81 protein-coding genes, 9 tRNA genes, 1 riboswitch and 1 other annotated feature (1 of these 92 running past the window's edge) are annotated in these 115,343 nt (G+C 46.7%); of the genes, 9 read left to right on the top strand and 81 right to left on the bottom strand.

Annotated features, from left to right (window positions below):
* From ACJ28U_RS05545 to ACJ28U_RS05500, 10 genes are all read right to left on the bottom strand, one after another.
* Positions 1-379, bottom strand: the beginning of a protein-coding gene (locus tag ACJ28U_RS05545; protein WP_099087734.1) for a LysR family transcriptional regulator. The gene continues 494 nt to the left of window position 1, outside the view; the window shows 379 of its 873 coding nt (coding positions 1-379); its start codon is at positions 377-379; the stop codon falls past the left edge of the window.
* Between the two features lie 138 nt (positions 380-517).
* A complete protein-coding gene (locus tag ACJ28U_RS05540) occupies positions 518-1,744 on the bottom strand; it encodes a phosphoglycerate kinase (RefSeq protein WP_010369262.1) in 1,227 nt (408 codons plus the stop codon).
* A 122-nt stretch (positions 1,745-1,866) separates the two neighbouring features.
* Positions 1,867-2,877 carry a type I glyceraldehyde-3-phosphate dehydrogenase gene (gap, locus tag ACJ28U_RS05535; protein WP_010369259.1) on the bottom strand — a complete coding sequence of 337 codons (1,011 nt, stop codon included), beginning with the start codon at positions 2,875-2,877 and terminating at the stop codon, positions 1,867-1,869.
* 274 nt (positions 2,878-3,151) lie between these two features.
* The gene (locus ACJ28U_RS05530) at positions 3,152-3,862 is read right to left on the bottom strand and encodes a hypothetical protein (protein ID WP_099087735.1); all 711 of its coding nucleotides are present in this window, start codon (positions 3,860-3,862) and stop codon (positions 3,152-3,154) included.
* A gap of 142 nt (positions 3,863-4,004) precedes the next feature.
* Positions 4,005-4,217: a hypothetical protein gene (locus ACJ28U_RS05525; protein WP_099087736.1), complete on the bottom strand. Its 213-nt coding sequence runs from the start codon at positions 4,215-4,217 to the stop codon at positions 4,005-4,007.
* Between the two features lie 139 nt (positions 4,218-4,356).
* Positions 4,357-4,536 carry a hypothetical protein gene (locus ACJ28U_RS05520; protein WP_010368877.1) on the bottom strand — a complete coding sequence of 60 codons (180 nt, stop codon included), beginning with the start codon at positions 4,534-4,536 and terminating at the stop codon, positions 4,357-4,359.
* A gap of 41 nt (positions 4,537-4,577) precedes the next feature.
* On the bottom strand, positions 4,578-5,036 hold the full coding sequence (locus ACJ28U_RS05515; RefSeq protein WP_407618644.1) for a hypothetical protein: 459 nt from the start codon (positions 5,034-5,036) through the stop codon (positions 4,578-4,580).
* Complete coding sequence (locus ACJ28U_RS05510) at positions 5,026-5,409, bottom strand: helix-turn-helix domain-containing protein (protein ID WP_010368871.1); 384 nt, start codon at positions 5,407-5,409, stop codon at positions 5,026-5,028. Before ACJ28U_RS05510 ends, ACJ28U_RS05515 begins: the two co-directional genes overlap by 11 nt.
* 254 nt (positions 5,410-5,663) lie before the next feature.
* Positions 5,664-5,735 (bottom strand) — tRNA-Arg (locus ACJ28U_RS05505).
* Positions 5,736-5,777: 42 nt separating this feature from the next.
* The gene (locus ACJ28U_RS05500; protein ID WP_407618643.1) at positions 5,778-6,629 is read right to left on the bottom strand and encodes a DNA/RNA non-specific endonuclease; all 852 of its coding nucleotides are present in this window, start codon (positions 6,627-6,629) and stop codon (positions 5,778-5,780) included.
* A 178-nt stretch (positions 6,630-6,807) separates the two neighbouring features.
* Here ACJ28U_RS05500 and ACJ28U_RS05495 point away from each other — a divergent pair, with 178 nt between their 5' ends.
* A complete protein-coding gene (locus ACJ28U_RS05495; protein ID WP_043709687.1) occupies positions 6,808-7,200 on the top strand; it encodes a hypothetical protein in 393 nt (130 codons plus the stop codon).
* A 59-nt stretch (positions 7,201-7,259) separates the two neighbouring features.
* On the opposite strand, the gene ACJ28U_RS05490 is transcribed toward ACJ28U_RS05495, so the two are convergent.
* The 5 genes from ACJ28U_RS05490 to ACJ28U_RS05470 all read right to left on the bottom strand — a co-directional run bounded on the left by ACJ28U_RS05490 (position 7,260) and on the right by ACJ28U_RS05470 (position 11,233).
* The gene (locus ACJ28U_RS05490) at positions 7,260-7,925 is read right to left on the bottom strand and encodes a histidine phosphatase family protein (RefSeq protein WP_407618642.1); all 666 of its coding nucleotides are present in this window, start codon (positions 7,923-7,925) and stop codon (positions 7,260-7,262) included.
* Between the two features lie 30 nt (positions 7,926-7,955).
* Positions 7,956-8,300, bottom strand: a complete 345-nt coding sequence (locus tag ACJ28U_RS05485) for a DUF956 family protein (RefSeq protein ID WP_099087740.1) — start codon at positions 8,298-8,300, stop codon at positions 7,956-7,958.
* Positions 8,301-8,421: 121 nt separating this feature from the next.
* On the bottom strand, positions 8,422-9,369 hold the full coding sequence (locus tag ACJ28U_RS05480) for a PTS system mannose/fructose/sorbose family transporter subunit IID (RefSeq protein ID WP_099087741.1): 948 nt from the start codon (positions 9,367-9,369) through the stop codon (positions 8,422-8,424).
* A gap of 19 nt (positions 9,370-9,388) precedes the next feature.
* Positions 9,389-10,201, bottom strand: a complete 813-nt coding sequence (locus ACJ28U_RS05475; RefSeq protein WP_099087742.1) for a PTS mannose/fructose/sorbose transporter subunit IIC — start codon at positions 10,199-10,201, stop codon at positions 9,389-9,391.
* A gap of 51 nt (positions 10,202-10,252) precedes the next feature.
* On the bottom strand, positions 10,253-11,233 hold the full coding sequence (locus ACJ28U_RS05470; RefSeq protein WP_407618641.1) for a mannose/fructose/sorbose PTS transporter subunit IIB: 981 nt from the start codon (positions 11,231-11,233) through the stop codon (positions 10,253-10,255).
* Between the two features lie 292 nt (positions 11,234-11,525).
* Between ACJ28U_RS05470 and ACJ28U_RS05465 the strand changes: the two genes are divergently transcribed.
* Positions 11,526-14,327, top strand: a complete 2,802-nt coding sequence (locus ACJ28U_RS05465) for a YfhO family protein (protein ID WP_407618640.1) — start codon at positions 11,526-11,528, stop codon at positions 14,325-14,327.
* An 88-nt stretch (positions 14,328-14,415) separates the two neighbouring features.
* Here the strand turns inward: ACJ28U_RS05465 and ACJ28U_RS05460 are convergent, their stop codons facing one another.
* From ACJ28U_RS05460 to ACJ28U_RS05420, 9 genes are all read right to left on the bottom strand, one after another.
* Entirely contained in the window at positions 14,416-15,369 is a 954-nt protein-coding gene (locus ACJ28U_RS05460; RefSeq protein ID WP_099087745.1) for an ADP-ribosylglycohydrolase family protein, read from the bottom strand.
* Positions 15,370-15,378: 9 nt separating this feature from the next.
* The gene (locus ACJ28U_RS05455) at positions 15,379-15,681 is read right to left on the bottom strand and encodes a hypothetical protein (protein WP_099087746.1); all 303 of its coding nucleotides are present in this window, start codon (positions 15,679-15,681) and stop codon (positions 15,379-15,381) included.
* Positions 15,682-15,778: 97 nt separating this feature from the next.
* Positions 15,779-15,852 (bottom strand) — tRNA-Pro (locus tag ACJ28U_RS05450).
* A 52-nt stretch (positions 15,853-15,904) separates the two neighbouring features.
* Positions 15,905-15,988 (bottom strand) — tRNA-Leu (locus ACJ28U_RS05445).
* Between the two features lie 22 nt (positions 15,989-16,010).
* Positions 16,011-16,083: transfer RNA gene (locus ACJ28U_RS05440), tRNA-His, on the bottom strand.
* 2 nt (positions 16,084-16,085) lie between these two features.
* Positions 16,086-16,159 (bottom strand) — tRNA-Trp (locus ACJ28U_RS05435).
* A gap of 26 nt (positions 16,160-16,185) precedes the next feature.
* Positions 16,186-16,259: transfer RNA gene (locus ACJ28U_RS05430), tRNA-Asp, on the bottom strand.
* A gap of 2 nt (positions 16,260-16,261) precedes the next feature.
* A tRNA-Val gene (locus ACJ28U_RS05425) sits at positions 16,262-16,334 on the bottom strand.
* Between the two features lie 174 nt (positions 16,335-16,508).
* Positions 16,509-29,483 carry a hypothetical protein gene (locus ACJ28U_RS05420; RefSeq protein WP_407618639.1) on the bottom strand — a complete coding sequence of 4,325 codons (12,975 nt, stop codon included), beginning with the start codon at positions 29,481-29,483 and terminating at the stop codon, positions 16,509-16,511.
* 251 nt (positions 29,484-29,734) lie between these two features.
* On the opposite strand from ACJ28U_RS05420, the gene ACJ28U_RS05415 reads away from it, so the two are divergent.
* Positions 29,735-29,805: transfer RNA gene (locus tag ACJ28U_RS05415), tRNA-Cys, on the top strand.
* A gap of 81 nt (positions 29,806-29,886) precedes the next feature.
* Here ACJ28U_RS05415 and ACJ28U_RS05410 read toward each other — a convergent pair.
* From ACJ28U_RS05410 to ACJ28U_RS05370, 9 genes are all read right to left on the bottom strand, one after another.
* Complete coding sequence (locus ACJ28U_RS05410) at positions 29,887-30,498, bottom strand: stage II sporulation protein M (RefSeq protein WP_099088633.1); 612 nt, start codon at positions 30,496-30,498, stop codon at positions 29,887-29,889.
* An 80-nt stretch (positions 30,499-30,578) separates the two neighbouring features.
* On the bottom strand, positions 30,579-32,096 hold the full coding sequence (locus ACJ28U_RS05405) for a glycosyltransferase (protein WP_407618638.1): 1,518 nt from the start codon (positions 32,094-32,096) through the stop codon (positions 30,579-30,581).
* Positions 32,093-33,706 (bottom strand): glycosyltransferase family 4 protein, encoded by a 1,614-nt coding sequence (locus tag ACJ28U_RS05400; RefSeq protein WP_407618637.1) that lies wholly within the window; start codon positions 33,704-33,706, stop codon positions 32,093-32,095. The genes ACJ28U_RS05405 and ACJ28U_RS05400 overlap by 4 nt, the downstream gene beginning before the upstream one ends.
* Before the next feature lie 151 nt (positions 33,707-33,857).
* Complete coding sequence (locus tag ACJ28U_RS05395; protein WP_407618636.1) at positions 33,858-36,716, bottom strand: hypothetical protein; 2,859 nt, start codon at positions 36,714-36,716, stop codon at positions 33,858-33,860.
* Positions 36,717-36,871: 155 nt separating this feature from the next.
* On the bottom strand, positions 36,872-37,639 hold the full coding sequence (locus ACJ28U_RS05390) for a WxL domain-containing protein (protein WP_407618635.1): 768 nt from the start codon (positions 37,637-37,639) through the stop codon (positions 36,872-36,874).
* A 232-nt stretch (positions 37,640-37,871) separates the two neighbouring features.
* The gene (locus ACJ28U_RS05385; RefSeq protein WP_407618634.1) at positions 37,872-38,930 is read right to left on the bottom strand and encodes a WxL protein host-binding domain-containing protein; all 1,059 of its coding nucleotides are present in this window, start codon (positions 38,928-38,930) and stop codon (positions 37,872-37,874) included.
* Positions 38,931-39,063: 133 nt separating this feature from the next.
* The gene (locus tag ACJ28U_RS05380) at positions 39,064-39,306 is read right to left on the bottom strand and encodes a hypothetical protein (protein WP_099088627.1); all 243 of its coding nucleotides are present in this window, start codon (positions 39,304-39,306) and stop codon (positions 39,064-39,066) included.
* 157 nt (positions 39,307-39,463) lie between these two features.
* A complete protein-coding gene (locus ACJ28U_RS05375) occupies positions 39,464-40,333 on the bottom strand; it encodes an NAD(P)-dependent oxidoreductase (RefSeq protein ID WP_407618633.1) in 870 nt (289 codons plus the stop codon).
* A gap of 125 nt (positions 40,334-40,458) precedes the next feature.
* Positions 40,459-41,952 (bottom strand): helix-turn-helix domain-containing protein, encoded by a 1,494-nt coding sequence (locus ACJ28U_RS05370; RefSeq protein WP_407618632.1) that lies wholly within the window; start codon positions 41,950-41,952, stop codon positions 40,459-40,461.
* 188 nt (positions 41,953-42,140) lie between these two features.
* On the opposite strand from ACJ28U_RS05370, the gene ACJ28U_RS05365 reads away from it, so the two are divergent.
* Positions 42,141-43,760, top strand: a complete 1,620-nt coding sequence (locus ACJ28U_RS05365) for an L-lactate permease (protein ID WP_407618631.1) — start codon at positions 42,141-42,143, stop codon at positions 43,758-43,760.
* Positions 43,761-43,977: 217 nt separating this feature from the next.
* Here the strand turns inward: ACJ28U_RS05365 and ACJ28U_RS05360 are convergent, their stop codons facing one another.
* From ACJ28U_RS05360 to ACJ28U_RS05220, 29 genes are all read right to left on the bottom strand, one after another.
* The gene (locus ACJ28U_RS05360; RefSeq protein WP_010375201.1) at positions 43,978-44,931 is read right to left on the bottom strand and encodes an aldo/keto reductase family oxidoreductase; all 954 of its coding nucleotides are present in this window, start codon (positions 44,929-44,931) and stop codon (positions 43,978-43,980) included.
* Positions 44,932-45,015: 84 nt separating this feature from the next.
* A complete protein-coding gene (locus ACJ28U_RS05355; protein ID WP_407618630.1) occupies positions 45,016-45,606 on the bottom strand; it encodes a xanthine phosphoribosyltransferase in 591 nt (196 codons plus the stop codon).
* On the bottom strand, positions 45,603-46,925 hold the full coding sequence (locus ACJ28U_RS05350; RefSeq protein WP_043708105.1) for a nucleobase:cation symporter-2 family protein: 1,323 nt from the start codon (positions 46,923-46,925) through the stop codon (positions 45,603-45,605). Before ACJ28U_RS05350 ends, ACJ28U_RS05355 begins: the two co-directional genes overlap by 4 nt.
* A 108-nt stretch (positions 46,926-47,033) precedes the next feature.
* Positions 47,034-47,132: riboswitch (purine riboswitch) on the bottom strand.
* A gap of 73 nt (positions 47,133-47,205) precedes the next feature.
* Positions 47,206-48,279 (bottom strand): GDSL-type esterase/lipase family protein, encoded by a 1,074-nt coding sequence (locus ACJ28U_RS05345; protein ID WP_407618629.1) that lies wholly within the window; start codon positions 48,277-48,279, stop codon positions 47,206-47,208.
* Positions 48,280-48,463: 184 nt separating this feature from the next.
* A complete protein-coding gene (locus ACJ28U_RS05340) occupies positions 48,464-49,804 on the bottom strand; it encodes a dihydrolipoyl dehydrogenase family protein (RefSeq protein ID WP_407618628.1) in 1,341 nt (446 codons plus the stop codon).
* Between the two features lie 64 nt (positions 49,805-49,868).
* Positions 49,869-50,369, bottom strand: a complete 501-nt coding sequence (locus ACJ28U_RS05335) for a GAF domain-containing protein (RefSeq protein ID WP_099088618.1) — start codon at positions 50,367-50,369, stop codon at positions 49,869-49,871.
* Between the two features lie 100 nt (positions 50,370-50,469).
* Positions 50,470-50,709: a binding site (T-box leader), on the bottom strand.
* Positions 50,710-50,787: 78 nt separating this feature from the next.
* Positions 50,788-51,126 carry a thioredoxin family protein gene (locus tag ACJ28U_RS05330; protein ID WP_407618627.1) on the bottom strand — a complete coding sequence of 113 codons (339 nt, stop codon included), beginning with the start codon at positions 51,124-51,126 and terminating at the stop codon, positions 50,788-50,790.
* Positions 51,127-51,367: 241 nt separating this feature from the next.
* Positions 51,368-52,624 (bottom strand): hypothetical protein, encoded by a 1,257-nt coding sequence (locus ACJ28U_RS05325; RefSeq protein WP_407618626.1) that lies wholly within the window; start codon positions 52,622-52,624, stop codon positions 51,368-51,370.
* Positions 52,625-52,640: 16 nt separating this feature from the next.
* Positions 52,641-54,431 (bottom strand): ABC transporter ATP-binding protein, encoded by a 1,791-nt coding sequence (locus tag ACJ28U_RS05320; RefSeq protein ID WP_407618625.1) that lies wholly within the window; start codon positions 54,429-54,431, stop codon positions 52,641-52,643.
* A complete protein-coding gene (locus ACJ28U_RS05315; RefSeq protein ID WP_407618624.1) occupies positions 54,424-56,181 on the bottom strand; it encodes an ABC transporter ATP-binding protein in 1,758 nt (585 codons plus the stop codon). The genes ACJ28U_RS05320 and ACJ28U_RS05315 overlap by 8 nt, the downstream gene beginning before the upstream one ends.
* Positions 56,182-56,257: 76 nt before the next feature.
* Positions 56,258-58,051 (bottom strand): oligopeptide ABC transporter substrate-binding protein, encoded by a 1,794-nt coding sequence (locus ACJ28U_RS05310; RefSeq protein ID WP_407618623.1) that lies wholly within the window; start codon positions 58,049-58,051, stop codon positions 56,258-56,260.
* 113 nt (positions 58,052-58,164) lie between these two features.
* Positions 58,165-58,944: an ABC transporter permease gene (locus tag ACJ28U_RS05305; protein ID WP_373566677.1), complete on the bottom strand. Its 780-nt coding sequence runs from the start codon at positions 58,942-58,944 to the stop codon at positions 58,165-58,167.
* A 115-nt stretch (positions 58,945-59,059) separates the two neighbouring features.
* Positions 59,060-60,019: an ABC transporter permease gene (locus ACJ28U_RS05300; RefSeq protein ID WP_010375224.1), complete on the bottom strand. Its 960-nt coding sequence runs from the start codon at positions 60,017-60,019 to the stop codon at positions 59,060-59,062.
* Between the two features lies 1 nt (position 60,020).
* Entirely contained in the window at positions 60,021-60,977 is a 957-nt protein-coding gene (locus tag ACJ28U_RS05295) for an ATP-binding cassette domain-containing protein (RefSeq protein WP_407618622.1), read from the bottom strand.
* Between the two features lie 9 nt (positions 60,978-60,986).
* Positions 60,987-61,985 carry an ABC transporter ATP-binding protein gene (locus ACJ28U_RS05290; RefSeq protein ID WP_407618621.1) on the bottom strand — a complete coding sequence of 333 codons (999 nt, stop codon included), beginning with the start codon at positions 61,983-61,985 and terminating at the stop codon, positions 60,987-60,989.
* A gap of 232 nt (positions 61,986-62,217) precedes the next feature.
* Positions 62,218-63,723, bottom strand: coding sequence for a UDP-glucose--hexose-1-phosphate uridylyltransferase (locus ACJ28U_RS05285; protein WP_407618620.1), 1,506 nt, complete (start codon positions 63,721-63,723; stop codon positions 62,218-62,220).
* A gap of 9 nt (positions 63,724-63,732) precedes the next feature.
* Positions 63,733-64,914, bottom strand: a complete 1,182-nt coding sequence (locus tag ACJ28U_RS05280) for a galactokinase (RefSeq protein ID WP_407618619.1) — start codon at positions 64,912-64,914, stop codon at positions 63,733-63,735.
* A gap of 1 nt (position 64,915) precedes the next feature.
* The gene (locus tag ACJ28U_RS05275) at positions 64,916-66,322 is read right to left on the bottom strand and encodes a glycoside-pentoside-hexuronide (GPH):cation symporter (RefSeq protein WP_407618618.1); all 1,407 of its coding nucleotides are present in this window, start codon (positions 66,320-66,322) and stop codon (positions 64,916-64,918) included.
* Between the two features lie 173 nt (positions 66,323-66,495).
* Positions 66,496-67,308: a helix-turn-helix domain-containing protein gene (locus tag ACJ28U_RS05270; RefSeq protein WP_407618617.1), complete on the bottom strand. Its 813-nt coding sequence runs from the start codon at positions 67,306-67,308 to the stop codon at positions 66,496-66,498.
* Positions 67,309-67,431: 123 nt separating this feature from the next.
* Complete coding sequence (locus tag ACJ28U_RS05265; protein WP_407618616.1) at positions 67,432-68,475, bottom strand: PTS sugar transporter subunit IIC; 1,044 nt, start codon at positions 68,473-68,475, stop codon at positions 67,432-67,434.
* 5 nt (positions 68,476-68,480) lie between these two features.
* Positions 68,481-69,470 carry an NAD(P)-dependent oxidoreductase gene (locus tag ACJ28U_RS05260; protein WP_407618615.1) on the bottom strand — a complete coding sequence of 330 codons (990 nt, stop codon included), beginning with the start codon at positions 69,468-69,470 and terminating at the stop codon, positions 68,481-68,483.
* A 4-nt stretch (positions 69,471-69,474) separates the two neighbouring features.
* Entirely contained in the window at positions 69,475-70,677 is a 1,203-nt protein-coding gene (locus ACJ28U_RS05255; RefSeq protein ID WP_407618614.1) for an aminotransferase class I/II-fold pyridoxal phosphate-dependent enzyme, read from the bottom strand.
* A 310-nt stretch (positions 70,678-70,987) separates the two neighbouring features.
* Entirely contained in the window at positions 70,988-71,557 is a 570-nt protein-coding gene (locus tag ACJ28U_RS05250) for a hypothetical protein (protein WP_407618613.1), read from the bottom strand.
* Between the two features lie 178 nt (positions 71,558-71,735).
* Complete coding sequence (locus ACJ28U_RS05245) at positions 71,736-73,154, bottom strand: PTS sugar transporter subunit IIC (RefSeq protein ID WP_099088603.1); 1,419 nt, start codon at positions 73,152-73,154, stop codon at positions 71,736-71,738.
* Between the two features lie 20 nt (positions 73,155-73,174).
* Positions 73,175-74,554: a glycoside hydrolase family 1 protein gene (locus ACJ28U_RS05240; RefSeq protein ID WP_099088602.1), complete on the bottom strand. Its 1,380-nt coding sequence runs from the start codon at positions 74,552-74,554 to the stop codon at positions 73,175-73,177.
* A gap of 1 nt (position 74,555) precedes the next feature.
* Complete coding sequence (locus tag ACJ28U_RS05235; RefSeq protein WP_099088601.1) at positions 74,556-75,998, bottom strand: 6-phospho-beta-glucosidase; 1,443 nt, start codon at positions 75,996-75,998, stop codon at positions 74,556-74,558.
* Entirely contained in the window at positions 75,998-76,324 is a 327-nt protein-coding gene (locus ACJ28U_RS05230; RefSeq protein WP_099088600.1) for a PTS lactose/cellobiose transporter subunit IIA, read from the bottom strand. The genes ACJ28U_RS05235 and ACJ28U_RS05230 overlap by 1 nt, the downstream gene beginning before the upstream one ends.
* A gap of 51 nt (positions 76,325-76,375) precedes the next feature.
* Entirely contained in the window at positions 76,376-76,696 is a 321-nt protein-coding gene (locus ACJ28U_RS05225; protein ID WP_010375267.1) for a PTS sugar transporter subunit IIB, read from the bottom strand.
* Between the two features lie 216 nt (positions 76,697-76,912).
* Positions 76,913-77,947, bottom strand: coding sequence for a branched-chain amino acid aminotransferase (locus tag ACJ28U_RS05220; RefSeq protein ID WP_099088599.1), 1,035 nt, complete (start codon positions 77,945-77,947; stop codon positions 76,913-76,915).
* A gap of 144 nt (positions 77,948-78,091) precedes the next feature.
* On the opposite strand from ACJ28U_RS05220, the gene ACJ28U_RS05215 reads away from it, so the two are divergent.
* Together ACJ28U_RS05215 and ACJ28U_RS05210 are read left to right on the top strand one after the other, a co-directional pair.
* Entirely contained in the window at positions 78,092-78,355 is a 264-nt protein-coding gene (locus tag ACJ28U_RS05215; protein WP_099088598.1) for a hypothetical protein, read from the top strand.
* A 147-nt stretch (positions 78,356-78,502) separates the two neighbouring features.
* Positions 78,503-78,901, top strand: a complete 399-nt coding sequence (locus ACJ28U_RS05210) for a hypothetical protein (protein ID WP_407618612.1) — start codon at positions 78,503-78,505, stop codon at positions 78,899-78,901.
* A 56-nt stretch (positions 78,902-78,957) separates the two neighbouring features.
* On the opposite strand, the gene ACJ28U_RS05205 is transcribed toward ACJ28U_RS05210, so the two are convergent.
* Positions 78,958-79,707 (bottom strand): glycosyltransferase family 2 protein, encoded by a 750-nt coding sequence (locus ACJ28U_RS05205; protein WP_099088597.1) that lies wholly within the window; start codon positions 79,705-79,707, stop codon positions 78,958-78,960.
* Positions 79,708-79,848: 141 nt separating this feature from the next.
* Positions 79,849-80,793 (bottom strand): NADP-dependent oxidoreductase, encoded by a 945-nt coding sequence (locus ACJ28U_RS05200; protein WP_407618611.1) that lies wholly within the window; start codon positions 80,791-80,793, stop codon positions 79,849-79,851.
* A 229-nt stretch (positions 80,794-81,022) separates the two neighbouring features.
* On the opposite strand from ACJ28U_RS05200, the gene ACJ28U_RS05195 reads away from it, so the two are divergent.
* A complete protein-coding gene (locus tag ACJ28U_RS05195; RefSeq protein WP_407618610.1) occupies positions 81,023-82,216 on the top strand; it encodes a VanZ family protein in 1,194 nt (397 codons plus the stop codon).
* A 42-nt stretch (positions 82,217-82,258) separates the two neighbouring features.
* Here ACJ28U_RS05195 and tyrS read toward each other — a convergent pair whose 3' ends face one another.
* From tyrS to gnd, 12 genes are all read right to left on the bottom strand, one after another.
* Positions 82,259-83,518, bottom strand: coding sequence for a tyrosine--tRNA ligase (gene tyrS / locus ACJ28U_RS05190; RefSeq protein ID WP_407618609.1), 1,260 nt, complete (start codon positions 83,516-83,518; stop codon positions 82,259-82,261).
* A gap of 335 nt (positions 83,519-83,853) precedes the next feature.
* Positions 83,854-84,189 (bottom strand): hypothetical protein, encoded by a 336-nt coding sequence (locus tag ACJ28U_RS05185; protein ID WP_407618608.1) that lies wholly within the window; start codon positions 84,187-84,189, stop codon positions 83,854-83,856.
* Positions 84,180-84,437 (bottom strand): AbrB family transcriptional regulator, encoded by a 258-nt coding sequence (locus ACJ28U_RS05180; protein WP_407618607.1) that lies wholly within the window; start codon positions 84,435-84,437, stop codon positions 84,180-84,182. Before ACJ28U_RS05180 ends, ACJ28U_RS05185 begins: the two co-directional genes overlap by 10 nt.
* Before the next feature lie 109 nt (positions 84,438-84,546).
* Entirely contained in the window at positions 84,547-85,452 is a 906-nt protein-coding gene (locus ACJ28U_RS05175) for a sulfite exporter TauE/SafE family protein (RefSeq protein WP_010375292.1), read from the bottom strand.
* A 246-nt stretch (positions 85,453-85,698) separates the two neighbouring features.
* Positions 85,699-86,334 carry an NAD(P)-dependent oxidoreductase gene (locus ACJ28U_RS05170; protein ID WP_407618606.1) on the bottom strand — a complete coding sequence of 212 codons (636 nt, stop codon included), beginning with the start codon at positions 86,332-86,334 and terminating at the stop codon, positions 85,699-85,701.
* Positions 86,335-86,387: 53 nt separating this feature from the next.
* Positions 86,388-86,753 carry a hypothetical protein gene (locus tag ACJ28U_RS05165; RefSeq protein WP_099088593.1) on the bottom strand — a complete coding sequence of 122 codons (366 nt, stop codon included), beginning with the start codon at positions 86,751-86,753 and terminating at the stop codon, positions 86,388-86,390.
* Positions 86,754-86,855: 102 nt separating this feature from the next.
* The gene (locus tag ACJ28U_RS05160; RefSeq protein ID WP_407618605.1) at positions 86,856-95,003 is read right to left on the bottom strand and encodes a mucin-binding protein; all 8,148 of its coding nucleotides are present in this window, start codon (positions 95,001-95,003) and stop codon (positions 86,856-86,858) included.
* 213 nt (positions 95,004-95,216) lie between these two features.
* Positions 95,217-100,328 (bottom strand): hypothetical protein, encoded by a 5,112-nt coding sequence (locus tag ACJ28U_RS05155; protein ID WP_407618604.1) that lies wholly within the window; start codon positions 100,326-100,328, stop codon positions 95,217-95,219.
* A 1-nt stretch (position 100,329) separates the two neighbouring features.
* On the bottom strand, positions 100,330-107,820 hold the full coding sequence (locus ACJ28U_RS05150) for a MucBP domain-containing protein (protein ID WP_407618603.1): 7,491 nt from the start codon (positions 107,818-107,820) through the stop codon (positions 100,330-100,332).
* 52 nt (positions 107,821-107,872) lie between these two features.
* Positions 107,873-108,490 carry a KxYKxGKxW signal peptide domain-containing protein gene (locus ACJ28U_RS05145; RefSeq protein ID WP_407618602.1) on the bottom strand — a complete coding sequence of 206 codons (618 nt, stop codon included), beginning with the start codon at positions 108,488-108,490 and terminating at the stop codon, positions 107,873-107,875.
* A gap of 566 nt (positions 108,491-109,056) precedes the next feature.
* Positions 109,057-109,764 carry an FGGY family carbohydrate kinase gene (locus ACJ28U_RS05140; protein ID WP_099088590.1) on the bottom strand — a complete coding sequence of 236 codons (708 nt, stop codon included), beginning with the start codon at positions 109,762-109,764 and terminating at the stop codon, positions 109,057-109,059.
* A 359-nt stretch (positions 109,765-110,123) separates the two neighbouring features.
* A complete protein-coding gene (gene gnd / locus ACJ28U_RS05135; protein WP_099088589.1) occupies positions 110,124-111,032 on the bottom strand; it encodes a phosphogluconate dehydrogenase (NAD(+)-dependent, decarboxylating) in 909 nt (302 codons plus the stop codon).
* A gap of 209 nt (positions 111,033-111,241) precedes the next feature.
* Here gnd and ACJ28U_RS05130 point away from each other — a divergent pair, with 209 nt between their 5' ends.
* Positions 111,242-112,084: a MurR/RpiR family transcriptional regulator gene (locus ACJ28U_RS05130; protein WP_010375313.1), complete on the top strand. Its 843-nt coding sequence runs from the start codon at positions 111,242-111,244 to the stop codon at positions 112,082-112,084.
* 186 nt (positions 112,085-112,270) lie between these two features.
* On the opposite strand, the gene ACJ28U_RS05125 is transcribed toward ACJ28U_RS05130, so the two are convergent.
* From ACJ28U_RS05125 to ACJ28U_RS05115, 3 genes are all read right to left on the bottom strand, one after another.
* Complete coding sequence (locus ACJ28U_RS05125; protein ID WP_407618601.1) at positions 112,271-112,930, bottom strand: hypothetical protein; 660 nt, start codon at positions 112,928-112,930, stop codon at positions 112,271-112,273.
* A gap of 6 nt (positions 112,931-112,936) precedes the next feature.
* The gene (locus tag ACJ28U_RS05120) at positions 112,937-113,764 is read right to left on the bottom strand and encodes an aldo/keto reductase (RefSeq protein ID WP_407618600.1); all 828 of its coding nucleotides are present in this window, start codon (positions 113,762-113,764) and stop codon (positions 112,937-112,939) included.
* Positions 113,765-113,934: 170 nt separating this feature from the next.
* Positions 113,935-114,186 (bottom strand): GlsB/YeaQ/YmgE family stress response membrane protein, encoded by a 252-nt coding sequence (locus ACJ28U_RS05115; RefSeq protein WP_099088586.1) that lies wholly within the window; start codon positions 114,184-114,186, stop codon positions 113,935-113,937.
* Between the two features lie 162 nt (positions 114,187-114,348).
* Between ACJ28U_RS05115 and ACJ28U_RS05110 the strand changes: the two genes are divergently transcribed.
* On the top strand, positions 114,349-114,699 hold the full coding sequence (locus ACJ28U_RS05110) for an iron-sulfur cluster biosynthesis family protein (protein WP_099088585.1): 351 nt from the start codon (positions 114,349-114,351) through the stop codon (positions 114,697-114,699).
* A 117-nt stretch (positions 114,700-114,816) separates the two neighbouring features.
* Here the strand turns inward: ACJ28U_RS05110 and ACJ28U_RS05105 are convergent, their stop codons facing one another.
* Positions 114,817-115,134: a hypothetical protein gene (locus tag ACJ28U_RS05105; RefSeq protein ID WP_407618599.1), complete on the bottom strand. Its 318-nt coding sequence runs from the start codon at positions 115,132-115,134 to the stop codon at positions 114,817-114,819.
* Between the two features lie 68 nt (positions 115,135-115,202).
* Positions 115,203-115,275 (bottom strand) — tRNA-Thr (locus tag ACJ28U_RS05100).
* Between the last annotated feature and the right edge of the window lie 68 nt (positions 115,276-115,343).

Below are 115,343 nucleotides of genomic sequence, written 5' to 3'. Positions count from 1 at the left end.
CTTCAGACAAATGAAGCTCTACTTCAGGGTGAGCCTTATGAAAGGCTGTTATCATTTCGAAGCCACGATAATTTGACACCGACGGAATGGCGTGAATATTTAGCACAAAATCAGCCGCATCAGCATGTTGCAGTAGCGTCTGTCGCATCGCCTCATACTCAGACATAATCTTATTGGCATAGATGACTGCGATATCTCCGGCTTCTGTCAACTTAATCATGCGATGACTGCGCTCAAATAACTTAACATCCAATTCTTTCTCTAAAGACAAAATCTGTTTTGAAATGTTTCCTTGTGTCGTAAACAATCGTTCTGCTGTTTCCGTGTAGCTTAATGTTTTCGCTAAATCCAGAAACACTTCAAATTTACGGATATCCATAATAGATCCTCTTAATTATTACTCTTTGGAATAATATACCACATTTTAAGCTATTCGGCGACTGCCCCCACAAAAAAAGAGGTTTAAACGTTACATGTACGTTTAAACCTCTAAATAACTATCTTAGCGACTAAAAGATTAGTCCTTTTCTGAAATAGCTGCGATACCTGGCAAAGTCTTACCTTCCAAGTACTCCAATGAAGCACCACCACCAGTAGAGATGTGGCTCAATTGGTCAGCAACACCAAGTTGTTGAACAGCGGCAGTTGAATCACCACCACCAACGATAGTCGTTGCACCGTTCTCCTTAGTAACCTTAACCAATTCTTCACCGATAGCCAAAGTTCCCTTGGCAAAGTTAGGCATTTCGAACACACCCATAGGTCCGTTCCAAACAACCGTCTTAGCATCTGCCAAAACTGACTTGAACAATTCGATTGACTTAGGACCAGCATCAAGACCCATGTAGCCATCCTTGATACCATCTTCAGCAATGTAAGTATCAGCGTCGTTAGCAAACTTATCAGCAGCTACGGCGTCAACTGGCAAAACCAACTTGTCGCCAGCTTCTTCGATCAATTGCTTAGCCAACGCAACCTTGTCCTCTTCGAACAATGAGTTACCAATAGCCTTACCGTTAGCAGCATCGAACGTAAAGGCCATTCCACCACCAACGATAACCTTGTCAGCCTTCTTCAACAAGTTTTCGATAATCGTAATCTTGTCTGAAACCTTAGCACCACCGATGATAGCCACGAATGGACGCTCTGGGTTTTCAACGGCACCACCCAAGAACTTGATTTCCTTTTCCATCAAGAAGCCTGCAGCAGTTTGCGCAATGTTAGCTGCGATACCTGCGTTTGAAGCGTGGGCACGGTGTGCAGTACCAAACGCATCGTTAACAAAGACATCACCCAATGAAGCCCAGTACTTACCAAGCTCAGGATCGTTCTTTGACTCACGCTTAACTTCTTCACCGTTAACAACGTCTTCGAAACGCGTGTTCTCAAAGATCAAAACTTGACCATCTTCCAATGCAGCTACGGCATCTTCCAATTCCTTACCTTCAGTAGCAGGAACGAAAGTTACAGGTTGACCCAACAAGTCAGCCAAACGTTGTGCAACAGGCTTCATTGACAAGCCCTTCTTGTCATCTTCACTCTTGATACGACCCAAGTGTGAGAACAAGATTGCACGTCCACCTTGCTCCAAAACGTACTTAATAGTTGGCAATGCAGCTACGATACGGTTGTCGTTTGAGACAACAACTTCACCGTTCTCTTCCTTCAAAGGAACGTTAAAGTCTACACGCATCAAAACCTTCTTACCCTTCAACTCCAAGTCTTCAACAGTCAACTTAGCCATGGGAAAAGTCCTTCTTTCTGTGTATATAATTAAATTACTTCAATAAGTCTATTATAACAAAAAACAGGTGGTTTAGTATGCCTAAACCACCTGTTTTTACTCTATCTGCTAGAAACTAGCAATTAGAGAGTTGCCAAGTGCAACAAAGTACGGATCATGTTTGAAGTGAAACCGTATTCGTTGTCGTACCAAGCAGCAGTTTGAACCAATTGCTTATCACCAACAGTGATAACCTTAGTCAAAGTTGGGTCAAACACAGCACCGTGTGTGTCGCCAATGATGTCTGATGACACGATCTCGTCTTCGTTAACACCGAATGAGTCGTTCGTGTACTTCTTAACAGCTTCGTTAACTTCTTCAGCCGTAACAGTCTTTGACAAAACAGTCGTCAACTCAGTAACAGAACCGTCAACAACAGCAACACGTTGTGCGTGACCGTCCAACTTACCAGCAACAGAAGGAACAACCAAACCGATAGCCTTAGCGGCACCAGTTGAGTGAGGAATCGTGTTTGCTGAAGCAGTACGGTTTGAACGGAACTTTGATCCCTTAGGACCGTCCAAGATCATTTGCGTTGAAGTGAAGGCGTGAACCGTCGTCATCAAACCGATCTCGATACCAAATTCCTTGTCCAAGGCGTTTGCCAATGGAGCCAATGATTGCGTCGTGCATGAACCAGCAGATACGATGTGATCGTCTGCAGTCAACGTGTCTTGGTTAACACCGTAGACAACCGTTGGGATGTTTCCAGCTGGAGCTGAAATCAAAACCTTCTTAGCACCTGCATCCAAGTGAGCTTGTGACTTTTCTGCTGAAGTGTAGAATCCAGTAGACTCCAAAACGATTTCAACACCATCGTTTGCAACCCACTTCAAGTCAGCCGCGTTACGCTCAGCGTAAACACGGATCTTCTTACCATCAACGATGATACCGTCTTCGTCAGCTGAAACATCAACTGGCAAAGTACCGTGCGTTGAGTCATACTTCAACAAGTATGCCAACATAGCAGGGTTAGTCAAATCGTTAATTGCAACAACTTCGATGTCGTCCGCAGTATCCTTCAACTCAAGGATGCGACGGAAGGCCAAACGACCAATACGGCCGAAACCGTTGATACCAATCTTAACAGTCATTATTAAGATTCCTCCCAGAAATTCTTTGTAAACGTTTTTACGTTGTTTATTATACGACTTTGCATAAAGTTTCGCAAACAATTGTAACAACGCGCTTTCAACACCGCAACAAACGTTGCCGTTCATTACGAACCGACCCAAATAACCACCTGATGTCACCATCAAATATCTTATTTAATCGATACATCTATTATACGCCTTAAACCTAAAAAAAGCTCAACTTTACATTGTCTCAAATACAAAACGACTAAACCTTCGTTTAGTCGTTTTTGTCTTATTTGACTTTACCTAGTAACCGACGTTTTGTTCGCCGAAATACGGTTGACATCACGCTCGTATGCAACTCAATTAACGTCAACACAACTAATACCGTCACTGTGCCAATAACTGCAAACCACGTTCCCGTCATATCAATCAATGAACGTTCTTCATTCGCTGATAAAGAAATTGAAGAAGCTTTCACAACCTCTTCTTCAGTCAAAGCATCATTAATTAATTGGTAGTCTGCCATATGGATTAAATCTTGCAAAGTAAATGGATCATTCAAGGCCTGAAAGTCGTGCAAATTTGTTTGTAGAATATCTTCCTCGTTCTTCAACTTATCAGCCCAGCCATCCTTGTCATCATTAAAAATTGTTAGCAGCCGCACCTCATGAATCAAAAAAATGTAGTCCGCGACATATTGATAAGCCGACTGTTCTGCGGACAGCAGTCCGTTCTCAGTTTGCGTGAGGTGATCACTCAATTGATGATCCGCTTTCTTTAAGCAGTCAACCACATCAGGCTCTGCTTTAAAGCGATCACGCATCAAATCAATTTCTTCAAGGGCATCAACATATGCCGCAATAATTGTATTTTTATCTGATGTCTTGCTATTTTGCGCAATTGGTAATGTCGTCGAGTCATCCCCATAACCAGTTACCGTACCAAATGCCAGTGTCAACGAGAAACTCGCCGCAATCAATAAAACCAATCGTTTCATCATGGTCTCAACCTTCCCTTTTCTCTTCTTTGATAGGATAGCAAGGGAATACAGGTTATTTTGGGACAATTTGTGATGAAACACTCCTAAATTGTGAACAAAAAAAGCAATCAGTCTCTCTGTACTGATTGCCTATATTAATACCTTATTTTTGTAGAACTAGTCGGTGCGCTTCCTGTTGATTGGCACCGCCTAGACGAGCAAATCCATAACGTACAATCCGGCCCAAACCACGGAAGATAGCCGCCCAACGGCGTGACATCAAGTATTCTACCAGTGACGCCACTGACATCATCCCAATCCAAATGATTACTAAAATTGCAAATACAACAGCTCCTGCAAATACATTAATGGTCATATCCATCCTCCCACTCGGTTAACTTAAACCTAACCCTATTAGTTAATAAAAGTCCTAATCAACATAATCCCTGCTAACTAGGACATTATTTATTATAGGTTAGGTAAAAGTTAATTGCAAGCGTTTTGTTAGGTTTTTCCTAACGATAACTAATGCGATCCATGGGATGTGCTGCATTAAACGCATTAATCAATTCAAGCATGTCTCGCCGAGTAGCTCCCTTTTGGACATACTTCACTGCTTTTTGCTTATCTTTTGCAACTCCTGACACCATTGATTGAAAATGCATGCCATTACGCTGGTTTGATGGTAATGCCATCGATCTACTACCTTCTTTTCTTAAAAAATAATCTATCGTGTTTAACCGGGAATCAAACCACGGCGTCGATAGTACGCTACCGTTTCTTCAGCAAAATCAGCTGGGTAACCTAGATGCTCCGTCAGCATCCACGCAGCAAACGGCTCGTCTTCGTGCAGGTGAGCTACCCGCACTAAGTCTTCTGGTGATGTCATGTACGCAATCACCTCTTCACGGGCGTTCACCTCATTATTATGTGCACGGACAGCGTCATAATCCAAATGATCACCAAGGTCTGAAATCGCATGATGATATTCCTCAACTAAGGTCCGCGCCTTATCAAATGTTGCCAAGGTTTTATCAATAAAAATGTAAGCCTTAGTTCCCTTTAGATATGCCACCCCATCAAGACCGGAATTTTCTTTCAACGGCATCGTATCTAAGACAACGGCTTCTAGGCCATGGGCCACCAAATCTTGCTCGACGCGCATCAACAACTCATCGTAATCGTTACTTCGCATTCCGATCCTCGTAGTCCGCAATTAATCCTTCGATATAAGCTTTTGCCCGGTCAATCACACGATGACGATCTTCATCAGGCAAGCCCGAAATATCCAATCCCCAGTGTGCCGCCATCAAGACCGGCTCGTCAGTTGCTACCGCTGTCGACACCTTATCTGGATCCTCAACTAGGTCTGACTTCGATACCCCAAAGTAATCCGCCATTGCTTCAATTTTATCGATGCGAGGATACGTCTTACCGTTCGACCAATCAGAAATTGTCGCCGTTGATACACCAACGATTTCAGCTAATCGCGCCGCTGTAATTTCTCGTTGCTTTATGAGCCGCTTAATGTTGCGTCCCATTATTGCCTTACCTTCTGATGATGCCATCTTGTTCACCTTTTTCTATGTATTATCATTCGTTATGTTTAAATTTCAAAAACGCTTGTGACCACGTCGCACAAGTATTCTTTTATATATTTATAATAAAGGTAAACTTAACACATTGCAAGGTTTAACCTAACAAATTTATGGCAAAACGGCTGTCTTCATGACGTTATCCATAATTGTGCTACAAAGAAAAAATAAAAACCCTGAAATACCTTTAAACCAAGGCTTTCAGAGCTTTATTTTCGTTATATCAATGAATCTGGGGGGAATCGAACCCTCATCTCCGGAACCGGAATCCGACGTGATATCCATTACACTACAGATCCAACAATATAACTAGTATAGCGACTTTTTATGCCTTACGCAAGTTACTTTGCAAGCTTTCCATAGCCAGTCGCATAATTAATAACAACGCCAGGCTCAACGTTTGGTACAAACACGTTGTATTCCAATGAACCATCTGAAGACTTTGCCTCCATGTGTGAACCTGAAGGTACGAGGTTGTTGCCCTCGTAGATTGGTGTCACGCGGTAACGCACTGTCTTACGATTATCCAACGCCTTTCGCACTAGCGTTTCATAGTAGTTCTGACCAGTATTTTCGTCATTACCATTTGATGACTGGTTCGCCCAGGCAGTTTGTGCGGTAATGTTCTGTGGATTAGCTTCTGACGCATCAAACCCCTTCACACTACCAGCTAAAGCGTACCCAATTGAGTGACCACGATTGTACAACACATGGAAATTACCACCGATCGTCAACTGGTGCCAACCTACTGGATTAATTTGCCGTGAGTTACCCGTTTCATCACGAGAACGATAAATACGGCTCGACTTATTCAACAGCGCGTTAGCTACACCTGCACGACCAAGTGAATCTTGCTTAGCTAACTGTACGTAAGGCGCTGAGGAAACTTTCGCATCGAGCGACGTCTTATTATCATTCAAAACGAATGCACCTGAACCGTTAAATCGAATACTATTGGTAGCAAGTTGTTTCTTGACCGCATCGGTTAAAACTGATGAGGCCAAAGATTCTGCCGGATGTTGATCTTCTGGCGAACCATAATCAACCGACTGATTCACTTTCACACTTGAATTTGCATAATTCGTCTTGCCTTGTTGTGAACCATGATTGTCCTTTAAAACAGTTTGTTGCAACGCAAAAATTCCCAACGCAACAACTACACCTGCGACTGAGGCTTTTCGTTTACGTCCCATATCGACATTCTCCCTACTTAATTGCTAACAAATAGTATAACATGATGCCACATGAACCGCAGAATTTAGCGTTTCCTGGGTGCAACAGTCTTCGATGAAATGGCACATTTTCCTACTCATTTTTCACGACTATTCTGGTATGATTAATGTATTAAATACATCACACGAGGATAATACTATGACTAACAAGTACTTAGTTGCCAAGAATGATTTGCAACACGCCGCTGACTGGCAACCCGAAACGGCTCACTCGGACGTACGCACTGAAGTAGAAGATTCAATTGCCAAGCGCTTGACTGAAATCATGACGACAGTCGCTGATTTTGGTTACGAATCTGCCACTGTTAATTTACACGACTTACAAGACTACGTACGTGAAGATGTCATTGGTCACTACCAATTCTTGTTCCGCAAGAACCCACAATTGCGTGATCAACTCGTTCTAACAAACGAAATGCCACTTTCAGTATTTAACACAATGGCGCAAGCCGCTGTTGCCTCAATTTTAGAAGATTCTGACTACGACTATTCATTCCACACGGATGGCGAAGTCCAAATCTTCTGGCACTAATCGTTCAACACTAATAAAGTCCCGTAGCAATCGTTAATCGAGATTACTACGGGACTTTTTTAAATCGTTTGATTATTGTACATCGAAATGCTGAGTCCTTCAGCCGACAATTGCATTTTCGCAATCGAGCCATTTGCTGGACGTTCATGAACTTGAATCTTGCCTTGCCCATACCTGTCGGCTAAGGAAATAAGCGTATTGCCATGGCTTATCAGCAAAACGTCATCCCCATCCTGCAAGGCCGGATTATCTAAAATCAGCTTGAAACCTGCTTCGACCCGCTGCCAATATTCAGCCGCATTTTCTGCGTCATGCCATGGATCGGCCGCTTTCAACAAATCCTTCGTTTTATCAACACCGTAAGCATCAACAATCGCGGCGTAAGTACTTAACCCAACCGCCGCACCAGCATTTGTCCAGGCTACATCCATATTGCTGCCTTCATAGCTACCATAAAATTCTTCGCGAAAATTCCAAGCCGTTTGCAAACTGATATCTGCCGCCAATTTATTGGATGCCAGAATAATATTTGCTGTATCCATTGCTCGGGTCGTGTCTGAACTATATGCCGCTTTAAACGGTACGTGAGCAAGCCTTTCACCAGCATGGTGCGCATCGGCAATTCCTTCATCAGTTAGTGGCGAATTACCCCAACCTTGTAATTTATTATAGCGGTTAAAATATGTCTTACCATGCCGAACCACCGTTAAATTTAATGTTTTCATCCGACACCTCCTGACATCATTGTAGCGCGTTTATTTGTTGCGTTCCAACACACCTTTACGGCGACGAATTTGATCTGCCTTAAGCTGTTCGCGGAAAATCGTCAGCGCTTGCTTAGCTTTGCCACCAACAAACTCAAAGGTTTGACCTTGTGTCGTCTTGATAAAAAAACCACGGAAGTAATACTTCAAGAAGATTTCCATGCTTACCGTTTCAATGTTTGACCACGGAATTTGAATGTAGCCACCGCCGGCATTAGCCCGAAATTCAATCCCTTGATCACCGTAGAAAATACGTCCTTGCTTGATGTTTACCGGTGACATCATTGCATTCGCATTTCCTTCCAAAAATAGCTTTGTATTCAACGCTTGTACCATAATTCTTTCCCCATTCAATTAATATGTATCTGGCTAGCATGAGCTAACCAGTTAGAAATAAAAATGGCAAGTAACGTCTAACCGCCACTCACCATTTTACCAAACATTATGTCATTCGGTATTAACCCATGATACCTAGCCAGTATGCCAAGATACCAACGGCGAACAAACCGAAGATAATTGTAATAGCTGATACGCGCTTACGTAGCAACCACAATACCAAGAACAACAAAAGCAATGGTGCCAAACCAGGAATCAATTGGTTCAACGTGTCTTGCAACGTTGTAATCTTGTAGGCACCCAAAGTTTGGCCACCCTTAATTTGGTTCACGATTTCAATCAACTTTGACACTGATACGTGTCCGTCGTTGATTTGTGAAGCCAAGCTGCTCATGTCAACACCGGCTCCTTCTTGAACCTTAACCTTTGACACAACCAATGGGAAGTTCATCGTCGTCCAACGAGGAACCAGCACACCCATGATAAACATACCAAGGATTGATGCACCCATCGTAATCTTTTGCATGGCCCCACCGGCCAAGTTTTGTGTGATATTTGTACCTTGCTTGTAACCAAGATCCTGTGTGTACCACAAGAATCCCATACGCAAAATGTTCCAAACTACGAAGAAGATAATTGGTCCTAAGATTGACCCACCTTGGGCCATACCTGCTGCGAAGGCTCCCAAAACTGGTCGAACAGTTCCCCACCAGATTGGGTCACCAACACCGGCCAAAGGTCCCATCATACCAACCTTAACACCTTGAATTGTTTCATCGTCGATGTCAGCACCGTTAGCACGTTGCTCTTCTAAGGCCAACTCAACACCCAAAATTGGTGATGCCACGTATGGGTGTGTGTTGAAGAATTCCAAGTGACGCTTCAAAGCAGCGGCACGATCTTCTTTTGATGAGTACAACTTCTTGATTGCTGGAATCATGGCGAATGCCCAACCAACGTTTTGCATACGCTCATAGTTCCATGAACCTTGCAAGAAGAATGAACGCCACCAAGTTGCACGAAGTTCTTTTTGAGTCAAGTGAACTTCATTCTTTACTACTTCATCCATGATGTTATTCCCCCTGCTCCTAGTAGTTGTTCAAAATGGCATCGACTGGGTCGCCACCACTTCCACCAGCTGAACCACCACCGTTTGATCCGCCGCCGTTACCACCGTTAAACTTTGGTGACAATTGTAGGTAAATCAAGGCAAGTACCAAACCAATGATCCCCATAGCGATCAAGTTCAACTCTGTAACGGCTGAAAGGGCAAATCCCAAGAAGAAGAATGGCCACAATTCAGCAGTTGCCATCATGTTAATAACCATGGCATAACCAACAACCACGATAAATCCTCCGGCAACAGCCAATCCCTTAGTAATCACTTCAGGAATAGCATTCAAAGCGGCGTTAACAGGGCCAGCACCAACGGCCATAACAATTACCGTTGGGATAGCGATACGCAATCCTTGGAAGACCAAAGCCAACCAGTGAACACGTTCAACTCCTGCAACATTACCCTTTTCAGCTTCACGGTCAGCGACGTGTGCCAAGGCAACCGTGATTGTACGAACACCAATCGTCAAGATTTGTCCAGCGACGGCCAAAGGAATTGCAATAGCCATACCAGTCTTAACATCAACTTGTGCAGGTCCAGTTACCAAGTAAGCTGAAACAACTGATGCCAAAGCGGCATCGGGTGCGATAGCGGCTCCGATGTTCATCCATCCCAAAGCCAACATTTGCAACGTTCCACCAAGGATTACACCTTCCATAAGGTGGCCAGTTGCCAATCCAATCAACGTTGCTGCGACCAGTGGTTGGTGGAATTGGAACTCATCCAAAATACCTTCAACACCGGCCAAGAATGCGATTAGAATTACGAAAAACGCTGAAATCATGCGTTCATCCTCCCAAATAATTTCTTAGCAATAAAGTAACATGAAATATAATTATGACTTCTTCATCAAGTCGAAGATGTCCTTGCTTTGGTCGCTTGGCACCTTTCGAACATCGAAAGAAATGCCTTGATCACGCAAGTATTCAAGTGTCTTCACATCCGCATCATCAACCGCAACCGCGTTTGTGACCATGCGCTTTCCCTCTGAGTGAGACATTGAACCGATGTTAACCTTGTCCAACTTAACGCCACCTTCCACTGCTTTCGCAACATCTTGTGGTGTTTCAAACAAAAGGATGGCCTTTACTGCCGCAAAACGTGGGTCATCCCACACGTCAATCAACTTTTGCATTGGGACAACACTAACTTTGACACCAACTGGTGCTGCTTGCACCAACAACGTCTTACGCAATTCATCCTTTGCCACACCGTCTGATACAACAATAATGCGGTTTGGTTGAACTGACTTGGTCCACGCCGTTGCCACTTGACCGTGCAACAAACGTGAATCGATACGTGCCAAGCGAACATCGATTGTGCGCTCACCACTGTGCTTAACCTCGTTAATGTCACCAACTGGTGCTGCGACCGGCGCGTCTTCAGCTGCTACTTGTGTATCAGCCGCCACCGTTTCCGCTGCTTCAGGCAATGACTTAACTCCGTCGCGGGCAACTGGAATCAAGTAATGTGCGATTTCAGCTGCAGTTTCCATTGTGAATCGAGCCCCATAAGCTTCAATCAACATTGGCAAGTTCAAACCTGTAATAATGGCCATTTGATCTTCATGCAACGCTTGAATACGTGATGCTGCGTTGAATGGTGATCCACCCCACAAATCAACCAAGAACAACACTTGACTGTTTGGTTCAAATGTTGCTAATGCATCCTCAAACTTCTTCATCAAGTCTTCTGGACCTTCGTTGGGCATAAACGTAACGACTTGTACGTTTTCTTGCTCCCCGAAGATCATTTGACCTGACTGACGAATGCCGGCTGCAAACTCTCCGTGACTAGCAATAATGAAATTTACCATAATTGCCACGCTCCTTAATTTATTAATCCCTTAGGTACAAAACAAATTGTACAGTACATTCCGGAATATGTAAACGCTTTCAGTGAAATATGTTTGCATTTTATGATTATTCCGATAAAACTGGATGTTTTTATCCTATCGTCAGTATTTGTGTAATCTATGAATTTTTTGCTTTATTACACTAACAATGTGATTATACCGCCTTTTTAGCCCTCTTTTCGTCGGGGTTTAAATGTTCATAGTCCCTTGAATGTTATAATATTATGACTTCTTTAAGGGGGATTAACCTACCATGCCAACGTTAAAACGCTACTGGAAAAATATATATCTTCTATATAGCATACTATTTTTATTGGTCGCTGCCGCTATTTTCGTGCCCTATTTTGTAACGGGAACCTCATTAATCTGGCAAAGTGACGGCATTGCCCAGCATTTTCCCGCCTTGGTTGATTGGCGTGTCACTTTACGCCAACTTCTATTTGACCATATTTGGCCGGCCCAGTGGCAGTGGCGACTTGGCCTCGGCGCTGATTATTTACAAACTTTTTCTTATTACACTTTGGGCGATATTTTTACGTATGGCGTAGCCTTCGTCAGTCAAGATCACGTCTTGGCTTACTACAATTTCAGCATTATCGTTCGTCTTTTTCTGGCTGGCCTCAGCTTTTTATTTGTCGCCCGTCGATTTGTACCGCGAGCTCCACGTTGGTCCGTGATCCCCGCAACGTTTTCATATATCTTTTTTGGTTACACGGCATTTGCCGCATTTGAACACCCATTCTTTTTGAACCCGTTAATTATCTTTCCACTCCTTATTTGGTCACTCAACCGGTTATTAGTAACCCATAAAACCTTTTTGTTCACTATCATCGTGGCTTGGACACTGTGGAATAACTTTTATTTTGCCTTCATGATGGCACTGGGCGCACTTGTATTCTGGCTTGGCTACCTGTATGTAACCAGGAACTGGTTTAATTGGACGCAACATTTACGTTTATTGCTAGCAACAGGCATTGGAACTTTGACCCCAATGGTGCTTTTACTTCCAAGCCTCATTAGTGTCCTGGATTCAGCCCGCAGTGGTAAAACACTAGCCAATGGGCTCATGCTGTACCCGGCTTATTATTATTTTGGGCTCCCTGGCAACTTAATCGCTAACTTTGCGACACCCGATTTTTGGGTGACAGGCGGTTTTAGCGCCTTAGCCGTTTTTGCAGTCATCTATGCGTTGCGCCATTGGCATGAATATAAGACGTTTAACTGGGTATTCATTTTAGCCGGCGTTGGATTGCTCCTTCCTGCCTTTGCTGGTATATTAAATGGCTTTTCATCGCCATCAAATCGGTGGTTATTCATGATTTCGTTACCTGTTAACTTAATGATGATTCACTTTTTGCAGCACTTGCGTCGTTTGACACTGCGCGACTATACCTGGTTCGCCATCGTTGGTGTCATCGCCAGTTTATCGCTATTTATCATGAGTGATTTTAGTCTCAACTCGCGCTTTAGTCCGATGATTGCGCTGTACGCGATTAGCCTGCTGTTAATCTGGTCTTTGCAACATCATCCTACCCAGCCTGGCTTAAAGGCACTGCTGATCGCTGTCGTGCTGCTAAACGTCACGTTTATTACAAATCGTAATCATACCAATAATACGAATCCGGCGACCTCTGACATGCTTAGTGATCAGAGCGTTAACAAACTACTACATGGTCAGCGTGACTACTTGCCCGAAAATGTTACTGACCCCTCTTTTAGTCGGGTTTACATCGACAATCAATTAGGCAACGCAACTGGGATTGCCCCAACCACGAACTTGCCTATCCTCAGTCAGACTAATAACATTGAAAGTTACTGGTCTGTCCAAAATAAGGCGGTCAATACCATGATGCACCGCTTGCAAATCGCTGGTAGTAGCCCTAACGACATCACTAGTAATTTGGATAATCGCAACATTCTCATGAATGTTTTAGGCGTCAAAACACGCTATCAAAACAGCTCGACTTTGACCCCAAATTCGTACGAACAAAATGCCAATGTGATCGTTAATCATCAGACTGCATTCACATCGTCAGACAGTTATCCGCTTCTCTATTTACCGAAGTATACTGTGGCTGCCAAAGACTACGGCCCAATGACTGCCACTGAAAAAGAGGCCACTCTCGCAGATAGCGTGGTTGTGCCAGGCATGCGAGCTGGTCAATCTTCCGCCTTTGCCAAACAAATCGTCTCTGGCGTAATCCGAACTGATCAAACCAAATCTGGGCAAACGAGTTTGCATTACCACTATAAGACGCACGCGTCTCTATTACCTGATGGCATTTTCTTAATGGCCAACAAACAGCTACGTGGTACCGAGCTACATCTGGAGATTAGTAACCTACGTTATACCCCCGCTACGTTTGGTCAGCGCCAGCAAAATGCTCTGGCGGCGTATCAGTATTCAGCAACCCAAAACGCCCGCAACATGCAGAGTAGCCCTAATGTCCGCTATAATTCCAAAGCATTTACGTGGAACTGGACACAGCATCATTTGGATACAATCGGTACGGAGTACGCTGGCTACAAACTAACAGCCAATTATAATGATCATGACGTCTCATTCAGTCAGACCGGCCAGACGAATTTGTCATTCTACAATCCTCAGACCGCGGTAACGTTGAATTTGGGGCAAGCAACCGATTATAAAAACGAACAATTTATCCCGTTAACTTTTAGTCGTGACGGTGACTACTCATTTGATGTGCGGATTGTTGGGATACCAACTGATAAACGCTTTAGTCGGGTTGCCCGTGAAATCCAAAGAACAGCCCCTAAATTGCGTTTTAAGCGCAATCAAGTACTCACCACAATTCGTGTGCAGTCACCACGTCTGTTAGCGACAACAATTCCATATTCAACTGGTTGGTCGGCGAATGGCCGCCACCTTGTGAAGATCAATGATGGTTTCATCGGTATACCACTGAAAGCCGGACAAAATCGCCTTGTTCTCACTTATCAAACACCTGGGCTAACCATAGGACTTTGGCTGAGTTTGCTGGGAGGTGTGCTCAGCAGTATTGCCCTTGTTTTGAGACTAATCAAACGTAAATAGCGCATCGTCAATTCTAAAAAAGACGCCAACAGAGATGATTTTTAACATCCTGCTGGCGTCTTTTTATGACGTATTTATTTAGACTTCATTAAGCAAATTTACCTGACTCATCTGCCAAGATCAGTTCGCGTTCAATTTTATCTTTAGCACCTAACGCATCAAACCATGCTTCTGGGAATTCATCGTAGGCAAAACTGGCAATCACACCGACTAAGGCGGCAATTGTATCAGTATCCTCGCCCAATCCCGCTGCCATCATAACAGCTTCTTGATAACTTGTCGTGTGTAATAACGTCCACAACACGGCTTTTAACGTATCCACGACATAACCGGTACTTGGTACTTCAGTACGCGACCACCGCTTAATAGTCGCTATCACATCCTGTACAGATTGGCTATCGGTTACAGCTAACCAACCCAAATCTTCAGTTTCTAAAGTTGCCGTTTCCATTGCGGTGCGATTTGAACGCCGAATAGCCATCTCTAACGCCCGTTCAATGTTTTTCACTCTTGGCATCATCCGCAAAAGATACACAAAAAAACGAGACGCCAATCGTGCACGCCTATGTCCGTGTGTCAAACCAGTTAGCTGATCGATAACATCCTCTAACGTCAAGTCAGCTGTAAAATCATAAAAGGCAACTGGCCAAATCCGCATTAATGCGCCGTTACCATTGTTCATTTCGTCATCAGCCTTAAAAGGGGCCACTTCATGTGTCTCCTTGTATGTTAAGATAGCCTCGCGTGTGCCAATGCCAACATCAAACACATCTTGATACGGTGTGAATGCAGCATCATCCAGATAAGACACAAAGTTATCCATAACGTTAGCTAATTCATATGGTTCAAAAAGTGCATTAATAGTTGCCAGTGTTAAACTTGTATCGTCACTCCAGGTACCCGCCGGTTGAAAATGGGTTTGATACCCAACCATCTCTGACTTAACCTCGTACGTATCACGAGTCTTAAATTCATACGGCACACCAAACGCGTCACCCATCGCGAAACCATAGAGTGCTCGCCGTAACATAATTGCTGCCATGCTGCCCTCCTAGATACCTTCCAACGCAAACCAGTCCGCAATCGATAGCCATTCTTGGGTTGATTTAGCTAAGATTGTATAACCAGTTATGTCATACAAGGTCTTACGATCTCCCTTAAGCGGTGACCAATAAGTATCATCAGCGCGGCGAATGACATCCCAGTACGTATAGGTCTCTTCTTGACCATCTTCGTCCTTTACTTGAAACCCGTCGGCCAAGTTAAAGCTCTTTTCACCAACTTGAGGTCCACCAACACCTAAATCAACGAGTAATTGCTGATAGGATTCATTTGTAATTGGTTCATTTGCCATGTCACAATACCTCTTTTTCAAAAGTCTAATAGCATTATTCTAACACTTGTCTGATAAAAAAAGACCCAGGAACAAATATTCCTGAGTCTTTTTACAATCGGGACGACAGGATTCGAACCTGCGACCCCCTGGTCCCAAACCAGGTGCTCTACCAAGCTGAGCTACGTCCCGATATTCTCTTATTCAAAATAAAAAGCCCGTTACCGGACGTTTCATTTTGAAATGCCGTCGGTGGGGGTCGAACCCACACTCCCTTGCGGGAACTGGATTTTGAGTCCAGCGCGTCTGCCTATTCCGCCACAACGGCATTTTATTAAACATTACGTCAGGGCGGTAGATGGGAATCGAACCCACGCATGTCGGTACCACAAACCGATGTGTTAACCACTTCACCACTACCGCCATGGCAGGGGTAGAGGGAATCGAACCCCCACCAACGGTTTTGGAGACCGTCGTTCTACCGTTAAACTATACCCCTAAAATGAGACGTAATATTTAATTATACGGTCACAACGGGATTCGAACCCGTGATCTTTCGCGTGACAGGCGAACGTCCTAACCAACTAGACCATGCGACCAATGGACGTTACAGGGATCGAACCTGTGACCCCCTGCTTGTAAGGCAGGTGCTCTCCCAGCTGAGCTAAACGTCCATGATATTTGTTTCGTGCTTCGCTTTGTTTTTGATAACCTCGCTCAACAACAAAAATTATTATACATACATATCTACACCTTTGCAACCCCTTTTTTAAAATAAAAATGCACACAATGAATATTCATTGTGTGCATTTGCTATAAACCCTTGCTGTATAAGCATTTACGATTAACTATTCTTCTTCATTTTCTTTCTTTTTGGCTGGTAAAAAGAACCATCCGAGGAAACTTCCGAAGAATAATAGTGTCACAACATTTGCTGCATTTAAGTGCCAATCGGTCATGAAGCGACCTGATAAGTAGTAAGGCATCCGCCAACCATGGCGCAATAGTGACGCGTGACTATCTTGTTGCTGCGTCTGGTTAATATCCGATAACGCAACCCGTCGATCCTGAATCCGGGCGCCCTTATTATCTAGCGCACGGTAAGCGGCTGCCCCAGCCAACGTCCGTTCACCAATTGTTTGCCCAACAGCTGGTGTTGCTTGATCAATCGACGTTACCGGCATACCGGCCCAACGATACTCAGGCGCACCAGTTGTCGTAACCGTCACAACCGGTCCAGGCACCGCCACAGTCTGCGGTACTGTGTACGCCAACATCGCTGAAGCTGGTACGGTTTGACCAGCCGACACTGCTTGCACAACCGTTGCCGTGGTTGATAGACCTGCCGCGATGGTTTGTGCGTCCGATAGTAGCTGTTGCGCTGTTTGTAGCGCTTGCTGACCCACTACCTGATCGACCTTAATTTGGTTAACTGCCTTCGCAATATCAGCTGGCGTTGTCGCTGCATCAATTGCTGCCAACTGATCACGGGCATTATCCAATGCCTGTTGGGCAGCCTTAAGTTGTGTCTGTGCAGTCGCTAATTTATCAGCCAAAGCTTGATTTCCAGGATGTTGGTTAACCAAATTTTGTAATTGATCAACAATATCTTGAATCTGCTTCACGTCATCCGTTAACTGATTAATTTGTTGTTGCACGTTATCCTTAGCTGCATCTTTGGCAGTTGCCATCTCATTGGCGACTGCCGCCTTTGCATCTGCCAAGTCTTGGTTCGCTGCCTTAACTGCATCTGTCACGGCACCGCCAGCTGCTTGCGCGGCATCATTTAGCGTATTAACCGCATCGGGCGTTGTCGCTTGGCCAATCTGTTGCAATTGATCCTGCGCTGTTTGCTTAGCATCTTGCGCATCACGCAATTGTTGCTGGGCATCCGCCAACGCGTCCTTAACCGCCTGAGAATCTGGATGTTGCTTAGCCAAATCATCCAGATCTGCAATGTCCTGCTCAATTTGCTTGATTTGTTCATCAATACGATCAAGTTGTTGGTTAATCGCATCAGTTGCTTGCTGCTTAGCGTCCGCCAAATCATCAGCTGCCGCCACTTTCGCATTCGCCAAATCTTGGTCAGCCTGCTTCCGATCCACATCAGCTGCAGTCGTCTTATCACTAATCGTCTGCAACTTTTCGGTAACGTCCGCCAAGGTCGTCGTTTGATTTTTATCCTGCAATTCAGCCTTAGCTGTTTGTGCTGCTTGATAGCGACTTTGTGCTTCCGTCAATTGCATATTAGCATCCGCAAGCAAATCCGCAATCTTTTGATTATCCGGATTTTTCGTCGCAATCGCCCGAATTTGCGAAATGTCATCCTTAATCTGCTCAATATCTGCTTGAATCGCCGCCAAACTCGCATCTGCTTGCTTCATCGCATCAGTTACCGCATCCGCCAAATTATCAGCTGACTTGGCGCCAGCCTGCTTTAACTCGGTTTGCGCATCCGCTACAGCTTGGTCAGAACGCTTTTCATCAGCATCCCCTGCCGCTGTCTTTTCAGCCACCTGTGCCAATGTTTTGGCATCATCAACCGTTGCTAATTGTTGCTTGGCATCCGTCAACGCATCATTCGCCTTATCCAATTGATTCTGGGCATTCGTTAGTGTGGCACGAATGTCTGCATCATTCGGATTCTTATTTGCAATATCCGTAATTGTCTCAACAATCTTTTGGATTTCAGCAACGTTATTCTGAATAGCGTCAATGTTATCCTGCAAATCTTGCTTGGCCGCATCCTTCGCCGCAGCTAGGTTTTCGGCTGACTTTTGTTGACCAGTTGCTAACGCAGCATCTGCATCTTCTTTATCAACACCCGCGCTGGCTTCGTCATGGGCGATTTGATCTGTTATCGCCGTCACATCGGCCAAGGTTGTGGCAGCCGCAATTTTAGCCGCTTGCTGTTGCGCATCCGTCTGGGTTGCTTGCGCTGTTTCGAGTTGTGTTTGTGCATCGGCCAACGCATTTGCAATTGTCGTATCACCCGGGTTATCAGTCACTAACTGTTCAAGTTGACGAATATCGTCCTGAATACCAGCAATGCTTTGTTGAATATCCTGCAAAGCTTGGTTAGCAGCTGTTGTTGCGACTTGCTTAGCATCGTTCAGCTTAGCATTTGCCTCAGCTTGTGCCTTATCAACGTCGGTTTGCGCTTGCGTTGCATCCCCATCCGAATAATCAGTTTGCGTTTGCGCCGCATCCACAATCTGTTGCACATCAGCCAAAGTTGGTTGATTTTCCACTTGGTTCGCAAGATTCGTAACATCCGCCAATGACTGTTGCGACTCCGCCAATTGCGTTTGCGCATCCGTCAATAAGTTAGCAATCACCGTGTTACCTGGATTCTTATCTTGCAAATCAGTTAACGTCGCAATGTCATCCTGAATATCACTGATATTTTGCTTAATTTGCGCAATATTATCAGCCAACGCAACATCAGCCGCCGTCTTTGCCGCATCCAAATTGGCATCCGACTTCGTTTGTCCGTCGATCACATCACGGTCAGCTTGCGTCAGTGCGTCGGCTGTCGCCGCAGCATCCTGCGTCACGGCATCCGTCAAGTCAGCCACGTCCGCCATGGTTGGCGCATCCGCAACCGCGTCAGCTTGCTTTTGTGCATCCGCCAACTTATCTTGTGCGAGCGTTTCTTGCGCTTTAGCATCATCCAGGAGAGCCGCAATCAATGTGTCATCAGGATTCTTCGCAGCAATCTCCGTCAACGAAGCAACATCAGCTTGAATCGCTGCCAAGTCTTCTTGCATTTGCGCGATTTGATCCGCGATGGTGTCATCAGCCGTCGCCTTAGCGGCTGCCAAGTTCTTTTCGTGCTGGGCTTGGGCATCAGTTACATCTTGGTCAGCTGCCGTCTTTGCATTATCTGCCACTGTTTGCGCAGCCGATGACGCGTCAACAGCCGTTTGTACATCTGCTGGCACCTTGGCCGCATCAACAGCTGCCAATTGATCTTGGGCCGTCGCTAGCGCACTTTCAGCCGTCTGCAATTGTTGCTGGGCATCAGCTAATTTAGCTGCAATCGTGGCATCGCCTGGATTTTTATCAACCAAATCCTGCAATGTTGCAATGTCATCTTGAATCACGTCAATGTCATTTTGAATGACCGCAACATTTTGATTAATCGCCGTCTTTGCATCTGCTTGATCGCGTGCCAAGTCCTTAGCAGCTTGCGCTTTGGCATCGGTTACATCATTATCCGCGGCCGTTTGCGCATCTGCGGCTTGCTTAACGGCATTGTCTGCCGCCGTCTGCAAATCAGCCACATCAGCCAATGTTGTCTGATCAGCCAACTTTGTTTGGGCGTCTTCAACCGTTGCCCGCTCGTCTTGCGCATTAAGCAACTGTTCCTGCGCATCGGCCAAATCGGCCTGAATTTGCGCATTATCCGGATTGTCCGCCGCAATTTGCTCCAAAGCATCGATGTCACTTTCAATTTGCGTAATGTTCTCATCAATTTGGGTTAATTGATTTGTCATTTTATAAGTCGCCGCTTGCTTAGCTGCCGCCAAATTCTGGTCTGACTGCGTTTGGGCCGCCATCACATCATTATCAGCAGCCGTTTGCGCATCTGATCCAGCCGTTTGATCAGCTTGGGCCTGCGCAACCAATTGATCAACCGCAGCCATAGTCGGCTGATCGGCAATGGCGTCCAACTGATCTTGCGCATCATTCTGTGCGGTAGTTGCATCAGTTAGTTGCTTCTGGGCATCGGCCAATTTGTCAGCAATCACCGTGTCACCAGGATTCTTATCGGCCAAATCTTGCAGCGTTGCAATATCATCCGTAATTTGGGCGATGTTATCCGCCAGGCCATCAACAATGGTTTGAATTGTATCCGTCGCCGTCTCCTTAGCCGTTGCCAAATTGGCATCGTGCTTAGTCTGCGCATCGCTGACATCTTGGTTAGCTGTCGTTTGCGCCGTCGTTGCCGTCTCACCTGCCGTTTGCGCAGCAGCAACTGCCTGATCAACATCCGCCGGTACCTTGGCCGCATCAATCGCGGCTAATTGATCTTGCGCATCGGTCAGCGCCGTTTCCGCCGTCTCCAACTGCTCCTTAGCATCAGCCAAATCATTAGCAATTTGGGTATCCGCTGGATTCTTAGCTACCAGATCTGTTAACGTCGCAATATCATCCGTAATTGTCGTGATTGCATCTTGAATCGACTTAATGGTCTCGTTGACCGCGGCCTTGCCTGCCACCTGATCAGCCACCAAATCCTTGGTCGCTTCGTCTTGGGCTGTCGCCAAATCCTGGTCGGCCGTTTTTTGCGCTGTGTCAGCATCAGCCAATGCCGTCTCACCAGCCTTTGCTTGTGTTGCCACGTCAGCAAGCGTTGTTTGGTCATCAATCGCATCCAACGCCTGTTGCGCAGCATCCTTAGCTGTTTCAGCCGCTGTTAACTGTTCTTTGGCATCGGCCAACTTATCTGCAATCGCCGTATTAGTTGGATTATCCGTAGCAATTTGTTCAAGCGCCTCAATGTCAGCCGTAATTTGCGTAATATCATCGTCAATGTCACTCAAATTTTGGTTAATGGCTTCCTTGGCATCATCCTTAGCTGTTGCCAAATTCGTGGCGCTTTGTTGTTGCGCATCATCCACATCCGTTTGGGCCTGATTCTCATTTTCTTGCGCTTGTGCGACCTGATCAGCTGCATCATTCACAACATCAGCGACGTCAGCCAACGTGGTTTGATCAGCCACCTGGTCCAAGTCACTTTCAGCTGCCGTCTTAGCCGCTTCAGCTTCAGTTAACTGTTGTTGCGCATCCGCCAGCTTATCCGCAATTGTGGTATCACCCGGATTTTTGTCTGCCAAATCTTGCAATGTCGCAATATCATCCGTGATATTTTGAATATTATCGGCAATGGTTGCGATATTATCCGTAATTGTGTCGGTCGCGGCTTTTTGCGCATCTGCTAGGTTTTGATCGGACTTTGCTTGTGCATCAGTTACATCCTGCGCCGCATTATCCACCGTCGTCTGCGATAAGTCAGCCGCATCTTGTCCTGCTTCACGCGCATCAGCCACTTCAGCCGGGGTCGTGGCATTATCGATGACCGTTAATTGATCCGTTGCGTCAGCGAGCGCACCTTCAGCCGTTTCAAGTTGCGCCTTCGCGTCGGCCAACTTATCAGCAATCTCTGTATCCGCTGGATTTTTCGCCGCAATGTCCGTCAATGTCGCAATGTCATCGGTGATTTTATCAATGTTATCCGTAATCGTCGCAATATCATTGTTAACCGCCGTCTTCGCCGCTTCCTGATCAGTCGCCAAATCTTCACTGGCTGCAGCTTGCGCATCCTTCACATCTTGATCAGCCGTCTTTTGCGCTGTATCTGCTGCCGTCACCGCCTCATCGGCGACTTCCGTTTGACTCGCCACATCAGCCAATGTTGTTTGATCGGCCACAGCGTCCTTGGCCGCCTCGGCCGTCGTTTTAGCATCTTCCGCCGCTGCTAACTGTTCCTTCGCATCCGCCAACTTGTCGGCAATGGTCGTGTTGTCTGGATTATCAGTTGCGATTTGTTCAAGTGTCACAATATCAGCCGTAATTTGAGCAATATCATCGTCAATCGTCGCAATTTTATCCGTAATCGCTTGTTCGGCCGCCGTCTTGGCATCCGCCAAATTCTGATCAGATTGGGCTTGGGCTGTTGTTTGGTCGGCCCGGGCCTTTTCCAAGGCCGTTTGTGCCGTATTTTCATCCGTTTGACCCGCGTCAACGGCCGTTTGCACATCTGCTAACGTCGTTGCTTGGTCAGCTGCTGCCTTCTGATTTTGGGCATCCGTCAACGCAGCCTTGGCATCGGCTAATTGTTGTTGCGCATCCACCAACTTATCCGCAATGCTCGTATCAGTTGGATTGTTTGCCGCCACCGTCGTCAAATCGGTCACAATATCTTGAATTGCAGCCACGTCATCTGTAATATTGGCAATATTTTGGTCCAAAGCCGTGTCAGCCGCAGTCTTGGCTGCTGCCAAATTGGCATCCGACTTTGTTTGTGCTTCAACTACATCCTGATCTGCCGTATCTTGTGCCGTTTGCGCCGTGTCACCTGCTTGTTCAGCCGATGATTGCGCTGTGGCCACTTCAGCCGGTGTCGTTGCTGCCGCAATCGCGTCTTTTTGGTTTTCAGCCGTGGTTAGCGCCGTTTCCGCTGTAGTTAATTGTGTCTTGGCATCGGCCAGTTTATCTGCAATTTCTGTATCATCTGGATTGTTCGCCGCAATGTCCGTCAATGTCGCGATATCTTTATTGATTTGGTCAATATTAGCCGTTATCTGGTCAATTTGATTCGTCACCGCATCCTGCGCAGCCGTTTGGTCAGCAGCCAAATCCGCCCCTGCCAAATCCTTGGCATCAGCCAAGTCTTGGTCAGCTTGATCCTTGTTACCAGTCGTCGTCGTTACCGCTTCCGTCACAATTTGTTCTTGCGCGGCCACTTCGGCTGGTGTTGTTGCCTGTGTCACAGCATCTAACGCTTGTTCCGCGTTCGTTTGCGCCGTTTGCGCATCCGTTAATTGCTGTTGCGCATCTGCTAGCTTATCTTGAATCAATTGATTTGTCGGATTATCAGCCGCAATTTGTTCAAGGGCCGTCACGTCATCTTGAATAGCTGCCACGTTATCCGTAATCGTCGCCAGGTCTTGCGTCATCGCATCCTTAGCTGCTTGTTGCGCGTCATCCAAGTTACTGTCCGACTTCGCTTGCGCTGCAGTTTGATCAGCCTGCGCATTTTCCAAAGCCGTTTGCGCCGCATCTTCATCCGCCTGACCAGCATCAACGGCCGTCTGAACATCCGCCAGCGTTGTCGCATCAGCAACCGCTGTCTTCTGGTTCTGAGCATCCGTTAACGCATCATTCGCCGTCGTCAACTGGGTCTGGGCATCCGCCAGCTTATCCGCAATTTCCGTATCGCCTGGGTTATTATCCGCGAGCTTCTGTAACTCATCCACAATATCTTGAATAGCTGCCACATCGTCTGTGATGTTGGCAATATTCTGATCTAGCGCCGTCTCGGCGGCCGTCTTTGCCGCGGCCAAATTGGCATCTGACTTTGCTTGCGCATCAACCACATCCTGGTCGGCTACAGTCTTAGCATCGCTCGCCGTTTGACCAGCAGTTTCGGCCGTTGTTTGAGCAGCCGTCACTTCAGCAGGCGTCGTGGCATTATCAATCGCTGTCTTTTGGTTTTGCGCTTCTGTCAACGCATTTTCAGCTGCTTGCTGTTGTGCTTGGGCATCCGCCAGCTTATCCGCAATCGTCGTATCATCCGGATTATTTTTCGCAATCTCTTGCAAGTCCGCGACATCATCCGTAATCGCTGCAATATCATCCGTAATTTGGGCAATTTGATCATCAACTGCTTTTTGGGCTGCCGCTTGGTCCGCTGCTAAATCAGCATTCGCCAAGTTCTGTGCCTCATCCAAATCGGTTTGCGCCTGCGTGGCATCCCCATCAGAATTAACCACCGCCTGACCGGCTGCATCAGTTTGGGCTTGCACATCCGCCAACGTCGTCTGATTATCAACCGCATCTAACGCATCCTGCGCAGCCTGCTTTTCTGCCTGGGCGTCGGTCAATTGTTGTTGCGCATCCGCCAACTTATCCGCAATTTGCGTGTTCGTTGGATTATCAGTTACTAGTTGTTGTAGGTCTGCAATATTATCCTGAATGTCCGTTAGGTCGCTGGTAATCGTTGTTTTGGCCGCCGTTTTTGCGTCAGCCAAGTTATCTGCTGACTGCGCGTTGGCTGTGTCTAAGGCTTGTGACGCATCAACCACCGATTGGTCCGCTGTTGCTTGATCAGTTGCTGCTTGATCAACTAAATCAGCCACATCGGCCAGAGTCGTCTGCTCATCGACTTGGGCGAGTTGGGCCTGAGCATCCTTCAAGGCATCAGCTTGCTTCGCCTTTTCATCTTGCGCCGTTTGCAACGCATCCGCGATGGTTGTATCACCTGGATTGTTCGTCACCAAATCCGTCAATTCCGCAATAATATTATCAATCGCCGTCCCATCACTCGTGATTTGGTCAATATTGGCTTGAATGGTATCCTTAGCCGTTTCTTTGGCATCCGCCAAGTTAGTGGCCGATTGATTTTGCGCTGTTGTAACGTCTGTATTCACCGCTTCAGCTGCAGCCTTCGTCGCATCTTCATCCGCTTGTCCTTGTGTCGTCAGTGCGTCAACCTGGGCCAACGTTGTCGTTTGGTCAACATTGGTCAATTGTGTTTGAGCATCTGCCAACGCATCCTGCGCTGTTTGTTGCTGCGTTAACGCATCAGCCAATTTATCCGCAATTGCTTGATCATTTGGATTGTTATCTGCCAGCGTTTGTAACGTCGCCACATCCGCTGCAATTTGGGCAATTGCATCATTAATTTCATCAATATTATCTTGCAACGCATCCTTTGCTGCCGCTTGGGCTGTTGCCAAATTGGCATCATTTTGACGCTGCGCCGTTGCCACATCTTGCGTCGATGTCGTCCCAGCTGTTTCAGCCGTCGTTTGATCGGTTGCTGCCACATCAACTAGCGCTTGCACAGCAGCTGGTGTCGTCGCATCCGCAATCGCCGTTTGTTGCGTTTGCGCATCCGTCAACGCCGTTTGGGCATCCGCTAACTGTTGCTCTGCGTCACTAAGCGCGTCCGCAATGACTGTATCGCCTGGGTTGTTCGTCGCTAACGTTTCAATCGTGGCAATATCTTGCGTAATTTGATCCACCTGAGCTTGGATAGCGTCGATGTTGCCTTGAATCGTTGTCGTAGCAGCAGTTTGCGCGGCCTGCAAATCAGCGGCCGCTAATGCCTGAGCATCCGTCAAATCTTGATCCGCTGCTGTCTTGGCTGTCGCACTCGTCGTTTCCGCCGTCGTTGCAGTCTCTTCAAGCGCACTCACATCTGCTAAAGTCGTTGCAGCATCAATAGCTGCCTTCGTATCCTTAAGATTAGACTCCTGTGTCTGAGCAGTTGCTAATTGTATCTTAGCATCCGCTAACTTTGCCGCGATTTCTGTATTCGTTGGATTATCCGCCGCGATTTGCGTTAGCGCCGTAATGTCATCCTGAATCGCTGCAATATCATCCCCAACTTGATCAATCTGGTCACCAATCGTTGTCTCGGCGCTAGCTTTTGCGGCTGCCAAATTGGCATCGCTCTTCGCCTGAGCTGTCGTCAAATCAGTTGTCGATTGGGTCGTGGCATCGGTGATTGCTGTTGCAGCTGTTGTGGCAGCATCGCGGGCCGCTTGTACTTCAGCCGGCGTTGTCGCATCAGTCGCATCAGCATACGCTTCCGCCATATCTGCCAATTGGTTATTAGCCGTCACTAGTTGTGCATTGGCATCATCCAAGGCCGCTTGAATATCAGCATCGCCTGGATTGTTATCAAGAATCGTTTGAATGGCCGCAATATTATCTTTAATCGTTTGAATATTGGCATCCGCATCATCCAATTGTTGTTGAATAGCGCTCGTTGCCGCAGCCTTCGCATCCGCCAGCACCTTCTCTGCTTCAGCCTTAGCTGCTGTCACAGCATCATTGGCCACAACCAACATATTCTGGGCATCCTTACCCGCCGCGTTCACGGCCGCTTGTTGAATCTGAACCGCTTCAACCGTCGTTAAACCAGGTACTTCGCCACTTGCTGTATCAACATCGGCTTGCGCCTTATTCGCTGCATCCAACGCATCTTGCGCATTAATTAACTGCGTTGCAATTGTCGCATTATTTGGATAATCCTCAGCCAACTGTTGTAGTTCGGCAATATTTTGTTCAATTTGTTGAATCGCCGATTGATTGGCGGTTGTCGTCGTTTCAGCCGTTGCAATCGCTTCATCTTTAGCGTTTTTCAAATTCAACGTATCTTGTGCCTGTGCTGCCGCCAAATCTTGGTCCGCAATTGTACGTGCCGAATCAGCTGCCGCTTGGTTTTGATCAGCGCCATCACTTAAGTTCGTCACATCTGCAATGGTAGTCGCACCATCAACAGCTGCCAACGCCGCCTCAGCCTGCGTCAGTTGTGATTGTGCATTTGCCAAGCGTTGTTGCGCATCCGCCAATAAACCAGCAATGGTTGTATCTCCCGGATTGCGATCAGCTAATGTCTGGATGGCATCAATATCGGCTTGAATTTGGGCAATTTGCGTGTTGATATCATCAATATTGGCTTGAATATCCGTCTTAGCTTGGGCTTTTGCAGCATCCAACGCGGCTTGCGCATCTGAAATCGCCGTTTGCAAGGCTGTTGTCGCATCAATCACTTGTTGCGTCGTTGCTTGTCCAGCCGCAGCTTGAGCCAATACGTTGTTCAAATTCGTTTGCGCATCAGAAACTGCTGTCACTGTTGAAAAGCCACTTGAATCCACGGCCTTCGCTGCTGTTTCAGCATTATCACGAGCCGTTTGCGCATCAGAAACCGCCGTATTATACGCTGCCAGCGCCGCTTTATAATCCGTTTCGGTCGTTGCCACATTTACCGCTGCCAAGGCCGACGTCACGGTTGGTTCATTAGCAACTTCACCAGCCGTCGCAGGGACCGCTTCATACGTAATGGTGTACGTTTTGTCGGTTGCACCGAACGTGCCTGCCGGTGTTTGGTTCGCTTTCGTACCATCAACGAATGAAACATACCCTGACTTTTGCACAACCCCGGCAGCACTATAGGTCCCATAGGCCGTACCATCATTTGATCGCGTCTCGTCCGGGTACTGTTGAATCATTTTGACCGCATTTGCCGTATACGTTACGGTATAACTCGGTACCGCTAAAGCCCCCGCCGACGTTAGGCTAAATGCGCCCACAATCGTATAAGACCCATCGCTATTTTTAACCAGGTGAGTCGCTTTCGACGTATCTGTATCTAACGTGTTACCGGCCGCATCTTTGATTGTGGCTGTCATCCCCGCCGGTACTTGGATCGTGTTCGCTGGGTACTTGTCATTCGTAACTCCCGTCAATGAGGTTGGCGATGCTGACACGGCATTATCTTGCGCCGTGCTTCCTGCCGTACTCAACCCAGTTGCTTTGTTGTAGGTGATTGTGGCCGTTTGAGGGGCTGGCGTTAATTGCACATAAACTGTTTTATCAGCGTTGCCAAAGGTTGCTGCTGATAAGTCCGCTCCAAGTTTCGTTGTTAAGGCAGAATCTGAATAAACGCCACTGACGCCGGTGTAGCCATTACTCTTGGCAGTCGCTAATGCAGCTGTATAATCCGCGTAATCCGCTGCAGCCGTAGCTTTCTGCCCGTCGTAATTTGTACCGGCCGTTCCCAATTCAACGGATGGCACCGTTGATAGCACGTGGCCATTCTGGTCCACAAAGACCGTCGTAATCTTTGAGTTTTTCGCGTATTGCACATTGATAATGTTGTTCGCGTCAGTGTCAGATACCGTCAATGGCCCCGTCGTTGATTTAGACGTGCCATACGTTGTCCCCAAATACGTGTAGCCGGCAATCGTTGGCGCCGTAAACGTGTGCGCTGTCCCCGTCGTGTTAGTTGACGCGCCAGACGTCACAATGCCCAACGTGTCATTAACGTTTGACTTAATCGTGGTACTAGCCTGCCCAGAAATAGCATTGCCTTCTTTGTCAATGTAGTTAACCTTGGTATCTGCGGTTGGCAACGTCAAATCAAATTCACGAATTGTGACACCCTTTTGCGAATACTTGGCACCGTCGGAAGCCTTAAATCCCACCGACATTGTTGAATTGACGCCCTCGGTAATCGTAATTTGCTTTGAAGCTGTATAGGTACCGTTATCGGCCTTAATCGTCAGTGTTCCCACACCATTCGAATACGTATACGTGGCCGTCATTTCTGCTTCCAAATTGGGATCAGATGGGCCAGCCCAGCCAGCATCGGTTTTACTTTCCGGACCCGGACCAGTAAATCCCATTAGGGTACTACCCGTATCGTGATTAAACGATTGAAAACCCGTCGATCCTGACACAGTATTCAAATTTCCATTAGCGTCGGTTGTACGAAAACCCGCCACTTGAGTTCCGTCCTTACCATCAGAACCCAGCAGAGACCCACCCGTCCCATCAGTTGGATTTTCTAAATTACTGGCATCACCGGTATTTTTATAAAAATCAATCCCCCACTGTACAGCATTTGGGATTCCCGTTCCCGCAACAGGATTACCGTTATCATCTATAGTATTCCCCATTCCAAGCGAGCTACCTGTTGTTCCTCCGCTAGTTCCCAATTTATTAGGTGCAACCGGGGCCAAAACTAGTCCCAAGAAGTCACCAGCTCCATTTGCTGGGTTACCAGTAATCAAACCGGCCGTTCCACCGGTATTGTACTTCGTCAAATTCAAATTGAATTTCATCGTCCAGTTGGCCGTCATATCCAATTGCTTGTTAAAAGCAATCGCACCTTGGTCGTTTCCTGATGTATTCGTCAACGTCGTAAACGTTGCACTTTGCCCGTCATACGACCCACTTGCATTCGAAAAACCAGTTCCCGAACCGGTAAAGTTGGTCGTCACTTGGGTTTGCGTTGATTTAAAACTGTGGTTACCGCCATTGGCATCCACCACATTATTAATTGTCTCCGCGGCTGCCGTACGTGATGAAAACAACACATTTCCCACCTTAACCAACGGTGAACTATCTTTCGTTACCGTCGTGCGTGGCTCATTATTCCCCAATTCAGTCTGAACTTCATCCAATAGTTCTGGCCCAGCAATACTTGCCCCAACCGTTAGTGCCGTCATCCCCGCGGTCACCCACATACGGCGATGCTTTGCCTGTTGCGTATTCGCTTTTGCAAAATCATTCTTTTCCATAAGTCTGCCTCTATCATTACTTGTTTATGTATTCTCGCCACTCCAGGAAGTCACGAGACTCCCCCTCACTGTGTATGATACGAGGCGATTTTTCCTTTTCAGTGATAGAAAACAGAAGTTACAATGGTTAAACTATTGCGTGAAGATATTAAGCATATTGCTTGACATCTTAGAAAATGCCCTATTGAATTGCAAGATGTTCACATTTCCCCTATAATATGTATTCGTGGTACAAATACTATGATTAATTTGGTAGTGTAGCCAAGTGGTAAGGCACCGGTCTGCAAAACCGCCATCGCGGGTTCGATTCCCGTCACTACCTCTAAAGAAAATCCCCAATCGGAAGTGTCGCTCCGATTGGGGATTTTCTTTTTTTATTATCAAGCGTTTATAACTTGTAATGCTACTTCGCCATATTCAACAACGCCGGCGTGATAAAGCTCTCAATGGCACCTGCCACAATGGCCATGGGCAACACCACTACAATTAGAATTGTGATAATGCGACGCCAGTCTACGCCATGCCACCAGCCTTGCTTCGTCCGGATATTTTGCCAAATCAAGCGGAATGTTTCCCAAGCAATACTAAATTCCAACCACTGCATGGGCATTTCGACAATACTGTGGGGAAAAATACCCGCAAAGAACGTTGTCACGGGGATTGGTGATAAGCCAAGTAAATAGCCAATTGAGGCTGGATTCATCACCGCCGTCACCCACCAAAACGGGATTGGAATGAGTGATATCGCCACCGTGGCCAAACCACCTAAATAGTTGTGCCATGTTAATTGCACAAACCCACCAAAGGCGCCGCTATGATTAATTTTGTGCGACGATGCATCGTTCACAAAATTTGCTTTAATTGATTTCAAAGCCAAATCATGTAGCCCAAAGGCATTGAATTTAACCAATGCCAACACGACAATCCAAATCACGACATTGATGATGGCAAAAATCACCATCGTGCGCCAATACCGTCGAAATGTTTCCCGCCAAATTATCCCAATTTTCGTCATATACCCAATTCTCCAACTTCTTTTTTCACTATTATACGCAAGAACCCTCGCTAATTGCCTAGCGAGGGTTCTATTTTTTACTATTGTAAGGCTTGTTGCCAAGCTGCCATCATGGCCTGACCGTTAAACGTCACCGCTTTATCATAAGCTGCGGCTGATAAATCAGCCCAGACACCATCATCTGACAGAATTGACACAATGCGATCGGCCATTTCACCGTGCGCGCCATTTGCAACGACATAACCATTCACACCATCATGAATCAATTCCTGCGTCCCATACGTAATATCATACGACACGACTGGGACACCGTAGCTCATCGCTTCAACTAAGTTCATACCGAACCCTTCTGCGACTGACGTTTGCACAATCACTTGCGCCCGTTGATAGGCCGCGGCCAAAGCGTCACCGGTGATGTAATCACCAAATATAACACTGTTGGTAACCCCTAGCTGATTAGCCAGTGCCTTCAATTCATTCAAAATTTCTGCGTTTGCTGGATAGCCGTGGAACGTCAACGTCGCTGACGGCACTGACTTAACAACCCGGGCCAATGCACGAATTGCTTGATCTGGTCGCGTTTCGGGCGACAAACGACCCATAAACAAAATGTTGCCTGCTTGGCGATCTGGCAAGCGTAGGCGTGGTGCGGCCAATTGTGCTTGTGGCACAAACGTATCCGGCACCACCCGGAAATCGACACCCGGATACCGCTTTTGCAAATCAGATTGTTGTTCAGGCGTTGGTACCAAAATCGCATCGAAGTCTCGCACGCGACGTTCAAGGACATTCAGATAAGCGTCATACAATTTACCGCGAATTGGATTTTTGATATCAGGTGTATGGATATCATGCAAAACCGCAAACTTCTTCGCTGCAAATTGCACATCCGCAACCACGTGATCCAAACTTCGGCGATCAGATACCAGAATCGAACCTGGATGCTCAGCCGTAATTTCGTTCAAGAAGAAAAGAAATAGTTGGTCTTCCGTATTAAAACGCCAATCGTGGCCCTTGTAATTCAGCAATTTCCACATGGTTGGGTATAACGTGCCATTAACCTTCATGTGACTGATTTCAATAACCGTCTCACCAGCTAAGTTCAACATCTTTTGCACCGCTAAATTACCATCTGGATGGAAATAATCTACCGACGACTTAAAGCCACGCCAATCAAAATTCTCACGAGCCGTGGTATTGCCATAACGGTCATAGTAGACGATATCATTAACTAATCCGACCGTGGCCGGCATAACGTTAATGCGTGCTAACTCGCGACCGGCATGATTAATCGTTGAATAGTTTGGGCCGTGACCTTCAATATGGTATTCATCCAATGGAATCTGGGGCAACAAGCGCAGCGAAACTTCCTCACGCGGCACATCGGTGACGCCTTGGAAGAAATCATACATATTCAATACTTGTTCAGCGTGCAAACCGATTGCTTCCGCATCACGAGCCAAGAAACGATTATAATTGCGCGTGACATATTGCGCTGATTGTCCTTGCTCAGTAAACAGTTGTACCCGCTTGGCTTGGGCATGCTCGGTGCCGGAGTTGAACGTAAAGACATTTTCACTAACAAAATAATTCATCATTCAGCCTCCTTGTTTGAATCATGGGCATGGGCCGGCATCGCCGCAAGCTTGGCAGGCCACACTGCAGCCGCATCATCCAACAATTCACGCCAAGCGTGCCACACATTTTCTTCTGAATAACGTTCTGATGACTCATACGCTCCCGTTGAATAACGTTGGGCTAAGTCTGGGTCGCGTAGGACCTTCAACATCGCTTGGGCCATCGCCTCATAGTCTTCGTATGGCACCACATTACCGTTGACGTCATCTTCAACGATTTCATTTGGCCCATAATTAACATCATATGAAAAGGCAATCAACCCGTGTGAAATTGCTTCCATAATCGCTAGGTTGAAGCCTTCCATCCGCGAAGTTAGCCCATACATCATCGCATTGTTTTCGACAGCGTCGATTTCCGTTGTGTAACCCTTCATCGTCACAACGCCTTCAAGCCCGTATTCACGAATTGCTTCTTCAACCGAAGTACGTGCTTTGTAATTATCCGCTGGATCGGCATAACCATACAAATCAAGCGTCACTTGTGGGAATTCCTTGTGGACAATCCCAACCGCTCGAACTAAATCATCGAGATGCTTTTCCCAAGCAATTCGGGCAAACGCGATGACCTTACCGAATTCACGACGCGCAACCGGTACCCGTTCAGCTTGCAACAGACGGTCTGGCACAACTCCTACTGGAATCGTAAAGAGACGCGTCTTAGGGTGGAAGCGCTCATTCACGTCATGCGTTTGCTTATGCGTCGCTGAGACAACTGCATCATATTCATCAAGCGCATTCATAGCAAATTCATAGTGATTATTCAAAATGGCATGCATCGGATCCTGGGCATCCCCCGCGTGTGAATTGTGAAGATGCATCACGACATAGGCAGGCTTGCGCAAGCGCAAAAGGCCCCAGTCACCTAGGTGTGACCGATCTAATACAAAGACATTTGGTTGCTCTTCTGACCAGAAATCATCATTCAATCGATCAAAGAAGTGTTTTGTAAGCTCCTCAATCGTGTCGAATTGCATCACGTGACCACCATGTTCAATCAAACGCCAGCCCGATTTAACGAACTCACCGGCCATTGTTTTCTTATTAAAGGTTTCAATGACCGTCCGGCCTGATGGGGTCACCCACGTTTCCGTACCAATTTGATTATCCGTCGTATACCACTGAATTAATGACGCAAACCCACGTGAATCATAGTGATCAACCCGGAATAAATTGTTATAACCATCAAATAACTCAGTTGACCTTACCCGCTTATCAGCCGTGGCATCATAGTTCACGCAGGCCACCAATTGGCCGTTCTGGGCCGTCACCAAATAACGATTATTTGCCGGTTCATCGGCGAATTGTACATTCGGCACACCAAATTCAATCTCTTGTGCGTGCAACGTTTTCGGCGTCACTGCAACAGCTTCCTGAAAATAATCAAACATATTGATCAGTTGGCTGTCAGGAATGCCAGCTGCGTTCGCATTAACGTGCGCAACTGGATCCCAATCACGCAAAACAATTCGTGAATCCACCTGGTGATTATTAAATAGTTCAAAGCGCTTCAATTGCGCGTGTTCGATACCAGACTTTTGCTTTGGCATCGTCGCATTAACGAAAAAGTTCATCGGCATTGCTCCTTTTATTGAGCGATATTAATTACTTATTTTTAAATACTATTATAACAGTTACTATCATAAACAAACTGTATTGTGAGCTTTGGCTTATTGTATGAAAAAACGAGGCAACCGTAGTTACCTCGTTTTTAAAACATTATTGTTAGTTCAAATCATCTGAAACCATCGTGTAGTTGATGGTACCTGAGTACGTACCAGCCGCAAAGTTATTGTTCGACAACGTCATTTGCAAGTCTGGAATCGTTAGCGATCCCTTCTTGCTCGTCGTATCGTTAACAATCATGTGACCGTAACCATCCGTTTGGTTAGCAGCGTAGACATCAGCCAAACCGGCGCTCAAGTTAGCCTTCAACGTCTTAATTGGCAAAGCTGATCCGTTTGACTTCAAATCTGTGGCTGACATGTAAATGTCGGCCTTTTGACCCTTTAAGTTCAAGTATGACAAGACGCCATCCTTTGTTGCCGTCAATGTCGTTGTGTCACTAGCACCGATTGTGTTGTTATCGCTGCTGAATGAAGGTACTTCCGTCAATTCCATACCATCATTACGGTTGCCACTCGTCAACTTTTGTACCTTCACCGTTACGACTTGCGCATCAGTTGTTGGGTAGTTGTAAGTTGATTGTACGTCACCGTTGGCATCGACTGCCAAAACGTAACCATCTGGCAACGTCAAAGGTGAGATTTGGGCACCTGGCGTTTGATCGGTAAAGGATTGTTGCTGAACCAACGCATTGTTGTTATCTGCATCGACAAACTCGATTGTACCTGAAACGATCGCTGCTAAATCGACGTTCACATCGCCATCCTTATCAGGGTAAGCGTATGACTTTGTTGCGTCAGCAAGCTTGTAACGCAACCCATCAATCGTACCAGCTGGTGCAGCGATGTTTGCAATCGTCTTGCCAGCTTCTTGATTCGTGAATGGCGTAGATGAAACTGTCTTACCATTGTAGACGTAGTTAATGTTTCCAGATACACCCTGATTAACCATCACAGACACAGGCATGTATGCTGCTAGACCACCTGAAGCACTCGCATATGCAGCATCATAATCAGACTGATACAATGCTGGCGTTGCTGCATAACCATACAACGGTGTCGTAACACCATCAATATTTATAGTTACCGGTGTTACACCATCTGAATTCATTAGCGGTGTTGCCTTGACCCCTTTACCTGAATCGGTAGTGGCAATAACACCATAATTGATATTCTGATTTGAATAAGCTGCCTGCATCACAACCATATACACCTTATCTGGCAACGCACTAACAGCTGCATAACTAGCAGGCATTGCACTTAGAATCGATGACGTATCCAATTGATAAATACCAATTTGGTCATTATAGCTACCTGGTGTTACCTGTAACTTTTGACCCGTTACCTGCGCCCCGCCTGCAACCATCTTACCATCAGACGTTACATACTTAACTGACGTAGATAATACATCAGGCATTGCAACGAATGGTACCCATGTAAACATTCCCGTTGAGTAAGCCGCATCACTAGTCGCAAGGGTGTTTCCAGCCACATCGGTACCTGTTAAAGCACCTGATGTACGTAGATTAGCACTAGTACCTGTCATCATTGAGTTGTCATTATGAAGCGTCGCCTTAATATGATAACTCTTGCCACCTACTACGGTTAAGTTATTAACAATAGCTTTTGTTGCTTGCTTATAATCACTCACAACACTACCTGAATTATCATAATAAGTGACCAAAGGATTACCTACAAGCGATGACACATCTTGGCCTTGATCATTTACAAACTCAACCGGCTTTGCCAACTTAGCACCTGTAACACCTGGCACTGTACGAATTGTATATGTCATATTCTTACTATCAGTTGACTGATGGTCAATAATTTTATGATCCATCACCAAATCAGCACCTGTGTAACTGCCCGATGTAACCGAATTTCCCTGTAGATCAGTGAAGGTATGTGTTGTTTCAATCTTGCCTGACTCTGTACCACCAACTGGCGCATTAAACACCATTGCACCCGTCAAGGGACTAGTCGTTGCGTTGTCATCATATTCATCCTGATCCACACGACCCGGATTAACACCAGTACGCATACCTACACGAGCATTTCCGGTGAACTTAACAGTTTGTGCAGATGATACATCAGGTAACTGTGCGTCGACATATAATTGTAGCCAAGCATATGTTGTATAAGTCGTACCATCAGGGCGCTTATTAGTTGCCAAGTAATTACTTGGGTCAACATTATACAACTGTGAATAATTAATACCATTCAACGCTAATGTTGTGATCCCTGTAAAATCAGTCAACTTAGCACCAGTACTATCTAACAAATCACCAGTCTTAAAATCAACCTTTCCACTTAACCAAGCACCATTTTTCAAATACTGGAACGCAACAGTTGTTCCACCTTTTGATGACAAAGACGTTAAAATTTTTGACTTAACTGTTCCATCAGACATTGCCATCTTAACCGTTGCATTCTTAACTTGTAAATTCGTTGGAATATTCAATTCGAGGTCAAATCCGCTACCGCCAGTCATTGATGATGTTGTAACCGCCAATTGAACGTGCTGACCCGTCGTTGTATTAGTTGCATAATTTTGAGTATTACTACTTGCCGACCATTGCATCTGCGATGACAATGGTGCCGTTTCTCCATACGCATTAGCGTAACGAATACCAACTTGTGTCCCGCCAATCTTAGACTGCGCATATGTGTTCGTCGTATCGGTAGCGGGAATTAACGTTTGAGACTCAGTCGTACTCGTTGGTAACCACGTTTCTTGCCCGGTTACACCCGTTTGTGCTGGCCACTTACCACCAACCGCCGGTGTAACCGTCGTAGTGTCAAGACTTGTTGCTGCGTTGCTAGCTGCCTTAACATCTCGCAAACTCATGCCAGGGAATACTGGGGTTAATTGCGTAACCGGCGCAACAATCCCTGCAATTATAATTGAAGCCAACGCCATATGTTGTACTTTTGCTTGTAAACGTCGTGTGTTCTTCATGATGTTGCCTCTCTTTCTCACTATCCCCAAATAGTTTCAATTCTCTCTTATATGTATCACGGTATAACTTACCAAAAATAAGTGTACCGTGTTTTATCCAATAAAAGACCAAACATGACTTGTCACGATTGGTCTAATTACTTAGCGTATGTTAATTAGTTAGCTGAAGTAGCTGAATCAACCAACGTGTAGTACATCGTACCCGTGTACTTTTGTGCTTGAACGGCATTGCTGCTCAAGTTCAATTCTGCAGAAACAGCACCAGTTGCGTTGTCACCGTTAGTCTTACCGTCACCCTTAGCAATCAAGTTACCGTATCCGGCAACCGTTCCCAAAGTTGCGTCACCAGCTGTCTTAGCAGTGCCACCCTTCAAAACTGAATTGTTAGCTTGGTAAACTGAAACGGCACTCTTACCAGTAATCAAACCACCGTTTGAATTAGCAGTTCCGTCAGCAACCGTCATGTTCAATGAGGCAACTGGCAAGACTTGATCACCAGCCTTCAATTGTGAAGCTGAGGCGTAGATGCTGTAACCAGCACCAGCTGCATCAGCCGTCAAACCACGTGTATCACGAACATAGATTGATGATGACGTGTTGTTTGTACCAGTTGTGTCATCAGATGGCTTAGTTGAGACACCGTTAGCCGTCAACACCTTCGTTGAAGCTTCGGTAATCTTAGGCGTTGCGCCAGCATCAGTAAACGTAAAGCTTGGTACAGCCGTCAAAGTCAAACCACCAACCGTAGCACCGTTATCTGGATCCTTGTCATCCTTACCCGGCTTAGTCGTTGTGTCTCCTTGGAACGTTACATCAGTCGTTCCAGTCTTTCCTGCGAAAGTTGCGTCAGCGTTAACTGCTGGTGCAGCTAGAGTAACTGCGGCTCCCAGTACAGCAACACTCATCAAAAATTGCTTCATCATAATTCTTTCCCTCTCTGTGCTTCTTAGGCTTTTTTAAGTAGTTCCTTTATTACATGACTTAGTATAATTCCGATTTATACAACTCTTACAAAAAGTACTTGAATTGAGCCTGTTTTCGCTAATTTTTTAAAAGTTAGTAAAAAGCACGTCAAAAGTGGCCGTTTTTAGCTCAAAGCAAAGACGGAACCCCTTTGCAAGGATTCCGTCCCGATATTTTTTTCAATTTTTGAAATTATTTTGCGTTTGCTTCATCTTCGTCATCTTCATCCTTGCGACGCTTCCACAAAAGGAAGAATAGGAATCCGATTAAGACAAGGAACAAAGCTAGTAATTGCCAAATCCAAGTTGGCACAAAAGCAATCGATCGACCGATACCAACGCTCGTAGCTGATGCTCGTGAGACCGTAAAGTCATCACTAAACGTCCAACTCTTCTTCGTCTTATCATTTGTCATCGTGACAACATAGTGATACTTACCGGCCTTCATCACCCGTTCAGATGGAATCTGATACGTAAATGATGAATTAGGTGCGACTGAGCGATTTTTTTGACTATCCGTCAAAACTGTATCACCAGTACTCTTGTAGGTAACCTTAGCCTTCAAACTCATGTTACCAATATAACTTGGCACATTGTTTTGAATTGGCAATTGGAAAATTTGACGACCGTCAGAAACTTTAACCGATCCCTTTTTGTCATTTGTCAAAACCGCCGTTGGATTGACAATTGATTCTGTGATTTGAACCGTCTTCACATAAACGAAACGGTTCGTGACACCACCTTCAACTTTATAACCCTTTGGCAATTCCTTGTTAACAACCACGGCACCCAACACATAACCATCAAATTCCTTCGCCGGCATTGTCAACGTAATCGGCACTTGCACCGTTGTCTTAGCCGGAACCGTGACCGTTGTGTTGTCTTTACCATCAACCTTGGCAAGATTAGAAAACTTCATGTTTGGGTCAAGCGACTTATTTGTCCCGCCTGATAGGTACATGATATTCACTTGGTCATTTGTCCGTGCTTGCTCCATCGAGACCGTGAATTTTGCAGCTTCATCTGAAGCGTTTTGAACAGACACTGATCCTTGCAACACCTTGCCTGGCTTCGTATTCAATTCCCACGTTGAATTGTTCGTATCCGTGTCATCTTCAATGCTTGATAACATCACGCCCATTTCAGGATTGCTATTACTATAGTCTGCCGCCGCCGCTGGCTTTGCCACGCCAAGCGCCCCCAATGCAGCCGTTGCGATGGCCAAACTTGACCACAACTTCCGTCCAATCATCTTTCCACTCTCCGTATTCTCGTACTTTATACAAGTGATTATAGCAGTGTTGAAAAGGAAATGCGCCCTATAGTTTCTAAATCAAAGCAAAACTGACCAGATTTTTCATCGAAATCTAGCCAGTTCGTCACTACTACTTCGTCGTCTGAGTCGCTTGCTTTGCAGTTCCAGCGCTGAAGACCCATGTCAAAACTAAAGCAACTGACAAGCCAACCCAAACACCAACATACAACATTACAACCAAAGGTAAGAAGATGCTGTAATCCATGCCATACAAATAACGTGAAGACAAAACAAACAATACGAAAATGAACGTAATCCAAGCTAAAAGCTCAAACATTGCCTTTAAATCTGAATATATGCGTCCAATCGTCATGCCTGTTTGCCTCCATGTCATTTCTTGATGTTTTTATCTTATCGAAAAAAATGACGATTTTAGAATATCTCCTTAAATTGAACCGTAGGCATTAAAAAACAGGTTTCACGCTTACTAAAAGTGCAAAACCTGTCTAATTTCACTCAAATTTAGGACATTACGCAAATTGCGCCCACAACTTAACTAGCGCTTGCGTCCCTTCATCTCCTAGTCCCTTTTGCTCAGCAAGCTTGGTATAAAGGGCTTCCGCTAGATCTGTTGCTGGCAAAGATAGATTCATCTTAGCCGCTTCATCCAACGCGATACGCAAGTCCTTCAACAAGTGCTTCGCATAAAAACCAGGCTCAAAGTCGCCTGCCAAAACACGAGGACCATAGTTATCCAATGACCAGTTTTGGGCGCCACCGGCTGACAAAGTCGCCATTACCTTAGCCACATCTAGGTCAGCCGCCTTCGCATAAACCATCATTTCTGACATGCCCAACATTGTCGCGGCAATCATAATTTGATTGGCCATCTTAGTGTGTTGACCTCGACCAGCCACACCAAAGCGGTTAGCCGCCTTTGAAATCACATCAAAGATTGGTTGCAAACTGTCGTACGCCGCTTCATCACCACCAGCCATGATGGTCAACGTACCATTCTTAGCACCAACATCACCACCAGAAACTGGTGCATCAAGTACCTTAACATCATACTTCTCACCATCAACGGCCAATTGTTCAGCCAAGGTTGGCGTTGACGTCGTCATATCAACAAAAATTTGACCGGCGTGCGAGCCAGCAAACAGCCCATTATCACCATAATATTGTTCTTCAACATCCTTGGGGTAACCAACCATCGTAATCACCAAGTCTGCTGCTTCAGCGATTTCCTTTGGTGAGTCTGCCCAAGTTGCACCATTATCCAAGACTGATTGGGCGTGTGCTTTCGTGCGATTGAAAACAACCACTTCATAATTCGCTTGCAATAAGTTATTAATGATACCGCGCCCCATGACACCAGTACCGATGAATCCAATCTTCATGTTCATTCACCTCGTTATTTTCAGTACTTTAATTGTACACCCACCATCTTCCCATAAACGAAAAACTAGCTTTTCTGACCAAATAAAAAGCGAAACTAACACGGTGTTGTGTTGTTTCGCTACTATTATTGATGTTTATTATTATCTCGCCAAGCATTGAACTTCTTCATCTTAACGCGATTAATTTCCTGTAAGAGCTCTGTCATTTGCCCTGGCGTACCAATCCCCCGCCAAATGAGTGCCGTATAGGGTTCATCCTTAGGCTGAGGAGCGTCCGTTACCAAAATATCTGTATATTCAGATAGAACATGGTTAATTTGAATTTTATAGCCTGGCAAACCATTCAGCGACATTGCCATCACTTCTTCGATGCCGTGATGGCCGCCAAAGTCAATCGTGATGTTAACTGCTGGAATTGCTCGATAAAAATTAGGATAACCCATCACTGTCGCAATCAAATCTGGCAACATAAAGTTATCCAAATCACGTGCCGGCACCCCCGTAAATTCACTAAAGTGGCGCATGACATCCTTAGAGAACTCATAGGCCAACGGATATTCCGGTGCAATGTCAGCAACATTCGTCATGTACTCATAATCTTCTTCTCCCACATACGGGAAGACAAAGAACCGTAAAATTTCAGGTTCAAGCACGCGCGTGACGGACCGAATATCAACTTGATCGGCCCGCAGCATGAAGAGACAGTAATAACTTTCTTTCAAAGCCCGTTCAAAATGATGCCAGTACTGGATGACTGAATCTGTCACGTCGGTCATCATTTGCTCCGGCGGGAAAAGTCCCAACGTATGCATGGTTAGAATGATAAACCGTGCCTCACTTGCGGCCGTTTCAACCGGCAAGTCAGGTGTGTCACTCATCCGTTCCATCAGTAAATGGATGAGGCGTCGACTACGATCAGACAACTCAGCGGTCGGCTTCAAAAAGCGATTCGTAAAACCTGTCGAAACAAAGTGGCGCTGTCTAAACCGTGACCACCAAATTGCATACAGATGGCGCAGTCCCACCAATTGTGTTTCACGCAACGTGCCACACTCAGGGACAATGATTTCATTCACCACTTCGCGCGCTTGTTCCTGCACATCGAGCGGAAATGGTGAATCGCGCCGACCATTGTAATAAGTTAACATCTCGAACTTGAATAACCGAATGTGTTCTTCATTTCCGACTAATTTGTAATCTCGTGAAATCCGGATTCCTTCGCGCGCTAAATCTTCAGCGACTTGCGCACGTTCCTTGTACATCTTGGGGACCGACACATCGACGTCAAAGGCAAATTCTTCCCATGAGGTCACTTGCTCATGAAATAATTCGTGCACCATTCGCCCGCGAATCGACGTCATAAGATAGTGTAGTCCTAACGATTCCCAATCTAATACCGTTGCCGGCACACTAAAACGAACATCTGATCCGCCTTCAATCAAAATGCCGTCCGTCATACCTGTAATCATCTCAATATCAATCGCTAATTGTTGCGTTGTTGATAACACAATATAGCGTGACATATCCAGGTCTTCCATTACCTGGAGTACCGGGGCTTCCCCACGTGTTCGCATGTATCGAAATAACTTTAATTTATTCCGATCCTGCTTATCATGCATCCATTTCATCTCTCACACCATCATCTCACCTGATACTGCCACTTATCCCAGATACTATCACGAAATCAACCGATACGTCTTATCTAAAACTCGTGTAACAAATAAAAAATATAGAAACCCTCTATTTGTGAAGTTCTTCATGTAGACTACAAGAGACATCTATTTCAATTGCGAACTTTGGGGGTTCTATGCTATTTATTGCACTTCTGGCAGTTATTCTGCCACTCATTCTGTTGGCTGTGTTCAACATGCCGGCACTAAAAGGGATGGCCATCAGTGCGCTAGTCGTCACCTTAGCCGGCTGGTTCATCTGGCAAATGCCAAACAACGTGATGTTTGCCTCGATCCTACAAGGTATTCACAAAACATTTCCAATTCTTTGGATTTTATTTGGGGCCTTGATGATGCTACACGTTTTACGCCATACTGGCGCTATCACACGGATTAACGCTGGGTTCGAGTCGTTAACCGCTGATATGCGTATTTTAGCAGTCTTAATTGCCTATTTATTCGGCGGTTTAATTGAAGGCGTCTCTGGGTTTGGAACGCCTGCAATGGTCACGGCACCCTTGCTAATCGCTTTAGGGTTCACACCGATTGCGGGCGTAACCTTGGCCTTAGTCGCTGATTCAACATCAGCTGCATACGGCGCAGTTGGGACGCCACTAACCGTCGGGTTGAGTAACGTCGCCCCAGCAAATGTTGCTGACTTCATGAACAATATTGCCGGTACGATGACTACCATCGATTTGTTTGGTGGAACATTCATGCCTTTGATGTTGGTGATGCTGCTCGTCACGTTCTTCAATCGGGGCAAAAAGTCGATCAAATCGTGGCTAGAAATTACGCCCTGGGCATTATTGATCGGGGTGGTTTATAACGTTTTCGCCTGGCTTTACGCCCACACAATCGGTTATGAGTTTGTGTCAATTCTCACGCCATTAACTGTTTTGATCATTGCCGTGTTAACACTTAAGTATCGCATCTTGTTACCAACAACGGTCTTCACCAATCCTTGGAAGGGTGCGAATTTTACCGGCGACGGTGTGCAAAATGATGAAGAAACGATGCAACACGCCTCAAGTCACATGTCGTTGCTGACAGCTTGGTCGCCTTACTTGATTGTTGTTGTCCTACTCTTACTATCACGTACCGTTGGTTGGCTAAAGGATTTCATGACCAACGCCATTGATTTTAGCTGGGTTAACATCCTAGGGATTAAAGGGATTAGCTCCGACTGGCCGGTCCTTTATTCGCCTGGCTTCATTTTGACATTAGCTGCGGCTATCGCCCTCTTGGTGCAAGCCCGGACGTTGAAACCCTTTGTGCCAGCGGCCAAGTCAGTGCTAGCTTCAATGGTTGGCACTGGTGTGACGTTGATGGTGACCTTGATCATGGTGCAAGTGTTCTCGAATTCCGGCACCAACGGCATGGACTTACCGTCAATGCCAACCTATATCGCCAAAACCGTGTCACAACATATGGCCGGTGTTTGGGTATTCGTGGCACCTTTCTTAGGGGAACTCGGTGCTTTCATCACGGGAAGCGCAACCGTCTCAACCTTGACCTTCTCGCCAATTCAAGCTGACGTCGCAGCCAATGCACATCTCGCAAAGCCGATTATTTTAGCCTTGCAAGTCATTGGTGCGGCAGCTGGTAATATGATTTGTGTGCACAACATCGTTGCAGCCAGTGCCGTGGTCGGTCTGGCTGGTCAAGAAGGTGCAATCCTGCGTAAAACCGCTATTCCCGCACTGGTTTACGGTCTGCTCGTCGGAATTGCCGGCGCCATCATGTTAATGTTCTAACAACAAAAGCACCGCGTGATGCGGTGCTTTTGTGCTTTATAATCTGCTATTGGCAGAAATTACTTACCCCGCTGAATGGCGTCCGCACAATTCGGTTGCCGAGTTTTTGAACAAAGGCGCAGGATGTCAGCCGAACCTGTTGCTCGTGCGCTAGAACGACACATAAACGCAAATGAGCGTCACCGCAAAAGCAGTGACGCTCATTTTTTAACGCTGTTTATGGTAAATCATTGCCGGCTGCAAAGTAGATGTCGTACCATTCTTGGTTCGTCAACGTTACCTTGTCGCCGTCCATCATTTCGTCCAAACGGTTCACATTCATTGAACCCAAAACCACTTGCATCTTAGCTGGGTGGTGCAAAATGAAGGCCACGGCAATCGTGTTCTTCGTTACACCGTACTTATCAGCCAATTCTTGCAACTTTTGGTTCAAGACTGGGAACTTATCGTTGTCGATAAATGGTCCTTCAAAGAAACCATACTGGAATGGTGACCACGCTTGAATCGTCATGTTCTTCAAACGTGAGTAGGCCAAAATGCCACCATCGTGATCAAATGAACGCTCATCTGACATGTTCACGTGCAATTCTGAATCAACCATACCCGTGTGCATAATACCGAATTGCAATTGGTTCGCAACCAACTTTTGGTTCAAAGAAGCTTGCACCAATTCGACTTGCCATGGGTTCATGTTTGACGTTCCGAAGTGCTTAACCTTACCGGCCGCTTGCAACTCATCAAAAGCTGCCGCAACTTGTTCAGGATCCATCAACGTGTCTGGGCGGTGCAACAAGAAGACATCCAAATAGTCCGTTTGTAGACGCTTCAACTCTTCATCAACAGCTGAAATCAAGTGTGACTTTGAAAAGTCGTAACGAGGACCCTTCCAACCATCACCAGAGATTTGACCATCTTCCAAGATGATGCCACCCTTTGATTGCAAGATGATGTCTTCACGCGCAATACCGGCGTCCTTCAAAGCTTGACCAAGGACAACTGAACTTTGACCAGCTGCATAAATGTCAGCCGTATCAAAGAAGTTCACGCCCTTTTCCATTGCCTTTTCAACCAAAGCTTGTGCTTCAGCTGCAGACTTGTCCGCGATACGCATTACACCAAGGGCTACATCAGGAACCATAAGTCCTGAGCCACCCAAATTAATTTGTGCCATGTTTTCACCTCCATAGTATAGCTTCAGTCTACTCTTATTTATCCTAAAACACTATGAACAACCAATGAAATTATTATTCGAATGCTAATTGGCAACAGGTGACTCATCCGCAAAGACTACCTGACCATTTTCGAAAGCTGCAATGCGGGCCAAGGATTCAACGCGCACACCTTGTTCATCTAGCAGCGCGCGGCCCTTTTGGAAAGTCTTTTCAATAACAATACCGGCCCCAACCACCGTGGCACCTGCGTCAGACGCAATTTGGAGCATCCCCGCTACCGCTTGACCGTTCGCCAAGAAGTCATCAATCAACAACAAGCGTTCGCCCGGTTGGATAAAGCGCTTATCAACCAAAATATGGTTCGTCTCTTGCTTGGTAAATGAGTAGACATCGGCTACGTAGTGGTCACCTGAAAGCGTCAATGATTGCTTCTTACGGGCAAATACCATTGGCACATTTAAGGCCAACGCTGCAAAAACAGCCGGCGCAATGCCAGATGATTCAACTGTCAGGACTTTATCGATTTTTTCTGTTGCAAATAGCCGGGCGAATTCATCCCCCATAGCTTGCATAAGCGCTGGATCCACTTGATGATTTAAAAAATTATCAACTTTCAACACTTCGGTTCCCAATACGCGACCGTCTGCCTGAATACGTTCTTCTAATAACTTCATGATGCTGTGACTTCCCCTTTTTCACGACCTGGTAAAACAATATTTAAGAACACTGCCAACACGGATGTAACAACAACGGCGTTCTCAATCACTAAACGAATTAATTCTGGTAATTGTTGGAAAATTTGTGGATACACGGTGACACCAATTCCCGCACCAATCGAAATGGCTGCAATCATTAAATTGCGTTCCTTGCCAAAATCAACCGTGCGCAAAATGGTCGTCCCCTGAATACCAATCGTGCCAAATAAGACAATCATGGCGCCACCCAACACAGAGGTTGGGATAATCGTCGCCAGTGCGCCAAACTTAGGTAGCAAACCAATTAAAATCAAAATAACCGCGGCGTAGTAGATAGGCTGTTTTGTCTTAACACCTGATAAGCGCACTACACCAACATTTTGTGAAAACGTTGAGTACGGAAAGGTGTTAAACAAACCAGATAGCACCACGGCTAACCCTTCAGCGCGATATCCCTTCGCCATATCTTGATTGGTCAACTTGCGCCCTGTTAAATCAGCTAATGCGAAGTACACCCCGGTTGACTCAATCATTGAGGTCAACGCAATGATAATCATCGTGACAATCGCTGAAGAATGGAACGTTGGCACACCCAAGAAAAAAGGCGTTGGTAAATGGAACCATGACGCTGCCGCTACAGGAGCTAGCGATACTTTACCCAAAATTGCCGCAAAAGCGGTTCCCAGCACAATCCCCAATAAAATTGAAATAGCCTTGGTAAAGCCTTTTGCTAACAAACTAACAAGGACAATGATTGCAATTGTAAACGTACCAATTGCCAGGTTCGCTGGACTACCGAATGATTTGGCAGCGACATCCCCGCCACCTAGGTTTTGAATGCCAACTGGAATCAACGCAAACCCAATCACTGTAATCAAAGATCCTGTGACAACTGGCGGAAAAAATTCACGCAATCGCGCAAATAGGCCCGCAATCAAAAATACGAAGACACCCGCTGAAATAGTCGCACCGTACATCGCACCGATACCCAGTGTGCCACCAATATTAATCAAGGGCGACACCGACTGAATCGCTGAACCTAACACAACCGGCATCGCAATACCCGTTAAGCGTGTGCTCTTTAGTTGAAGCAATGTGCCAATTCCTGTCATAAAGATATCCGCTGAAATTAAGTACGCCATTTGCTGTGGTGTAAAATGCAACGCAGCTCCAATTAGTAATGGGACCAAAATGCCGCCGGAATACATAGCCAGCACGTGTTGCAGGCCCAGCACTAATGCTTGTAGTTTATTAGTCTTCACGACCGGTTCGGCTTTAACACCTGCGACAGCTTCCATAATAAATAACCCCTCCATGTGTGTCGCAACCACTACCCCCAACAGGTTAACTAACGAAAAAAGCACCCACTCTCACGCTTAAAAAGCATGCAGAATGGGTGCACGAATATCGTTTAAAACACTATCAGTAGTCTGTCTCTCGGGAAACAGGTAGGAACTCGCTGGCCATTCTCCAGCAATTATACCGATAGTGATTACGTCATATTTAATTGTTACTTACTATAGCAAACTTGCCAGAAAATGCAAACATTATTTTCAACAGAATTAAAATCGTTCGTCATTATTTGATTGGCAAACCAGCCGTGGCTGCTTGCCGAATCCCATTTTTATAGGTATACACCTTATAATTAACCGTCTTTTTCCCAGTATATGGTCGTCCGTCTTTAATCCAACGCCAGCCAACCTTGCGCCCCGCCTCGTCCTTCACCATGACATAAGCATCCTTAACAAGGCCACGTGAAGCAAAGATATTCGTCAATTGGTTTGACCCGTTACTGGTTGTTGAAATCGCGTATACTTTGTGATTAATTAGAATATTTCCTTGCGCAGGCGCGCCATTTTTAGCTAAATAATATGTTTTGCCGTCCCGCTTTAACCACCGCCTTTTTAAGGCAACGCCATCGTCAAAATAGCGATAGCCCGCGACCGTTGTTTGCAACCCGTTGGCCAATTTATCAGCGATGTAATAGCGCTTGTCCCGCCAGCCAGTATATGTTTTAGCCGTGTACCCGTCCCCCGTAATTTGCTTGGCAACGGCCTCACCGATTTTATAATACGCGGCCTGAGTTGGATGCGTCGTATGATCACCTAACTCTTTATGGTAGTTAAAATTATTAACCACGCGGGCATTAATCGGCTTAACGCCTAACCGTTGATACGCCAACAACAATGCTTGTTTCTCTTGTAAATAACTATAGCCGCCTAGGCGAATCGTGTTGAGCGTATCCCCGTCTTCCCATGTCCCCTGTGGCATCAACGCATAAAATTTCGCCTTTGGCGCTAAAGCCTTTAATTGGCGCACGTTATTCTGCAACGTCCCAATTACAACCGGTAATGCATTATCACTGTGCAAATAATCGTTGATACCTAACCCTATCAACACAAGATTGGCTTTTTTAAACGCCTTGTCCTTGCTAATTAGTTGCGTCGTTGCTGAAAAATCACGTTGATACGTCGAATGTCCTGAAATCATCGCGCCCGAAACCGAATATTCATTGTGCGCCGTCACATGTAACTTATCCGCTGCTACCAACGGATACGGCGCCGTTACAATTTTATGGCCGTCCCAACCAACCGCAGTGGAATCACCAATCGCCCATAACGTATCTGCTGATGCTGTCATCGGTACAGACATTACTCCCACCAGACTCACCAACAGACACAGCATCCCTTTTCTCATTAATCTGAACCCCATCCGTTATCCTGTTACTTACAGATTATCATGATTAATCTATTTTTGTTCTCTAAATTTGTCACATATTCGAAACAAAAAAGAGGCCGGGACAGTATTCACTGTCTCAGCCTCAAAAAAGTAAGTTTTAGAAGAAGTATTCTAAGTCTGACGCCGGCGTTGGGTAGGCATACAAACGATCACGAATCGCTTGGTAACCGTCCTTGTTATTAATCGCTTCAGTGAAGTAATTAATCAACTCATCGGCATGCGCACTCAAAACTGTGGCACCAACCAACTTCTTATTTGCGTCTAAGACAACCTTGGCCCGAGCAGCTGGCTCACCAGTACGGTAATACGTAAACCAATTCGTCATATCGATGTCACGAACTGAATAACCATCCGCCTCAGCGTATTGCGTTGGTACCCCAACAGCAGCCAACTTAGGCGTGCCGTACACAACAACCGGTACAGCCGGATACGTAATTGGCTCGTCATGGCCCAAAATCACTGAAGCTGCGTAACGCGCTTCATAGTAACCTACCGTTGTAATCCGTGGTCGGCTCGTGTTGGCAACGTCACCTGCCGCGTAAATGTGTGGGTTTGACGTCCGCAAGAATTCATCCACGTTAATCCCATGAATATCATCTTCAACCCCAGCGTTCTCCAGGGCCAACGTGTCATTGTTACCCACGCGACCTACTGCGCGCAAAACCAATTTTGTTGGCAACGTACTACCAAAACTCAATGTGGCATTCAAACCGTCATCAGTCTTGGTAACCTCCGTCACTTCTGTATTGAAGTACACCCGAATACCACGATCATCTAATTGATCGAGTAACGTATCAACGAAAGCTTCATCGAAACCAGTCAATAACTCACTACCACGCACAACCAAGTGCACTTGTGCCCCAGCGGCCGCCGCAATTGACGCAAATTCAACCGCAATATAACCACCACCGATAATGACAACGTCTTCTGGCATTGCAGGCAAACTCAAGAACGTCTCTGAATCAATCGTTAGCTCAGCGCCAGGAATATCCAATTCAGCTGGACGTTGCCCAACCGTCAAAATCCAATCCGTTGCTTGCACTTCAACGTCTTCATCTCCATGCACAACAACTGTATCTGAATTGATGAAGTGAGCTGCCCCATAAACGTGCGCAATTCCATTTGCATCCAATGAGTGCACCGTCTTTTCAGGAATTGCTTCCGTAAAGCGCATTTTACGGCCCATCAATGATTCCCAGTTAATCGCCACTTGACCATCGACACCGTCACCGCTCAGAAACTCAACGTGTTCTTTTGCTTCAACCGCAGCCAAAAGGATTTTTTTAGGGTCGCAACCATAGTTTGGGCAAGTGCCACCCCAGAGGTACTTTTCAATCAAGACAACTGTCTTACCAGCGGCAACAATATCTTCCGCGGCAGCAAGTCCTGCTGGTCCAGCACCAATGATGGCAACGTCATAATGCAATGTTTCAGCCATTTCTTTCTCCTACGTTTTTTAATTTTGTAGTTCTATCATACCAGTCTTGTCTAGCAAGTTCGGCTTAGATGTATTGCAACAAAACCTTAGTAAAGTGCTCGATTTCAGCTTGTTCCTTAATACCAAAACGGTTAAAGGCCGTTGAGTCGATATCCAAGACACCCAAACGCTTACCTGAAGCTGTCGTCAACGGCACAACAATTTCAGCATTTGAAGCAGGATCGCAAGCGATGTGACCGTCAAAGACGTGCACATCAGCGACACGAATCGTCTCTTGCTTGCTAAAGGCATCGCCAACCACACCTGAACCAGGCTTAATGCGCACAACCGCAGCCTTTCCAACGAAAGGTCCCAAAATTAATTCGTCAATCTTCTCATCGTACAAGTAAAAGCCGGCCCAGTTAACTTGCTTCAAGTTTTCTTGCAAAATAGCCGCTGCATTTGCCAAGTTGGCCAACGGGAACTTTTCTGATTCTTCACCCTTAATCCATTCAATCAACAATTGTGAAATCAAAGGTGTCTTTACCAAGGTATCTGCTTCTGCACGTGTAATCTCAATAGCCATAATGTATATCCTCACTTTAATCAAATAATCTATCTTCTTAACAACCCATAAATTCGCGGATAAAAAGAAAAAGTCGTCCCTAGCCAGACTAAAATGTCTGACTAGGGACGACTTCATCGTGTTACCACCCTAATTTATGTATTTGTCACCAAATACACCTCTACAGTTCGCCGCACTCAAGCGGATAAACCAGGGAAGATAACGGTTCCTGCCGTGGCAACAGCTTGCACCATCACCATTTCTCCGAGCTCATCTTCATGTCTTAAACAGAACGACTTCTCATCAACCAGCCGCTTTCTGAATCAGTTCGTAACACTACTCTTCTCATCAACGAATTTATGTCTTAACTTGATGAACTGTATATTACACGTCCAAAATTAGAATGTCAACACTTATATGAGAAAACATTCATCTAATTTTAAGCAATATTTTTAGTTACCCACGCCAAAACATCATTTGGATTCAATCGCTCACCGTTACCAATGTGCGCTACTTGTTCGCCACCTTCGAACAAGACAAAGGCTGGAATCCCCATTAAGCCTTGTTCTTGGGCAATTGCCAAATTGGCATCACGATCAGCATCGAACCAGCTAGCCCCCGCATTTTCAACGGCTTCTTTAATATCTTTGATAAATGGCTTAATTGCTTTACAATCACCGCACCAATCGGCTTGTAAAAACATCACGTGCTTGCCTGGTCGGGCAAGCAAGTCCTTAATTTCATCATCAGTATGATTTACTGGCTTATAAAATTCCATATTATTGCTCCCTTAAAACACTTTCCCTCTCCCTAACACCCTATCGTTTTATCATGCACTCGTCAACAGACGAAAAAAGCGCCTGGAAACGGGAAGGTCAGGGCGCTTTTTACTAACCGCGGTTTTCACGCCATTAGCAGAGGCTAGTCAAACCTCTTCAGGGTTGATAATACGCCGTAAAAACAACCTGGTCAACAGTTTTATTAATATTAAATTAGTATAATTAGAAAACGGATAGTTATCACTTGATTGTAGCTGTTCGTTGCATCATCTTAAAGGAATAGCCAATCAGAATAACCCCCAGCCCCACAACACCGTACCATGCCATCGTAGTTGAGAAGATATTCGCAATTCCTAAGAAAACAACTTGCCCCAATGGCACACCAATCATTTCAAACGTTCCCAACAATCCAGCGACAGTTGTTAAGTGTTCTTCCGGTACAATGCGTGTGACCAAGGCGCCGTACTTGGGATTTAATTTTCCCATCGTGAAACCCATCAGAAAATTAATCACAATTAGCAGCCCAAACCGGGGTAGGAACAATACCACCAGTGCATTAATCACCATCATCATTACTACCATATTCACCAGACTTGGTAATTTGATTTTATGCAAATAGCCATTAAACAAGGACGATCCTGCAATGATACCGACACCGATGCCCGCATCGATAAGTGCCAACGTTGTCCCGTAACCCCCATGCCACATTTGCTTATTGGCCAGTACCGACAGTTGCAATAACCCTTGAGCGGCATTTCCCAGTAAATTAACCAAGCCCGCCATACTAATGATATAAATCATCATTGCATCTTGCTTCACCACCGCAAAGCCAGCCACCAGCATCGCGCTTAGGTGTGTATCAGCCGGTTTAACGAGATTGGAAAACTGTCGATCCGTGACTAACAATTGCCGGCGCCCAATAAAAAGATTCACCCATGATAATAGAAAGAAGCCACCGTTCAATAACGCAAAAATGGTGAAATTATGATGCACGAGCGCCAGCAAACTAACACCAATCACACCACCAACCATCGCTAGTGTATTGTTAATCGCCATCATATACCCGTTCGCAGCTTCCAAGTGTTCATCCACCACAAGATGCTTGATTAACGGCTGCAAAACCAACCCAGCCACGTTACTAATCACATCACTCAACACCAAAAACGGCAAAATGATTAACAGTGGCAACCAACCTGGCGTGGTCGTCGCAAAGACTACCGCAATAACCATATAGCCGGCAATTTCAATGAGACGGGTGGTTAAAATCCACTGGATACGTTTCGTCACCCGACCAGCGACGGCCCCGAAGAAAAATTGCAACATACTAGGCAATGCCAGCACCACACTAATGACCGAAACCGCTAATTTAGCATGCGGTAATTCCGCCGCATATACCAAAAACGCATAGTTGAACAAGGTTGCACCGAACGCTTGAAATGCTCGGCTAACCGCAATCGTGCGAAACTGTTGATTCTTTAAAAATAACGCTTGAAACATAACGCCTACCCCCTAATTAATCCGACGCCTCACCCATCTGCATACGGTATAAATCAGCGTAGCGACCATGCTGAGCCAGTAAACTCTCATGCGACCCGCGTTCGACAATTTCCCCCTGATCAAGCACCAAAATTAAATCGGCATCTTTGATGGTTGATAGCCGGTGGGCAATTGCAATCGTCGTCCGTGCTTGTCGCATCTTCGCCAAGGAACGTTGAATAATCGTCTCGGTTTCGGTATCAACGTTAGCCGTGGCTTCATCAAGCACCAAGATTTTGGGATCACGCACAATTGTCCGTGCAAATGACAGTAGCTGCCGTTGACCAGTTGAAAATGCTGCGCCTCGTTCAACAACCGGTTCATGGTAGCCCTGTGGCAAACTCTGAATAAATTCATCCGCATGCACAAATTGTGCTGCCGCCTCGATTTGGTCATCTGTAATTTGCGAATTATACAACCGAATGTTGAAGGCGATATCACCATAAAATAGAAATGGCTCTTGCAAAACTAGGCCAACTTGGCGTCTGAAATCAGTCATATCCAATTGCCGAATACTTTGATCATCAATCAAAATATCACCTGATTGAAATTCATAAAAACGCATCATGGCATTAATCGTTGAAGACTTACCAGAACCGGTGTGGCCAACCAACGCCACTGTTTGCCCAGGTTCGGCCACAAAACTAATATGCTTTAAGACATCATGCTCACCATCATACGAAAAACTGACATCCCGAAACTCAATTTTTCCTGCCGTAATGCGGCCGTTCGCCGGCGCTTGCTGCGTTGGTTCCAACGTATCGTCAGCTAAAATCGACAACACGCGACTACCTGCAACCACCCCATCTTGAAATGATGATAACGAATCCATTGCCGAGTCAATTGGGTTATAAAACGCCGCCACATATGACAAAAACGCATACACCGTACCAGCCGCAATGGTCGCTGACTGACTCGTCCAACTGAACGTCAGCATCACTGCAATAATGGCGCCACCATACAATAAATCCACCATCGGCGACAGCAATAATGAATTTGTTTTCACCATCCGCACACGGGCCTGGTAATAATCATTATTCGTCTGTGCAAACTCACCCGCTAACCGACTTTCTTGGCGAAATTGCTGAATCACTGACATCCCCGTAATCGCTTCTGCCAATTGGGCGTTCAATTGCGACAACTTTTCCCGCATATGCCGATACACTTTCGTCGCCACGACTTGATACAACCAAATACTACCAAGTAGCAAAGGCACAAATAACAGCGTCACTAGCATCACATGCACATCCGTCAGCCACATGGCGATAAACGCGGACACGATAGCAAACACACCCGTCGTTAACGTCAAAAACAACTCCCAAAAGTCTGTAAACGAACTGGTGTCATTCGTTACACGCGACACTAACGAGCCCGCTGGTGTCTGATCAAAGTAGCGCATTCCCAATGTATGTAGTTTTCGATACAGCTTCATTCGCACATCTTCCACCATAAATTCAGCTGCCGACATAAACCAATAATCACTGAAGAATTGCGCCACCGCTTTAACCAAGGTGATTGTAAAATACAATAATGCGAAAACAATTAACAACCGCCATGTAGGTGACATGCGATGCAGATGCTGGTTCATGAATGTCTGCAGTAAGCGTGGTAGCAACACATTCACAACTGAAATGGCAGCGGCCAGTATCAAAGCCCCGTAAAAATATTTGGCATACGGTTTCATAAAGCGAAATAGTGCCCAAACTGTTTGAAATTGTGTCGCCGCGGTCATCTTACCAGACCACGCGGACGTATTCTGTTTAGCCATGGGTTGTCACCTCCTGATCAAGTTTTTCCGATAACTGTTGTGATGCAAACATCCGGGCATACCAACCGTCTTGCTGGATTAAGTCACTATGTGTGCCACGCGCTTCTACCCGACCATGTTCAAACACCAGCGTTTCAGCCGCCTGAACGACTGCACTCAGCCGGTGCGTGGCAATAATCGTCGTCTTACCTTGGCGTTGATTATGGAGCATCGTTAAAATTTGTTGCTCCGTTTTCGCATCAACTGCTGATAATGCATCATCCAAAATCAAAATATCTGGGTTGATAATCAAGGCTCGGGCAATCGCTAGCCGTTGGCGCTGACCACCTGACAATGAAATCCCTTGTTCGCCGACTTGTGTATCATAACCGTCCGGTAAATTCATAATGTCATCATGCAAGGCCGCCCAGCGAGCGGCTTCCTGTACCCGCTCCAATGAAATGCTTGGATCTGCAAACCGGATATTTTCTAGCACTGAGGTTGAAAACAAGAAATTATCTTGCGGCACATAACCAAGCGCTGGTAGATAAGTATCTTTGTCATAGTCACGGATATCAATTTGATTGATTTTGATACTACCTGCATACTGATCAAACTCACGTAGCAACAACTGAATCAACGTACTTTTGCCTGAGCCAACTGGACCGACAAGTCCCAAAGTATTACCTGCCTGAACAGTCGCGTGCACGTTCTGCAACGCCGCTTCAGTGGCATCTGGGTATTGAAACGTCGTTAAATCAATCTGTAAGTCACCACGCGGCACTTGCTTTAGCCCTTTTTTATCCAGTGTTGCTGGCTGTTCAGCCAATAACGTCGTAATCCGTTCGTAGGCTGCATTACCGCGTTGCAAGTTATTAAAGAAAAAGCCCAACCCTAAAAAGGGCCAAACTAGCGCCGACAAATAAGTAACAAAAGTAATCAAACTACCAATCGACAGCGAGCCCGTCTGCACAAGGTACCCACCATAAATGATTGTCCCAACAAACGAAATGCCCGTTAAAATCGTAATGGCGGGATTAAACAAGGAATCTAACCGCTCAGCATGGCGGGTTGCCCGAATGGAATCATTAATTTTTGTTTGAAAGTCGGCAGTATCTTCGGCGGCTTCACCAACGGTCTTTAATACTTTAATGCCCATCAACGACTCTTGCGTCTTATTATTCAGCTGCGAAAACATATCCTGCACTGCTGAAAAGGCGGCAGAGATCGAGCCACCCAATAGTTGCGCCACCAACGTAATCCCAAGCAGTGGTACCACTGCCATAATGGTCAGGAGTGGATTCACCACCACAGCCATCGCTGCAACGACTGATACACCGGTAATCAACGCATCGAATAATTGCAACACGCCATTGCCGGCAACACGTTGCAGTTGATTGATATCATTGGTTGCGTGGGCCAGTAGGTCCCCCGTTCGGTGCTTCTGAAAGAAGGGCTTATCCATCTCCAAATAGTGGTTCAATAAACGCAACCGCATCAAGCGCTCCAAACGAGCCGAGGTCCCCCAAATAAAATATGACCAACCAAACCGCAAGAGATATTGACCAACTGTCGCAATTGCAATCCAGATAATAATTGGGCCGAGCGCAGCACCAGTTAGTGCCCGCTCACTAATTAAATTCGCAAAGCGCCCAATCATAATCGGCGGTATCAAACCAAGCATTGCCACCCCCAGCAATGCTAGAATGCCCAACAAATATGATCGCCATTCCAAGCGAATAAACCATTTCAACCGAAAAAATAATCTCATCGTCCCCTCCTCGTCTTATTTTTCTGAAGAAAAAGGCTCATGACGCAGACCGTCACGAGCCTTTCGATATGTTAAATTACTTCGTTGCTAGCTTGTTTGATGTCACACCAAGGTTTTCCCATAGGTGGTTAGCATCATTAGCCTGAGTCCAACCAACCACACGCTTGTTAACTGGCGTGTAGTTAATATTAAACTTTTGTGGTACAACGTAAGCTTGATCGTTCATGTACTCTTGGTACTTCTTAAAGGCTTCCTTACGGTATGACGTCTTCAAAGCTGCTTGAGAGTCAATGTCATTCAACAACTTCGTCAACTCAGGTGACGTCGCGTGACCTAAGTTGTAAGGAGCGGCCTTTGAGAACAAATCCATTTGTGATGGTTCTGATGACAAGCCCCAAGCCGCGTCTGTGATATCCCACTTTTGACTCGTACCGTCTTGGACAATCTTGCTCCAGCTGTTAAAGTCGGTCAAACGACCACCGTAAAGGCTGACCTTAACCCCAACCTTCTTCCATTGTTGGATGTTGTTTTGTGAAACCGCCTCTGACGTCGGCGCACCTGAACGAGCCATGTAGACCAAGTCGAGCTCCTTACCGTCCTTCTCACGGTAACCTGTCTTCTTGTTCAGCTTCCAACCAGCTTCATCCAACAACGTGTTGGCCTTCTTTTGGTTCAATGGGAAGCCCTTCGCATCCTTGTCTTGCACTGATGAGAAGACTGGTGGAATCAAAGACGTTGCCCGCGTTCCAAGACCACTTGAGTACTTGTCAATGACTTGTTGCGTGTTCAAAGCATAACCCAAGGCTTGACGAACTCGCTTATCTTGCAATGGCGTATCACGATCTTGTACGTTTTCACTCTTGTCCGCATCATAGTGCCCCAAGTTGAAGACTTCCATTGAGACGTACAAATCATTTTGTCCCGTAATCTTGTAACCAGAGGCCTTCTTGATTTGTGGATACAATGACGAGATGTTTTCAATCGACAAATCGTACTTGTGCGCATTGAAAGCTGCCGCGACCTTAGTTGGTGAAACCACCTGTTCAGTAATTGAATTCAACTTAGGCTTATCACCGTAGTAATACTTATTTGGTGTCAACTTAATCGACTCACCCGGCACTACCTTAGAGACTTGGAACGGCCCCCATGTCAAAGGCTTCGTCGTATTGGCTTCTGATGACACCAATTTCTTAGGTGCGATATCCTTAACCTGGTGATATGGTGTGACACTTTCAAGGAAGTACCCGTTTCCTGAATATGGCATACCTGGCTTCATTTCCTTGAAGTGAACCACGACCTGCTGACCGTCTTCACCATCGGGATAGGTAATGCCTGAAATGGTCTTGGCCTTACCATCGTGGAAGTCTGACAAGCCTTTGATATTCGCTAATGACTCCGTCCAACGATCTGACCCATACGCCTTATTCGCCAACACTTCATACGTGAATTCATAGTCCTTGGCCGTTACCGGCTTACCATCTGACCACGTCAGCTGCTTATTCAACGTGATGGTTGCTGTCTTGGCATCGTCATCTAGCTTAATGGTTGCAGCACCATCTTTGTTGATCTTAAATTGATTATCAACACCGAAAATACCACTACCAGTCGGTCCAAACATCTCACTCGTCAACGCATCATCTGACAACGGTGACAAATATGATCCCTGGAACGGCGTATCTGACACCGCCGCAATCTTCAAATCGCCGCCCTTGATAGCCTTACCCGGATTGTTATACGCAACCGGCAACTTACCCACTTTGTCATGATTAACAGCCTGTTTATCATTCCCGTGACCGAACGCGAAGAACGCTGCGACCGCCGCTAACACCACAACGACTAGTCCGAGCAACCATTTAACTGCCTTACTCATACAAACACCCCCATATATACCCTTATATTTCGTTGACATTGACTTTACTCGCGGTCTTTTTAATTGTCAACACATTATTCTAATTAAATTCTAATTTAGATGCTATCAGTCATTTATCCGAGTGATTGGCGTTGATCAGCCACTCGTCGTAGCGCTTGCCCAATCATCATAATCAACACGGTATACAACAAAATCACTACTGCCGCAGGAATCCAAACCCACGGCTTACCCGTCATCGTTTCAGGGTCAGTTGCATAATTAATCAACGTTCCCAATGATGGCGTGTTCGCTGGTAGACCGAAGCCCAAGAATGACAAACTCGTCTCGAGACCGATATTGCCGGCAAACATCAACGTGGCTTCAACGATAATCAACGATGATAAGTTCGGAAAAATCTCGCGGAAAATAATCTTCAAATTAGACGTTCCTGACGTCTTAGAAGCGCGGACATAATCCCGATTCACCTCAACCAACGTTCGCGCACGAATCAAACGCACTGTGTTAAACCACCCCAGCAACGTCATGATGATAATCAATGACCACATGTTGTAATGCGGAATAACCGTTACCAGCACGATAATAATCATCATCACTGGCAAAATTGTCATAAAGTCGATAAAGCGCATGAACACGAGATCAAACACACCACCAAAATAACCCGTGACTAACCCACCAATCGTCCCGAGTGCCAGAATAAGCACCGTTACGAAAAACGCAATTGTCAAAGAATTACGCGCAGCAACCACCAACAATGAAAAGATATCTTTACCACCATTATCGGTACCGAAGATATGCCCGTCTGTCATTGGCGGTAGGTATTGATTCATAATATTGACATCCGTGTAAGCCGTTTTAGGGACAAACAGCGCACCCACAAAAATAGCCACTGTCATTAACAATAATAGAATTATGGCAAACTGAGCCACTTGATCTTGTTGAAATTCGCGTCGCAAGGCATTCCGTAACGTCGGCGCTGTTTTCTTTGCTTGTTCCATTTGTTGCGCCTCCTTAAGAAATTCGAATTCGCGGATCGACTGCGCTCATGATAATATCTGAGAACAATCCACCCAACACCGCTAAGACACCGTTGAATAGCACCAACGTTGTGACCACTGGGTAATCACGCGTCAAAACTGATTGCACAAACAATGACCCAATACCAGGGAATGAAAAAATCGTTTCCGCAATAATCATGCCCCCGAAAATCCCCGTAATGGCATACCCCATCGTTGAAGCAATCGGCAAGAAGGCGTTACGCAACACGTGCCGTGAGAAAATTCGATTCTCGGGCACCCCTTTTGCCCGGGCTAACTTCACATAGTCCTGCTTGGACTCATCCAAAATACCGGAACGCAAGTACGAAAAGGTACTGGTTGTTGAAATCAGTGCCACAATCAAGGCCGGTAGAATCATGTGGTACAGGCGACTACCCAAGACCGGGAAGAAGCCATTAGCGTCAGCCGACACCGTTCCCGATGTTGGGAACCAGCCGAGCGTGTAGCCAAAGATAAAAATACCAAATAGATAAAATAGGTAGGCTGGCAATGAATAAATCAATGAGTTGTAGACCACCAACGCATGATCCGTTCGTGAATTTTCACGACGAGCCGCCACTAGTGCCATCGTAATCGCCGTCACATACGTACCAATCAAGGCCAGTAGTGACAGCCAAACCGTATTCCCCAAACGGGCACCAATCACACGGGCAACTGGTTGCTTCAACTGGAAAGAATCACCAAAATTACCGTGCACCGCGTTACCAATCCAGCGGGCATACTGCACCGTCCACGGATCATCCAAACCAGCGGCCTTACGCAAGGCCGCGATTTGAGCTGGGTCCGTGTTTGGCCCAAATTTTCCTGAGAATGGATCACCAGGCATTAACTTGGCCAAGAAAAAGACCAGCACAGACACAATAAACAATTGCGGAATCATAATCAGCAATCGACGCAAAATCGTTTTCCACATATTAGAACCCCTCTCCTTCTAGCATTGATTCAGGCAGTGCCACTTGGTGGGTTTCACTAACCGCGACTAACGGAAAAGCCCGGCCATCGGCATCATAATATGCTGATTTTTGATCCTGAAATTCTTGTTCAATGGCCTTACGACGGGCACGATTCTTCGCCCGGTTTGGCACATCAATTTCTGGAATTGCTGCTAACAAACGCTTGGTATACAAGTGTTGGGCATGGTTAAAAATATCGTCACGTGAACCAATTTCAACCAATCGGCCGGCGTGCATAATGGCCAAATTTTCCGTCATGTGGCGCACAACACCCAAATCGTGCGAAATGAACAGAAAGGCAATGCCGTAGTCTTTTTGAATGCGTTTCATGTAATTCAACACTTGCGCTTGCACTGACAAATCCAATGCTGAAACTGGCTCATCCGCCACAATCAACTTGGGTTTCGTCGCCACCGCGCGCGCAATCCCGATACGCTGGCGTTGCCCCCCTGAAAACTGAAACGGAAATTGATACATCGTTTCAGCCGGCAGTCCGACAATATCAAGCAAATGCCGAACCTCTTGGGCTAACCCGTCTTCTTTTAACCCTGAAAAATTACGCAGTGGTTCCGCAATAATATCAAACACTGTCTTACGTGGATTCAATGACGACATGGAATCCTGGAAAATCATTTGCACGTCCTTGTTGTAATTAACATGCGCGCGATTCTTGGCGTCCGTCATATCAACGCCCTGAAAATAAATATGCCCTGACGTAATCGGCTCCAATCCCACAATGGCCTTGCCGATTGTTGACTTACCAGATCCTGATTCCCCAATTAACCCATACGTTTTACCAGCTTCAATTGAGAAACTTACCCCGTCTGCCGCATATACATAATCAGTCACCCGATTGAAAAACCCACTTCGAATCGGATAGTGCACTTTAACGTTTTCTACTCTTAATAACTCGCTCATTATCTAACCTCAATCTTCGTCAGCAAACTTAAATACCCGCCATGCATTACCACGTACCCAGTGACCTGGTGTAATCTCAGCCAATTTCGGATCTTGTTCTTGGCGCACTTCTTCTGGCAGCCACGGAATTCGATCCAAAAACATATCACGGTGGTGGTCAATGTGCGTCAAACCGGGCACAGTCCCTTGAATGACGTAAAGTTCATCCGATTCATTGTCCAAACTTGGATTTGACCGTAGCAGCGAGCGTGTGTAAGGGTGCTTCGGATTGGCGAAGAGTTCTCCAACCTCAGCTTCTTCCACAATTTGGCCGGCGTACATTACCGCCACGCGGTCAGCCACTTCAGCCACCACACTCAAATCGTGCGTAATGAGAATAATACCCGCGCCATTTTCAGTCTGAATATCCTGGAGTAAATCCAAAATTTGCGCTTGAATCGTGGCATCCAATGCAGTAGTTGGTTCATCCGCAATGATTAACTTAGGCTTATTCGCAATTGCCAACGCAATCACCACACGTTGTCGCATCCCCCCAGACAACTGATGTGGGAACTCATTCGCCACGCGTTCTGGGAACGGAATCCCCACTTGATTGAGCAACTCAATCACGCGGTCATTGTATTGCGACTCTTGATAAACATCATGGACCGCCAACGCTTCTTTGATTTGGTCACCAATTTTCATCAACGGATTCAACGCTGCTAGCGGGTCCTGAAAAATCATGCCGATTTCAGCACCACGCACTTGTGTCCACTCAGCCGGTGCTAAATTCAGTACATCGCGATGATTAACTAAAATCTGGCCGGTTACCTGGGTCAGTGTTAAATCATGTAGCCCAATAATTGACGTGGCAAAGGTTGACTTGCCGGAACCCGATTCCCCTACCAAGGCCACCACCTCATTTGGTCGTACCGACAAACTAACATCTTCGATTGCTTGGACATATTGGCCGTGAATCTTAAAACTGACACTGACATTTTTTGCAACTAATAGTTCCGCATCGCTCATATTTTGCCACCCTTACTTTTTATAAAATGATTTGTTTTATAATATGACGATATTATGAGTTTTTCAATAGTTTGTTTTAATCCAATTTTAATTTACAAGAAAAACTATCGGATTTCCCCCTTGAAATTCAACTTTAAATTCCCTTTTTTCGGGTTCATACGCAAAAACACATGCAGCTAACCAATAACATTCGGTTAGCTGCATGTGTTTCGTGCAATATCTTAAATTATCATCACTGCTTACCGGCAGCCGTTAAGTGCGCAATGAAACGCATCAGTCCTTCACGGCCAGCCGTATCGTATTTATACACACCCGCATCAGCTAGCACTCGAATAAATACATCGGCCACAGCTTGGCGAATGACTGTCATTACATTATCACGCGTAATCGTGGCGGTTTCGCGCAAGGTAGCTGCCCAGTCACGGTGACTCGATGCAACTGCACTTAATGGTTGATCGCCCACCAAGTAGTTAGCGATATCCTGGAGTTCTGTCTGTAACCGCGCAGGTAAAATCGCCAGCCCCATCACTTCAATCAAGCCGATATTCTCTTGCTTAATGTGTTGTACATCTGGATGTGGGTGAAAAATTCCATCCGGGTACGTGGCTGACGTGCCGTTGTCTCGTAATACCAAGTACATTTCAAATTGGTCACCGACTTGCCGTGCAATCGGGGTAATCGTATGTTGTGCCTCACCCGCTGGACCGGTTGCGTGAATATCTAACCGGTCATCTGAATACGTTGCCCAGACTTGGCGAATAAATTCACTAGCTGTCACAATATCGGCGGCTACTTTAGCCGTAATGCGAATGGTAGTCATTGGCCACTTGAGGATTTCAGCATGCACTGCTGGAAAGGCGGGTAACGTCACTTCACGTTCAACTGGTGCCTTCATCAAAGGTAAGACGTGCCGGCCACCTTGAAAATGTTCTTGTGACAAAATCGAGCCGCCCACGATTGGCAAATCGGCATTTGAACCAACAAAATACATCGGATAACGTGCCACCAACGTCAATAAATTAGCAAACGTTTGCCGGTCGATGGTCATCGCTTCACGCGTAAAGTCGACAAAGATTGCATGCTCTTCAAAATACGCATACGGCGAATAATGCCACCCCCAAGTTTGCCCGTTCACTGTTTCACGAACAAACCGGTGCGTACTGCGCGGCGCCTGTTTAATCGAACCGACAAATCCTTCGTTTGTATAATCTAAAGCAGTTGGTGGATACTCACTCTTAGGCGCCGATGCAGCTGCTTTTATTTCAGCCGTCGTCTTTTCTGGCTTAGATAAATTAATCGTGATTTCCAACTCACCGAAATCTGTCATCGCTGTATAAGCAATATTACGTTGGATATCGGCAACTTTCACATTTTCCACGGCGCGACTTAAGTCATAATAATAGGCCACCGCGGTTGCTGGACTTTGCGCATACTTGGCCATGAACGTTTGTTGTAATTGATCAGGTGTCGGCGTCACAATGTTAAGCAATCGTGTGCGATCAATCTCTGCCTGCCAGCGGTCGGTAGCCGACTGGGGGGCTAAGGCTAAAATAGCCGTCGTTAAGTCACTTAATGCCCGATCGGTGTTTCCTACCAGTCCAGAAGTCACCCCATTGGCCTGAATTTCAGCTAGCACTAAATTAGTACGATACACCGTTTCCAAATCTGAATACGCACCTAATTTAACACCCCAAGCGATAAAATCCAGCACTAACTGGGTATCATGTGCATCTAACATCTTTATCTCCTACGCAATTTCATGTGTGCCCGCAACGATTTCAGCGACAAAAAAGGCTGGTTGATAGCCAATTTCAGCGGTATACACATCCCCAACCGCTGTGGTAACTGTTGGTACTTGGTCTTTTTCAACTAACGCAATGGCGGAACCACCAAAGCCAGCCCCTGTCATCCGCGCACCCAAAACACCTGGCTGACGTAAAGCCGTCTCGACCAATGTATCAAGCTCAATGCCACTCACTTCAAAGTCATCACGCAAAGATGCATGTGATGCTGTCAGCAATTCACCAAACCGAACCAAATCATGTGCTTGTAAGGCTGCTTTCGCTGCAATCGTTCGTTGGTTTTCAGATACCGCATGGCGAGCTCGCTTCATGACCAGCGCATGGTCTTTTTCAAAATCAGCGGCCGCTGCTTCAAATTCCGGTACCGTTAAATCACCCAACGTTTCAACATCAACGTTTTCTTGCAACAACGCGAGGGCTTCTTCAGACTCTGCCCGCCGCTCATTATACTTAGAATCTGTCAATTCGCGCTTCTTATTTGTGGTCATGACTAGCAATCGATAATCGCCAAACTCTGCTGGCACCATCTCATACGCCATGGTATTGGTGTCTAAGAAAATACCTTGTTCGTCTTCCCCGAAGGCCACCGCAAATTGGTCCATGATGCCAGTTTTGAGACCTAGATAATCATTTTCGACAGCTTGACCCAGTTTAACAATCGTCAACTTATCAATCTGATAACCCATCATATCCTGGAGCATATTCAGTAACAAAATCTCCAAAGATGCTGACGATGAGAGGCCCGACGCTGTGGGCATATCGCCCACAATGGCCAAATCAAACCCTTTTGTCACTGGGTACCCAGCTTCAGCCATCACCGTCATGACGCCGCGGAGATACTTAATCCAAGTATCATAGGGGCGCAATGCCAGATCCGTCACTGTAATCGTTTGAATCCCCGCTTCAGGATAGTTTGCCGAATACGTCCGGATTTGATTATCATCACGTGGGGCAATTGCACCGTATGTCCCAACACTAATGGCAGCCGGGAAAACGTGGCCCCCGTTAAAATCCGTATACTCACCAATCAAGTTAACCCGACCGGGTGAAAAGTAAAGCTTGGCTGGATCATAGCCAAACCGCTTGTTAAATGATTGTGCTAATTCTTCTTGTAATTCATATGCCATTTTACTTCTCCTGCAATCGCTCTTCTAATTCTGCCACAATTTCAGCGTGACGTGTTTCAGTCAACGTCACCTTACGCCAGTAAATCAAGACTGAAATAACAATCAAAATCATTGGCCCGTAGAACATAAACACCTTAAACAGTTGTAATCCTTGCGCGGTAATATCGCTTGGCTTAGCGCTACCCGTCATCCCAGCAACCACGGCTGCAAACCCAACGACACCATTAGCAAAGGCGCCTGCTAACTTATCTAGCAATGGTCGAATCGCCAATGTCACTGATTCATGACGCGTACCCAACTTCCATTGGCCATATTCCACTGAATCCGTAATCGTCATCAGCACAACCAAGAACATGATTGGATATGGCATAAAGAACATCGTCACAGCTGTCAACACAACTGGTAGATTGTTACCGGCAAACATAAACAAGACATAACCCGCTAGCATGACCACGGCACCACTGAAGAAAATCGTTCGGCGGGCCAAAAACTTCGTTAACGTTGGGAAAATCGCAACAGCAATCATCCCTTCAATGGCGGTGAAAATACCAACCAAGTAGAACTTACTATCAGCACCCATGACATACTTAAAGTAGTACAACAACAGTGAGTTTGTCACAACATAAGCCAACGCGAACATGATGTATGAAATGGCTTGCCACATCAATTGATCATTTTTACCGACGACCTTAAAGACCTCCAACAGGCCAACTTTTTCAGTGTTTTGACGAACGATGTTATCCTCTTCCTTCGTACCTGCAGCCGTCAACAACGCCCCAAGATAAGCAATCACACCAATGACAACCGCAAACCAGAACCAACCGGTTCGCGTTTCAGTGTGTGCGCCTGTAAAGGTGATTGAGAAAAACATGACCAATGGCACAACGACAATTTGGACACCTTGTTGTCCTAATGTTGAACCAAAGCGCGCCACCGTACCAAACTTTTCACGCGTACTGCTATCAAGTGATAACGCTGGTAGCATTGACCAGAACGCAATATCCTTAAACGAATAAAATGCATCCAATGTCACAAATACAATGCCAAACAAAACCAAGTAAAGCATCGGATGAGCGGTTGCTAGATCGCCAAAATTCGTAAAAATAACAACCAACAATACTGAACTAATTAGCCCGGCAACAACTAGCCATGGCTTAAATTTTCCCCAACGGGTCCGTGTATTATCAACGATACCACCAATGATTGGATCGAAAATAATTTCAACTAATCGAATTACCACAATCATCGTTGTGACCCAACCAATCATTTGATTATTAAATGCCTTGTCCGGCGTATCAAACAATTGTCCGGTCACAAAAATCATAAAATAAGTACTCAATGTTGCGTAGAAGGCATCATGCCCAAACGCCCCTGCCGCATACGACAGATACTGCTTCACCTTATTCATGTTAAATTATCCCCCAATAATTTGGTTTCATTATTACCCTACTAATTAATAATAAAGCGCTTTCATTTTATAAAAAGGACATATAACACCAAAAAATATAACTTATTGAAACAGTGTGATGAGCAGCACAAAAAGAGGTTGGGACATAGACCGCTGTCTCAACCTCAATCAGGTTATGTTTGCCAATGGCGATAATTTAATGGACTAACGCCCGTTTGCTTTTTAAAAACTTTCCCAAAGTAGGCTGGGTCTGCATAACCGCTTTGTTCAGCCACAACATTAATTTTTAAATATTTTTGTGATACCAGCAGTTTCTTGGCGTGACTAATTCTAATCTGCGTCAGATATTCACTCGGTGTCTGCTGCACCAACCGATTAAACACCCGATTAAGATACTGCGTAGACACTGACAGCATTGCCGCTAGTTGGCTAATGGAAATATCCTCTGCTAGGTGATCTTGCATATACGTAATCGCCGGTCCGACATATTGTTGAAAATCAGGTTGATGTTGATCAATCGCTTGTTTCTGATGGCGAGTCAGGCACAGCAACAGCTGATAGGCAGCCGCTGAGATTGCTAAATCATCCGCTGGCTCATGACCTAACCGCGTCAATAACGTCTCATGTAGCCGTTCATACACCGGCGCATCACGTGCCTCAATCAGAACAAACTCCGAATTCACCATTTGCTTTTGTAAATCATCAACCAATGATCCTTGAAAGGTTGCAAAACGAACGTGCCACGGTTCATTGCCAATCGGCTCATACCGGTGTGGCACGCCAGGCGCAATTAAAATACCCATGCCAGGCGCTAACTCATAGCGTTTATCACGTACCCAAAACGCCCCCGTACCAGTTTGTGACTGCAACCAATGAAAGTGCGGAAAACCCTGATAGCGAATAATAACCCCTTGTTGCCATTCTGCCCCCACGTGTTCCACCATGACCGGCAAACTTAAATCTGCCACGTTAAAAAATGTCCGCAATTGTTTCGCCCCCTCGACTATTAGATTGCCCCTTGAGTATATGTCAGGAATGCGGTTAGCACAACGGCAATTCTGCCCTAAACATTAAAAAAGCAGCCACTGAAACGACTGCTTTGGAACTTCCTAAATATCCGGCAACGCTAATTCTTCACCTTGAATCAGTGGCACTTTTTTCATAAATACTAGTTTCATTAAGATGCCCAATAGTAAGGGCACCACAATAAACGCCATCATCACCCGGACACCTAATAAGTCACCCTGCGACTCATTCAGTGCGGTTAAAGGACCAATAAAGCCGGACAAGCCAAAGCCGGCGGAAAAGGCCGTGCCTGACATCCCCAGCAAACTTGCCACGCCGCCACTCACACCAGCAGCTAGTAATACCGGCATGAATAATTTCGGATGCGATAACATGTTGGCCATCTGAATTTTAGGTGACCCCATAAAGTGGGCAATAATTGCTCCGCCTGAATTTACCCCAGCTCCCATCACAGCCAGCGTAATCGCTGCGGCCACAATCCCGGCATTCGCAGCGCCTGATCCAACGCCGGACAAACCAATCGCCGTGGCAATGCCAACTGATGAGAGTGGTGACACAATTAGAAAAGCGAAAAGCATTCCCAACAAGACGCCCATCAACAACGGTGATACTCGCGTTGCTTGGGCGACGACTTGACCCACTGCACCTTGCACTGCCACCATGATTGGCAATGTCAGCAGACCAATCCCCCCACTGATAAGCAGTACAACCAATGGTTCAAAGACCATCCGTAATTGACCCAGTAATCGACTACTCAAGCGGGCAACATAACTGGCAATCAAAGTCGTTAACATGATATTCAAAATCACCCCAGTACCGGCAATCATGTAAGCATCACCCTTAACGGTCACAACGCCCGATGCGACAAAAGTTGCCAACGCCATTGAGGCTGTTTCCAAATTAGTAAGGCGCAACATATTACCCACAACAAATGCGGCAATCAATGGTAACGTGCTTTGTGCCAATGCGACCATTACTTCAATTTGCCCAACCAGCCCCGTTTGCGGTAGCGCTTTGAGTAGTTGGCTAATCAACGCGGCCGGAATTAGTGCGGCGACAACCGCAAATGAGTTCCCGTTCAGAACGGCCATGATGGTTGGCTTTACTGCTATTTGTGGTTTTTCCATTATGCTCACCTCTCAATTTCATGTGGTGATGTCTCACCGGTCAAGATTAATTGCACATCATCCAAGGCAATATCAACCATATTTTGCACCGCAATATTCGTAAAGAAGGCGATATGCGGCGTCAAAATGACATTCGACATCGCGTGTAACTTTTCGATATTTGGTTGACTCGTCAAACCGTCTTCCTGGTGATCGACATTAAAAATGGTTTCTTCACCTGACACGGTGTCCAACGCTACTCCGGCCAATTCGCCGCTCTCCAGGGCTGTAATTAGTGCGGCTGTGTCAATCACCGGTCCGCGACTAGCGTTCACCAAGCCCGCGGTTGGTTGCATCAGGGCAAATTCGGTAGCACCAATTAGTCCAACTGACGTCTCATTTAAATCAACGTGTAGGCTGACCACATCTGCTCGCTGCAACAAATCTTCTTTGCTTGTGTACGTCACAACACCTGCCAAGTCATCGCGCGGATTAACGTCATAACCAAGGACCGTTGCCCCCAACGCGGCCAATAATTTGGCCAAGGCACCGCCAATCCGGCCAACACCAATAATGCCAATGGTTGCGGAATGAATTTCCTTGGCCTGCAACCCGCCCCAGCGGTAATCGTTGTTTGCCACACGGCGATCCACTTCATAAGACTTACGTAGCAGACGCAAAATTTGCATCAGGGCATGTTCGGCGACGCTTCGTGGTGAATAAGCCGGGACATTTGTCACACGCAAGCCATGTTCATGGGCGAGTGGTACATTAATCACATCATAGCCGGCTGTTCGCGTTGAAATTTGTTTCAAACCAGCTTCAGCCAATTGCGTGTAAATTTGATCAGCTAGCCGATTGCGTTGTTGCATAATCACCCCATCAACCGCTGCTAATTGGTCAAGGTTAGCTTCTAATGGTTCTGCCGATGTCACAATTTCAACCCCAGTCCGGGCCGAGTAGGCTGCAATCGCTGCTTCTTCATCATCTCGAACACTTGTCATCAAAATTTTCATGGTTTTATTCTCCTACAGCCATTGCTGTTTTCATGTACGTCTTAATTCGTTGCATCGCTTCCGTCAAGTTTGCCAAACTCGTTGCGTAACTAAGACGTAAGTAGCTGGCCCCACCTTGACCAAACGCACTTCCCGGAATAACCGCCACGTGGGCATTTTCAGCAAGTGCCAGGGCAAATTCCCGATCATCTTGGTTATGCGTAGCCGGAATTTTAGCGAAAACATAGAAGGCGCCGCCTGGCGTCTCAACTTCAAAGCCAGCTGCCCGCATCTGTTCCACCACGAAATCACGCCGTGCAGCGTATTGTGCTTTCATTGCTAAGGTTGCTTCACGCCCTGCTTCGGTTCCTAACGCCACGGTTGCGGCAGCCATCGCCGGATTTGATGGCGACGTCACCACTAGTTGGTGGGTCATCCCCACCGTGCGCATCAATCCTGCCGGCCCGGCGATAAACCCAATGCGGTATCCCGTCATGGCATGTGACTTAGATACCCCATTTAGTAACAATGTCTGACCTGGCAAGTATGTAGCGATTGATACATGGGTAGTTTCGTAAACTAATTCTGAATAGATTTCATCAGCAATCACGATGATGTCCCTTTCAGCCAGGACAGCTGCTAACGCCTGCAATTGTGTGGCTGAATAAGTCACCCCCGTTGGATTAGACGGGTAATTCAAGACAATTGCCTTGATGGCGTCACCGTGTTCCGCAATCGCCGCTCGTAATTGCGCCGGCGTCAACACAAATCCCGTTGCGCTAGTATCCAAGTACACTGGTTCACCACCATTCATGATCGTGACGGCATCGTAAAGTGGGAAGGTTGGTGTCGGAATGAGGACTTTGTCGCCTGGATTCAAGACAGCCGTTAACGTGGCATAGATTGCCTCAGTCGCGCCAATTGTAATGACTACTTCCGTATCCACATCGTATGTTAACCCATAGCGGTCAGCCAAGAAATCGGTGGCAGCCTCCCTTAACGCCACCGATCCATTGCCCGGCGCGTAGTGGGAATCATTGGCAGTGATGCTAGCAATGGCTGCAGTTTTTGCGACCTCAGGTACATCGAAATCGGGTTCACCGAGCGTTAACTTAATCATGTCTGGTATCGCCGAAACTTTCGCATCAAACGCTCGAATTTCATTGGGCTGGATTTTCGCTAAATCCTGGTTCAATCGTTGGCTGAGTGACTCTTTCATCATGGGCATAATCATTTCTCCTTTAGACAATAAAAAACCGGACGTTTCCTTAATGGAAAACATCCGGTTACCTGGTAAACACGTATTCGCAAAAAATCGCGGGCGTTTTATTTGGTTTCTCGGATGTTTTAATCACTATCCGAGAAGCCATGCAAAAATGCTTTTAGCTCAATTCGGATAGTTGCCGAAAGAACCAAAAGTAATAGACGTTTGTAGTTGTGAGTGTTGGCGTCATCATCATTTTTGCTCTCCTTGATTTCTTGATGGTTTTAATTCTAATCTTTTTCTAATCATTGTCAACAGTTTATCATAATAAACCTTAATTACCCAATCCAGCTACTGTCACAGGATAATTGACCAACTTAGCCCGGCTTTCGAAGTGTTGTGCCACGTAGTCACTCACTTCAGCCGAAGTTAAATTAGCTAATTCAAACGGATCAACTACCTCTGGAACTGCTTGTTTCTTGAGGTACGTTAATAAAGCTGGTGCAGCTACAAGATTAGCATTAATAAACTGTAAATCACGGGTGTCGCGTAACGTTATTTCTATAAAGGTCCAGAAATGACTATAAGGTAAGACTGCTGCACTATAACGAGATAGCGACTGCAGAACACCTACTTCAACCCGCGATACATCTTCATATGCGACTGTCTCAATCTCGCTACCGGTTGCGTCTTGCAATTTAATACCGTTAGCCGCTAGCGTTAACGTCCCAATCTCACGACCGCTCTGTGGCGCTAACATCAGCCCCCAAGATAACGCTGTGCTTTTAGCCGCATCAAAGTGATTACCAGCAATTGTTAAGTTAACCTCTTCAACTTTGCGACCTAAATTTCCCGCCAAATCATTAAACGCAACTGGGGTATTAATCGTCAAATTATTCGCCATCTGTATACACCTGTCTTTCTAAAAACAAAAGACGGCCTACCCTAGAGGATAGACCGTCGCTTCTAATAGAGCGTACCTAATCGGTTACACGGAGATGTAACCGGACACGCTAACATTTTGGGTTGTCATGTTATCCGCATCCCCCCTTTCAGGGAATTCGTTGACTCACTAACAATTTTTAGGCGTTTTCAGCTGCCTCTGCTTCTTGCTCTTGCGTCAACAACATCTTGTCGTACTTCTTAGCAAATGGCCAGTAAATCGCAGCTGACATGACCAAAACAACAGCTTGCCAGATGGCCATCTTCCAACCACCGATCAAGAATCCTGAAATGATTGGTGGTGTCGTCCAAGGTGCGGCCACACCGTTTAGCGGTGGCACAATACCGAAGTAGATGACTAAGTACGTTGATGCGGCAACTAGCACCGGCGTCAAGAAGAATGGAATCGCCAAGAATGGGTTCAAAACCAATGGCAATCCGAACAAGAATGGTTCGTTAATGTTGAACAAGCCTGGTACAGCTTCAATCTTTCCCAATGACTTCAATTGCACTGAACGCGCAGCCACCAAGGTAAAGATCACCAAACCAATGGTAATACCTGATCCAGTCAGGTTAATGAAGTTGTTGTAGAACTCGTTGGTCACGATGTGGGCACCGTTAGCCAATGACAACTTGCCAGCGTGGTACAAAGCCGCATTATCAAATGTGTTTGGTACCAACAAACCAGTTGTGATGGCTCCCATAATCAACCCACCGTGGACACCGAAGAACCAGAAGAACGGTACCAAGAAGGCGATAATCAAAGCGCCACCGAATGAATCTGACAATCCTTGTAGTGGTGTTTGGATCAACGTGTAAATCGTTTGCAACAAATCTTCCTTCACAATGAAGCTGAAGAAAGCGTAGATGAACATCGCCACGGTAATCAAAACACCCGCTGGAATCATTGCCGTAAATTGGTTTGCAACGTTAGCTGGCACTTGCTCAGGCAACGTAATCTTCCAACCGGCACGCAACATAGCTGAGTAACCCCAACCGACGAAAATACCAATCAAGATGGCGGCAATCATTCCCTGACCGCCCAGCCAGGTGATGTTGATTGCCCCTGTAACTGGTGACGTCAAGAAGGTTTGCAAAGCGTGCGGCAACTTATCGATGTGTTCTGCTACTTGTGTCCCTGATAAGCTACCAACTCCTGAACCAGCCTTACCCATTGCTGCTGACAACGGTGAGGCGACTTGCAGCGACTGCAAGCCCAGGAAGATTGCGAGTGAGGTCAAACCGGCAGGCAAGGCCTCAAACCCTTCATTACGTACATAAACATAGGCAATTCCAACAACCGCCCAGACCGCCATGATCCCGAATGATGTGGTATATGCCTGGGTAAAAATGGCACTCCAGCCCGAATCAGTCAACGCTTGCGCAACTGGCTTATACGGGATGTTTGATAAGATCAAAAAGATTGACCCAATGATGATGAATGGCAGTGAGTAAACCATCCCGTCTTTCAGGGCATTCATCGCCTTCGTATTAACAACTTTCATAATGGGTGGCAGCAACTTCTCGCTGACCCAATTACCTCGTCCAACATTATCCATAATGTTTCCCCCTAAAATGGCTACAGCTTATCCCCGTTTGTCGCCATGACCTGTTTGAACCAATGATAAGATTTTTTAGGTACGCGCCTCATATCCTTCAAATCATGATTCGACCGGTTGACGTAAACAAAGCCATACCGTTTCTCCATATCTGCATGAGAACTTGGGATATCAATTAAGCCCCAACCCAAGTAACCCAGTACTGTAACGCCATCTTCAAACATGGCATCTTTCATGGCCTGAATATGGTCACGATGATATGAAATTCGCCGCTCATCTGCAATTTCATGAACACCGTCCCATGTTTCATGTAACCCAATGCCATTTTCGATTGGGAACATTGGCACATGATAACGACTGTACACATCCGCCAAGATTGTCCGGAAGCCCAATGGATCAATCGTCCACTGCCAGTCATTCGTCTCTAAGAAACGATTCGTCTCATTTGCTGTGTTTAAATAACGATTCGGCGCCTCACCGGCTGGAATCTTATCTGCATTGATTGTGTCCGTTCGATAATACGAAAAAGCCAAGAAATCTGCATGCATCTTACTTAGTACAGATGCATCTTCCGGTTGGTAATCCCAATCGATTCCATGAACCTTCACATAGTGCATGACTTCATGTGAATAACGACCAAAAACAAATGCATCATATAAGTTGTTGTTCAAAAACTCATTCAGCTTACGCGCTGCATAGACATCTTCTGGTTTCGATGTCGCCGGATACGTTGCCGCATGGGCTAGCATACCGCCAAGTTGTAAGCCCGGATACTTGGTATGCGCAATCGCATCCAAGCGCGCATGGGCCAACATCGTATGATGGAAGATGCGATACATATCTGATAACGTCCGCTCCCCATGGTCATAACCTGAAATCTCAAACACCTCATCGGTAAAATACAGATTATGTTCATTGAATGTAATCCAGTATTTGACCCGATCACTGAAACGCTTGAACATCTCGGCGCCGAACCGGACAAAGGCGTCAACCGTATGCCGTGACATAAAACCATTATCTGATTTCGCTAACGCCAGTGGCATATCAAAGTGATATAAATTCACCATTGGTTCAATACCACGGGCAATCATCGCATCAATCAAATCGCTGTAATACTGGATGCCAGCTTCATTAAATGCGCCATCACCATCAGGCACAACTCGGGACCATGAAATTTGGATACGGTACATGTTCATCCCCATATCCGCCATCAAATCCAAATCTTCGGCATAACGATGATACTCATCAATCGCATCATGCCAATCCATTGTGTGATCAGTTGCCGGTCGCACATCATACACTGATAGCCCCTTACCGTCTTCTTGCCAGGCACCTTCCGTCTGCATTGACGACACTGAGTTACCCCAGAAAAAATCTGCCGGCATGTTTGGTTGCGTCATCCTACACCTCCAAATCTTCACCGTTAGATGCAATCACCCGCTGGTACCACTTGAACGAATCCTTACGATACCGTTCGCCGCTACCTTGGCCCATGTCGTCTAAATCAACATAGATAAAGCCATATCGCTTCAACATCTCACCTGTTGAAGCTGAGACAATATCGATGCCTGACCATGGTAAGTAACCGATTAGCGGAATGCCATCCAACACAACCGCGCGTTCCATTGCTTCGATGTGGCCTTGGAAGTAGGCAATGCGATAATCATCATGTACGGTACCATCAGCTTCCAACTTGTCATAAGCACCAAAGCCATTCTCAACGATAAACATTGGCTTATGCCAGCGATCCCACATCCAGTTCATGGCCCAACGGACGCCGACTGGATCAATTTGCCAGCCCCAATCCGACTTCTGTAAGAATGGATTATCACCATGATTACTTTCTTCGTTGTAGGCGAGCCATTCATCACCAGTATCCGTTACTGTCCATGACATGTAGTATGAGAACGCCACATAATCAACCGTGTTCGCGGCCAAGATAGCCTCATCTTCTGGCGTCACATCGATATCAAAGCCCTTGTGTTCCCAATACTTACGCAACCAATTTGGGTATTGTCCCAAAGCATGTACATCCCCCCAGAAGTAACGTGCTTGCATGGCGCGTTCAGCCATCATAATATCTTCAGGCTTCGAAGTTGCCGGATAAACCGGATTCATCGCAATCATGTCACCAACTTGAATATTCGGATTGATTTCATGCGCGGCTTTCGTCACCAATGCTGAGGCCACCAACTCATGGTGTGATGCCAAGTACATCAATTCTTCCGCATCTGCTTCGTCATAATCCTTCAACCCTGAGTTTTGCAACATTGGATGTGGATCCATCCATGATGTTTGGTTGTTAATTTCGTTGAACGTCATCCAGTATTTCACGCGATCCCCAAATCGCTCAAAGACAACCCGAGCAAATCGTTCAAAGAATGTAATCAACTGACGATTGCGCCAGCCACCATACTCAGTCACCAAATGATACGGTATTTCGAAGTGACTCAACGTCAAAACTGGTTCAATGCCATTCGCCAACATTTCATCAATCAAGGCGTCGTAGTATGCGAGTCCTGCCTCATTTGGTTCCGTCTCATCCCCATTTGGAAAAATCCGAGTCCAAGCAATTGATGTCCGGAAAGCTTTCAAGCCCAACTCCTTCATCAATTTAAAATCAGCTGGATAAGTGTGATAAAAATCAATCCCACGGTGATTTGGATAGTTGCCATCCGGCAGAACCGTATCAGTCACTTCACGTGGCACACCATTCTTACCAGCTAACATCACATCCGCAATTGATACACCTTTGCCATCAACGTCCCAAGCCCCCTCAAGCTGGTGCGCTGCAACGGCCCCTCCCCAAAGGAAGCCGTCGGGCATGCGATATCCTTTTACCATCACTTTTCCTCCAATGCTTGTACCCGCTTCATCAACGCAATCAGTTCAACAGCCATATCACGGAAAGTAATGGCATTCATTAAGTGATCCTGACCATGCACCATGTACAAATCAACTTCGGTATGCTCGCCTTGGGCTTCCTTGGTCAACATATCGGTTTGCACATCATGTGCTTCCTTCAATTCTTGATTTGCTGCTGCTAATGCTTCGTCAGCTTCATCGAACTGACCTGCCTTTGCAAATTGAATAGCTTGGAAAGCCTGCCCCTTGGCATTACCACCGTGCATAATCAATCCCATTACAACCGCCATACGCTCGTCGTCCATTACGTCGTCCCCCGAATATTAACTCATGACTAAATCGCTGCTTGTAACTCTTTAAGAGATAAGTGCTTCCGCCGTCTTCAATACGTTGTCGCCCTTCATCATGCCGTAGTCCATCATGTTAATAACGTCCAATGGTACACCAGCGGCATCCGTCTTGGCTTGGATTTCCTTCTTCATGTAACTCACTTGAGGGCCAAGCAATACAACATCTGGCTTATTGCTGCTTGCCAACTTCTCATCAACATCTGACGTTGATGTTGCAAAGATTTCATAATCCTTGCCAGCAGCCTTAGCGGCATCTTGCATCTTCTTAACCAACATTGACGTTGACATACCTGCTGCACAAGCTAACATAATCGTCTTCTCTGCCATGATTATTTCCCCCAATACCAAATACTAAATGATATGTTTCTAATAAATTATTAATTTACCTTTCATCAAGGTATACATTTATTGTAAGCGCTTACTTTTTATTATGCAAGCGTTTTCATGAAAAGTTTTTATCTAGTTATTGCTTTATTTATCAAAAATATGTAAAAAACCGGTCGGATAACGCTCATCCAAACCGGTTTTCAGGTAATTTTTCAGTTATTGTAACGGCACATCGACTGCCCAATCGGTCGGACCAACTTCGGTACCAAATTGAATACCAGTTAAGCGGTCATACAACGCTTGTGTCTTTGGTCCCACCGCTGTTTCAGAATAAAACACGTGCTTTTTGCCATGGTGCGTAATTGAACCAACCGGTGAAATAACCGCTGCGGTTCCCATTGCACCAGCTTCTTCAAATTGATCCAAGTCATTAATACTAATCGTGGTTTCCTCAGGTTGCAGACCAGCTTCTTTAGCTAAGGCCAGCAATGAATATTTCGTAATTGATGGCAAAATTGAGGGCGACTTTGGCGTTAAGAAACGACCATCCCGCGTAATACCGAAGAAGTTTGCTGACCCAAGTTCTTCAATGTTTTCATGCAATCGTGGGTCAAGATACACCACATCGGAGTACCCAGCTGCGTGCGCTTGTTCACCGGGGAGCATCGAAGCCGCATAGTTGCCACCGACCTTCGCTTGCCCCGTACCACCATGGGCAGCCCGGTCGTATTCACTAGTGACATACGCAGTCGGTGTTAGGCCACCTTTATAGTAGGCCCCAACCGGCGTCGCATAAATGTTAAAAATATATTCATCAGCTGGATGTACCCCGACGGCAGGACCTGAGCCAATCAACAATGGTCGGAGATACAGGGTTGCTCCCGAACCATATGGTGGGACGAATTCTTGATTCGCAGCCACAACTTGCTTCACCGCCTCGACAAACAAATCTTCTGGATAGGCTGGCATCCGCAACCGTTCAGCTGAGCGCGCCATGCGCGCCGCATTTTGATCCGGGCGGAATAAGTTAACCCCACCATCTGGGCGACGATAAGCTTTCAGCCCTTCAAAGGCTTGTTGCCCATAATGTAGTGCAACCGCGGCTTCACTAATTTGAAAATCACTATCTGTGATAAGCTCACCAGGCTCCCATGCCCCGTTCCGGTAAACTGCACGATACCGGTATGGCAAATCATGATACGCGAAGCCAAGATTATCCCAATCTAAATCTGCTACCTGTGTCTTCCCCATAATTATTTCCCCTAATATTTTTGATGTGTCACAATTATGAGATTAAAATGAGAGTTTTGTCAACTACAAAAAGTAAGCCAATCGCTTGCATAATAATTATTAGTGTTCCATACTGTCCCCAATACATTCAGTGGGGATATTCTTATGAAAGCAATAATTAACAACAGTCAGGTTGATGCATGGCAAATCACGACTACTGGCGATACGCCAGATTGGGTAAAGACAGCTTTTAATCGCAAACTAATCTGGTGGAATACACCGGAAAAAGATGTACTCGTTATCGCAACACCTCGACTAGGGGTAAGTATGGGCACAACCGGTTGGTACTTAATAAAGTCACCTGAGAATACCTATCGTGTCATCAGCGAAAAAAGTTTCCACACGGACTATCAGCTTGTTTCTGAGTGAAACGTCTTGTCACTTGCAGGAGGATTTTTATGGGAAAAGTATTACTAGGCTTAGGATTATTATCATTGATAAGCAGTCCTATTATCATGTTGTTTAGCCGTCGTGGGCCTCAACAACGAACGCAAGTCTCACAATCAAAGCTACAATATGACGAATTTTTGGAAAGTAAACATGACCTTTAAAAAAAGCTGTTCAGCGAAAATACTGAACAGCCTTTTGTGTTTAGTTTCTTTCGTCGCCGCGTTGCGACGAGGCATTCTCTGTTTGTTTGATAATCATCATTGGACCCTCTACCACTATGCCACAATCATTGACACTCCCAAATATCAGAGAACATCTCGGCTGCTGCAACAGGCCCGGGTGGTATCCGGAGCGTTCAAAAATCGGCAACATGCCGCATGGCCGGCGCTATTCAGAAAAGCCCATACAGACCTTGAGGCTTTAGGGGGAATTACTTGCCCCGCTGAATGGCGTCCGCGCCATTCGGTTGCCGAGTTTTTGAACAAAGGCGTAGGATACCACCCGGGACTGTTGCTCGTGCGATAGCACGACACACAACAAAAAAGCAGTGTGCCGTTTAGTGCCACACTGCTTCATCATCGCTAAATTATGTTATCCCCGATACGGGCGATTTGTTGATCAATCTCGCGTTCTCGCTCACGTAAAGCATGTGAGGCTGTGTGAATAATACTCGTTGACCGCGATACCTTGTTGTACAAGACATCCGATGCAAAGATTGAATACTCTGACATCGCCTTTGATGCGACCAATTGGGCAATCCACAAGTGATCTTCGGCTAACTCTAAGGATTCATCAAAACGGACACGACTATCTAACAGATTAGCTGAACGGTACGCCTTGTTCCAGACCATGCCTGAAATGACATGGCCACGGTGCGTAACCCCTTCGAACATTGCCGCCCGATCAACGCGACGGAACTTAACTTCGTTTGCCTTCTTAGGTACACCACTTGCACCCCAGCTAAAGCCGACGCTTGCGATATCAACATCGGGATTTTCTTCAAGGCCCTTCACAAGCGTTTCAACAAAGGCTGGTGCTAATTGATCATCCCCATCCACGAAGATAAAGTACTTACCGCGAATTTCTTTCAGGGCGCGGTTACGCATCGCCGCCACACCACGTCGCTTGTTATTCTTAATCAAACGCATCCGTTCATCACGGGCCACCCAGTGATTAATTTCCGTCAATGTATCATCCGTTGACGCATCATCTAAAATGACAATATCCATATTCCGATACGTTTGCTTATTAATTGTTTTTAAACTGTGGCCGATATAGCCTTCTAGGTTATGACTCAAAACGGCAACCGTTACAAGTGGTTCTTGTGTCATGTTCTTATCCTTCTTCTGCTTTCTTAATTACAGGCAGCATCCCTGTCCCACTTTCCGACACTACTATATACTAAAATCCGCATGACCGGTAGGAAAAGGTCATGCGGATTTTTAATTTGTCGATTAGTTTTAATTAGTCAATTAGAACGTCAAAACAACCTTACCGCGAACGGCTTGTGCTTCAACAATCTTGTGACCTTCCTTCAAGTTTTTCAAGCTAAATGGCTTTACTTCAGCAACAGCAACCTTGTAGTCACCATTTCCCAAGTGTTCCATCAATTGCGTCAAAACTTCAGTCGTTGATTGCATCACGTAGTAGTCACCCTTGATGTTCTTGGCATCGCGAGCAGCCTTAACGTCATCGCCCAAAGGAACAGTAGATACGATACGTCCACCATCCTTCAAAACTTGCATTGAACCCAAAGCGTTGTTACCACCAATGATTTCAACAACAGTATCAACTGATGACTCTGGGATAACGTCAGTAAACTTTTGCGTCGTGAAGTCGATTGCCACGATGTCTTCGTTCAACTCGTGTAGGTAATCAATATCAGTTGGCAATGAAGTCGTGTAAATCTTTGATGCGCCACGGTACAAAGCCGTTTGCAAAGCGGCGTAACCAACGGCACCAGCACCACCGTGAATCAAGATTGACTCACCTTCTTGCAAGTTCAAAGCGTCAACAACGGCTTGGTAACCAGTTTGACCACCCAAAGCCAATGCAGCAGCATCTTCGAATGAAACAGAATCTGGCAAGTGACCAGCAGTGTCAGCGTCAACAACGGCGTACTCTGCGTAACCGTGCTCGTGAGGAACTGCCACAACACGCTCACCAACCTTGAACTCAGTTACATCAGCCGCAACCGCTTCAACAACACCGGCAATCGTTGAACCACCGATCATGTTTTCCTTAGCTGGTACACCAAAGGCACCGGCACGGAACTTCACGTCGTATGGGTCCATTGCGATAGCAGCTTGCTTGATCAAGATGCTACCCTTCGTCAAAACTGGCTTTTCCACTTCTGCTTCGTGGAATACGTCAACGTCACCAAATTCATCAAATACAACAGCCTTCATCGTAGCCATGAGTATTATTCCTTCTTTCGTTTCAAAAATACTATTTCTCTTAATTGATGACCTTTATTTTACACTTACGAAAAGTAAATGCAACAAAAAAAGCCAAGATTGTGAAAAATAATTTGCGACAATGTCCACAAAGGGCGACTTTGCTTGTTTTTTAACAAGTGAAGTTTAAGTGAATTTACTGTTACAACCCTGTATAATTCATTATGACAGAAAAACGGAGGTAAGTCTCGTGAGCGGATTTGGCGTTCCTATTATCGACGCTATCATTGCATTTCCTATTATTTTGATAGCGCTATTCATTCCATTTTTATTCCTACAGTATCGTCGTTATGGTGCCGTGACCTTTTGGCACACGGTAATGACGTTTAGTTTTGTTTTTTATTTCACGACAGCATTTTTCTTGGTTATTTTGCCGTTGCCAACGGAAGCAACCCTCGAACACTTGCAAGCAATCGGCGCGCCAACGCGTAATTTAGATCCCTTGCAAGTTGTTCGGACCTTCTTCCAAGACAACCCCTACTTCCACGGCGGTGGGTTGAAAGCCGGTCTATTGGATCCATCCTTTACGCAAGCGGCCTTTAACGTCTTACTAACCGTGCCATTCGGCATGTACTTGCACTTCTATTTCAAGCGTGGTTTCTTCACCACCTTAATTTTGACATTCATGCTGACGCTCTTTTATGAAACAACCCAATACACCGGTTTGTACCATATCTACTGGCGTCCGTACCGCTTGTTCGACGTTGATGATTTGATTTTGAACACCACTGGTGGCCTGATTGGCTGGATTTTCGCGCCATTACTCGGCATCCTATTGCCATCCCGTGATCGCATGGATGAGCGGGCTCGCAGTCTTGGCCACCGTGTGACATTAGTGCGTCGCTTACTATCATTTGGTTTAGATTTCGTTATTGCAACGGCCATTAGTTTCGTTTTGACGCAAATTTTGCCCAATGAAACGAGTGCTGACATCTTGTCTTATATCATTGTCTGGGGTGTTGTGCCACTTTTGCTCGGTGCAACTTTGGGACAAATGGTCGTACGTATTCGTTACGATGTCGCCAAGTCACAACGTTGGCGCATCATTGTTCGTAACGCTTTAATGGTTGGATTTACCATTTACTTTTTCCCATTCTGGCTCCAATTGATTGGCTCAACCGGAACCGTTTCAGCTGAAACTTTGAACCGTACCTATACGTTCATCTTGCTGTTCGCGGCCCCAGCAGTGATTTTGGTCATTGATTGGCTGATTACAATTTTCCGACCCCAGCATAAGTTGTTGTACGAGAAAATTAGTGGCGCCGGTTCAGAAGCCATTGTTAAAACAACAACAATGGCCGACGCACCAATTCTAAAAGAACAAACCACACCACAGCCTGAAGTTGACCAACAGCCTACTTCACGTAGCGAGCGTCATCACTAATGAAAAAATGCCTGACGGAGATTTCCATCAGGCATTTTTTCATTAACGTACGACCGCTACGGCCCACTTCTTCTTACCGCGCTTCACGATGACATATTGTCCATCGTACTTTGCAGTTGGGTTAATGACGGCTTCTTCATCAGTGATTTGCTCACCATTGATGCGGATGGCACCGTCTTTAACTGACTTACGTGCAGCTGTCTTTGACTTTTCCAAGCCGGCTGCCACAACTAAGTCCAACAAACCGATTTCAGCATTGTCGATTTCAAACGTTGGGACATTACCAGCCAAAATTGCCACTTCTTCAGTCGTCAATTCGGCGACGTCGGCGTTACCAAACAACACCTTCGTCATCGTTTCAGCCGTCTTAACAGCCTCAGCACCGTGCACGAATGTCGTCACTTCTTGTGCCAAACGACGTTGTGCATGACGCGCAGACGCATTTTCTTGCAAGTCGGCTACCAAGGCGTCGATTTCGTCTTGTGACAAGAACGTAAAGTACTTCAACATCTTCTCAACATCAGAATCAGCTGTGTTCAACCAGAATTGGTAGAATTCGAATGGCGTCGTCTTTTCAGGGTCAAGCCAAACGGCACCACCTTCAGTCTTACCAAACTTTGTACCGTCAGCCTTCAACAGCAAAGGCACTGTCAAACCAAAGGCCGGTGCCTCACCACCCTCAAGCTTGTGGATCAAATCGATACCACCCGTGATGTTACCCCATTGATCTGAACCACCAACTTGCAAACGCACATTTTCACGCTTCCACAACTCGTGGAAGTCAATTGATTGCAAGATTTGGTACGTAAATTCCGTAAATGAAATGCCGGCTTCCAAACGAGACGCAACGACATCCTTAGCCAACATGGTGTTAATTGAGAACAACTTACCGTACTCACGCAACATGTCGAGCAATGACAACTTACCCAACCAGTCAAAGTTGTTCACAATTGTGAACCCATCTTCACCGAACAACTTTACCATCTGGGCGCGAATCTTCTCAACGTTAGCTGCCACGTCCTCTTGTGACAACAACTTACGCTCTGACTTCTTACCTGATGGGTCACCGATTGAACCAGTGGCACCACCCACAACGATTACTGGCTTTTGACCAGCCAATTGGAATCGCTTCAAAATCATAAATGGAATCAAGTGCCCGATGTGCATTGAATCCCCGGTTGGGTCGATTCCTACGTACACACCGATTTGTTCCTTGGTCATTTGCTCACGTAGACCATCTTCATCGGTTGTTTGATTGATGGCACCACGCCATGCTAGTTCTTGCAAAATGTCTTCTGCCATAGCTACTCTCCTCTAAAAAATGATGACATTCTTTTTGGTTGGGGTAATAAAAAGCACCCCAACCAGTTAACACTGATTAGGGCGCTGTTAAACGCGGTACCACCTAAATTGCCACGATATTTCGTGACCACTCATCTTCCCAGTAACGTTGGGGTGACGTACATGATGTTTGTGCGAGTGTAATTCAGGTTTTGGCCTTGGCTAGCTCACACCGTCCGCTAGCTCTCTGCATGTCCACCAAAATCCCTACTAGATTCGCTCATGTAATATAGTCATTATAGCACGCGTCTTTTCCAATAAACAGATACCAATAACAGTTGAAATCAACGGTTGAATTAAAATTTAACTTTAAACCGTCGTCGGTCAAATAACGCGCCCACAATCACTGAGTTGATATCGGGCTTAATTCTATAAAATACCGCATATACATTTCCGATTGGAATACGATGCGTAGGTTCCACAAATCCATATTGATCGGTCACATCTTGAAATCTACCTGGCCAATAACTCAACGAGTCAACGGCCGTTTGAATGTCAGTAACATATCGTGTAATCTGACTTTTACTTAAACCCAACGATTCCCAAATTTCAATCTGTTCAGCCAACGAATCCGCAAAAGAGGTTAACTTAACAACTTTATATTCACGTTCCTCAATACGGTTCACTTCCATCCATACTCACCAAACCGACTAACCATCTCTTGATCAGAGACAATGAGGCCCTTTTCGAAATCTTCAAAGCCTTTTTCAATCAACTCTCGATCATGTTTCATAATAGCTTCATGTAACTGAAGTTGTATACTCTCTTCGTTTTCTTCGTACGGAACTGTATCACCTTCGCTCAATCCCCAGCTTGCTGGAAAGATAGCACCCAGGCTGTTACCAACACGTCTAACTTTTAATTCCTTAGAATGTTGCACGTCCCTCACCTCCTTATAACATGATTATAACATGATTGTTTAGTTCTCACGATTAATAAAAATTAAAAAGCAATGCTGCCATTTTTTCTGGCAACATTGCTTTTAAAAATTAGTTATCGCGATTAATAATATCTGCTGGCTCTGGTTGACGTGAATCACGGAATAGATTAAATGCCGTGTACAACGCTAGTGCGACGATAAAGTAGCTCAAAATGGCAATGTTAATGTTGGTCACTAACTTTGCGGCCACGATAACACCGATAACACCACCAATTGCCATACCGGTGAAACCACGCCACTCAACACGGCCAGTCTTCACAAAGCCAATCGCTGACGTCATCATGATCATAGCAGCATCCATCATCATCACTGGAAAGGCAACCAATGGATTAACACCGACTAGTGAGAAGAAAATTAACTCTGGTGTGTAATTTCCCAAGCCAATGGTCATCAATACCCCCAACGTAAAGTTGACCACCAAACCCAAGACAAGTAGCCAACCATGCAACCCGTGGGTCGTCATTGATTCAGCATGGCCTGGATTCGTCAGCAACTTAATGAACATTGTAACAGCTGCTAGCGTCAAAGCAATCGATAACCCACGTTGCATCTTACGCACTGGCCAATTAGCCGTAATACGCGTACCAGATGCCGCCCCGGCCACCGCCGCCAACGTCATTGGAATCAAAGTTGACACTTCGATTTTAACGGATGTGAGGAAGAACAATGCTTCCACAAACACTGGGATTGCATGACCAGCATTCATTGTACCCGGCAACTTACGATCATCATCCAGCCACTTAAAGCCTTTGAAGAACGCGGTCGTCGTTGCGAATGAACCGATACCGATCGTATCACCGAAATCTGTAATAAACCCAATGATGAATCCCGGGACAAACTTTTGGAGTAGGTTTACTTTGTTGCGACGCATTGTGGTGATGTACAGAATTGCCATCCCAATTAATGCAATGATTAATAGCACCTGCAAGGCGCGTAATACCAAATGTTCTGTCATAAAAAAACTCCTAAAATTTGTTTGTCCGAAAATTAAGTTTACCAAAAATTAGTGGTTTAGGCACGGTTTTTGACCAGTGAGGCTCACGGGTCGCCACGTTGCGACGAAGTATGGCGTCTGCGCCATTCGGTTGCCGATGTTTTGAACAAAGGCGCAGGATACCAGCCGAACATGTTACTCGTGCGATAGTACGACACAAAAAAAGTCATCCAATCGCTATCAAGCAACTGGATGACTTTTAATTACTTACATATCTGAAACCGTGAAGCGTTCACGGATGTGTTGGGGTGTTTCAATTTCGTCTAACACGCCGACCGCCATGTTACCGGCCGTAACATGTGACTTGCCATCTGCTGACAATAGCAAATCGTTCAACGCAATGCGGTGTTCGCTGGCTGGTCCTGGCGTGAAGTTTTGTTGTGGTGATACACCAGTCCAGTTCACATCTGGCGTCGCACGCAAAATGTCTAATTCCAGCACACCATAACGTGGTTCATCAATCCAAGCTTCGTTACCTGGTAGCTCGACCAAGAAATCAAAGAGGCGTGTGCCATTGGCTTGAATTAACGAAGCCGCCCCCAATAAGAAAATAACACGCGTTTCTGATTGACGGAATTCATGAATCAAATGCGTCACCGCATCCAAATTCAAATATGCCTCCTTGTGGTTGGCAAATGCATTGACCACAACATCAAACTGTTCTAACGTCGCACGCTTTAAATCAAAGATATCTGATACCAACAGCGTTGCCCCGGCGCCAAGTTCAGCACGTGCCTTTTCGACATTCCGGACAATGGCCGTCACTTCATGACCACGTGTTGTTGCTTCTTCAAATATTGCGCGTCCTGCCATACCAGTTGAGCCAATCACTGCAATCTTCATTACGTTATCTCCCAAATCCATTTTAATACGTCTATTGTATCAAACAATTTCGCTTACTTTTCATGAATAACCTGGCGAACTTGGTTTTTCAAGACCTTCACCCGGGTTTGATCATCTGGTTTCGTAATAATGTAGCTACCGTCCGACTGACGAACAATCGACTTCACCGTTTCCGGATTCTTTGAAATCGTATCTGTGCCTGGCAAAATATACGACTCCCCATTCGTTAGAATGAGTTCTGCAATCGGCGTGTCCACCTTAGCTGATGATTGTTGGGCCTTTTTACTGCTCGTTGGTTCATTCTGAATGAAAGCTGAACGCGCCGCCCAGAACACACCAAATAACATCAGGAACAGCATAAATAGCGCAGCGAGTCGCTTGACCCACGTTGTCACGGGATTTTTCTTTTTCTTAGCCATTTTGGCAAACCTCTCCAATTTTTCTTTACTTCCATCTTACCAGGTCTGCAAACAGAAAGGAGGCCGGAAACTCTAGGTTTCTAGCCTCCCAGTACCATTAATTTACAAAACCTTTTTCAAAACCACACCAGCTGTCGCCAACAAGCTTAGCAAACCAGCAATCGTTAGCCAGTATTCTTGTTCAAAACCAGTTTCTGGCAACGTTGCTGCTGAAACTGAATTAGTTTCGCTAGTTACCAATGGGCGCTCCGCTGCCGTAATCACTGACGTTGCTGGTGCACTAGCCGTCGTCGTCATCCCCGCTTGCATCGGTTGTGCAACTGCGACTGGCACCGGCGCTGGTGCGACAACTTGCTTAGTATTTACCTTCGTAACTGGCCGTACTACTGACTTAGCTGGCACATGCTTCACAACTGGTTGCTGCTTAACCGGACGCTTTGGTTGCACGGTCGTCACCGGAAGTGGTTGATAGACAACCGTCACCGCAGGCAAATCACCTGGCATGGTCACCGCAACCGTTGCGACTTCAGCCATTGACGTCTGATAGCCCGCCACTACCGGCGTTGCTTCAGCTAGCAATTCACTTGGCAACCAGGTAATAACCTGCGTCACCAAATCTTCATCCCCCGTCAAAACGGTCGCTTGCACAGTATCTGGTACAAGCTGGTGGCCATGCTGGTCAACATAATGAATTGGTCGTTGCACTGTCGTTGTCACAAGACGGTGATCATGGCCTAAATGCACCACAATCGTTTGATCAGTCGTTGTATCGTAGTCAAAGTCAATGCCACCGATTTCGTTAATCACGTGATAATGCGGTACGCCAACCGGCTTTACTGTGGCATGACTACCACCCAAGCCCGTGATTGTTGGACCAGTTTGTACAATCCGACCATCTTGGTCATCATCCACGTACACCACATGAGCCTGCTGTTGCTGTGGTGTGTAATGCACCGTCACATCTTGAACGTCCGTTGGTGACGTGACAGTCACCGCTGCTACCTGGCGTTGATCAGCAGTAAAGCCTGTCATCGTTGGTGTATCAACTGCAGCTACCGTCACCGGTTGCCACGTTACCTGACCTGTAATCAAATCCATTTGCCCCTGCAGCGTCACTTGTTGCGTCACCTGCTTTGGCGCTGGATAACCATTACTCGTTTGGTAACTAACATTGCGGTTAACTGCGACAACCACCGTCCCAACATCATGCGTCAAATGAATGGTAATTGTTTGATCACGCTTGTCATCATGATCAAAGCCTTGGGCATCCTGCATATCAACTGATGCAATATCATAATTTGCTAATTCAATTGGTTGGAAGTAAACATCTTCATCCGAACGGCCAATGACATCCGCGCCATGTTGTACGACCGCACCATGCGCATCGTCATCCACGTAAACCACATGAATGCGTTGTTGATCAGCTGTATAGGTTACTTGTTCTAACCCATCAGCATCATATGACGTTTGCCCCGTCACTTGGCGCTGATTTGGTGTATAACCAGGTTGCGTTGGGGTCGTGACCCGTGGGAAAGTAACCACACCCGTTTTGGCATCGACTGTCGCACCCGTTGTTTGGTACGTTGCCTGAGCTGTTTGTTGACCCGTTACCGCATCAACAACAATCGTCTTTGTCACAACTGCTGACTGAACAACATCAGCCAATGCCGTTGGTGCATTAACGTAGTGCACCGTGTTCGTCACCTTGTGTTGTGTGACTTGCACAGCTGAACCGTGCGCTAAGGTCACTACTACATCAGTCGCACCAGTCGCACCAAAGGCAACCTGACTCGGCAAAGCATCCGGTGCGACATAGCCCGCCTTGACATACTTCGCCACCACATCCGGCAAACTCGTCAACGGTACAGTTGCATCCGTCACCCCTGACACCGGATAACTAGTTAACGTTTCACCCGTTACTGCATCACGCACAATCACATGCGTCACTTGCACATCGGGCTCATACGTCACGGTCGTTTGACCGGCTTGCTGTTGCGGTGTTAACTGGCCGTTAACCGTTGATTGCGTCACCGTATAGCCTGGTTTAGCTGGTACGGTCACGGTTTTAAACGTCACCGTCCCATCAGTCGCAATAGTTGCATCACCCGTGATGGCATAGGTTGGCGCTTGATCCGTCAGTACCGCTTTCGTGACCGCATCGACAACGACAGTCTTCGTCACGGTCGCTGTTTGTGTGGCCACGACCACCGGCTGGCCATTTGGTGCGGTCACCGCACTAACCGTATAGTGAACCGGATAACTGCTTTGCTGGGTTGTTGTGCCATGATCCAAGCGTACCGTCACCTGCTGTGGTGTCGCATCATCCGTGTCATAAGTAGCTGGCCAATCACCTGCGTCAACAATCACGTAACCGGCCGCCTTCAAATTAGCCAGCGTCTTATCCGCTGTTGCCGTATCAATTTTTGCATCACTGCGCCCATTAATCGTGACCGTCGCAACCGTCTTATCACCATTAACATCAACATACTGCACAATCACGGTTTGCATATCAGGCGTGTACACCACCGTGTTGTTCACCGCAGGTTGTTGCACCGTTACTTGTTGGTGCACACTCTGCTGACTCGCTGTATATCCTGCCACCGCTGGTGAATCAATTTGTGCGAACGTGACTGCGCCGGTTGCCTCGTCAATCGTGACTGGCGCATCAGCCGGCACCGTATACGTTGACGCCACCACCTGGTTTGTCACCAAGTCCCGGGTATCCGTCCGGGTGACCGTCACGTGTTGCGTCGTCGTTGGTAACGTTACCCCTTGATAATTAATCGTGTTTGTCATATCAATTGGCGCCGTTTCCAACTTCGTCGCATGGCGCAACGTCACTTGGAACGTTTGCTGATCATCTGTGGCCGGTGTAAATAGCGTCCCTGCCACTAATTCCTGATCGGAAACAACTTCATAACCCTTCTTAACGTACGCCTGCAACGCCTGCTCAACAGTTGTAAAATCAACCGCATCACCGGTCTTGCCGGCTAGGTTAATCGCTGGCAAGTCCTTACCCGTTGTTTCATCATGAATCGTGACCAGCGCCGTCTGTTCTGCTGGCGTATAAGTTACTACCGCAGTTGTCGTTGGATTATCAAAGCTAGCCGTCGCCGTGACTTGCGTTGGATTACCCGTGTAACCTGGCATACTTGGCGTCGTGACCGGTGCAAACGTAACAACCCCAGTCTGCGCATCTACGCTAGCTGCTGCGTTCTCCGTTGCTAGAGCATACTTCGGCGCTTGGTAACCATCATATTTAGCAGCATCCGCCGGCAAAATTTCATCACCCGTTACCGCATCCACCGACTGTGTCTTGGTCACTTCCGCTGACACAACTTTTTCCGGTACCTTAGTCGTCGTTCCTTGATAGATAATCGTGCTGCTGACTGGCTTTGTAGCCGTTGTGGTTGTCACGCCATGCTTAAACACAATCTCATACAACTGTGATGGTTCAGCCTCACCATCATCTTGTGCGTCAAAGATTGCCGTCGTTGGGAATGTATTCGTTACCAACACATAGCCCGCCTTCTCCAAGGCCGCAATTTGTGCTTGTACTTCAGTTTGATCCATGGCGCCGCCAGTTTCGCCCTTTAGATAAACAGTCGTGATCACATGCTTATCTGCCATAGCGTCTTCAAATGTAATTTGCGCGCGTTGTGGCTTGGCGTCATACTGCACAACTTCATTAACGTTTAGATTATCAAACGTGGCGACCGCATCAATGCGATCAGGTTTCGCGGTATACCCAGCCTGTGGCTTGGTTGGAATTGTCCGATAGGTAATCACGCCTGTCGTCCCATCCACCGTGGCAACCGCATCATCACTACCAGTAAAGTGTTCGGCTTGATATGCAGTACCGTATTGGTCAGCATCCGTCGCTTGAATTTCGCGTCCCGTCACATCATCAACACTATACGTCCGGGTCACATCGACCGTTTGTGTTACTGGGTCAATAGCCGTCGGTGCGCCAATATATTTGATTGTATTCGTTGACGTGCGGGTCTCACTTTGCTGGCTCACATGGTGCGAGACCGTCAACTTGTAAGGTTGATCGACTGTATCATCAGTATCAAACGTTTGTTGTAATAATGGCTGTAAGGCGCCAGCCACATCGTAGCCCGCGGCCTTTAGCTTATCAAGATACGTTTGCACGGTATCCGTTGGTACAGTGCTATTCGATGAGCCAGTCAACGTCATTGTTGTCAACGTGGCACCAGTGGTTGCATCAACAATCGTGACAGTCGCTGTCTGCGTTGCTGGTGTATAGATCACAACATCATGCTTTGTAGGCGAGGTCATCGTGGCCGTTGCGGTTACTGTCTTGTGGTTAGCGGTATATCCCGCTACCGTTGGTGTATCAACGGGGGCAAAGGTTACCTGACCCGTAGTCGCATCAACCGTTCCATCACCAGTCACCGTATAGGTCACGGTGGTAGCATTTTCATCACCGGTCACATCATCAACCATCACATGACGCGTAACGATTGCCGTTTGTGTGGCAGTCGGCGCTTTTGTCGTCCCGTCTGCTGTTTGATAGACAACCGTATGGGTTAGTGTCACAGATTTTGTCGCTTCGTGTTGTTGGTGACCCAACGTCACGACAATCGGCGACATAACTTCCGTCGGCATAACAGTTGGTGCTGTCGTCAAACCATTATCCGTTACAGTATAGCCACGGCTCGTCAAATCAGTAATCGCCTGAGTCGCTGGTGTCTTGTCCAACGGACTGCCGGCTTGGCCTGCTAATGTGACCGTCTGCAGAACTTCCCCCGTGACAGCGTCTTTAATAATGACCGCCACCGTTCGGGCCAATGAAGCGTACGACACTGTGGTGCTGGTATCACCTTGGTCAAAATTGGTTTCACCGGTCACTGCGGTTAGATTTGCCGCGTAACCTGCAACTTCTGGTGTCGTGACCGACGTAAAGGTAACCTTACCATCTTCGCTCACCGTCGCCATATCATCAGAAACGGCGTAGGTTGGCGCTTGATAGTCTGGATACTGACTCGCAGCGGTGGCTGAAATCGGCTCACCCGTATACTGATCAACCGCATACGTCTTGGTGACCGTGACGGTCTGCGTCTTATCAGCTGGTGTGTTAGCTCCCGCACCCGTGTAATGAATTGTATTTGTGAGTTGTTTCTTAACCGATGCCATCGTCACACCGTGCACAAAATGCAAGCTAATTTGCTGGTCTGTGGCGTCATCTGCATCAAAAGTTTGCCCCTGTAGTACCTGGTCGTTAGCTGGCAACGCTTGTAGACCAGCTGTTACTAGGTCAGCCTGTTTGGTTTGGACAGCTTGCCAATTTGGCGTGCCATTCGATGGCCCAGTAACAGTTACCGTGCCCAACGTCTTACCCGTTGTATCATCAACTAGCGTCACTACGATTCGTTGCGTGGTTGGGACGTACGTGACTTGTTGCACCGCTGTCGTCGCTTGACCTAATTTAATCTTACCGGTAACCGTCGTGGTATCCGCTTGATAGCCTGCAACTGTTGGCGTTGCAACCGGTGCAAACACCAGCTGACCATCACTATCAATCGTTGCGCCATCTGCCGTTGCAACAGGTGCAAAATAATCATCGCCATACGACTTGGCGTCTGTCGTTGTAATCACTGATGACGTCACCAAATCAATCGGTGCGGTTGTGGTCACCACCGCGCTTGTCACCGCATCACTTGGCGTCTGTGTCCCTGCACCTGTATACGTCACCGTATTCGTGTAGGTTTGGCTAGTCGTTGCTGAGCCAACCGCGTGGCGCAACACCACCTGGTATGTTTGTGTCGTCGCGGTATCGCTGTCAAAAGTGGCACCTGCCGTCGTTGGATTCGTCGTGACCAAGTAGTGAGCTGTTTCATATTGGTTTACCAACTGCGCGACATTGTCAAAATCAATCGCCGTTGCGGTTGATCCTGTCAAATTGACCGTATTCAACGTCTTACCGGTGGTGGCATCAACAATCGTCACCGTCGCTTTTTGGGTATCGGGCGTATAGGCCACTTGGAATGTCATATCCTGTTGCGCAATCGCTGGATTAGCCGCAATCGCCTTGGCTAGCGAGGGATAGGTTTTCCCATTGACAGCGACCGTCACTTGATAACCAGGAACCGTTAACTTCTGATCCGTTTGTGTGAAACTAGCGGTTGTGGCCTGCTTCACCATCACCTGTTCTGTCACCTGACCGCCTGGCCGATTAGTGGTCGTTAGCTTCGCTGTAATCCATTGTGCATCCGCGGTCGCTGCATCAGCCGCCCCGGTCGCCTGGGTCACTTGTAACAACGCATTATTAACCAGCGTGGCCAAATTACCAGGTGCCGCCGTATCAACTAGCGCGTCATTGCTCTTGAGCGCATTCACTGCACTCGTAATCACCGCAACTTGTGACTTAGCATCTGCCAAATCGTGCGCTAATGATTGATTCGTGGGATTAGCAGCGACCATTGATTGTAGCTGCTTAATTGCCGTACTTGCGCGCAAACTCTGATTAGTCAGCACCGTCTGTTGATCGGCAATATTTGTATGGGCCGCACTTTGCAACACTGTCAGTGCAGATGAGGCCGCCGCTTGACCAACCGCTACCGCTGACAAAGCCGCACTCGAGTCAGCTACGGCTGCAGCTGATTGTGAGTTTGTGAGGGACATTAATGACGTAATATCCTTTGCCTTGGCCCCAGATGACATAATGGCCGATTCATTCTGAGCAAACGCACTGCCTAAGCTTTGCAACTCTGCCAAGTTGCTTTGTGCCTGACTGTAGGCCGCCGCAATTGAACGATAATAACTACCCGCACTAGCCGATACTGGTCCGAGCAACGTTTGCCAAGCATTCAATTGATCGACCGCTGAACTTGCGGCGGTAATCGCAGCTGAAATCGCGTTCGCTTGCTGGTATAGCTGCACGGCTGCAGATGACTGCACGAAATCAGATGGCATCACGTTACCCGCCGTATTGGCTGCGCTTGCTACCGCCGTATACAAACTATTCGTCATACTAGCAGCTGCACTAACACTCTTCATAGCCGTCGATAGTGCACTGGCGTTTGATGCGTTTGCAACTGTCGATTGGGCCACCTGTAGTTGTGAGGCCACCGAAGCCAAAGAACTTTGTAAATTAGCCACTGAACCGGCTGCGCCTAACGCCGTCACCATGTTGGTCAAATTAGAAAAGAAGCCACCGCCAGTAAAGGCACCAAACAGATTACTAATGGCCGTTGAATTCAAGGCGTTTTTAGTGTCCGCGGCGGCCGATGAAGCGTTCGCCACGTTCAACACGGTTCCAGCTCCGTTCGCCAAAGCCCCCATCTTGGCCGTGTCTAATGAAATGGCTGAACTCAAAGTCGTCAACGTCGAAACGGCACTCGAAAAAGCCGCACTGTTCTGCAGCGCGTAAGCTGAACTAGCTGCTGCCATGGCGGCAGCTAACGACGTGGTCACGCCATTTAATTGGCCCAATACTGAGTTCGCTTGCGATACAGTTGACGTCAATGCGGGTTGGTTTGAAGCCAAACTAACCAATTGCGAATAGTAAGAAGACGCCGTTTGCTCGTCATATTGAATTTGCTTTGACAAACTCGTGGCGTCATTAGAAACCGCTGATGACGCCGTTACTGGTGTCGCTGCCAATTTCTGTGTCACCGTCACGATTTGATGACTAGCTTGGGCTGAAGCAGACAGCGATGCTAGTTGCCCTGATGCCAAACTGCTACCAGCTGGTACATCAATCACAACTTCAGCTGACGAAGCTGTTTTTTCCGAAGCGCTTTGTGCGGTCACGCTGACAGACTGACTGCTGCTTGAAACCTTGGCAGCGACTGAAACGCTCGCTGAAATACTTGGCGTCACTGAATCAGACGACACCGCACTCGGACGAGCCGTCTCGCTAGCTTGACTGCTAATGACTGACAAGCCTTGTAGGCTTGTACTTGACGATGCTGCGACTGATGATGATACAGCGCTGCTACTCATCGGCACACTGCTCGTTGTCGTTGAGGCTGTTGTCACACTAGTCGCTGGCTGCGACAAAACAACCGATTGTGCCACACGCACACCGGCTGCTGAACTCGTTACATTAGTTGCTTCACTTGATACGACAGGGGTCGCATCTGCTGACGCAACTTGCCCTCCGAATGCCATGGCCGTTGCCCAGACCGCACCAGCAACTACCCAGCTTTTCCCTGACTTGTATAATTTTTTACGTAAAAACCGCTTTGCCGTGGCGGTTTTTGGCATCTCTACTCTTTTCATTTTCCCAATTCCCCAATTTCTTAAATCGCTATTCGCTTCTAAAAAGAAAGTGTTCTCAACCCGATATTATAGCATTTTCCGGAAGGCATTATAAAAAAAGCGTGGTACGCCAGCGGTACACGGGAAGCAACCCTGGCCAAAACAAAAAGTCGCTAACCTACCAGTTGGTAGATTAGCGACCTTCGTATTGGTCATCGCTGACCCGATTATTGTTTACTTATCCTCTTCTTCACGCTTACGACGCTTAGCAGCGACGAACAGCAATGAAGCTGAGAACAGGAAGATTCCCAATGCCGTCAAACGCCAGTCATCCGTGTAGCCAGTGTATGGTAACAACCCGCTACGTTGGACTGGAACATTCGTTGGCACAGTTGTGTTACTTGGTGCGACATATGGTAGCGCACCACCAGACTGTGGTACAACTGGTGCTGTTTCGCCACTTGAAGTCACTGGTGTCGCAACCGCCGCCGGTACTGCTGGCGTTTCCGTCGGTACTGGCTTACCTTCGGCCGTTGCAATTGCGGCTTCAAGTGCCTTCACTGCGGCCAGAATATCTGCCGTCAAATCGTCGGCACTATCCTTACCAGCTGCATCCATAATCGCTTGCAAGTGAGCCAATGCAGCTTGCACTGCTGCATCACCAGCAACAGCTGTATTTTGAGCTGCCGTCACCGCATCGTGACCGGCCTTATTAGCATTTGTACGAGCAGCATTTGCAGCATCTAATGCACTTTGCAAAGCCGCAGTTGCTGCTTGGATATCCTTGGCCGTCGCCTTTGGATCATTCAAGACTGCTTGCAACTTACTAATTGCATCGGCAACCGCTGGTTCGTGTGAAACTGGGGCCGTCTTGCCTAATAAGTCATTGGCTGCGGCAGCAGCCGCTGCACGTTCACTAGCTGATTGTTGCACAGCCGCTTGCAGCGCCTTCATTGCGGCTTCAATATCAGCCGTCAAATCATTGGCACTATCGGTCGCAGCAGCGGCCATAACATCTTGCAAATGCTTAATCGCAGCTTGTACCGCCGGATCAGCTGATTGGTCAGATGCTTGCGCCGTCTTAATTGCTTGCGTACCGGCTGTGTTAGCCGTCGTTCGTGCCTTATTAGCCGCATCAAGTGCGGTTTGCAAAGCTGCCGTCGCTGTTTCGATATCCGCTTCGGATGCCGTTGGGTCATTGACCACTGCCTGCAATTGCTTGATGGCTTTGGCAACATCCGCTTCGTGTGAAACCGGCGCCGTCTTCGTCAACAAATCGTTAGCCGCATCAACTGCCGCTTGGCGACCGCCGTCTGCCGTGTTAACAGCCGCTTGCAACGCCTTCATCGCAGCTTCAATATCAGCCGTCAAATTCGTGGCGCTATCCTTAGCCGCCGCTGCCATCACAGCCTGCAAACGACTCATGGCATCTTGCACGCCCTTATCCTTAGCTGCCGTCGTGTTCTTTGTTGCATCAAGCAACTTTTGACCGGCTGTATTAGCCGTGTCGCGAGCCGTTTGAGCTGGTGTCATGGCATCTTGCAACGCCTTTGCCGCTGCTTCGATTGACTCTGCTGAACTTGACGCATCTTGCAAAACCTTCTCAAGGTCAGCAATTGCCGTCGCAACCGCTGGCTCGTGTGAAATTGGGGCCGTCTTACCTAGCAAAGCATTAGCCGCATCACGGGCAGCTTCAATATCACTGTTGGCCGCTGTGAAAGTATCTTGCAACGACTTTGTCGCTGCTTCGATATCAGCCGTTAGATCTGTTGCACTATCCTTAGCCGCTGCAGCCATCACATCTTGCAACTTCTGCACAGCATCTTGTACCGTCTTATCGGCGTAGGCTGGTGCACCCTTAACCAAATCAACTAAGCCGGTTCCGGCTGTATTGGCCGCGTTACGATCAGCGCCGTCCGCTTGCAAAGCATCGCGCAGCGTCGCTGTCGCATTCTCAATCGCAGCCGTCGTCGAAGTTGGATCATCCAACAACTTTTGCAAGGCATCCTTTGCTGAAGCAACCTTGGTTTCGTTTGACAATGGGGCCGTTTGTGTCAACAAATCTGTTGCGGCATCACGGGCCGTATCCCGGGCTTGATCAGCTGTCTGAACAGCATCTTGTAGCGCCTTCGTGGCTGCTTCAATGTCAGCTGTTAACGCATCTGATTGATCAGCAGCGGCGGCATCTTGCAACTCTTTCAAAGCTTGATCAGCGGCCGCCACCGTTGGCTCGGATGCCAATTCACTTGGTACATCCGAGACAGCTTGGTCAGCTGCGGCATTGGCCGCATCACGCTTCTCATTCGCATCAGCCACCGCTGTTGTTAGTGCCGTCGTTGCGTTGGCAATTTCCTTGGCAGTCGACTTTGGATCATCCAATAACTTTTGCAAGTTCGAGATTGCGTCAGCCACTGCTGCTTCATTCGAAACAGGTGCGGTTTGACCCAAAGCTGTTTGCGCATCCGTACGGGCTTGCTCTTGGTTAGCTTGGGCTGTCTCTTCCGCCGTCTGCAAGGCTGCAATTGCGCTCGTAATATCCTTTGTCAGCGCCGTATTCGTATCCGTCGCTGCAGCTGTCATGATATCTTGCAAATTCTTGATTGCTGCGACAACACTTGGCTCATCCGATTGATCGGATGCTTGAGCTAGCTTAATCGCCGCGTCACCATTCGTATTCGCCGTATCACGCGCTTGCTTATCAGTTGCGGTTTGATCACGTAATGCCTTCGTCGCGGCCGTAATCTCAGCTTGGGTTGCATTTGGATCATTCAAAACCGCTTCCAAATTATTCAGTGCTTGCGCCGTCCCTGGTTCATTCGATACCGGGTTTGTGCTTGCAATGGCAATCGCCGCATCCTTACGTGCTTGTTCTTGTGCGTTCTTGGCATCCGCTACCGCCTGCTCCAACGCCTTTTGTGCGTCGATGATATCCGCCGTCAACGCATTGGCGTCATCATTTGCAGCCGCATCCATCACATCTTGCAAGTGCTTCAGTGCGTCTTGTACTGCCGGTTCATCCGCTTGCTTACTATTTTGCGCATCTGTCATCGCATTTTGCGCATTGGTGTTCGCCGTTGTACGATCCGCCTTATCATCACTGGTTGCATTCAGCAAATCTTGCGTGGCTTGCTTAATATCATCCGCCGTTGATGTGCTATCGGCCAACAACTTATCCAACGCATCCTTAGCAGCTTGAACAGCTGGCTCATTCGATACTGGTGCCAAGTCTGCCAACGCATCCGGCGAGTCAGTTGCAGCTTCATCTTGCAACTCTTGCAACGCATCCAAAGCGGCTTGAACGGCCGGTTCTTCACGCTGGTTCGAGTTAGCAACCTTAGTCTCATACGCATCTGCCTGCTGATTAATAGCGTCACGCTTCGTCTGCTCAGCCGTATTTGCTGCAGTCAAGGCGTCAGTCGCCTTTTCAATATCGGCTGTTGAAGAACTTGGATCTTGTAACAGCTGATTCAAGGCGTCACGGGCCTTCGTCACAGTCGCCTCGTTTGAGACCGGTTGTGAGTCAGCAATCGCTTGGGCCGCCGCATCACGAGCTGCCTGCTGATTTTGCTTAGCCGCTTCTTGCGCTGCCGCCAAATCAGCAATCGCTTGCTTAATATCATCTGTCAACGCATCTGAAGAATCCGCAGCGGCTTGCGCTTGCACGTCCTTCAAATGTTGAATCGCGTCTAGCACACCTGGTTCGGTTGCTTGATCTGACGATTGTGCAGCTGATACTGCATTATTCGCATCGCTATTTGTAGCATCACGGGTAGCCTGATCAGCCGCCGTCGCTGCCGTAAGCTTTTCAGTCGCCTCTTGAATATCAGCTGTCGTTGCAGATGGGTTATTCAAGACGTCTTGCAAGTTTTGAATAGCCTCTGCTGTGGCCTGCTCATGCGAAACTGGTGCAGTCGCATTCAACGCATCTTGGGCCGCCTGACGCGCATCCCCTTGATTATCCGCTGCTTCTGCAATCGCATCTTGCAAATTCTTAATTGCATCACGAATGTCTTGCGTCAAGGCGTCTGGGTTATCCGTCTTCGCTTGGTCAACCAAATCTTGCAAGGCTTGTTCAGCGGCTTGCACACTTGGCTCATCTGATTGATTTGAACCTTGGGCATTTGTAATTGCCGTCGCCGCATCCTGATCGACCGCCGAACGTTGATCGACCGCCGTCTCAGTTGCGGTCCGCAATGCTTGCGTCGCGTCGTTAATCTGGTCAGCCGTGGCTGTTGGATCGTTCAACACGTTATTCAACGCATCAATCTTGTCTTGTAGCCCTGGTTCATATGTGACTGGTGTCGTTTCATTCAATGCCTTCGCTGCATCCGCACGAGCCGCATCTTGGGCCCCACCAGCCTCAGCAACAGCATCCTTCAACGCTTGCGTGGCTTGGGCAATATCATCGGTCAAGGCGTTCGGGTCACCAGTCTTAGCCGCATCAATCAAATCTTGTAGCTTCTTGGTCGCGTCGATTACCGATTGATCATTCGCTTGATTTGACTGACTAGCTGCCGTAATTTCATCCTGAGCCGCTTGATTAGCCGCATCACGGTCGGCCTTCGCATCGGCGACAGCCTTGTCGTAAGCGTTCGTCGCATCAACAATTTGCTCTGGCGTGGCATCTGGATTATTCAAAACATCCGTCAACTGTTGCTTGGCATCAATTACCTTCGCTTCATTTTGAACCGGTGTATTATCTTGGTTCAGTGCAGTGTTAGCCGCATCCTTCACCGCATCAACGACTGCTTGTTGGGCATCCGTAATCGCTTGCGTCGTGCCTTCGTTATTGGCCGCGTTCTTCACTGCGTCCGCCAATTTAGCAACGGCATCCTTTACCGCATCATCCTGACTAGCCGCAACCTGATCCGTAATCGTATCGGCTGCTTGGTTAGCTGCATCACGCGCTTGCTTGGCTGTATCAACCGCGTCTTGCAAAGCTTGCTTAGCTTGGTCGATAGCTTCCGTCGTTGACGTTGGGTCATTCAACACATCGTTCAACGCATCTTGCTTCGCTTGCACGTCTGGCTCTTGCGCAACTGGGGCCGTATCAACCGCCTTCGCTTCCGCCCGTGCGACCGCATTTTCTAATGCATTCGTCGCATCCGTAATGGCTTGGCTAGTGCCGGTGTCAGCATCCCCCGCGGCGATAGCGTCACGCAAATCTTGCATGGCATCCGCCACGGCTGGATCCGTTGCAACCGACGTTGTGTCATCTGATGTCAAGGCATCGTTAGCCGTTGTCTTGGCTGCATCACGCGCTTGCTTGGCTTGATCGACCGCATCTTGCAATGCCTGCTTAGCTTGTGCCACATCAGCTTCGCTCGCTGCTGGATCCTTCGCCAAATCATCCAATTGTTGCTGTGTTTTTTTTTACCGCCGTTTCTTGTGAAACTGGCGCAGTTTCAACGGCTGTTAACGTCACCGTCTTGGTCGTCGTATTACCGGTCGCATCCTTCACTGTAATCGTGACATCACGTGAGACACCGTCTTTGGCAACTTGCGCGGCAATCGTCTCATAATCAGTTGTCGTCACACTGGTTCCGTACTGCTGATTATCAGTCGTCTTAAAGCCAACTGCTGCTAGGAAATCAGCTTCTGTTGCGGGCATCCCCGACTTCGATGAGACGAGTTCATCCTTCGTCGTCGTAATCGTTGGTGCTTGCACATCACGGTAGACGTAACGCACCTTTTGGTCGACGGCCGTATCGTTGTCGAAATTAGCCGCGTCCGCTTGGTTTTGAACTACCAATTGGTAACCCGCAATTTTTTGATCCGCTTGCAACGACGCGTCGTCATAATTAACCGTCTCATTCGTCACGCCCGTCAAAGTATGGTTTGTCACCTTGGTGTCCGTTGTCAACGTTCGACCAACTTCATCGACGAATTCAACGACTACCTTTTGGGCCAATGGCGTATACGTCACGACCGTGTTTTGCGTTGGTCCATCCGTATCGGCCACCGTATCATACGTCAAGGTGTAGGTTGCTGACTTCTTATCAGCCGCAATCGTCCAAACGATACCTGGTGCATCCGTGATATTTGAAATCTCATACCCGGTCGGCGCATTGAACGTTCCCTTAACCACTTGTTCTGACTTACCGTTGAGTTCCTCGTCAGATTGTGGGAAAGCTGGCGTATTTGGCGCACCATCCGCGTATTGTTGCTTGATGGTTGCACTTTGATAAGCTGCAACGTACGTCACCGTAAAGTATTGCGCTTCCGTATCTTGCCCTGATCCGTTATTCGTACTATCAAAGATTGGATTAGCAGCCAAAGCTTCCGCCATCGTGTCGTAAATCTCACCATCAGGCCCGGTTACTGTGTAACTGTAACCAGCCTTAGTAAGTTCACTGTCTGAATAGCCTTGTGGCACGGTAATATTGTCAGCCGTGTAACCTGGTACCGATGTCAACTTAGCCGTCACGGTTGTTGACCAAGTTGGCACGTTAATTTTAAACATTGCCACTTGTTCAGACTTGCTTAGCGTAATGGTCGTATCTTGCGTTTGCTCATCCGTACCTGACGCATCCGTATTCTTCGAGTTATCATACGTTCCCGTAACATTAACTGTCTTACCATCACTACTAATCTCAGTCGTCATACCAGAAGCAGCCGCTGCACTACCACTCGCTACGTAGTATCCGGCTGGCGTAGTGTACTCATACGCATATGATTGGTTAGTCTTGGCATTTTGCGTGTCAACAACACTCGTCGTACCATCCGGCATTGCTTGAATAACGTTTGCCGTTTGGTTATTTGGTGCAAAAGTGACCACCATATCTTGTGAATCGAGATCAGTGGCACTATTACCATTCGGGGTATCATCTAGAATGACTGAATAAGTCGCCTCTTGGTGCGTCTCGTCCGTGTAAACCACATTATATGGATCACCGGAAATTGACACGATGTAGTAACCTTCAGGCGCGGTAATTGTACCCGTCTTAGAATCACCGGTCACCCCAGCTAATGGCACATCAGCTGGTACCGTTGGTGAACCAATCGCGTCGGCATAAGAGAAGCTAATATTTCCAGATTGACTAGCCGGTGCCATCCGTAGTGTGAAATTCTGCGCAGCGCTATCCGTAGCGCCCGGATTGTCGGTGTTATCAAAGGTAAAGGTAAAGTAAATTGTTTTCCCGTCCGCTGCAACACTTGCGCCACTTGGTTGGCCGTCTGCCGTAAAGTAATACCCGCTTGCCGCGCTAAAGCTAGATCCAGAACCGGATCCATACACATCACCTGTCGCGCCGGCTACCGCAATCGCTGACATTGGTGCCGCCCCTGAATCAGTCATGAACGCAATATTGGCTGACGGGTAGTCTGCCTTATAGCTAACTTGGAAGGCTTGTGCACTCTTATCTGACTGCGTATCACCATTTGACGTATTGTCGTAAAGCGACTGCGCTGCCAAGGCCGATGACAACGTCGCATATGATTGCGTCGTGCCGTCCGGTCCAACAACTGATACTTGGTACGTATAACCCGGCACTGCCAATGTGCTGTCAGTCGTACTATATGAAATGGCACTGTTTGTCACGCCAGACGTTGTTTCAACGGCTGCTGCTGCTGAAATTGGTGAATCACTCGTTACCGTCAACGTACTCTCTTGATATGACGGTACTGGATTAAGAATAAATTGTTTAATACCTGAATGTTCAACGTTATCATCAACCGCATCAAATGAATTATTCGCCGCGATTGCCTCATCCAACGTGGCATAACGAATTACAGTCCCAGCTTCGTCTGTCACTAAACTATCATCAGCGTGCCTAACCGTTACATAATACGTATACCCTTGGGTCATCTCCATTGACTGCAATGTTTCATCTGTCAACTTAATACCTAGTGGCGCACCAGTATCTCCGGTGACGGTCTCCAGCACTTGGCCAGAATACTTATCATTGGTCTTCGCAACGACAACTTCGGCCGTTTGAGTAATCGCTGCATACTCAACCGTATATGTTTGTGGCGCAACGTCTGAATTCGTCGCGTTATTAGTATTGTCATACAAGCCAGTGGTTCCAGCTAACGCTGATTCCAATGTTGCATACGTCTTACCATCAGGTGTCTTCACAGTATAATGATAGCCAGCAACACGCAAGGCTGAATCATCAGTTCCAAATGACACACGTCCACTCGTGACACCAGCTGCCGAATCAACCGTAATCCCACTACTAATTTGGGTGTTTCCCCCAACAACCAGGTTCGCTGATTGATAGTTGGCCACATATGAGACCGTAAAGATTTGCGGATCCGCATCTGAGGCACCGCTCGCTGTATTCGTGTCGTTATACAAACTATTGGCTGCCATCGCTGCCGACAACGTGCTGTAACTCGTTGTACTGTTTGAACCCATGTAAACGACATAGCTGTAACCACTCTGAGCCAACGTCGCATCGGTCGTGCTAGCAAAGGAAATTGCTTGGCTAGTCACACCAGCCGCTGAACCCATTGTCAGGCCAGCTCGAATTGGTGACTTATCAGCCCCCACAACGCGTGCTGCTTGACTCAGGGCACTATAGCTAATCGTAAACATTTGAGCTTCCGCATCTGAGTCCGTTGCGTTACTCGTGTCATCAAACGTCGTGTTGTTTGATTGGGCTTCTGCCAACGTGCTGTACCACTCACCATCTGGCCCCATCACACGATAGCTGTAACCAGAAACCGCAATTTGTGAATCTGTGTATGAGAATGGAATCGTCTCAGCAGTCCCACCTGATACAGTCGTTACGACACTACCCATGCTGATTGGTGAGTCAGACGTCACAGCTAACGATGCTTGCTGATGATCAGCAACATAGTTCACTGTAAAGGCTTGGGCGCTGGCATCATTCGCACCAGTATTATCTGTCGCGTCATAAATGCTATTGGCCGCAATCGCTGATGACAAGTCGCTATACGCCTTACCATCTGGTCCCGTCACTGTGTAGTGGTATCCACGAACATAAAGATCACTATCATCCGTATCGACGAACGTCAGTGCTGCACTTGTTTCACCAACTTGTGAATCAACCATATTACCAGCACTGATTGGTGACTTTGCATTCACTTGAATATAAGCACTTTGCTGGTCGGCCGTGTAGACGACGAAGTAAGCTTGTGCACTTTGATCAGACGACCCAACGTTTTGCGTACTATCAAAACGTCCTTCTGCTACCAAGGCCGATGACAACGTCGCATAGCTGCTACCCATTGCCGTGTAAATATTGTATTGGTACCCTGGCACGGCCAATTGTGAGTCCGTCACATTAAACGAAATATTACCGGCCGTCACACCAGCGGCTGAACCAACAATGGCCCCAGCACTTCTTGGGGCATTTTCATCCATTTGCAAATAAGCTGATTGATAATTGGCCCGGTATGACACCATGAAACTTTGCACAGCCGAATCATTCAATGACCCTAAATTATTCGTATTGTCATAAATCAGATTTGCTGACAATGCTGACGCCAAGTTGCTGTATACCTTACCATCCGGTCCTGTCACCGTGTACATGTAACCACGAGCGTACAAGTTAGCATCCGTAATACTGAAGCTAATGCTATCCGAGGTTCCGCCAGTATTCGAGGCAAACTTTGAGTTCGCCCGAATTGGTGAAGTTCCCGTTACATTAACAACAGCTGATTGGTAATCGGCCTTGTAACTGACCGTAAACTTATCTGGCGTATCATCGGCAACCCCAGAGGTCGTGTTATTCGCGTTATAACATGAGTGGGCAGCCAAGGCTGATGACAACGTTGTAAAGGTTGCGCTATCGCTACCATACTTCACCGTGTACGTATAACCACTCTTGGCCAATTGTGAATCCAGTGTCGTATTTGAAGCGCTCGGTGCAAAGGAAATTGCTGATCCCGTCACCCCATTGGCTGACATCGCTGTCGAACCAGCACTAATTGGTGAACTATCATCAACCACCACCGCTGCTGCTTGGCTCATTGGTGCGTAAAGTACCACGAAACGTTGGGCGTTTGTGTCGGTGGTTCCACCATTGTTATTTGTCGCATCATAGGCGCTATTAGCAGCCAAAGCGTCGGACAACGTTGAATACCAAACCGTATTGGCAGCATCGTAACCATAACCAACCGTGTACGTGTATCCTGAGACGGCCAATGTCGCATCCGTCGCACTAAAGGTCAACTTGCCGTTCGTGCTACCGACGACGCTATCAACCATCACCCCGCTACTAATTGGTGAATTTTGTTGCACACGAATGTACGCTGATTGCATATCAGCCTTATATGACACGCGGAATGTTTGCGCCGACGCATCTGATGATGCCGAACCATTCTCAGTGGCGTCATACAAACTATTCGCTTGCACCGCCGCTGACAAGGTTGCGTACGACGTTGAACCAGTTGGCCCATAAACAACATACGTGTACCCACTCTTCGCCAACTGCGAATCCGTCGTGCTAAATGACAACGCCCCACTCGTAACACCTGAAGCAGACGTCACAGCCGAGTTGGCTGCCACCGGTGATGCACTATCAACCACCACGTTGGCTGCTTGATATTGGGCCCGATATTGGTACTTAATAACTGAATTACGGTCGGCGTCAAACAACCCATCGTCATCAGAGTCGGTTGATGGCCCAATCAATGTGTACCCCGAAATCGTCAGTGGATTAGCTGGAATCTTTGCCCCAACATAACCCGTCTTTGTCACCGCTGTCGCAATCGTTTTACCGTTTTCATCATAGTAGTAATACGTGATATTTGCTGTCTGTGGTGAATAAACGACCTTGAAACGTTGCACTTGGGCATCAGTCGTTGCATTCGCGGCATTCGACGTATTGTCATACTTTTGCGCTGCCACAGCTGACGTCAGTGTTGTGTACGAGTTAATCACACTACCAGCTGAATTCAACACTTGCACGACGTAGTTATAACCACTTCTGGCAAGTTGTGAATCCGTTGTACTAAATGAAATGGCACTGCTTGCTGGCCCGTTCGTCGTTTCGTTAATCGCTGAATAACTCAATACTGAGTTGCTTGATGTGTCTGTCGAATCCGTAAACAAAGATGCGTATTGATTAGTCTTATACGTGATTTGGAAGACCTGTGATGACGCATCTGAGCTACCACTATTCGCCGTTGCATCATAACGTGGGTGCGCGGCCACCGCTGATGACAACGTCGTGTACGCCGTACTGTCAGGGGCATCCGTGCCCATGTACTTGACTGTGTACGTAAAACCCGCACTGGCCAAGTTTGAATCCGTCACGCCAGCAAAGGAAATCGCCCCACCGGTCGTTCCCGAAGCAGTGGCCTTCGTTGACCCGGCACTAATTGGGCCACTAGCATCGTAGCGCAACGCGGCCGCTTGGTATTGGGCCACGTAGCTAACCGTAAAGATTTGGGCTGACGAATCCGTCGTTCCCGTATTATTCGTTGCATCATACAGCGAGTTTGCCGCAACCGCTGATGACAACGTGCTGTAGTTTGAACCGTTTGGGCCCTTGACCACGTATGAATAACCAGCCGTCGACAATGATGCATCTGTATATGGCAATGAAATCGTCGCACTCGTTGCACCCAACGATGAGGCCAAAACTGACCCGGCCTTTACCGGTGAGTTAGAATCAACAACCAAACTCGTGGTTTGCGTTGCTGGGGTGTAGTTAACCGTAAAGTATTGGTATGACGCATCACTTGATGCCTGCGCGCTACCTATTTTGTTATCTGTACTATCAAATGAATTAGCAGCAACTGCTGATGACAAATTTGAATACGTAATATTATCTGGGCCCGTCACCGTGTAAGTGTAGCCAGACTTTGGCAAACTACTGTCGGTAGTTCCGAAATTAATTGCGCCCCCGGTCTTACCACCAACGGCATCCTTATAAGTTCCTGATGATGTCGTCGCTGAATACGACCCGTTCACATATGAATAATCTCGCGTGTACAAGTAAGCGCCTTGGTAATCAGGGACATACTTAACTGTCCAGCTTTGTGGGGCCGCATCAGACTGCACCCCGGCTGAGTTTGAGGTACTATCCCAAGCATTGACCGACGTCGCTGCCGCAGCAGATGACATCGTTGCGTATGAGCTTCCCTTTTGGTCCGTCACGTAGTAGCTATAACCTGACCGAACTAATGATGCATCCATAATGCTGGCAGCCACACTCGTGTCACTTCCCAACGGGTTATCTTGATCCGTGCTCCAATATGACGCAATAACGGCACTATCACTCCACAGTGCCGGCGTATCCGTTTGAATAATCGATTCCTGGAATGGCAACGCCGTGTACTTAATCGTAATAACGTTAGCCGAAGCTGTTTGCGAAATCTTCACGCTATTCGTTGCTGAACTGACCTTATACCCTCGAATCGTTGGTGCACCAAAAGTATAATCTGCCGTACTAGCATCTGATGATAATCCCGTGATTCCAACAGTTTCTCCAACTGATCCGATAAAACTCGTTGCCGTTTTAATCACTTTACCTGACGTGTCGACATAATTAACCGTCGTTGTCCCTGTCGCCATCGTACCTGAAACCGAATCAATCGAGGCAAATTGATCGTTCTTATTTTGACCATTAATGGCATTTAACCCAAACGTCAACGCACTAACACTCGGCAACGTGACCTTACCAGCTGCAGTATCAACCGTCCAAGACGTCTTTTCGCTGTTACGCGTACCCGTTGGCGTCATCGTTGCTTTAATTGATGGCCCACCGTTCGGACCACCAGTTGGGTTCCACGTCAACGTATACTTAATCGTCGTATTCCAGTTCGTTAAGTTGTAACCATCTGTATAAGTGGCTGTTCCAGCAACATTGTTTTGCAGTCCCTGCGTCGCCGTCAACGTTCCAGATGAATTTGTTGTACGCAAAGCCGCAAACGGTCCTTCAGCTGGGTCATTTTTATCCGAATTTTTGTGGAAATCAACCCCTAAGGCGAAGGCTCTTCATCCCTTCGATACCAAGTCCACCACCACCTTTAGCGGCGAAATCATAACTTGACGCAATCTTATTCGGGTCGGTTGGCGTCAATAACAAACCAGTCCAATCAGAATAATCACGCGTCATCCATGTGTCAGCATCCTTCACGTTCGGGTGCAAGTATCCCGTAATCGTAAACGTCTTGGTTGCATCAAATTGACGCGTCAAATATAAGTAACCGGCTGTAGACGCACCATTCGCCACCAACTTAACGTATGTCGCACCGGCTGGATCCTTTGATTGCCCACCATACGTACGATCAGCCGTCCATGTCGACCCGTTATAAGTCCCCAATCCAGTGACATCACTGTTATTCCAAGCGTTAGAGCCATTCCAATTAACCGTACGACTAGCACCAGCTTGTGTATCCGCGTCCGTGACTTGGTCAATTGTTAACGGCGAAGTTACCGTTGCCGCTGACGCTTCCTGTAACCCTTCAGTAAATACTGGTAATCCGGCTCTTTGGGCGCCAACCACCCCTACCGTCAGGGCTGTCATTCCAGCGGCAACCCAAAACTTACCGCTTTTATACATCTTCTTTCTAAATTTTGTCTCACCCATGTCAATAAACCCCGTTAAGTATTTTCTCAATCCATCATGTATGTTTCATATCTGAAACACTACCTTCACTTACCTCGAGTTTATCAGTTTATTATGAGAAAATCCTGTTTAAAAACTTGATTAATGTATTAATTTTGTATAGTTTAAAACGTTGGCGTAAAATCGTTGGAAGGGTTTTCATACAAAACAGTTCACAGTGTCAACATTCCATATATTAAAAATATATTAATTATCAATGATATATGTCAAAAATCGCGCACAAAAAAAGAGACCTCTCTCACTAAATGAGTGCAGGTCTCCCTTTGTGTCGAAACAGCCCACCACGACCGTTTCGACGTCTTCACCGTATCATGCTAACAGGCACCACCCCGTTAACAATCCCCATACTTCGAGGTGTCCAAGCCTCGAAGCGCTTTTCCTCCGATTCCGCGTGGGTCCTTCACCTCCCGCACAGAACCGTCACCGGACAGCAGGGCATCGCACCCTCCGCCAAGCGGCAGCCCTGGGCTCATCACTTCCCTGGCTAACTGCATCCCCGGTAACACACTTATTATAGCATAATGCGATTACCGGCGGTAAAAGGTGGTTGCATCCGTCAAACCAGTTTGTGCGGCCACCGATGCCAATAATGGCGTTGCAATCGTATCAGCAGTCGTCAACGCTGGCAGTTGCTCAGCTACCAAACCAGTCACGGCTAACGCTTGGATATCCCAATCTTGATGTGCCACATTGTAGAACCCAGTCCGCGCAGCGTGCGCCTCATCGACTTCATTCAAACCAAACAAGCGGTTCACGATAAACTCCTGGACCCCCATATAATGGGCAGCGTTCGTGTAGGCCGCCTGATTTTCATTCTTCAACCACAACGTCAACGCAAGAGGCTCAGTTGGTGTCATAGGCAATCCTGTTTTTCGTTGTAATTGGCCACCGATGCCGTTAATCATCAACGCATCGACATACTTGGCAGCTCGGTTATCACCACCTGAAATCACTTCAGTTAGCGCATTGAAATCTTCGTCCAATGCAATCCAACCATTAGCAATGCCTGAAATAAAGTGAACTTCAGTCAAAATATCCGCATCGCCAGGTAGGCCATTGTTAATCGTCGTTAACGTGTCGATTAAGGTCGTCACGATGTTATCTGGTGAGACCGGATCCGATGGAAATTCAACCCCTGCGTAGGCGTGGCGCGTTGTTGTTTGATTGTCATTTTCATCCGTTAAAACCGCCACGATATTCGCAGCCGCCAAATCAAGTGTCAAAGTATATTTCATGGTATCTCAATCCTCAAAGTTAATACGTCTATTATACCCTACTCAACAAAAAACACCCGACAGAAATCTGTCGGGTGTATCTCTCACAATCTCGCCATCCACCGAAATGGATGGCTTCAATACTCAAGAATCTCACAACTTAAGCATTGGAAACACAGAGTTATTCGTGAAACGAATGAACTAAGTTTCCTGCCATGGGTGCCCCCCAATGGCAAGTACGCAGCGCCAAAGGTCGATAGGGCAACCAACAGCGGCTTCCTTAGTCACTCTGTGTGTTTAAATCTCATATTTTGTGGGTCTTCTACATCGTAGCTTTAGTAAACTTAACGTCGCACATCACACGACTGATTTGACTAAAATTACTTAGCAGCGTCCATTGCGTGTCCACCGAAGCCGTTACGCAAAGCTGAAACAACCTTACCAGTAAACGTGTCTTCTTGTAGTGAACGGTAACGCATCATCAATGACAATGCGATAACTGGTGCTGGAACTTCCAAGTCCAATGACTCTTCGATCGTCCACTTACCTTCACCAGATGAGTGCATACGTCCTGAGATGGCATCCAACTTAGGATCCTTAGCAAATTGCTCTTCGGCCAATTCCATCAACCATGAACGAACAACTGAACCGTGGTTCCACAACTTAGCAACTGCTTCGTAGTCGTAGTCGTATTGTGATGCTTCCAAAACTTCGAAACCTTCGGCGATGGCTTGCATCATACCGTATTCGATTCCGTTGTGAACCATCTTCAAGTAGTGACCTGAACCCAAACGACCAGTGTATAGGTAACCGTCTTCCAAGGCGATTGACTTGAACAAAGGCTCGATTGTCTTCCAAGCTTCAGCGTCGTCTCCACCGATCATGAAGTTTCCACCGTTACGTGCACCAGACATTCCGCCTGAAGTACCAGCATCGAAGAACTTGATACCAGCAGCAGTCGTGCGCTTGTTTTGCTCCAAGTTATCCTTGTAGTTTGAGTTACCACCATCGATGATGATGTCGCCTTCAACCATCTTCTCGATCAACGTGTCGATAGTTGAGTTCGTTGGAACACCGGCTGGAACCATTACCCAAACAACCTTTGGTGATGGCAATTGTGCCAACATGTCGTCCAAGTCTGATGCTGCAGATACCTTATCTGAGTAATCAGCTGCTTCCTTAACAAAGTCTGCGTTCAAGTCGAATGCAACAACTTCGTGACCGTTATCAACGGCGTTCTTTACCAAGTTCAAACCCATCTTACCAAGGCCGATCATAGCGAACTTCATTTGAGTTACCTCTTTTTTCTTGTGCTTGTTTTTTCTACAGTCATTATTATAATGCAAAAGTTTTTCACTTTGCAACCCTTTTTGTTGTAAAATGTTTTCATAGGGTTTTTAGTCAGAAATATTGGAACGCACTAAAAACTATTAAACGATGGAAAAGTATACCCATAACACGGTAAATACATGATTAATATATTTAAAAAGGAGATAAAATGGCGCAATCCGGCTTTACACGTATTCGTTCAATGCGTGAACAACTTTCTGGTTCCGACGAAAAAGTCGCAACTTTTATCTTAGCAAACCCAGAAGAAATTCGTTCTTTAACTATTCAGGGCCTGGCAAATGCGGTCGGTCTCTCAACGGCAACCATTTCTCGTTTTGTAAAACGAGTTGGCTTTAGCTCATTCCGTGAATTTTCACTAAGCTTGGCTGTTGTGACCCAATCAGATGATACTTTCTTTGGTGAAATCGATGAAGAAGATGATACCAGTGAAATCGTCAAGAAGGTCTTCAGTGGCGCAACCAACGCCCTTGAATCAACGGTCAACATGATTAAAACGGCCGACTGGACAACTGCAACCAAGTGGTTAGTTGAAGCCCGCCGGGTCGGCCTATTTGGTATTGGTGGTTCATCCATCGTGGCGTTGAATGGTTACCACAAATTGCTCCGTACCCCATTAGATGTTGAACAGCACCCCGACTACGACGTGCAGCTCATGCAAGCCGTCCGCATGCGCACGACTGATGTAGCCATCGTAGTTTCTCACTCAGGGCGCAATCACGATACGTTAACCATTGCGCGTCAACTGCACACCAATGGCGTGAAGATTATCGCCATTACCGCATACCCCCAATCAGAACTGGCAAAGCTGGCTGATTTGGTACTGGCAAGCGCTGCAGAAGAAGTTAATATTCGAAGCGAATCAATGTCCTCATTAATCGCCCAAATCACCATCATGGACAGTCTCTTCACGTTAGTTGGTGTCCAACTTGGCGACAAAACGCAACAAGTGGTTGACCACATGCGTACGGCCATTGAAGGTACTCGCGAATAATAAAAAAGAGTGAGACAAAAGGCGCTTTGAACCCGGTGATAACGTTGTTTGACCCGCTTATACCTTGGCGTGTAGCGTAGAGGTATGAGTGGGTCAAATAGCGTTATATTAAGGGTTCAGCCTTTCGGAACACGTTTAAAAGCCGCCAATCCTCCGATTTTAAATCGGGAGATTGGCGGCTTTTAATTACTTTAATTGATCAGCCGTTAAATCAGTCAGTGTCTGTAACCACATCACTGTGCCTTCATCAGCATCTGTCGGCATGACAAATGGGGCCGTCGAATATACCGTTGCAACATTTTGCCAATTGATTTGGTCATCCGTCAGCAATGATTGTTGCAAATCAGCTACCTGTTGTTCAGTAACTGCAGCTAATCGGTCCGGCATTGCCACATACATCGTCAAGAACCAGTTTAAGGCCAATTGTTGTGCCACCAACTCAGTAATTGTTTCGGTTTCAGCCGTTACCAATCGGCGTGTTGCCAACGGCATCGCCGGTACTTCTTTTTGCAAAAATTTTTGGAACCGGCGCCATTCACTATTCACCAAAGCATAGAATTGCCATGGTACTTGCGTGGCAATCTGGCCCAATGTTTGTTGGGTAATGGTTGTCAACGCCCACGTTTGCGCCGTGGCATTATCTAACCACGCCATCAAAAAGCGTTGCATCGTCTCCTTGGTAACCGGGGCGAGTCGCGCATTCTGCGTTAAGTGGTAGCGCACAACTAGGAACTCTTTAATCTGTTCTGGTTGAATCGCCTGGCTCTCGGCCAACTTCGTACGCTGTTTAAATTGCCGTAACTGCTTCACTGAGCTAACACTCGCGAAACTCCCTTGTTTTACCATTGTTTTTTACCACAAATCTTCCGTATAGTTTTGATCTGGTGCACCCATGATACGCTCACCACGTTGTAAGGCATCAATGCGAGCCATGTCCGTTGGGGTCAATTGGAATTGCAAATCAATGTTTTGGGCCATGCGGGCCGGATTACCTGACTTTGGAATGACCGCCACGTCATGTTGGATGTGCCAGCGTAGAATAACTTGCGCGACACTCACACCATATCGCGTCGCAATTCCCTGCAACGTCTCATCCTGTAACACAGCACCGCGGCCCAATGGACTCCAAGCTTGATGTTGAATGCCAAGTTCCGCTAAGTAATTGTGCAACACATGTTGATTGAAGTATGGGTGCGTCTCAATTTGATCAACTGCTGGTACAACTGTCGCTTGCGTCAACAAACGGTCTAAATGGTGCGCCTCAAAATTCGAGACACCAATGGCCCGAACATACCCTTCTTTGTACAAGTGTTCTAGTGCACGCCACGTTTCAAAAAATGGGTCGAATTTTGGCCAGTGGACCAGGTACAAATCTAGATAATCCGTTTGTAGCGCTGCTGTTGTTCGCTTAAAGGCTTGAAGAGTATTTTCATACCCCTGTTCCAGCTGTGCAACCTTACTCGTTAAGAAGTAATCTGACCGATCAAGCCCTGAGTTTACCAGGTAAGCCCCGAGCTCATCTTGGTTGCCGTACATCGCCGCAGTGTCAAACATTCGGTAACCTGCTTCAGTTGCCGCCGTCATTACCTCATTATAGGTTAGTTCTGCATTGGCCGCATCTGTGCCAAATCCAACCATCGGCATTTTAACGCCATTATTCAAAGTCGTAAATTCCATCATATTCTCCCCTTAATCGCCATGAATTATGCTTACATTTTAGCATTTAATCATGACGTTTTTGAGAAGAACCACAATTCCAGACAACTAATCTTAGAGCCCCTGTATCTGAATGTCAACACCAGTAAAAAAGCGTCCCACTTATGACCGTGGAACGCTTAATAAGCATCTTTTTAATCATTACCCATCTTAGTCAACAACCAAGATACAACTAAGACAACGACAATTGCCCCGATGATTGATGGGAACAATGCCATACCGGCCAGTGAAGGTCCCCATGATCCAAGTACCATCTCACCCAGCCAAGAACCAATCAAACCAGCGACGATATTTGCTATCCAACCCATTGATGCGCCTCGGCTAGTAATCGCCCCGGCAATCGCACCAATCACTGCACCAATAATTAAAGTCCAAATTAAATGCATCTTCATATCCTCCTGTTTTGTTGTGCTCATAACTATATCTATACTTTACCAGTGTCCTTGATATTGGACAAACGGAATGCTTTTTTAACGTAAAATTTTTGGACAGTTGTTTCATCTGCGATATACTATGGTAGAGTAGAAGGTATACAGGAGGTAATGATTATGTTTTTAACAATTTCCGATGCTGCAAAAGCAAAGCTGACGCAACGTCTTACACCTCAGACCAAGATTGTTTTGGATTTTGATGATGGCGTCGGCCCATTTTCAGACGCAGGAATGTGTACTTTGGATGTGGCCTTTAACATCATCCTTTGCGAAAACGATCAACTTACTAATGATTTTGACAAAAAAATCGATAGTACGCTTGGCCCAGTTTACATCAAGGGTTACACAGCCGCTCAGATGGATTCAGATATGACGCTTTCAGTTGATAAGTACTTGCGTTATAGCCTATCAGGTCCTTCAGGTACGCTTGATTCAAATGTTGGCTTGCGCGACCTACAAACAGCTTAATCACAACTATAAAAGCCCAGTCAGAACGCTATCTGAACTGGGCTTTTTTTGCATCTTTTATCACAGCGGCTATTGGTCACGTCGGAGGTTTTAGACCTCCGACATTCCCAATCTGCTTTATCGTTGTGCTAATGTCCGTTCTAATTCTTTAATGCGGCTAATTAAGGCAGCTTGAATAATTTGGGCATCTTCATCAGTAAGCGCACTAGCTTGTGGTTGAGGGAGAGATATTGGTGCATCACCTAATTGGCCCTTTAGTTGCTGATTTTCAAGTGCCAAGCGATCCAATTCCGCTGCCATTTCTTGTAGTGCGCCTTGCAGGTCACCTACTTGTGCTTCATAAATTTCGGCACCCGTCCGCCACTTATCAACTTCCGTTTGTGCAGACGCCAATGCTTCTGTTAATTCTTGAATCTTCATTGCTGCTTCATCCATGTCACACGCCCTCTTTTTTTATCATAACAAAAGAGGTCATCCTTTAACAGGATGACCTCTTTACACTATGCCGACTGGGGGATTCGAACCCTCGACCTACGGTTTACGATACCGTTGCTCTACCAACTGAGCTAAGTCGGCATAACTCCGAATGTCGGGCTCGAACCGACGACAACACGATTAACAGTCGTGTGCTCTACCAACTGAGC

The sequence above is a fragment of the Weissella sp. MSCH1 genome (genome assembly GCF_045799135.1).
In the GTDB taxonomy this organism is placed as follows: Bacteria; Bacillota; Bacilli; order Lactobacillales; family Lactobacillaceae; genus Weissella.
Note: the sequence above shows the minus strand (reverse complement) of the source record. Positions and strands in the feature narration are given on the sequence as shown.

Excerpts from the sequence above, each read along its gene's own strand:
- ACJ28U_RS05540 (WP_010369262.1), bottom strand. The coding sequence starts at position 1,744 with ATGGCTAAGTTGACTGTTGAAGACTTGGAGTTGAAGGGTAAGAAGGTT.
- gap (WP_010369259.1), bottom strand. The coding sequence starts at position 2,877 with ATGACTGTTAAGATTGGTATCAACGGTTTCGGCCGTATTGGTCGTTTG.
- ACJ28U_RS05530 (WP_099087735.1), bottom strand. The coding sequence starts at position 3,862 with ATGATGAAACGATTGGTTTTATTGATTGCGGCGAGTTTCTCGTTGACA.
- ACJ28U_RS05525 (WP_099087736.1), bottom strand. The coding sequence starts at position 4,217 with ATGACCATTAATGTATTTGCAGGAGCTGTTGTATTTGCAATTTTAGTA.
- ACJ28U_RS05520 (WP_010368877.1), bottom strand. The coding sequence starts at position 4,536 with ATGGCATTACCATCAAACCAGCGTAATGGCATGCATTTTCAATCAATG.
- ACJ28U_RS05515 (WP_407618644.1), bottom strand. The coding sequence starts at position 5,036 with ATGCGAAGTAACGATTACGATGAGTTGTTGATGCGCGTCGAGCAAGAT.
- ACJ28U_RS05510 (WP_010368871.1), bottom strand. The coding sequence starts at position 5,409 with ATGGCATCATCAGAAGGTAAGGCAATAATGGGACGCAACATTAAGCGG.
- ACJ28U_RS05500 (WP_407618643.1), bottom strand. The coding sequence starts at position 6,629 with ATGGGACGTAAACGAAAAGCCTCAGTCGCAGGTGTAGTTGTTGCGTTG.
- ACJ28U_RS05495 (WP_043709687.1), top strand. The coding sequence starts at position 6,808 with ATGACTAACAAGTACTTAGTTGCCAAGAATGATTTGCAACACGCCGCT.
- ACJ28U_RS05490 (WP_407618642.1), bottom strand. The coding sequence starts at position 7,925 with ATGAAAACATTAAATTTAACGGTGGTTCGGCATGGTAAGACATATTTT.
- ACJ28U_RS05485 (WP_099087740.1), bottom strand. The coding sequence starts at position 8,300 with ATGGTACAAGCGTTGAATACAAAGCTATTTTTGGAAGGAAATGCGAAT.
- ACJ28U_RS05480 (WP_099087741.1), bottom strand. The coding sequence starts at position 9,369 with ATGGATGAAGTAGTAAAGAATGAAGTTCACTTGACTCAAAAAGAACTT.
- ACJ28U_RS05475 (WP_099087742.1), bottom strand. The coding sequence starts at position 10,201 with ATGATTTCAGCGTTTTTCGTAATTCTAATCGCATTCTTGGCCGGTGTT.
- ACJ28U_RS05470 (WP_407618641.1), bottom strand. The coding sequence starts at position 11,233 with ATGGTAAATTTCATTATTGCTAGTCACGGAGAGTTTGCAGCCGGCATT.
- ACJ28U_RS05465 (WP_407618640.1), top strand. The coding sequence starts at position 11,526 with ATGCCAACGTTAAAACGCTACTGGAAAAATATATATCTTCTATATAGC.
- ACJ28U_RS05460 (WP_099087745.1), bottom strand. The coding sequence starts at position 15,369 with ATGGCAGCAATTATGTTACGGCGAGCACTCTATGGTTTCGCGATGGGT.
- ACJ28U_RS05455 (WP_099087746.1), bottom strand. The coding sequence starts at position 15,681 with ATGGCAAATGAACCAATTACAAATGAATCCTATCAGCAATTACTCGTT.
- ACJ28U_RS05420 (WP_407618639.1), bottom strand. The coding sequence starts at position 29,483 with ATGGAAAAGAATGATTTTGCAAAAGCGAATACGCAACAGGCAAAGCAT.
- ACJ28U_RS05410 (WP_099088633.1), bottom strand. The coding sequence starts at position 30,498 with ATGACGAAAATTGGGATAATTTGGCGGGAAACATTTCGACGGTATTGG.
- ACJ28U_RS05405 (WP_407618638.1), bottom strand. The coding sequence starts at position 32,096 with ATGATGAATTATTTTGTTAGTGAAAATGTCTTTACGTTCAACTCCGGC.
- ACJ28U_RS05400 (WP_407618637.1), bottom strand. The coding sequence starts at position 33,706 with ATGAACTTTTTCGTTAATGCGACGATGCCAAAGCAAAAGTCTGGTATC.
- ACJ28U_RS05395 (WP_407618636.1), bottom strand. The coding sequence starts at position 36,716 with ATGAAGAACACACGACGTTTACAAGCAAAAGTACAACATATGGCGTTG.
- ACJ28U_RS05390 (WP_407618635.1), bottom strand. The coding sequence starts at position 37,639 with ATGATGAAGCAATTTTTGATGAGTGTTGCTGTACTGGGAGCCGCAGTT.
- ACJ28U_RS05385 (WP_407618634.1), bottom strand. The coding sequence starts at position 38,930 with ATGATTGGACGGAAGTTGTGGTCAAGTTTGGCCATCGCAACGGCTGCA.
- ACJ28U_RS05380 (WP_099088627.1), bottom strand. The coding sequence starts at position 39,306 with ATGACGATTGGACGCATATATTCAGATTTAAAGGCAATGTTTGAGCTT.
- ACJ28U_RS05375 (WP_407618633.1), bottom strand. The coding sequence starts at position 40,333 with ATGAAGATTGGATTCATCGGTACTGGTGTCATGGGGCGCGGTATCATT.
- ACJ28U_RS05370 (WP_407618632.1), bottom strand. The coding sequence starts at position 41,952 with ATGCATGATAAGCAGGATCGGAATAAATTAAAGTTATTTCGATACATG.
- ACJ28U_RS05365 (WP_407618631.1), top strand. The coding sequence starts at position 42,141 with ATGCTATTTATTGCACTTCTGGCAGTTATTCTGCCACTCATTCTGTTG.
- ACJ28U_RS05360 (WP_010375201.1), bottom strand. The coding sequence starts at position 44,931 with ATGGCACAAATTAATTTGGGTGGCTCAGGACTTATGGTTCCTGATGTA.
- ACJ28U_RS05355 (WP_407618630.1), bottom strand. The coding sequence starts at position 45,606 with ATGAAGTTATTAGAAGAACGTATTCAGGCAGACGGTCGCGTATTGGGA.
- ACJ28U_RS05350 (WP_043708105.1), bottom strand. The coding sequence starts at position 46,925 with ATGGAAGCTGTCGCAGGTGTTAAAGCCGAACCGGTCGTGAAGACTAAT.
- ACJ28U_RS05345 (WP_407618629.1), bottom strand. The coding sequence starts at position 48,279 with ATGTCTGTACCGATGACAGCATCAGCAGATACGTTATGGGCGATTGGT.
- ACJ28U_RS05340 (WP_407618628.1), bottom strand. The coding sequence starts at position 49,804 with ATGGCTGAAACATTGCATTATGACGTTGCCATCATTGGTGCTGGACCA.
- ACJ28U_RS05335 (WP_099088618.1), bottom strand. The coding sequence starts at position 50,369 with ATGGCTATTGAGATTACACGTGCAGAAGCAGATACCTTGGTAAAGACA.
- ACJ28U_RS05330 (WP_407618627.1), bottom strand. The coding sequence starts at position 51,126 with ATGGAATTTTATAAGCCAGTAAATCATACTGATGATGAAATTAAGGAC.
- ACJ28U_RS05325 (WP_407618626.1), bottom strand. The coding sequence starts at position 52,624 with ATGTTTCAAGCGTTATTTTTAAAGAATCAACAGTTTCGCACGATTGCG.
- ACJ28U_RS05320 (WP_407618625.1), bottom strand. The coding sequence starts at position 54,431 with ATGGCTAAACAGAATACGTCCGCGTGGTCTGGTAAGATGACCGCGGCG.
- ACJ28U_RS05315 (WP_407618624.1), bottom strand. The coding sequence starts at position 56,181 with ATGAGATTATTTTTTCGGTTGAAATGGTTTATTCGCTTGGAATGGCGA.
- ACJ28U_RS05310 (WP_407618623.1), bottom strand. The coding sequence starts at position 58,051 with ATGAGTAAGGCAGTTAAATGGTTGCTCGGACTAGTCGTTGTGGTGTTA.
- ACJ28U_RS05305 (WP_373566677.1), bottom strand. The coding sequence starts at position 58,944 with ATGACAGTGGCTATTTTTGTGGGTGCGCTGTTTGTCCCTAAAACGGCT.
- ACJ28U_RS05300 (WP_010375224.1), bottom strand. The coding sequence starts at position 60,019 with ATGTGGAAAACGATTTTGCGTCGATTGCTGATTATGATTCCGCAATTG.
- ACJ28U_RS05295 (WP_407618622.1), bottom strand. The coding sequence starts at position 60,977 with ATGAGCGAGTTATTAAGAGTAGAAAACGTTAAAGTGCACTATCCGATT.
- ACJ28U_RS05290 (WP_407618621.1), bottom strand. The coding sequence starts at position 61,985 with ATGAGCGATGCGGAACTATTAGTTGCAAAAAATGTCAGTGTCAGTTTT.
- ACJ28U_RS05285 (WP_407618620.1), bottom strand. The coding sequence starts at position 63,723 with ATGTTAGATGCACATGATACCCAGTTAGTGCTGGATTTTATCGCTTGG.
- ACJ28U_RS05280 (WP_407618619.1), bottom strand. The coding sequence starts at position 64,914 with ATGGCATATGAATTACAAGAAGAATTAGCACAATCATTTAACAAGCGG.
- ACJ28U_RS05275 (WP_407618618.1), bottom strand. The coding sequence starts at position 66,322 with ATGAATAAGGTGAAGCAGTATCTGTCGTATGCGGCAGGGGCGTTTGGG.
- ACJ28U_RS05265 (WP_407618616.1), bottom strand. The coding sequence starts at position 68,475 with ATGGAAAAACCACAAATAGCAGTAAAGCCAACCATCATGGCCGTTCTG.
- ACJ28U_RS05260 (WP_407618615.1), bottom strand. The coding sequence starts at position 69,470 with ATGAAAATTTTGATGACAAGTGTTCGAGATGATGAAGAAGCAGCGATT.
- ACJ28U_RS05255 (WP_407618614.1), bottom strand. The coding sequence starts at position 70,677 with ATGCCCATGATGAAAGAGTCACTCAGCCAACGATTGAACCAGGATTTA.
- ACJ28U_RS05250 (WP_407618613.1), bottom strand. The coding sequence starts at position 71,557 with ATGGCGAATAATTTGACGATTAATACCCCAGTTGCGTTTAATGATTTG.
- ACJ28U_RS05245 (WP_099088603.1), bottom strand. The coding sequence starts at position 73,154 with ATGGATAATGTTGGACGAGGTAATTGGGTCAGCGAGAAGTTGCTGCCA.
- ACJ28U_RS05240 (WP_099088602.1), bottom strand. The coding sequence starts at position 74,554 with ATGACGCAACCAAACATGCCGGCAGATTTTTTCTGGGGTAACTCAGTG.
- ACJ28U_RS05235 (WP_099088601.1), bottom strand. The coding sequence starts at position 75,998 with ATGGTAAAAGGATATCGCATGCCCGACGGCTTCCTTTGGGGAGGGGCC.
- ACJ28U_RS05230 (WP_099088600.1), bottom strand. The coding sequence starts at position 76,324 with ATGGACGACGAGCGTATGGCGGTTGTAATGGGATTGATTATGCACGGT.
- ACJ28U_RS05225 (WP_010375267.1), bottom strand. The coding sequence starts at position 76,696 with ATGGCAGAGAAGACGATTATGTTAGCTTGTGCAGCAGGTATGTCAACG.
- ACJ28U_RS05220 (WP_099088599.1), bottom strand. The coding sequence starts at position 77,947 with ATGGGGAAGACACAGGTAGCAGATTTAGATTGGGATAATCTTGGCTTC.
- ACJ28U_RS05215 (WP_099088598.1), top strand. The coding sequence starts at position 78,092 with ATGAAAGCAATAATTAACAACAGTCAGGTTGATGCATGGCAAATCACG.
- ACJ28U_RS05210 (WP_407618612.1), top strand. The coding sequence starts at position 78,503 with ATGACGAATTTTTGGAAAGTAAACATGACCTTTAAAAAAAGCTGTTCA.
- ACJ28U_RS05205 (WP_099088597.1), bottom strand. The coding sequence starts at position 79,707 with ATGACACAAGAACCACTTGTAACGGTTGCCGTTTTGAGTCATAACCTA.
- ACJ28U_RS05200 (WP_407618611.1), bottom strand. The coding sequence starts at position 80,793 with ATGGCTACGATGAAGGCTGTTGTATTTGATGAATTTGGTGACGTTGAC.
- tyrS (WP_407618609.1), bottom strand. The coding sequence starts at position 83,518 with ATGGCAGAAGACATTTTGCAAGAACTAGCATGGCGTGGTGCCATCAAT.
- ACJ28U_RS05185 (WP_407618608.1), bottom strand. The coding sequence starts at position 84,189 with ATGGAAGTGAACCGTATTGAGGAACGTGAATATAAAGTTGTTAAGTTA.
- ACJ28U_RS05175 (WP_010375292.1), bottom strand. The coding sequence starts at position 85,452 with ATGACAGAACATTTGGTATTACGCGCCTTGCAGGTGCTATTAATCATT.
- ACJ28U_RS05170 (WP_407618606.1), bottom strand. The coding sequence starts at position 86,334 with ATGAAGATTGCAGTGATTGGCTCAACTGGTATGGCAGGACGCGCAATA.
- ACJ28U_RS05165 (WP_099088593.1), bottom strand. The coding sequence starts at position 86,753 with ATGGCTAAGAAAAAGAAAAATCCCGTGACAACGTGGGTCAAGCGACTC.
- ACJ28U_RS05160 (WP_407618605.1), bottom strand. The coding sequence starts at position 95,003 with ATGAAAAGAGTAGAGATGCCAAAAACCGCCACGGCAAAGCGGTTTTTA.
- ACJ28U_RS05145 (WP_407618602.1), bottom strand. The coding sequence starts at position 108,490 with ATGGGTGAGACAAAATTTAGAAAGAAGATGTATAAAAGCGGTAAGTTT.
- ACJ28U_RS05140 (WP_099088590.1), bottom strand. The coding sequence starts at position 109,764 with ATGAAATATACTTTGACACTTGATTTGGCGGCTGCGAATATCGTGGCG.
- gnd (WP_099088589.1), bottom strand. The coding sequence starts at position 111,032 with ATGAAGTTCGCTATGATCGGCCTTGGTAAGATGGGTTTGAACTTGGTA.
- ACJ28U_RS05130 (WP_010375313.1), top strand. The coding sequence starts at position 111,242 with ATGGCGCAATCCGGCTTTACACGTATTCGTTCAATGCGTGAACAACTT.
- ACJ28U_RS05125 (WP_407618601.1), bottom strand. The coding sequence starts at position 112,930 with ATGGTAAAACAAGGGAGTTTCGCGAGTGTTAGCTCAGTGAAGCAGTTA.
- ACJ28U_RS05120 (WP_407618600.1), bottom strand. The coding sequence starts at position 113,764 with ATGATGGAATTTACGACTTTGAATAATGGCGTTAAAATGCCGATGGTT.
- ACJ28U_RS05115 (WP_099088586.1), bottom strand. The coding sequence starts at position 114,186 with ATGCATTTAATTTGGACTTTAATTATTGGTGCAGTGATTGGTGCGATT.
- ACJ28U_RS05110 (WP_099088585.1), top strand. The coding sequence starts at position 114,349 with ATGTTTTTAACAATTTCCGATGCTGCAAAAGCAAAGCTGACGCAACGT.
- ACJ28U_RS05105 (WP_407618599.1), bottom strand. The coding sequence starts at position 115,134 with ATGGATGAAGCAGCAATGAAGATTCAAGAATTAACAGAAGCATTGGCG.